Source organism: Enterococcus sp. 3C7_DIV0644 (assembly GCF_002141235.1).
Classification (GTDB): Bacteria; Bacillota; Bacilli; order Lactobacillales; family Enterococcaceae; genus Enterococcus_D; species Enterococcus_D entomosocium.
The window spans coordinates 2,318,478-2,419,269 of sequence record NZ_NGLK01000001.1 but is presented as its reverse complement, the minus strand read 5'-3'; the positions used below and the strand labels follow the sequence as shown (position 1 = coordinate 2,419,269).

At 44.1% G+C, this 100,792-nt stretch carries 86 protein-coding genes, 2 pseudogenes and 1 other annotated feature (1 of these 89 running past the window's edge); of the genes and pseudogenes, 19 read left to right on the top strand and 69 right to left on the bottom strand.

The window, feature by feature from the left end; all coding sequences use genetic code 11:
* Together A5877_RS11475 and A5877_RS17360 are read right to left on the bottom strand one after the other, a co-directional pair.
* Window positions 1-439, bottom strand: a 439-nt coding sequence (locus A5877_RS11475) for a Hachiman antiphage defense system protein HamA (protein ID WP_139843941.1), incomplete at its 3' end; no start/stop codon positions are given.
* A 589-nt stretch (window positions 440-1,028) separates the two neighbouring features.
* A pseudogene (locus A5877_RS17360) lies at window positions 1,029-1,522 on the bottom strand (DUF4767 domain-containing protein).
* Window positions 1,523-1,558: 36 nt separating this feature from the next.
* Here A5877_RS17360 and A5877_RS11455 point away from each other — a divergent pair.
* Window positions 1,559-2,020: pseudogene (locus tag A5877_RS11455) on the top strand (site-specific integrase); the annotation flags it as partial.
* Between the two features lie 94 nt (window positions 2,021-2,114).
* Here the strand turns inward: A5877_RS11455 and sufB are convergent.
* From sufB to A5877_RS11380, 15 genes are all read right to left on the bottom strand, one after another.
* Complete coding sequence (sufB, locus tag A5877_RS11450; RefSeq protein ID WP_005232103.1) at window positions 2,115-3,506, bottom strand: Fe-S cluster assembly protein SufB; 1,392 nt, start codon at window positions 3,504-3,506, stop codon at window positions 2,115-2,117.
* A gap of 29 nt (window positions 3,507-3,535) precedes the next feature.
* Window positions 3,536-4,030, bottom strand: a complete 495-nt coding sequence (gene sufU, locus A5877_RS11445) for a Fe-S cluster assembly sulfur transfer protein SufU (RefSeq protein WP_005232105.1) — start codon at window positions 4,028-4,030, stop codon at window positions 3,536-3,538.
* A complete protein-coding gene (locus tag A5877_RS11440) occupies window positions 4,008-5,252 on the bottom strand; it encodes a cysteine desulfurase (RefSeq protein WP_061053721.1) in 1,245 nt (414 codons plus the stop codon). The genes sufU and A5877_RS11440 overlap by 23 nt, the downstream gene beginning before the upstream one ends.
* Window positions 5,249-6,553, bottom strand: coding sequence for a Fe-S cluster assembly protein SufD (sufD, locus tag A5877_RS11435; RefSeq protein ID WP_086316858.1), 1,305 nt, complete (start codon window positions 6,551-6,553; stop codon window positions 5,249-5,251). The genes A5877_RS11440 and sufD overlap by 4 nt, the downstream gene beginning before the upstream one ends.
* A 13-nt stretch (window positions 6,554-6,566) precedes the next feature.
* Entirely contained in the window at window positions 6,567-7,340 is a 774-nt protein-coding gene (gene sufC / locus A5877_RS11430; protein ID WP_005232112.1) for a Fe-S cluster assembly ATPase SufC, read from the bottom strand.
* A gap of 305 nt (window positions 7,341-7,645) precedes the next feature.
* Window positions 7,646-7,996 (bottom strand): type II toxin-antitoxin system PemK/MazF family toxin, encoded by a 351-nt coding sequence (locus A5877_RS11425; protein ID WP_005232114.1) that lies wholly within the window; start codon window positions 7,994-7,996, stop codon window positions 7,646-7,648.
* A complete protein-coding gene (locus A5877_RS11420; RefSeq protein ID WP_016611354.1) occupies window positions 7,989-8,231 on the bottom strand; it encodes a type II toxin-antitoxin system PemI/MazE family antitoxin in 243 nt (80 codons plus the stop codon). Before A5877_RS11420 ends, A5877_RS11425 begins: the two co-directional genes overlap by 8 nt.
* 167 nt (window positions 8,232-8,398) lie before the next feature.
* Window positions 8,399-8,941, bottom strand: coding sequence for a GNAT family N-acetyltransferase (locus A5877_RS11415; RefSeq protein WP_086316857.1), 543 nt, complete (start codon window positions 8,939-8,941; stop codon window positions 8,399-8,401).
* A 60-nt stretch (window positions 8,942-9,001) separates the two neighbouring features.
* Window positions 9,002-9,658 (bottom strand): hypothetical protein, encoded by a 657-nt coding sequence (locus A5877_RS11410; RefSeq protein WP_016619701.1) that lies wholly within the window; start codon window positions 9,656-9,658, stop codon window positions 9,002-9,004.
* A gap of 11 nt (window positions 9,659-9,669) precedes the next feature.
* On the bottom strand, window positions 9,670-10,542 hold the full coding sequence (locus A5877_RS11405; RefSeq protein ID WP_016619700.1) for a carbohydrate ABC transporter permease: 873 nt from the start codon (window positions 10,540-10,542) through the stop codon (window positions 9,670-9,672).
* A 13-nt stretch (window positions 10,543-10,555) separates the two neighbouring features.
* Window positions 10,556-11,458 carry a carbohydrate ABC transporter permease gene (locus A5877_RS11400; protein WP_086316856.1) on the bottom strand — a complete coding sequence of 301 codons (903 nt, stop codon included), beginning with the start codon at window positions 11,456-11,458 and terminating at the stop codon, window positions 10,556-10,558.
* 86 nt (window positions 11,459-11,544) lie between these two features.
* Window positions 11,545-12,816 carry a sugar ABC transporter substrate-binding protein gene (locus tag A5877_RS11395; RefSeq protein ID WP_086316855.1) on the bottom strand — a complete coding sequence of 424 codons (1,272 nt, stop codon included), beginning with the start codon at window positions 12,814-12,816 and terminating at the stop codon, window positions 11,545-11,547.
* A 45-nt stretch (window positions 12,817-12,861) separates the two neighbouring features.
* On the bottom strand, window positions 12,862-14,013 hold the full coding sequence (locus A5877_RS11390) for a glycoside hydrolase family 88 protein (protein ID WP_086316854.1): 1,152 nt from the start codon (window positions 14,011-14,013) through the stop codon (window positions 12,862-12,864).
* Complete coding sequence (locus tag A5877_RS11385; RefSeq protein ID WP_086316853.1) at window positions 13,997-15,838, bottom strand: DUF2264 domain-containing protein; 1,842 nt, start codon at window positions 15,836-15,838, stop codon at window positions 13,997-13,999. Before A5877_RS11385 ends, A5877_RS11390 begins: the two co-directional genes overlap by 17 nt.
* Window positions 15,801-16,223: a hypothetical protein gene (locus tag A5877_RS11380; RefSeq protein WP_086316852.1), complete on the bottom strand. Its 423-nt coding sequence runs from the start codon at window positions 16,221-16,223 to the stop codon at window positions 15,801-15,803. The genes A5877_RS11385 and A5877_RS11380 overlap by 38 nt, the downstream gene beginning before the upstream one ends.
* A 177-nt stretch (window positions 16,224-16,400) precedes the next feature.
* Between A5877_RS11380 and A5877_RS11375 the strand changes: the two genes are divergently transcribed.
* A complete protein-coding gene (locus A5877_RS11375; RefSeq protein ID WP_005232137.1) occupies window positions 16,401-17,444 on the top strand; it encodes a LacI family DNA-binding transcriptional regulator in 1,044 nt (347 codons plus the stop codon).
* A 59-nt stretch (window positions 17,445-17,503) separates the two neighbouring features.
* Here the strand turns inward: A5877_RS11375 and A5877_RS11370 are convergent, their stop codons facing one another.
* Entirely contained in the window at window positions 17,504-19,171 is a 1,668-nt protein-coding gene (locus tag A5877_RS11370; protein ID WP_086316851.1) for a heparinase II/III family protein, read from the bottom strand.
* Window positions 19,168-20,016 (bottom strand): hypothetical protein, encoded by an 849-nt coding sequence (locus tag A5877_RS11365; protein ID WP_034878078.1) that lies wholly within the window; start codon window positions 20,014-20,016, stop codon window positions 19,168-19,170. The genes A5877_RS11370 and A5877_RS11365 overlap by 4 nt, the downstream gene beginning before the upstream one ends.
* A gap of 169 nt (window positions 20,017-20,185) precedes the next feature.
* Between A5877_RS11365 and A5877_RS11360 the strand changes: the two genes are divergently transcribed.
* Complete coding sequence (locus A5877_RS11360) at window positions 20,186-22,021, top strand: DUF2264 domain-containing protein (RefSeq protein WP_086316849.1); 1,836 nt, start codon at window positions 20,186-20,188, stop codon at window positions 22,019-22,021.
* 244 nt (window positions 22,022-22,265) lie between these two features.
* On the opposite strand, the gene A5877_RS11355 is transcribed toward A5877_RS11360, so the two are convergent.
* Window positions 22,266-22,751 (bottom strand): hypothetical protein, encoded by a 486-nt coding sequence (locus A5877_RS11355; RefSeq protein ID WP_086316848.1) that lies wholly within the window; start codon window positions 22,749-22,751, stop codon window positions 22,266-22,268.
* A gap of 91 nt (window positions 22,752-22,842) precedes the next feature.
* Window positions 22,843-23,610, bottom strand: coding sequence for an AraC family transcriptional regulator (locus A5877_RS11350; protein ID WP_086316847.1), 768 nt, complete (start codon window positions 23,608-23,610; stop codon window positions 22,843-22,845).
* Window positions 23,611-23,711: 101 nt separating this feature from the next.
* Between A5877_RS11350 and A5877_RS11345 the strand changes: the two genes are divergently transcribed.
* Window positions 23,712-25,244: an alpha-N-arabinofuranosidase gene (locus A5877_RS11345; RefSeq protein WP_086316846.1), complete on the top strand. Its 1,533-nt coding sequence runs from the start codon at window positions 23,712-23,714 to the stop codon at window positions 25,242-25,244.
* 246 nt (window positions 25,245-25,490) lie between these two features.
* Here A5877_RS11345 and adhE read toward each other — a convergent pair whose 3' ends face one another.
* From adhE to A5877_RS11305, 8 genes are all read right to left on the bottom strand, one after another.
* A complete protein-coding gene (adhE, locus tag A5877_RS11340; RefSeq protein ID WP_010748754.1) occupies window positions 25,491-28,082 on the bottom strand; it encodes a bifunctional acetaldehyde-CoA/alcohol dehydrogenase in 2,592 nt (863 codons plus the stop codon).
* A gap of 382 nt (window positions 28,083-28,464) precedes the next feature.
* Window positions 28,465-28,983, bottom strand: a complete 519-nt coding sequence (locus tag A5877_RS11335) for a GrdB-related putative oxidoreductase (RefSeq protein WP_086316845.1) — start codon at window positions 28,981-28,983, stop codon at window positions 28,465-28,467.
* 17 nt (window positions 28,984-29,000) lie between these two features.
* Entirely contained in the window at window positions 29,001-30,356 is a 1,356-nt protein-coding gene (gene celB / locus A5877_RS11330; protein ID WP_034872054.1) for a PTS cellobiose transporter subunit IIC, read from the bottom strand.
* 68 nt (window positions 30,357-30,424) lie between these two features.
* Window positions 30,425-30,757: a PTS sugar transporter subunit IIB gene (locus A5877_RS11325; protein ID WP_005227348.1), complete on the bottom strand. Its 333-nt coding sequence runs from the start codon at window positions 30,755-30,757 to the stop codon at window positions 30,425-30,427.
* Window positions 30,758-30,796: 39 nt separating this feature from the next.
* A complete protein-coding gene (locus A5877_RS11320; RefSeq protein WP_086316844.1) occupies window positions 30,797-31,744 on the bottom strand; it encodes a N(4)-(beta-N-acetylglucosaminyl)-L-asparaginase in 948 nt (315 codons plus the stop codon).
* 124 nt (window positions 31,745-31,868) lie between these two features.
* Window positions 31,869-33,170, bottom strand: coding sequence for a Sapep family Mn(2+)-dependent dipeptidase (locus A5877_RS11315; protein WP_086316843.1), 1,302 nt, complete (start codon window positions 33,168-33,170; stop codon window positions 31,869-31,871).
* Between the two features lie 25 nt (window positions 33,171-33,195).
* Window positions 33,196-33,924 (bottom strand): GntR family transcriptional regulator, LSA1692 subfamily, encoded by a 729-nt coding sequence (locus A5877_RS11310; RefSeq protein WP_005232165.1) that lies wholly within the window; start codon window positions 33,922-33,924, stop codon window positions 33,196-33,198.
* 26 nt (window positions 33,925-33,950) lie between these two features.
* On the bottom strand, window positions 33,951-34,793 hold the full coding sequence (locus A5877_RS11305) for a YitT family protein (protein ID WP_086316842.1): 843 nt from the start codon (window positions 34,791-34,793) through the stop codon (window positions 33,951-33,953).
* Window positions 34,794-35,040: 247 nt separating this feature from the next.
* On the opposite strand from A5877_RS11305, the gene A5877_RS11300 reads away from it, so the two are divergent.
* Window positions 35,041-35,472, top strand: a complete 432-nt coding sequence (locus tag A5877_RS11300) for an Hsp20/alpha crystallin family protein (protein WP_008376072.1) — start codon at window positions 35,041-35,043, stop codon at window positions 35,470-35,472.
* A gap of 131 nt (window positions 35,473-35,603) precedes the next feature.
* Here A5877_RS11300 and yajC read toward each other — a convergent pair whose 3' ends face one another.
* Window positions 35,604-35,945, bottom strand: coding sequence for a preprotein translocase subunit YajC (gene yajC / locus A5877_RS11290; protein WP_005232170.1), 342 nt, complete (start codon window positions 35,943-35,945; stop codon window positions 35,604-35,606).
* Between the two features lie 83 nt (window positions 35,946-36,028).
* Window positions 36,029-37,174, bottom strand: a complete 1,146-nt coding sequence (gene tgt, locus A5877_RS11285; RefSeq protein WP_005227333.1) for a tRNA guanosine(34) transglycosylase Tgt — start codon at window positions 37,172-37,174, stop codon at window positions 36,029-36,031.
* Between the two features lie 198 nt (window positions 37,175-37,372).
* On the opposite strand from tgt, the gene A5877_RS11280 reads away from it, so the two are divergent.
* Window positions 37,373-38,083: a DUF975 family protein gene (locus tag A5877_RS11280; protein ID WP_008376075.1), complete on the top strand. Its 711-nt coding sequence runs from the start codon at window positions 37,373-37,375 to the stop codon at window positions 38,081-38,083.
* 450 nt (window positions 38,084-38,533) lie between these two features.
* Here the strand turns inward: A5877_RS11280 and queA are convergent, their stop codons facing one another.
* Entirely contained in the window at window positions 38,534-39,565 is a 1,032-nt protein-coding gene (queA, locus tag A5877_RS11275; protein ID WP_005232175.1) for a tRNA preQ1(34) S-adenosylmethionine ribosyltransferase-isomerase QueA, read from the bottom strand.
* 352 nt (window positions 39,566-39,917) lie between these two features.
* Here queA and A5877_RS11270 point away from each other — a divergent pair, with 352 nt between their 5' ends.
* The 4 genes from A5877_RS11270 to A5877_RS11255 are packed head-to-tail and all read left to right on the top strand — an operon-like array spanning window position 39,918 to window position 43,319.
* Window positions 39,918-41,093, top strand: a complete 1,176-nt coding sequence (locus A5877_RS11270; protein ID WP_008376079.1) for a betaine/proline/choline family ABC transporter ATP-binding protein — start codon at window positions 39,918-39,920, stop codon at window positions 41,091-41,093.
* A gap of 3 nt (window positions 41,094-41,096) precedes the next feature.
* Entirely contained in the window at window positions 41,097-41,732 is a 636-nt protein-coding gene (locus A5877_RS11265) for an ABC transporter permease (RefSeq protein WP_016609633.1), read from the top strand.
* Window positions 41,732-42,652, top strand: a complete 921-nt coding sequence (locus tag A5877_RS11260) for an osmoprotectant ABC transporter substrate-binding protein (RefSeq protein WP_016619676.1) — start codon at window positions 41,732-41,734, stop codon at window positions 42,650-42,652. The genes A5877_RS11265 and A5877_RS11260 overlap by 1 nt, the downstream gene beginning before the upstream one ends.
* A 4-nt stretch (window positions 42,653-42,656) precedes the next feature.
* Entirely contained in the window at window positions 42,657-43,319 is a 663-nt protein-coding gene (locus A5877_RS11255; RefSeq protein ID WP_005227316.1) for an ABC transporter permease, read from the top strand.
* 130 nt (window positions 43,320-43,449) lie between these two features.
* Here the strand turns inward: A5877_RS11255 and A5877_RS11250 are convergent, their stop codons facing one another.
* From A5877_RS11250 to A5877_RS11240, 3 genes are all read right to left on the bottom strand, one after another.
* Complete coding sequence (locus A5877_RS11250) at window positions 43,450-46,281, bottom strand: discoidin domain-containing protein (protein ID WP_086316841.1); 2,832 nt, start codon at window positions 46,279-46,281, stop codon at window positions 43,450-43,452.
* 175 nt (window positions 46,282-46,456) lie between these two features.
* Window positions 46,457-48,397: a glycoside hydrolase family 127 protein gene (locus A5877_RS11245; protein WP_086316840.1), complete on the bottom strand. Its 1,941-nt coding sequence runs from the start codon at window positions 48,395-48,397 to the stop codon at window positions 46,457-46,459.
* 50 nt (window positions 48,398-48,447) lie between these two features.
* A complete protein-coding gene (locus A5877_RS11240; RefSeq protein WP_086316839.1) occupies window positions 48,448-49,347 on the bottom strand; it encodes an AraC family transcriptional regulator in 900 nt (299 codons plus the stop codon).
* Window positions 49,348-49,467: 120 nt separating this feature from the next.
* On the opposite strand from A5877_RS11240, the gene A5877_RS11235 reads away from it, so the two are divergent.
* On the top strand, window positions 49,468-50,730 hold the full coding sequence (locus A5877_RS11235; RefSeq protein ID WP_086316838.1) for a glycoside hydrolase family 27 protein: 1,263 nt from the start codon (window positions 49,468-49,470) through the stop codon (window positions 50,728-50,730).
* A 66-nt stretch (window positions 50,731-50,796) separates the two neighbouring features.
* On the opposite strand, the gene A5877_RS11230 is transcribed toward A5877_RS11235, so the two are convergent.
* The 9 genes from A5877_RS11230 to A5877_RS11190 are packed head-to-tail and all read right to left on the bottom strand — an operon-like array spanning window position 50,797 to window position 59,936.
* Window positions 50,797-51,987 (bottom strand): arabinan endo-1,5-alpha-L-arabinosidase, encoded by a 1,191-nt coding sequence (locus tag A5877_RS11230; RefSeq protein WP_176273455.1) that lies wholly within the window; start codon window positions 51,985-51,987, stop codon window positions 50,797-50,799.
* Between the two features lie 51 nt (window positions 51,988-52,038).
* Complete coding sequence (locus A5877_RS11225) at window positions 52,039-52,305, bottom strand: DUF6171 family protein (protein ID WP_005232191.1); 267 nt, start codon at window positions 52,303-52,305, stop codon at window positions 52,039-52,041.
* A 4-nt stretch (window positions 52,306-52,309) separates the two neighbouring features.
* A complete protein-coding gene (locus A5877_RS11220; RefSeq protein ID WP_005232193.1) occupies window positions 52,310-53,755 on the bottom strand; it encodes an alpha-N-arabinofuranosidase in 1,446 nt (481 codons plus the stop codon).
* Window positions 53,756-54,739, bottom strand: a complete 984-nt coding sequence (locus tag A5877_RS11215; protein ID WP_005232195.1) for a family 43 glycosylhydrolase — start codon at window positions 54,737-54,739, stop codon at window positions 53,756-53,758.
* 3 nt (window positions 54,740-54,742) lie between these two features.
* Entirely contained in the window at window positions 54,743-56,170 is a 1,428-nt protein-coding gene (locus A5877_RS11210) for a glycoside hydrolase family 43 protein (protein WP_086316836.1), read from the bottom strand.
* Window positions 56,167-56,775, bottom strand: coding sequence for a DUF624 domain-containing protein (locus tag A5877_RS11205; protein WP_005232198.1), 609 nt, complete (start codon window positions 56,773-56,775; stop codon window positions 56,167-56,169). The genes A5877_RS11210 and A5877_RS11205 overlap by 4 nt, the downstream gene beginning before the upstream one ends.
* Window positions 56,776-56,779: 4 nt before the next feature.
* On the bottom strand, window positions 56,780-57,613 hold the full coding sequence (locus tag A5877_RS11200) for a carbohydrate ABC transporter permease (protein WP_005232200.1): 834 nt from the start codon (window positions 57,611-57,613) through the stop codon (window positions 56,780-56,782).
* Between the two features lie 11 nt (window positions 57,614-57,624).
* Window positions 57,625-58,539, bottom strand: coding sequence for a carbohydrate ABC transporter permease (locus A5877_RS11195; protein WP_034872060.1), 915 nt, complete (start codon window positions 58,537-58,539; stop codon window positions 57,625-57,627).
* Window positions 58,540-58,595: 56 nt separating this feature from the next.
* A complete protein-coding gene (locus A5877_RS11190; RefSeq protein WP_015508887.1) occupies window positions 58,596-59,936 on the bottom strand; it encodes a sugar ABC transporter substrate-binding protein in 1,341 nt (446 codons plus the stop codon).
* 375 nt (window positions 59,937-60,311) lie between these two features.
* Between A5877_RS11190 and A5877_RS11185 the strand changes: the two genes are divergently transcribed.
* Window positions 60,312-61,202, top strand: coding sequence for a transcriptional regulator (locus A5877_RS11185; protein ID WP_008376111.1), 891 nt, complete (start codon window positions 60,312-60,314; stop codon window positions 61,200-61,202).
* Between the two features lie 71 nt (window positions 61,203-61,273).
* Here A5877_RS11185 and A5877_RS11180 read toward each other — a convergent pair whose 3' ends face one another.
* From A5877_RS11180 to A5877_RS11120, 13 genes are all read right to left on the bottom strand, one after another.
* Complete coding sequence (locus A5877_RS11180) at window positions 61,274-63,097, bottom strand: APC family permease (RefSeq protein WP_034872061.1); 1,824 nt, start codon at window positions 63,095-63,097, stop codon at window positions 61,274-61,276.
* 217 nt (window positions 63,098-63,314) lie between these two features.
* A complete protein-coding gene (locus A5877_RS11175) occupies window positions 63,315-66,017 on the bottom strand; it encodes a YhgE/Pip domain-containing protein (RefSeq protein WP_016611396.1) in 2,703 nt (900 codons plus the stop codon).
* 15 nt (window positions 66,018-66,032) lie between these two features.
* Window positions 66,033-66,257, bottom strand: a complete 225-nt coding sequence (locus A5877_RS11170; RefSeq protein WP_223347157.1) for a hypothetical protein — start codon at window positions 66,255-66,257, stop codon at window positions 66,033-66,035.
* Between the two features lie 47 nt (window positions 66,258-66,304).
* Window positions 66,305-66,979, bottom strand: a complete 675-nt coding sequence (locus A5877_RS11165; protein ID WP_016611398.1) for an HAD family phosphatase — start codon at window positions 66,977-66,979, stop codon at window positions 66,305-66,307.
* Window positions 66,980-67,025: 46 nt separating this feature from the next.
* Entirely contained in the window at window positions 67,026-67,826 is an 801-nt protein-coding gene (proC, locus tag A5877_RS11160) for a pyrroline-5-carboxylate reductase (protein ID WP_008376116.1), read from the bottom strand.
* A gap of 61 nt (window positions 67,827-67,887) precedes the next feature.
* Window positions 67,888-68,589: a GntR family transcriptional regulator gene (locus A5877_RS11155; protein WP_005232219.1), complete on the bottom strand. Its 702-nt coding sequence runs from the start codon at window positions 68,587-68,589 to the stop codon at window positions 67,888-67,890.
* Window positions 68,590-68,632: 43 nt separating this feature from the next.
* Window positions 68,633-71,071: a DNA translocase FtsK gene (locus tag A5877_RS11150; RefSeq protein WP_086316835.1), complete on the bottom strand. Its 2,439-nt coding sequence runs from the start codon at window positions 71,069-71,071 to the stop codon at window positions 68,633-68,635.
* 130 nt (window positions 71,072-71,201) lie between these two features.
* Window positions 71,202-71,639 (bottom strand): PIN domain-containing protein, encoded by a 438-nt coding sequence (locus A5877_RS11145; protein ID WP_016611400.1) that lies wholly within the window; start codon window positions 71,637-71,639, stop codon window positions 71,202-71,204.
* Window positions 71,640-71,646: 7 nt separating this feature from the next.
* The gene (locus A5877_RS11140) at window positions 71,647-71,964 is read right to left on the bottom strand and encodes a toxin-antitoxin system, antitoxin component, AbrB family protein (RefSeq protein ID WP_086316834.1); all 318 of its coding nucleotides are present in this window, start codon (window positions 71,962-71,964) and stop codon (window positions 71,647-71,649) included.
* Window positions 71,965-72,140: 176 nt separating this feature from the next.
* Window positions 72,141-72,944, bottom strand: a complete 804-nt coding sequence (locus A5877_RS11135; RefSeq protein ID WP_086293899.1) for an amino acid ABC transporter substrate-binding protein — start codon at window positions 72,942-72,944, stop codon at window positions 72,141-72,143.
* A gap of 13 nt (window positions 72,945-72,957) precedes the next feature.
* Window positions 72,958-73,590, bottom strand: a complete 633-nt coding sequence (locus tag A5877_RS11130) for an amino acid ABC transporter ATP-binding protein (RefSeq protein ID WP_086316833.1) — start codon at window positions 73,588-73,590, stop codon at window positions 72,958-72,960.
* A gap of 12 nt (window positions 73,591-73,602) precedes the next feature.
* Complete coding sequence (locus A5877_RS11125) at window positions 73,603-74,247, bottom strand: amino acid ABC transporter permease (RefSeq protein ID WP_005232226.1); 645 nt, start codon at window positions 74,245-74,247, stop codon at window positions 73,603-73,605.
* Between the two features lie 308 nt (window positions 74,248-74,555).
* Window positions 74,556-74,790: a binding site (T-box leader), on the bottom strand.
* A gap of 126 nt (window positions 74,791-74,916) precedes the next feature.
* Complete coding sequence (locus A5877_RS11120) at window positions 74,917-76,071, bottom strand: cobalamin-independent methionine synthase II family protein (protein WP_176273453.1); 1,155 nt, start codon at window positions 76,069-76,071, stop codon at window positions 74,917-74,919.
* Window positions 76,072-76,197: 126 nt separating this feature from the next.
* On the opposite strand from A5877_RS11120, the gene A5877_RS11115 reads away from it, so the two are divergent.
* On the top strand, window positions 76,198-77,118 hold the full coding sequence (locus A5877_RS11115) for a LysR family transcriptional regulator (RefSeq protein WP_086316831.1): 921 nt from the start codon (window positions 76,198-76,200) through the stop codon (window positions 77,116-77,118).
* Between the two features lie 119 nt (window positions 77,119-77,237).
* Here the strand turns inward: A5877_RS11115 and A5877_RS11110 are convergent, their stop codons facing one another.
* From A5877_RS11110 to A5877_RS11090, 5 genes are all read right to left on the bottom strand, one after another.
* A complete protein-coding gene (locus tag A5877_RS11110) occupies window positions 77,238-79,604 on the bottom strand; it encodes a phosphoketolase (RefSeq protein WP_008376128.1) in 2,367 nt (788 codons plus the stop codon).
* Between the two features lie 196 nt (window positions 79,605-79,800).
* A complete protein-coding gene (araA, locus tag A5877_RS11105) occupies window positions 79,801-81,225 on the bottom strand; it encodes an L-arabinose isomerase (protein ID WP_008376130.1) in 1,425 nt (474 codons plus the stop codon).
* Window positions 81,226-81,244: 19 nt separating this feature from the next.
* Window positions 81,245-81,940, bottom strand: coding sequence for an L-ribulose-5-phosphate 4-epimerase (locus tag A5877_RS11100; RefSeq protein ID WP_008376133.1), 696 nt, complete (start codon window positions 81,938-81,940; stop codon window positions 81,245-81,247).
* 19 nt (window positions 81,941-81,959) lie between these two features.
* Window positions 81,960-83,555, bottom strand: a complete 1,596-nt coding sequence (locus A5877_RS11095; RefSeq protein ID WP_086316830.1) for a xylulokinase — start codon at window positions 83,553-83,555, stop codon at window positions 81,960-81,962.
* A 4-nt stretch (window positions 83,556-83,559) separates the two neighbouring features.
* Complete coding sequence (locus A5877_RS11090; RefSeq protein WP_176273451.1) at window positions 83,560-84,633, bottom strand: GntR family transcriptional regulator; 1,074 nt, start codon at window positions 84,631-84,633, stop codon at window positions 83,560-83,562.
* A gap of 215 nt (window positions 84,634-84,848) precedes the next feature.
* Between A5877_RS11090 and A5877_RS11085 the strand changes: the two genes are divergently transcribed.
* The 3 genes from A5877_RS11085 to A5877_RS11075 all read left to right on the top strand — a co-directional run bounded on the left by A5877_RS11085 (window position 84,849) and on the right by A5877_RS11075 (window position 87,921).
* On the top strand, window positions 84,849-85,670 hold the full coding sequence (locus A5877_RS11085; protein ID WP_254907473.1) for an SHOCT domain-containing protein: 822 nt from the start codon (window positions 84,849-84,851) through the stop codon (window positions 85,668-85,670).
* 329 nt (window positions 85,671-85,999) lie between these two features.
* Window positions 86,000-86,704: a helix-turn-helix domain-containing protein gene (locus A5877_RS11080; protein WP_223272959.1), complete on the top strand. Its 705-nt coding sequence runs from the start codon at window positions 86,000-86,002 to the stop codon at window positions 86,702-86,704.
* Between the two features lie 107 nt (window positions 86,705-86,811).
* A complete protein-coding gene (locus A5877_RS11075) occupies window positions 86,812-87,921 on the top strand; it encodes an ABC transporter ATP-binding protein (RefSeq protein WP_008376142.1) in 1,110 nt (369 codons plus the stop codon).
* A gap of 129 nt (window positions 87,922-88,050) precedes the next feature.
* Here the strand turns inward: A5877_RS11075 and A5877_RS11070 are convergent, their stop codons facing one another.
* The 5 genes from A5877_RS11070 to chvE all read right to left on the bottom strand — a co-directional run bounded on the left by A5877_RS11070 (window position 88,051) and on the right by chvE (window position 94,114).
* The gene (locus A5877_RS11070; RefSeq protein ID WP_086316828.1) at window positions 88,051-89,571 is read right to left on the bottom strand and encodes an alpha-L-fucosidase; all 1,521 of its coding nucleotides are present in this window, start codon (window positions 89,569-89,571) and stop codon (window positions 88,051-88,053) included.
* Window positions 89,572-89,791: 220 nt separating this feature from the next.
* Window positions 89,792-90,127 (bottom strand): PTS sugar transporter subunit IIB, encoded by a 336-nt coding sequence (locus tag A5877_RS11065; protein WP_086299035.1) that lies wholly within the window; start codon window positions 90,125-90,127, stop codon window positions 89,792-89,794.
* Window positions 90,128-90,139: 12 nt separating this feature from the next.
* Window positions 90,140-91,336 carry a multiple monosaccharide ABC transporter permease gene (gene mmsB / locus A5877_RS11060; RefSeq protein WP_005227258.1) on the bottom strand — a complete coding sequence of 399 codons (1,197 nt, stop codon included), beginning with the start codon at window positions 91,334-91,336 and terminating at the stop codon, window positions 90,140-90,142.
* A gap of 1 nt (window position 91,337) precedes the next feature.
* On the bottom strand, window positions 91,338-92,867 hold the full coding sequence (gene mmsA / locus A5877_RS11055) for a multiple monosaccharide ABC transporter ATP-binding protein (protein WP_061053686.1): 1,530 nt from the start codon (window positions 92,865-92,867) through the stop codon (window positions 91,338-91,340).
* Between the two features lie 146 nt (window positions 92,868-93,013).
* A complete protein-coding gene (gene chvE / locus A5877_RS11050) occupies window positions 93,014-94,114 on the bottom strand; it encodes a multiple monosaccharide ABC transporter substrate-binding protein (protein ID WP_005231478.1) in 1,101 nt (366 codons plus the stop codon).
* Window positions 94,115-94,346: 232 nt separating this feature from the next.
* Between chvE and A5877_RS11045 the strand changes: the two genes are divergently transcribed.
* Genes A5877_RS11045 through A5877_RS11035 form a run of 3 tightly spaced genes read left to right on the top strand, consistent with a single transcriptional unit; the run spans window position 94,347 to window position 98,341 of the window.
* Complete coding sequence (locus tag A5877_RS11045) at window positions 94,347-95,351, top strand: ABC transporter substrate-binding protein (protein WP_086316827.1); 1,005 nt, start codon at window positions 94,347-94,349, stop codon at window positions 95,349-95,351.
* 10 nt (window positions 95,352-95,361) lie between these two features.
* Window positions 95,362-96,810 (top strand): sensor histidine kinase, encoded by a 1,449-nt coding sequence (locus tag A5877_RS11040; protein WP_042890172.1) that lies wholly within the window; start codon window positions 95,362-95,364, stop codon window positions 96,808-96,810.
* Window positions 96,788-98,341 (top strand): response regulator, encoded by a 1,554-nt coding sequence (locus A5877_RS11035; protein ID WP_016611421.1) that lies wholly within the window; start codon window positions 96,788-96,790, stop codon window positions 98,339-98,341. The genes A5877_RS11040 and A5877_RS11035 overlap by 23 nt, the downstream gene beginning before the upstream one ends.
* Window positions 98,342-98,418: 77 nt before the next feature.
* Here the strand turns inward: A5877_RS11035 and A5877_RS11030 are convergent, their stop codons facing one another.
* A complete protein-coding gene (locus A5877_RS11030; RefSeq protein ID WP_034872068.1) occupies window positions 98,419-100,491 on the bottom strand; it encodes a DNA topoisomerase III in 2,073 nt (690 codons plus the stop codon).
* Window positions 100,424-100,792: the 3' portion of a DUF1033 family protein gene (locus tag A5877_RS11025; RefSeq protein ID WP_005227251.1), read on the bottom strand. 9 nt of this gene lie beyond the right edge of the window; only the last 369 of its 378 coding nucleotides appear in the window; the start codon falls outside the window, past its right edge — the gene reads right to left on this strand; it ends in the stop codon at window positions 100,424-100,426. The genes A5877_RS11030 and A5877_RS11025 overlap by 68 nt, the downstream gene beginning before the upstream one ends.

Sequence of the window (100,792 nt, the reverse complement as noted above, 5' to 3'; positions counted from 1 at the left end):
GGCCATGAACAGCATGTCCAAATGAATCTTTAAAATGGATTTTAGCTATCAAAGGATTAGTATTAAATAAATACTTTAAAATCGAATGAAGAAATAGTTCCCCAAATTCACCTCTTCTTAAATATTTATTATCAATTTTATCATCAATAGACTCACCTTTTTTATACATTTCTGATACTTCTCTGTATTCAGTTATCTTATATATTGATTTTGCTGCCTCAACTAAAGTATTTAAAATCTCATCTTGAGGGACATTATCACCTCTATGGAAGCCAAAAGCAAAACTTGGTATTTCTTCACACATGATTTGTACAAAATCATCAATCCTTTGTTGCAAGATGTCTTTTCCACAAATATCAAAATCAATATGATAGGAATGAAAATTAGCTTCTGATATTTTACAAGATAATATTTTCTGAATCTTATTTTTTTTGTGCATATTTACTATCCTCACATTTTTTCTTAAATATATTCTCTCATTAATACTAAAATTTCTCAACTTCAAAAAATACAAACACACCATAATATTAAAATGAAATATTTGTAGGTCTATTTCAACTGCAATATTTCCCACAACTATGTAGTAATTTTTAAGGACTTTCAGTCAAAGACTATTTTTCGTTTCATTTACATATGAAACATAGAAACCCTTATATATCAAAGTTTATAAAGCCGTGTTTCACTTCGTTTCATGTATCAAAACTTATTAACCTTTTGCAAAAGTCAAAAAAAGAGCACCCCAAGAGAGCCGTGTAGCTCATTTAAAGGGTAACCTTAGTACGGTCAAATAACAACGGGTTGGATTCTCTATCCTATTCATTCAATTCGTTGTATAATTCTGCCAAAGATATGATTGGCTTGAGTTGGTTGTCCATCAATTAGAGTAAGAGTGTACTCCGTTTCCAATGGCTCTTTTAAGCTTACTGTTATCCCCTCTCCCACCTTCTGCTGAACAGATAGGCTAATAATTTGCTTTCAGATGTTCAATTGCTTCTGATATAGCTTGCTTATCATTTGTAATATACTCATCAACATAATAAGTAACCCCTTGTACCTTTGTCATCATTTTCAGTCGTTAGATAGCCTTTATAGGGCAATTGACCGTAGTTACTGATAAAGCAGCTGAGTTGTTCATCTCTGGTAAAATTTGATTTAATCTCATCAAAAGCTACACCACTATTCACAATATTACTAAAATTATCTCTAAGCTCTTTATTCTCTGTTTCTTTAAAGTATAAGTAATTATTCGAATTTCCTTGATTCTGACTAGCTATTAACACTTTGGGTACTCCTGAATTAATAGTAAATGCTTTGATAAATAATCTTGTACCTCTGCATCCGAATAAACAGCTACTAAAGAATAACCTGATTCTTCTTCACCATTTTCTGACCAGTTTAAAACTATTGGCATGTTACCAATAATTACCTGCCATTTATTATTATTCAGAACCGAGTCAGGGAGTTGTAAGCCGTATGAATCAACATTATTGTTTGGACTGTATTGTTTATATGTCTGATTCATGGTTTGTCCCCAAGTATTCATGAAGTCATTAAGCTTGTTAACAAAATAGTTGCAATTGATGAACATAAGAATGTCACAAACCAAACGCCTAAGAACAAAGTCTCAAGAAGAACGATTTCTCTTGATAAAGGGACTTTAGCAATCTTAAATGACTGGAAGATGCAACAAAGAACTGAATATCTTAAACTAGGCTATAATACGAGCTCAGAAGAGCAATATGTTTTTACAACACTTAAAAACACGCTATACATTCCAAACACTGTGAATGATTGGTTAAGATATATTTTGAAAAAGTATAACTTACCTAGTATTACGCCTCATGGGTTCAGACATACCCATGCTAGTTTGCTATTAGAAGCTGGAGAATCTGTTAAGGTAGTTCAACAACGATTAGGGCATGAAAATAGTAAAGTGACGTTAGACATCTATACACACATTACAAACAACGCACCTAAGAAAACTGGTCAAGAGTTTGCTGATATGATGGCACATCAGTAAAAAAGCTGGTCAAAAGCTGGTCGTTTCTGTTATCAAGGTAAACTAAAAAAGCTAGAATCCTTATATATCAAGGGTTCTAGCTCCTATAACAGGTTTAACCTACACTGCCTTCCATCTCATAACTAATCAACCGGTTCAATTCGACTGCGTATTCCATCGGTAATTCTTTGGTGAATGGTTCGACGAATCCCATAACGATCATTTCGGTTGCTTCGCTTTCGGAGAGGCCGCGGCTCATTAGGTAGTATAGTTGTTCTTCTGAGATTTTGGAGACTTTGGCTTCGTGTTCTAGGGACACTTGGCTGTTGTGGATCTCATTGAATGGGATGGTATCAGATTTCGATAGGTCATCCATGATGATGGTGTCACACTCGATATGGGAGATAGAGCCTGCGCTCTTCTTGCCGAAGGTGACTTGTCCACGGTAGTTTACTGCACCGCCGTCTTTAGAAATTGATTTTGAGACGATGGAGCTGGAGGTGTTTGGTGCATTGTGAATCATTTTTGCACCAGTATCTTGGATTTGGTTGGCACCTGCAAAGGCAATGGAAAGCATCGTGCCTCGTGCGCCTTTGCCATCAAGATACACACTTGGGTATTTCATGGTTGTTTTGGCACCTAGGTTGCCATCGATCCATTCAACGGTAGCACCTTCTAAGGCTTTGGCCCGTTTGGTTACTAGGTTGTAGACGTTGTCTGACCAGTTTTGAATGGTGGTGTAGCGGCAGTAAGCGTCTTTTAGGGTAAAAATTTCAACGATGGCTGCGTGCAAACTATTGCTTGAATAGGTTGGGGCGGTACAGCCTTCGACGTAATGAACGCTGGCGCCTTCGTCAACGATGATCAATGTTCGTTCGAACTGACCGGTATTTTCGGCATTGATCCGGAAATAGGTTTGCAATGGCACATCGACACGAACGCCTTTTGGTACATAGATAAAGGTACCACCTGACCAAACGGCTGAGTTCAAAGCAGCAAGCTTGTTATCGGTTGGTGGGACTAATTTTGAGAAGTATTGTTTGAACAGCTCAGGGTATTCCTTCAAGGCTGAATCGGTATCGGTAAAGACGATGCCAAGTTTTTCAAACTCTTCTTTCATGTTGTGGTAAACGACTTCTGATTCGTATTGGGCAGAAGCGCCGGCCAGGTATGCCCGCTCGGCTTCTGGAATACCAATGCGCTCAAAGGTCTCTTTGATTTTTTCTGGTACGTCATCCCAATCACGGGCAGGACGATCACTTGGTTTTTGGTAATATTTGATGGCATCAAAATCGATGTCAGACAGGTCTGGGCCCCAGTTTTGCATGGGCATCTTGTTGAAGGCTTCAAGAGACTTCAAGCGGAACTCAAGCATCCATTCTGGCTCTTGCTTGACCCGTGAGATTTCACGGACGATGTCTTCGGTCAATCCTTCGCCGGTACTAAAAACAGGCTGCACGTCATCGTGGAAGCCAAATTTATATTCTTCTAATTCGGGTACACCCATGGTTCTCACTCCTTTTGTAGTGCGGTTGTCTATTCGCTGGTTTCTTCAGTGTCAGATTCATTGGCGTGGCTGTGACTGACAGATGCTTGTGTACTGTCGGCAGCAATGGCTTTTTCTAATGCTTTCCAAGCTAAGGTCGCACACTTGATGCGTGCAGGAAACTTCGCCACACCCCCAAGCATGGAAGCATCGCCTAAGCGATCGCTTTGGGGAATGTCGTTTCCTTGAACGAGCTCAGAAAATAAGCCTGATAGTTCACCAGCTTCTGCTAGTGTCTTACCGATAATCGCATCTCCCATCATGGATGCACTGGCGGTACTGATGGAACAGCCTTCGCCAGTAAAGGCGATGTCTTTGATAGTGTCTCCTTCGACAGCGAGCTCCAAGTGGATCACGTCGCCGCAGGTAGGGTTATTCAATTCGACTTTGTACGTAGAATCATCCAAGGTGCCCCGATGATGTGGGTGGCTGGAATGATCCAGAATGACTTGTCGATACAAATTATCTAATTTCGTTAGTGCCATGTTGGAAAAACTCCTTCGTCAGCTTGATGGCGTCAACCAGTCGATCGGCGTCCTCTCTTGTATTATACAGGTAAAAGCTGGCCCGTGCAGTCGCTGGGACTTGCAAATAGGTCAAGAGGGGTTGGGCACAATGATGACCTGCCCGTACCGCGATGCCTTCCATGTCTAAAGCGGTGGCAACATCATGAGGATGGATGCCTGCTAGATTAAAGGCGATCACTCCCGTGCGTTTTGCTGCTTCTTGGGGACCATAGATGGTCAAACCTTCAATGGCTTGCAGTTTGGGCAAAACGTAGGCAGCTAAGTCTGCTTCATGGGCGTGGATGTTTTCTAAGCCGATTTCTGTTAAGTAATCGACCGCTGCACCTAAGCCGATCGCGCCGGCAATATTTGGTGTGCCCGCTTCAAATTTCCACGGCAGTTCTTTCCACGTGCTTTCTTGCAGATGGACAAAATCGATCATTTCACCGCCAAATTCGACGGGCTCCATTTGATCCAGCCATTGCCGTTTGCCGTATAAGACACCGATGCCAGTTGGTCCGCACATTTTATGGCCAGAAAAGGCATAGAAATCACAATCCAGTGCTTGGACATCAACTGCCATATGTGGAACAGCCTGAGCACCATCCACCACCATGACGGCTTGGTGCTGATGCGCCAATTTGGTTAGCTCTGCAATCGGATTGATCACGCCTAAAACATTGGAAACGTGCGCGATCGAAACGATGGCGGTTTTGTCTGTGATCTGTTTCTTGGCATCTTCCATGTCCAAGGTGCCTTCTGGCGTCAGCTGGATATATTTCAAGGTAGCTTTTTTTCGGGCTGCTAATTGTTGCCAAGGGATGATATTGGAGTGATGCTCCATATAAGAAATCACGATTTCATCGCCTTCATTGACAAAACGGTCGCCGTAGCTGCGGGAGACCCAATTTAAACCAGTGGTCGTCCCTCGAGTAAACAGCACTTCCGCCGTCTCACTCGCATGGATAAAACGGCGAACCTTTTCTCGTGCGCCTTCATAGGAATGGGTCGCCCGTTCTGCGAGGGTATGAACCCCACGATGAACGTTGGCATTGTCTTGATGGTAATAATCGGTGATCGCCTGCAGCACCGCCTCTGGTTTTTGCGTAGTGGCGGCATTGTCGAGGTAGATCAATGGTTCGTCATTTACGAGCTGATCCAAGATGGGAAACGCTTGTTTCACTTTTTGGGCATCGATCATGCGAGCAACTTCCCTTCGATAACGGCAACCAATTCTTGTTGCACTTCTTTGACTGGGATCGCGGTCAAGACGGATCCTAAGAAACCACGAATCACCAAACGTTCCGCTTCTTCTTTGCGCAACCCACGACTCATCAAGTAGTACATTTCTTCTGGATCGACCCGTCCCACACTGGCTGCGTGTCCGGCTGTTACTTCGTGCTCATCGATCAAAAGGATTGGGTTAGCATCGCCACGGGCTTGGTCTGAAAGCATTAGGACACGGCTTTCTTGTTGCGCGTCCGCTCCTTTGGCTCCTTTTAAAATGTGTCCGATACCGTTAAAGGTTAAGACGCCGCGTTCTCTGATAACGCCGTGTTGCAGGATATGACCAATGGAATGCGGTGCTTTATTGGTGACGCGGGTATCGATCCCTTGTGTTTGGCGTCCAGCACTGATTGCGACCGCTTTGACTTCCGAATGCGCGCCTTCGCCTACAAGATCAGAATCAAAGTCTGCCACGACGTCGCCGTCATTCATGACTCCGATCGCCCAATCTACCATCGCATCTCGTAATACGTAGCCGCGACGATTCATATACGTAGTAATGTTGACACCTAACTGATCAATCGCAGAGAATTTGACCTTCGCGCCTGCTTTGGCAATTACTTCCACTACGATATTGCCTGACAGTTTTTTCGCTTGGTCGCCTTTGGTTTGGAAACGTTCCAAATAGCTGAACTCACTGTGCTCATCAGCAACGATCAAAATGTGTTTGAAGAAATGCGCTTGGCTATTGCCATTGTGGTAGAAAATCGCTTCAAGGGGTTCTTCGATCACCACGTTTTTTGGTACATACAAGAACATGCCGCTATTCATAAACGCCGCATGTGCTGCGGTCATTTTGTCTTCGTCCATTGGCACTGCTTTGGTCATATAGTATTGATTAACCAACTCTGGTACTTCTTTCATTGCTGTAAACAAGTCGGTAAAGATCACGCCTTTGTCGATCAACTCTTGCGGTAATTGCTCAAAGATCGTGGTGTCATCGAACTGAACGAGGGTCGGATGGTTATCCATCGCGTCAAAGGCAGGAACTGCGCCTGCCACTTCTTCTTCTGACAAAGCGTACTCACCAGCAAGTGCTTGTTCGTCGATATTGAACAATGGCCAACGCTCGTAACGCACCCGCTCGATTTTTGGAAACGCAAGTTCATCCACTTTCGCAAGGGCTGCTTGGCGTAATTCCAACATCCATTCAGGCTCTTCTTTTACCGCTGAAAAAACGTTGACTTGTTCAAGATAATCCTGTAATTTTGCCATTTACCTTGCCTCCTTACGCTTCTTCTTCTTTGTAGTCGATCCCTAACTCTTTACTGATCCCAGCATAGCCTTCTGCTTCTAGGCGTTTGGCTAAGTCTGCCGAACCGGTCATCACGACACGGCCTTCCATCATGATATGAACCACGTCTGGTGTGATGTAGTTTAACAGACGTTGGTAATGGGTGATGATCAAAGCGCCAAAGCCTTCGCCGCGCATTTCATTGACGCCTTTTGCTACGACTTTCAAGGCATCAATATCTAGACCAGAGTCGATCTCATCCAAAATCGCAAAGGTTGGATCTAGCATCAACAATTGTAAGATTTCATTTCGTTTCTTTTCTCCACCAGAGAAGCCTTCATTCAAATAGCGTTCCGCCATTTCTTCGGGCATATTCAATAAATCCATTTTTTCATCTAATTTTTTCAAGAAATCCATGACAGAGATTTTGTCGTCTTCGTCACGTTTGGCATTGATCGCTGCCCGCATAAATTCCGCATTGGTGATGCCTGGAATTTCACTTGGGTATTGCATCGCCAAGAACAGACCTAAACGAGCCCGCTCATCCACTTCCATTTCCAAGACATTTTCGCCGTCGAACAAAATTTCCCCTTCTGTCACTTCATAATTCGGGTTACCCATGATGGCAGCGGACAAGGTTGATTTCCCTGTACCGTTTGGTCCCATGATGGCATGGATCTCTCCAGTTTTTAACACTAAGTCAACGCCTTTTAAGATTTTTTTATCTTCGATTTGGACGTGTAGATTTTTGATTTCTAAAACTGACATTTCTTTCCCTCCAGTATCTTTTCTTTCTCACTATTTTAGACTAATTGAGAATGAACTTCAAACGCTATTCCCGACTTTTTTAAAATATTTCTAATCTGTACATTGGAATTATTATAAAGTATTACATAGAGATAGTACATGGTTATTGTTCAGAAAGTCGACTATTTTTGAAATTTTACTTTTATCTTTCAACTATCTTCTTTTCTCTATTGTTGAAACCTTGTATTCTTAGGAAATCAAAGTGAAGGACCCTCACTCGTTTTTTGTGAGGGTCCTTCACTTTTTCCATCCTGCTGTTTTTTTAACTATAATGGAAAATTAAAGTTCATCATAAAATGCTGTGCAACGTTAATCAGTTCTTTTTTTGATAGTTTCCCTAAAATTTCAATCTTTCTACCGCCACGCTCGGAATAATCTAGCGTATAAACTTGCTTTGTATTTACTTTACTCCCAGGTTTCAATTTATCGTGTTGAATATCGACAAAGTAAGGACGCTTCCGATCTGTACTCGTTATTGGACAAACAATGATCAAATTTGAGGTGTAACTGTACTCATCCCTGCTGATGACTAAAGCAGGCCTGCGCTTTTTGATTTCACTCCCTTTCGAGGGATCAAAATCAATAAATACAAGAGTCCCTTGTTCGAGCCTATTCATCAAGCTGCCTGCCTTCAACAATAAAATCAGCAGCTAGCATATCTTCTTCATCAACAAATTCTTTCTCTTTCGCAGCTAAAAAATAATCATCGATCTTAGGAATCAAGGAAATCGTACCATCGTTTTCTTTGCTGATAAAGTAGGTCTTACCAGCAGGAATCTCAAACTTACTTGCTAGCGTGACCATTACCGCATTTCCTTGCTTTCTTGTTTTCACTGTATCCAAAACAATCACCTTTCCTTCATAACATGTATAGTCTATTTTACCACGTAATTACTGTAATTACAAAATACAGCTAGGAGATCAGCCCCTTTTTTACTAGGTACTTTACTATACGCAAAATGCATCTGATCAATCATCAACAACAAAAGAGGACACGAAAAAACTCGCATCCCCTACCTTCACTTCTGCTGTGCCCATTCTTCTCGCAAGATGCCATACTTGATGGAATCATAATAGGTGCCTTCCCAGAAACGGACTTTGCGGATCTGGGCTTCTTTGGTCATCCCTAGCTTTTCTCCTAGTTTCATCATGCGGTGATTGCCGGACCATGTGGTATAACCGACACGCTGGATATGAGGCTGTGCATCAAACAACTCATTGATCCACTGGCGAATTGCTTGGCTGCCAATGCCTTGATTCCAAAGGGAAGCATCATAGATGGCTATCCCGAATTCCAACCACTGCTGCAAGGTATTGTCTTCCCAATAAGCGGTCGCGATCCCCACGATTCTACCTTGATAGCTGATCGCTTTACGTAACGGGTTGTCGATACAGCTAGCGCCAAACCCCGTTCGAAATTCTTCCCACGTCAACTCGGGGTCTTGGAAATACGGTCCGTCCCATTTTTTCCATTCTAAATCCGCCTTTGGTCCATAGCTGATCGACCAAAGTTCAGCAATCATTTCTTCGGTAATCGGTTGAAGCGTGACTGTTTCTGCCATCTTCAAACACCCCTTTCTCCTAAAAAAAGTCGTCTCCTTTATTCGTAGACGACTTTCTTTCTATTTTATCTGAAATTTCCGTAAGTTTAAATAAAGGAGTCCGAAAAAAAGGACTGGAAAAAGAGTAAAGCCAAATTGCGGCTTCAAAATCAAGGCGACAAAAACGGCAACAAACAAACAGGTTGCTAACAAACTAACAGGCCATTTTTTCAGGGTGAAGAAAAGTGCGGTACGCAGGACATCTTTCTTAGCTGCTTTTGGATTACGCACTTGGAAGTACCACGCGTTGATACTAAGAGCTATGGAAAGCATCCCTAACAAAAGAAAGAAAGGAACGAGCCATTTGCCACTTTCAAATTGAATCGCAAACAGAATATCCACGATCGCAATGACACTCCACAGCCAGCCGATGAGCCAATAGAGAAACCCGCGCACGGCAAAGGTTCGTAAAAAGTAGCAGAAATCTTTTACTGGATCAATGTCTTTGTGTTCTGCAAAGCGATCGATCGCAGCCAGGAGGCTGATCATGCTTGGACCAATCAGCAAGAGTGCCAATGCAAACCAAAGGAGGTTTCTAGGATCGACTGCCAAGAACATTGCCGTGAGGGTGTAGGGTGTATTCACGACCCAAAAACTGATATTCAGGGCAAAGCCAATATATAGCCAGCGGAAGATCCGCATGTAAAGATTGTTTTCAAAGGTAGGTTTGGTAAACATGATTGATCACCTCAATTTTTCATTCCCGAAGTAGCGATTCCTTCTACGAAGTATTTTTGCATTGCTAAAAAGACGATCGCCACTGGCAAAATGGAGACCACAGATGCTGCCATGATCAGGGCATACTCGGCATCATATAAACCGACAAACATTTTCAAGCCTAACTGAATGGTTTTGTTTTCGGTTGAGGAGAGGTAGATAAATGGTCCCATATAATCATTCCATGTATTGACGAAGGTGATGATGGTCAGACTCGCTAAAGCGGGCTTCGTCAGTGGTAGAATGATTTTTCGATAGATCCCCCACTCACTCAAACCATCGATCCGCGCACTTTCACACAGTGAATCAGGAATACTACTATAGTATTGTTTCAACAAAAAGACGCCAAAGGCACTGAAGGCTTGTAAGAGGACCAAAGACCAAAGCGTGTCTGTCAGCCCAAACTGGCGCATCATGATGAACTGAGGAATCATATAGGATTGCCAAGGAATCGCAATCGTACCGATGTATGTCAGAAACAACAGATCGCGTCCTTTGAAATGCATCTTTGAAAACCCATAGGCCGCAAAGCTAGAGGTAAACAATTGGATCAAGGTAATGATGATGCTCAAAAATGCTGTATTCTTGAAAAAAGTCAGCAAAGGTATGCGATCCCAGATCACCGTATAGTTTTCTGGGTGCCAACTTTTTGGAATCCATTGGATCGGTACGCTAAAAACATCGTTATTGGTCTTAAAAGAAGCAGAGATCATCCAAAGAAACGGGATCAGTGTCACTAACGCGAGAAATGTTAATAAGAGAATCAAGGAGACACTGCCGATCGACAGCTTGGCTTTTTGTTTTGGTTTGGCTTGAACATTCTTTTTACTCAGTGTATTTTCCATCTGTACTCCCTCCTTACACCCGTTCTTGTCTTTGGTTCCACTTAAACTGGATCACCGTGATGCCCAAAACGATCACGAACAAGACCATGGCGATCGCGGATGCGTAACCAAAATTAAATTTCACAAACGCTTCGTTGTAAATTTGATACACCAAGACATTGGTGGCTCGACCGGGTCCGCCGGCAGTCATGACTTGGACCAAATCGAAGATCTTGAAACAGTTTATGACCAGCATGATCGAAACAAAGAAGGTCGTTGGTCGTAAGGACGGCAACGTCACGTTGCGAAACTGCTGCCACTTGTTGGCCCCATCGATCGAAGCCGCTTCATACAATTCCTTTGGCACACTTTGTAACCCTGCCAAGTATAAGATCATGTAATACCCCATGCCACGCCAGACGCTGACTATGATGATCGCCGTCAAAGCCCAATCAGAGCTGGAGGTCCAACCAGGAGGATTTTCAATAAAAAATTTCAAAAACTGATTGATTGGTCCCATCGTTGGGTGAAACAACATGTTCCACACGACAGCGATCGCAACTAACGAGGTGACATAAGGAAAGAAGAAGGCAGTACGGAAAAACTTCATTCCACGTACTTTTTTATTCAATAAAATCGCTAAGCCTAAGGAACATACTAACGTCAATGGAACGACGCCAATCGTATAGAGAAAGGTGTTCTTTAACGAGATCCAAAAGGTGTCGTCCCCTAGCATTTTGCTGAAATTTTTCATTCCCACAAATTCAGGCGAACTAAAGGAATCCCATTCCATAAAAGCCAGAATCAATGAGAACACAACGGGCACTAAGGTAAATAAGAAAAAGCCGATAAAGTTCGGTGCAATAAAAGACAGCGCGGTTAGCATATTTTTGCGTTTCAACTTATTGGCTGCTTTTGATTTTGAGGTTATTTCCATATTTGTCTCCTGCTGCTTGCCAGCAGGCCCCCTTTCATTAATAAAGAGAAGGAACTTTTTTGCCCAAGTCCCTTCTCTCGTTAGGACTATTCTGTTTCAGATTTCACCCTTTTTTCCATATTCGCAATGCCTTCTTTTGGTGTTTCATCCCCTACAAGGATCAAGTCATGTTCTTCTTGCAAGATTTTGTCGATCGCTGGTCCATTTTCATCGACAGGAAACTCGATCGCGACGGTTTCTGGATTGAAGGCTTTTTTCGATACTTCATCGGCGGGCATGCCTTCACGGGAGAAGTAAAGTTCATCAATGGCATCAGTCTTATACGAAGGAACGACACCGACTTCTGCTAATACTTTGGCGCCTTCTTCACCGGAACAAAAGTCTAAGAATTTTTGCGCAGCTTCTTGATGTTTTGAATTTTTATTGATGGCAAAAGCAGTCGGAGAACCAAATGTCGTTACTTCCCCTTTTCCATTTTGCGGCATTTCCGCAATGCCCCACTCGACATCTGTCTTGCCATCGTCGATATTGGTCATCAATGTACCCATATACCAAGTTCCCATGTACATCATGGCTGCTTTTTCATTTTCAAATTGTGATTGATACGTAACTTTCGTTGATTTTGCTGTCCCAAAGTCCATTTGCGCTTTATCGTCTTGCATCCGCAATGCACGATCATAATATTCTTCTAAATAGTCGTATTGAGGATCGATCAAGTTGGCACCATTTTGAGCAGCTGCAATCGCTTGAGTAGTAGAACGCCATGTGTGTTGATACGCACCATAAATTTGTTCGTCTGGTTTTGTTAGCTGCTTGGCAAGCTCCTCATATTCGTCCCAGGTGATGTTTGATGGGTAGTCTAAGCCTGCTTCATCGAACATTTTTTTGTTATAATACAAGACCCAAAAATCCGTCCGATACGGTTGTGCATAAGTTTTGCCTTCTACGTCATACATGTCATAGCTTTCTTGCGCTGGGGCAATATCCAATGATCCGATATGGTCAGTGAGATCCACCAATTGGTCCCGCAACGCATAATTAGAGTAAGAAAGTAAATTTTTCATGGTCAAAATATCTGTCGTATCTCCGGAAGAGAGCATGGTCGTCAGTTTGGTATCATAATCATCTGAAGCAATATCGACAGGCTCAACGGTAATGCCCGGATTCGCTTCTTCAAAGGCACGGAATAGTTTTTCGAATTCAGGTGTCGTATCGTAATTCCAAGTGGTTACGGTCAATTTGATGTCGCCATCTTCAGAAGCAGCGGAATCATCTGTCGCTCCGCCTCCACAGGCTGCCAAAGCTGCGATCGTCCCAAACATCGTTGCTGCTAATAAACCTTTTTTCAAAAAGTGCATGTTCATTCCTCCATTAAACATTTTTTTAAAGGGTCGCCCCTAAAACTACCAATAGGAATACCAACTTTGTGACACCCGCATCAGCGCTTCCATGTAATAATAATCGCCCCAGATCATGCATTCATCGACCCCTTTGAGGGAATTCTTGTCATAAACCCCATGCATCAAAAGTCCGTTTGATTCGGGATGGTCGATCGTTGTATAGTTTTGGGCTAACGATGCCAAGATCGCCAAGGCGTTTTTCTGGTAGGCGGCTTGGTTTGGCTGCGTGATCGGTAAATGTTTCGCCAGTTCTAACAAGCCACAGACTGCGATGGCGGCGGCCGAACTATCCCTTTCTTCCTGACTACCATCGCTAAACACTAAATCCCAATAACTGACCTTGTCCGCCGGTAATTCAGCAATAAAGTAATCCGCAAGGTCTTGAGCAGTCTTCAAGAAACTGGTATCACCGGTGTAAAGGTAACTAAGCGTAAATCCGTAGATTCCCCACGCTTGCCCTCTTGCCCAGCAGGAATCATCAGCATAGCCTTGTTGGGTATTGCCGCCGATCGCCGCTCCAGTTTCAACGTCGAAGTAATAGGTGTGGTACGTCGTGGCGTTGTCTCGCACGATGTATTTCTGGGTCTGCTTGGCATGAGCATAGGCTGCTTTTTTGTAGGATTCATCCCCGGTCATTTGGGAAGCAAAATACAATAGCGGCAAATTCATCAAGCAATCAATAATGATGCGCCCCCGTTGTTGCGGATCATCGAGATTGCCCCACGCTTGAATGATCTGGGCTTTGGGTGAGTAACGGGCCATTAATAGATCGGCGGCGGCAATCGCGAGTTTTTTCGAAGATTCCCGTCCGTTCACTCGATAGTCGGCAATCGCAGTCAAACTATACAAAAACCCGATATCATGGGTTTCTAGTCCAATTCTTTGGTTCAATCGTTCTTGGAAAGAGTGCAGCTGTTTTTCGATGGTTTCATCAAATTCTGTTGATCCCGTCAGTTCTTTACTCAAAAACAACATGCCAGTCCAAAAACTCGCCGTCCAATCATGGTTGGCTTCTGGTCGATAGACAAGCTGTTCACTTGCTGCCGGTGGGACCAACGTGTCAAAGGTCTTAGTATTCTTTCTTACTTGATTAACGGTGAAGTCGATTTGCTCGGCTACCCATTGTGATAGCTGTACGTCATAGCTGGTTTCCATTTTTTCCTCCTATTCGCTCAACCTGGATCATATGTCCGGATTGATTGATCGTAATGTTGTCTGTTGTCACTTCGACGGTCACTGCTTGTTCTTGTTCTTGTGGAAGCAAGCCGGTGACGAGGGAAACGAACAGGTGCTTTCCCGCTTGTCGTTGAGCAGTTAGATACGGCAGCCAAGTTGTAGGATACAAGAGGTTCGTATTGGGCTCCGTTCGTAAGACATCGCTCGTTTCATAGCCAGCGATCGCCTCGATTTTCGAATAGCCGATCGATGTTCGTACCGCAGCGCTGCTTGCGGTTTTTTCAGTGATGGCAGTAGGCTCTTTCGGTGATGAAAATCCACCTTCATAGAAAGAAAGGGCGCGCTGAGAATTGATCTCGTGAATGCGAAGGTGACTGCCTATCAGTGGAATGATCGTTGTTTTTATCTTCACGTCTTCCCACGGATCCCATTCATGAATGATCCGATCAGGTAAAAGCTGATACTGGCGATCCAATCCTTTGGTGCGAAAGTAATGGTCATCTTCTGACAAAGCCAATGTGTTGTCATAATTTCCTTCATAAAACCAATAATTGCTCTTGGGCACGCTATTGCCAAACGTCGTTGAGTAGACAAATTTGCTATATTTGCTGCTGGCATGACTTTGATAGTTGATAAATTGTCCTGCAGGAAACATCAAGGCATGCGTCAAGTCTTGATTGTGTTGATAAAAGTTCTTACTGATGGGATGAGCCAGTGTTCTTTCAGCGATCGCTAATGGCGTGGGAGTGGCTTGCCAATAGGGATGCTCCTTTGGTACCGCTAACAAAAGAAAGGTTTTTAACGCCCAATAAGGCGAACCTGGTGCATTGTAACCTTCGGCAAAGATCAGATTCTGGTACGAATAGCCGACCGTCAGTATCCCTTCGGAAGTAAAAATGTCTTGCTGCATCCACTGATGCAGGTGACGACTGATCAACCCCTTGATCTCTCCCCATGGCAATGCTTCAACATCCGCAAAAACCAATGCGCTGAAGAAAGAAACTTGCGCAAAGCGATACGTCAAACTTCGACCAAAAGGAACGGCGGCACCACCTGCTGCAAACCAATGCTTGAAGGTTTGAGCAAAATCGGTGGCTCGTTGTTTGAACTTCGTTGCCCTTTCAAGATCTTCAGGGACAAATCGACAGTACAGAAGACTATAGTAGTGGATCGCAAAAGATACATAATAATCGATTTGAGTGGCTACTCCGTCACAGTACCATCCTTCCCCTAAATAAAAGGTCTCGATCAATGCCAAGTCAGCATCGATTTTTTCTTGAGAAAAGCTGCTGCCACAACGCTTCATGGCTACATTGACGAGAACCCGAAAGAAATGCCAATTGTTTGCAGGAATTTCTCGTTGATTGACTTGGATCAGCCACGCATGGAGATCATCTTTTTGGCGTTGGGATAAAACATCCCACGTTTTTTCTTTGTTTAATAGTAAAAAGGTACTTAGCGAAGCCATTTCCACGATTCGTTGGTCGAAGTCTTCCACAACACCCCAATAATCGGGACTCTCTGGATCTGTACCCGCAATAATTCCTGAGAGATAGGTTTCCATGAATGAATCTTCTTGCTGGGTTAGATAAGGCGCGAGTCCCCAAAGCGGTCGCAAGAACGCTTCAAGTTCCTGTACCTCTTTCTCATAGACAGTCCCATGGCTGCCTAAAGCCAAATGACCGGGACGACTGCTTGCAAAAGCGGGTTTGAGTTGATCCATGATCGTTTTAAAGCCGGCTGCTACATCTTCATAACTTTCAAATTTATTCTTTTTCAATTGCTGCAGCTTCTGTGATTGCATCCGCATCCTTCCTTTCAATCAATGTCGCTTTAATAAACCCATAATATTCTCCGTAGACCGTCACCACATCTTGCAGTTTCAGTTGTTGACTTTGTTCATTGAATACTTGGTACTGTCCAGCCGCTGTTTCTAGAATAAATCGATCCCCTTTCTCAATGTCTGCTGTTTTCGCATCACTCTTCACGATGGTGCCAGATAACTTCACGAATTCGTGCAACGGGACGACACCTTGCGCAAAATCTTCGTCAGAATAACAAAGCGCTCGTTCTTTTAATTGCTTTTCGCTGCTTTGGGAAAATGCTTGCGTCTGCGTTGCTTCATTTGGAGAACAAGCAGTCAACCCCATAAGTAGACCCAGGATAAATAACGAATTAATCCACTTCATTCATGCCACCCTCATTTTTAAAACGCTTTCTTCATTTCAAATCATACTTTTTTTTAGGAAAATAATCAATAGTTTTTCCTAAAAAAAGTAAAATTTTTACTTAAGGGCAATTTCTCTCTTGGTTTTTTTACTAAAAAGAAATATACTGAAGAGGAGAAGCATTGGAGGAGGGATTCTATGGCTACGATTACCGACATAGCGACCATAGCTGAGGTATCAATATCAACCGTATCACGGGTTCTGAACTACGATCCTAGTCTTTCAGTGACCGAAGAAACCAAACGAAAGATTTTCGAGGCAGCTGAAAAACTAAATTATACGAAATACAAAAACAAGCAAAAGCAGCGTGAACTACCAGTGGATGTACCAAAAAAACACAACAAATCGATCGGGATCGTTCAGTGGCGGATGGATGATGAAGAATTGGAAGACATTTACTATATGTCGATTCGTTTAGGTGTGGAAAAACGCGCCGCCGAACTGGGTTGTGATCTGTTAAAAATCTCCAACCTTGATGAGTCAGTGATCCAGTCCGTCGACGGCTTACTGGCAATCGGCAAGTTTACAGAAGAGCGGGTCAAGAAACTCCATGAGCTACACCCCAACCTCTGTGTGATTGGCAGTAACTTTCCCCTGGATGACTACGATTCTGTCAATACCGATTTTACGCAAGCAACGGAGTTGGCTCTTTCTCACTTGATGGGACTTGGTCATCAAAAAATCGCCTTTATCGGCGCCGAGGAAAGTCAAAATATGTATGGGTATCGGCGGTACAAAACGCCAACGGTCAACACCTATGTCGATATGATGCAGCATTATCAGCTGTTTGATGAGGATTATTTCATCGTGAAAGAAAATAGTCGGTTGGATGTCCAAACGGGGGAAGAATTAACGGAGCAGGCTTTGGCTTTGTGGCAAGACCGCTTGCCGACTGCGATTTTGGCAGCCAATGATGCCTTTGCGATCGGGGTCATTCATACGCTAACGGCTCATGGAATCAAGATTCCTGAAGACATCAGTGTTATGGGCATCAACGATATTTCGGTGTCCCGCTATGTCTCCCCACCCCTTTCTTCGGTCCAAGCATTTACTGAAGAGATGGGTGAAACGGGGTTAGAGCTACTCTATAACCGCATCGAAAATCCTGGGATCGCCAGACGCATCTTTTTAAGTACACAGCTGGTGATTCGTCAATCTACCGCAAAACCAAAAGAAGGCTGAGAAGCTGCGGTGTCTTCTTGCATTGATCAACGTCATTGCAAGGAAGCACCGCATCCTTCTCACCCTTTTTTTATTTTAATGGTCGTTTTGATTTCCCCTGTCTGCTCAAGCGTGTATTCGGCTTGAATCAAATACGCTTGCGCCTGTACACCATGGTGATCTTGATAAGTGACTGGCTGTATTTGGATCTTATCACTGGTAAAACCAAGAACACAGCGTGCTTTTTTTGTCATTAGTTGAACGGTCTTATCTTGCACCATTGGTGGTATGTTCGTAATAAAGTTTTCCACCACCAGATTCTTTGGTTGGTGCTCGTCAAAGACAAAATGGTCTTCGATCGTTACTTGTTGCTGCGAGACCACGAAGCGCCGCTGGTATTCAGTGACCGCTGCTTTCGGATAGAACGCACTGAGGTCTAAGTCAAATTGCTGGTCATTAACCTGTAGCACCGTTGCTTCCTCGGCTGTTGGGCGTTGGGTGTGCTGTTTGATGATTGGCAGCGAATGACTGATTGCGGCTGCGGGAAAGTAGTGATAGCGCGTGTTCTCGTCAAAATACTCTTTGGTGTACTCCCCTGCACCAAGGTCCGTCAGAAACAACTCCTCCGTCGTTCCTAAGACAAAATGACCGACATCAAGATGATTGTGGCTTTCTTGATTGCTCCCCCCTTTGGCAGCAAAAAAGAGATCCTGCTGCACATCTTTTGCAACGAACCACTGCGCTTGTTCAAAATAGTGATGATACGAGGCATTCGTTTCTCGTGTGATCGCTTCGTTATGCCAATACAAATTTCGATAGATGTGGGCAAACCGGTAGCAAGGATCAAAATCTAACGGACTGACCCCCGATAATTGGGGAACCGTCACGCCTAAATGCTCGTAGCAATAACTGACCAAGCCGCTAGGCAGTTCGATCGCCGAATAATCAGAAAAAGGAATATAATGCCCCGGAGAAATCATCGTGTAATAAGGAAAAGCGGCGATTTTTCTGGTTTTAGGCTGTTTTAGGTAGGTATCTTCTTGCAATACTTCTGCCAACAATTGCGCATAATACAGAAAATAACCAAACCCATACGCCCAGTATCCGACACCTTCCACACAAGCCCCATCTTCGCCAAAGCTGTTGAGATAGCTTTGCATTGCAGTATCCAATCGTTTGATCATCCGCAATTGTCGCTCGCTTTTTTTCGGCAATACATAGAGCGCCGTCATTCCAAGACAGCCACCAATGACTGCGGACCAATTGTTCTTTTTTGTCTCCCACTCCCAGGTTTGATCCTCGAAGGGTAAAAAAAGCCGTTGATCGATCTCATACAACACTCGTTCTGTGATGACTGGTGAAAGGTCTCCCCCAATCAACATCAACAACTCTGCTAAGGATTGCCCAGTTTCAGCTGCAAAAAGATCGACTGTGTGGCGCGCTTGCGAAGAAAACTGGCCATCGACAATCGGCAGATGCGCTGGCAGACACCATGTATATTCATTGCAGATTTCCCAAATCACTTGCTCCAGCAGCACTTTGATCGCTGCCTTACGCTCCATTTCATAAGCAAGTCCTAAAACCACCAACATCCGTCGGCGGGCAAAATAATGGGATTCGAAGACAACACGATTCCCCGATTCGAGATACTCTTGATAGCCTTGATAAGGCAAATAGGGAATCTCACCAGTGTCAAGATAAGCCTGTGCCGCCTGTAAAATTTCTTCTTTTACCTCTGCTGGATTCACGCGTTTTCCTCCTGAATAGAGCGTCCGAAGACTTCGATTTGGGTCAACGCTGGAAATGGTGAGGGATCGTCATTTTGGATCAGTTCATGCAATTTTACCCAAGTGACCGTTCGCGGCTGGAAAGAAAACCGTTGAGGCTGGCTGCTTTTGACCGTATGCAAGATTTCTTGACTCCCATCGGAAAACGCCAACGTGACTTGTTGCCAATAGCTATCATGGGGAAAATCCGCCCGTAACGTAAGCGCACATTGGTCGATGCTGACCTCATGACCAAAGTCGATCGTCAAAGCGGCATCTGCTTGTTGATTGATCCCCCATGAGCCATAGGGATAATTGCCATGAGATGTATTGGCAAAAATGCCATCAATAGCGTTACAAGCGAAAAACGTCGCATCATCTCTTGTTTCAACATTGGCATGGGCATGCGGATAGGCACCCAAGAATTCTTTTTGATCATGAGGGTTTAAGGCGACGTTGCGGTAAGCTGCTAGTTCTTCTTTTGTTGCTACCCGTACACTCAAATAATGGCTTTTCCCAGCAAAACGGCCTTCTGGCGCGGCTTCTTTGGCATTTTTACTAAGATTTACGGGGTAGATCCACTCGTTGCCTTTGATGTACACCAAAGTAGTCGCCAGCGTTTCATCGAGTGTGACCCACACAAATTGTCCGCTGCGTGAGAGCGAAACAACGATTTTATCTCCGTCCTCGTAACAACACTCTTGGGATGCCAACGTGACAAAGTCTTCCGCCGTCGCTTGCAGAAGGGTAGATTCACTTTCAGGTGCTCGTTTGCCTTGTTTTACTTGATGCTTTTGGTCATAAATCGTTAAGGAAATCTGGGTCATTGCATGTAGCTCCTCTCGTATTTTCTCCATTATAGCGATGTCGACAAAAAAATGTAACTGTTTCCAGCGTTTTTTTACTATTTTTTTACTTAAAATCGAGAAATGCAACAGTTTCCATTTCTTTATTTTACTAAATAAAGTAAAATAACAACTAAAAGGAGCTGTTTGCATGAGAAACTTCCAAGAAGCATTAAGTAAGAACCCTCTTCGAACCAAAACCGATCTAGAAGAGGCCCTTGTTGATCTGGTCACTCCCATATACGAATGTATGGCACAACAAGGAACTCCCGGGAGGGTCCACCTAGGAAATTCAGGAGCGGTGTACACTCAGGAAAAGAGTGACATCGAAGGCTTTTTACGGACACTCTGGGGATTGGGCCCATTGTTCAGCCAAGAAGAAGCGTGTCTTCGTTTCCCAAAACTTTTTCAACAAGCCAATGCCGGGATCGTTGCAGGCACCACCCCGACCTCTCAGGAGTACTGGGGAAAATTGCATGACTATGACCAATTGTTTGTGGAAATGGGTGCCCTTGCTAGCTATTTGATTTTTACCAAACCGATCTTTTGGGATCGCCTCCCACCAAGAGAGCAAACGAATCTCTTTGATTGGCTCAATCAGATCAATCAGCACACGATCCCTAAAACCAATTGGCTCTTCTTTCGGATTTTAGTCAATACCTTCTTTGAAATGGCAGCATTGCCTTTTGTAGAAACCACCCTTTTGGCTGATCAAGAAGAGATCGAGAGGTATTACTTAGCAGACGGCTGGTATTTTGATGGCTATGAAAATCAAATCGACTATTATATTCCTTTTGGGATCCAATACTACGGACTCCTTTACAGTGTTCTTACCTGTCGTTCCCAATGCCCTTATCAGTTTAACTACCGTCAAAGAGCCGCTACGTTTGCTCAATCATTTAAGCAGTGGTTCACAAAAACCGGTGCGGCATTGCCTTTTGGTCGTAGTCTAACGTATCGGTTTGCGCAATCAAGTTTCTTTGCCGTCGGTGCTTTCGCCGATATAGAATATGAAGGCTTCACAAAAAATGAAGGAAAATATTTACTGTTACAAAACATGCGTTACTGGTTTCGCCAACCAATCTTTACGCAAGAAGGCTTTTTAAGTATTGGCTATGCCTACCCCAACCTAAATATGGCTGAAGGCTATAACGCACCAGGATCGCCTTATTGGGCTTTCAAAAATTTCTGTGTATTGGCCATCCCAGCGGATGCTGAATTTTGGACGCTTGAGGAGCAGGTGCCAACCTTTGCCCCACAGGTGCGCAATCCGCATAGTCGGATGCTCTTGGTGCATAACCAAGAAGGGACAGAATTGCAAGCTTTCACGGCGGGGCAGCATTCCCACGAACATGCTCACGGCAATGCCAAATACGAAAAGTTTGTGTATTCGACAACGTTTGGGTTTAGCGTACCGAAAGCAACCGTTTTATTGAAACAAGGTGCTTATGATAATACATTGGCGATCTCAGAAGGGCAGACGGATTTTAAAACGGCTTTTGGTTATGAAGCCTTTGCGATTGAAGATGACTACGTCTATAGTCGCTGGCGTCCCTACGAACAGGTCATCATCGAAACCTTTGTGATTCCGATGTATCCTTGGCATCTGCGTTACCATCGGATTCAAACGGATCGAAGGTTGCAACTGGTCAATGGCAGCTTTGCAGCACCAGCTGATGGTGCTGCGCTTTCTAGCAAAGAAGGCACCTTTTATCAAAGCTCGGCTGGCTGTGTCGGTATCAAAACCTTCCCGACGCATCAAGAGGGTACCCTCTTGATGCCAGAACCCAACACGAATCTACTTTATAGTCGAACAGTCATCCCTCAAGTAAGCAAAACCGTTCTCGCCGGACAACAGGAATGGCTCGTTGCGTGTTTAGGGAATGCCTTTTCTGATCAGATCCCACCCTTTGATGTCACTATCACAGCGGACAAAGTAGCAATGAGCCAAGGGGATCAGAGAAAAACCATTCAGCTTAGCTACTAGCAAAAAATTACTGGCAAATGCTAGTAGAAAAGCTACCGAAAACACCTTTCTGATTTACGGGATTGAAGAATGTCCCCCCAGAAGTTCGATTTCAGTCTAAGGTTTCAGCATCGGTACCTTCTGATCCCTCCGTCTCTATTGGCAAAAAGCAAAAAAATACTTGTACCACAAAACGGTTCTTCACACATTGTGAAGCGCCGTTTTTTTGGTACAAGTGATTCATGTTTTGATTGACGATCAGTGCTTATTTCCCGAAAAGCTTTTGGAGAAATCCTTTTTTCTCAGAGACTTCCTTTGTTTCAGTCACCTGAAGCGGTCCAGTTTCCTTCACGACTTGCTGAAAGCCACGATTGTCTTGCAGCAACAGACCGTTTAGTTCCAGGATCCCAGACAGACTGCCAATCATCCGCCGCACTTCTCCCGCACTTTTGCCGAAAAAGCGCTGGTCGTCATTTGCTTCGGCTTCTTCCAAAATAACCAGCAGCTGCTGGATGCTTTGATTTTGTTCACCTAAGACGTACGACAACTGGTCAACTTCCACTGTTGTAGTTGCCGCTGACGGTACTAAATCTGTTATGAGCTTTAAGCTATCTAAATAATCCTTTAAGTCAAAAATGAACGTTTGTGCCGCTTCATTATTCATTAATTGGCTTTGACTCAATTTTCTTTGTAGCGCTTCCAATTCACTTGAACGTTTAGAAAGTTCGCTTACGATCATTTCTATATCCATATGCCACCTCCTAATGACATTGTCCCGTTTTCTCTTTCATCCGTCAAGAATTCGTCGGACTTTTTTCTGCGTTTTTACCAATCACCCCTGACTATTGCTCCTGTTGGTACTTTGTGGGTGCACAGCCATAGCGCTTCGCAAAGAGCCGATTAAAATGGTTGATGTTTTGGAACCCAGATTGAAACGCCGCCTCTCGAATCGTTAGTGTTTCGTTGCTGCGTAGATAAAAAAACTTTTGAAACCGAGCTTGCAATAAATCTTCTTTGGGCGTGGTATGAAAAAACTGTTGATAGAGCTTGTAGAATTGGCTTTTACCGATGGAAAGCTCTCGGCTAAACTGGTAAAAATCCCATTGCTGTTCGCAATTGACTAACATTTTCAACCGCATCGCTTGAAACAGTTGATAGTGTTCGTTTTGTGGTTGCGGAATGCTTTCTTCAAAATTGCGTTCAAGTAAGACCAATAGATTTGTCATATACGCCGCAATCAATTCTTGCGTGTGCCGTTGTGGCAACAAGGATTCATGATTGATCTTTTGGATCAATTTGTTGATTTGTTGAATGTTTTTCGGCTGGAACAGTTGGTTGCAAGGGATCGCATAGGTTTCTTCGATCACCTGATCCGTTTGAAACTCAACAAAGCTATTAAAAAAATCTTCTTTGCCACGATAATCTTGATAGACGGTTGGAGGAAAAAGAATGCAGTTACCTTTTTCACTGGTTTCTTGATGACCATCTTCAAAAGTGAAAACCATTGGAGACAACGTCAACACGAAAAGATAATGCTTTAAGCCAGAGGGGCGATAAATATGATCGGAAACAGCATTGTGCATTTGAAATCCTGAATAGGTTACGTTCAACTTCTCACTCCTTCCTACTTGCCTTTAGTATAAAGAAAACGGACAAAACATCAATAGAATAAGACAGAATGTAGTGTTTATTTTCAAGGACTATCGCTACAATGAAAGAAAAGAAAGGGGTTGCAACATTGAAGAAAACTACGATGTATTTAGACAAACACTTTATTTTGGCACCAGTCGACGAACGGATCTATGGCTCTTTTGTGGAGCACTTAGGGCGCTGTGTGTACGAAGGGATCTATCAACCAGAAAGTCCTTTTGCCGATGAACAAGGCTTTCGTCAAGATGTCGTTACCTTGATCAAGCAGTTGAATGTGCCGATCGTCCGTTACCCAGGAGGCAACTTCGTCTCTGGGTATAAATGGGAAGATAGCGTCGGACCTAAAGAGCAACGGCCAGCAAAAATCGATTTGGCCTGGCGGGTGATCGAGAGCAATCAGTTCGGCTTAAACGAATTTATGGATTGGACCAAAGAAGTCAATACGGCACCGATGATGGCGATCAATCTTGGGACACGAGGAATCGAAGCAGCGAAAAACTTGATCGAATACACCAATTTAAAAGGCGGCAGCTATTATAGTGATCTCCGTCGTACCCATGGGGTGGCCGATCCTCATGACATCAAACTTTGGTGTCTAGGCAATGAAATGGACGGCCCTTGGCAAGAAGGACATAAGACAGCCGATGAATATGGCCGTCTCGCAGAAGAAGCTGGCAAAGCGATGCGTCTGGTGGACCCAACGATCGAAACCGTTGCTTGTGGTAGTTCTTCTCTCACGATGCCGACCTTTGGCATGTGGGAAGATACAGTATTAAGTCATTGTTACGATCAAGTCGACTACATTTCCATGCACCAATATTATGGCAACCGTAGCGGCGATAGCCAAGATTATCTAGCAAGCAATGTCGCAATGGATCAGTTCATCAGTCAAGTCGCAGCGATCTGTGATGCGGTGAAAGCCAAACGCCGAAGCAAGAAGACTATCAATATTTCCTTCGACGAATGGAACGTCTGGTATCACTCAAATGAACAGGATCAAAAAATTGAACCTTGGAGTCAACACCCACCACAATTAGAAGACGTCTATCACTTTGAAGATGCGTTACTCGTCGCAAGCATGATGATCACGATGCTTCATCACGCAGATCGCGTTAAAATCGCCTGCATGGCACAGCTGGTCAACGTGATCGCACCGATCATGACTTCCGATACTGCCGCTTGGAAACAAACGATTTTTTATCCCTATGAAATGATCAGCAACTATGGTCGCGGTCACGTGTTGCATAGCATCCTTCGAGGAGCTGATTTCGATAGCAGCCACGGAAAAGCTTCTTATGTGGATGCCATTGCGATCGAAAACGAAGATGACTATTTGACCTTTTTCTTGGTAAATAAGGATTTGCAGGATGCCAACGAATTCACTTGCGACTTGCGTCAATATGATTCATTGCAAATCGCTACCCATCAAGTGTTGCACCACCCAGACTTGCATGCCGTCAATACCGAAGCAACCCCGAACAACGTTGTGCCCGTCAATGGAAAAACAGCGGAATTGAATGACGGCATTTTGCGTGTCGTCTTGGAAAAACAAAGCTTCCAGATGCTACGCTTGAAGAAAAACGGCAGCAAGTAACGAGCCTATCTGTTTGAGCAAAAAAGCAGCAGCCTTGGTGACATCCTGAAAAAATGAGACTTTTACGGAGTGGAGACATCCACTCCTTTTTTACGATCCACCGCCCTGTTCAATTGCTATTTTTCGCATTCTTAACTGATCTGGGCAAGAAGGCGGCAACTGCCAGCTTACTTTCTCAAAAAAATGAGACGACAAAAGAACACCCTGCGGCAGCTAAGATACCGCAGGGTGTTCTTGATTCATTGTTTAGCCGTTATAGGCATCAACGATGATTTGTTTCAATTCAGAGATTAGTGGTTCTTTTGGATTTGCTGTTGTACATTGGTCTTCGTAAGCCAATTCAGCCATACGATCAACTGTTGTATCTAGTGTTTGTTGAGTGACGCCTTGCGCTTTCAAGCTCATGTCGATACCAACAGATTGTCCTAATTCGTAAACAGCTGTTGCCAATGCTTCAACCAATTCAGCCGTTGTTTTGCCTTTAAGGCCTAAGAATTTCGCAATGTCTGCGTAATCTGTATCAGCACGGAAGAAGTCATATTTAGGGAACATTGCATGTTTTTGTGGGTCTTTGGCATTATAACGGATGATGTGCGGTAAAAGAATCGCATTTGTACGTCCGTGAGGAATACCATACTCACCACCGATTTTGTGAGCTACAGAGTGACAAATACCTAGGAATGCATTGGCGAAGGCCATACCTGCCATTGTTGAGGCATTATGCATTTTTTCGCGAGATTCCATATCAGGTGTTTTCACTGATTTTTCTAAGTAGTCAAAGACTAACTTGATTGCTTGTAAGCTCAATCCACGAGTGTAATCAGATGCCATTACTGACACATAAGATTCGATCGCATGAGTCAAAACGTCCATTCCAGTGTCTGCTGTAACAGACGCAGGTACTGACATTACGAATTGAGGGTCAACGATTGCTACATCTGGTGTCAATGCGTAATCAGCTAATGGGTACTTCACGTGTGTTTCACTGTCAGTGATAACCGCAAATGGTGTTACTTCAGAACCAGTACCAGACGTTGTTGGGATACAAACGAATTGCGTTTTTTCTGGTTTGTCGATCTTGTATGTCCGTTTACGGATATCTAAGAATTTTTGTTTCGCGCCGAAGAATGAAGTATCTGGGTGCTCATAGAACATCCACATGCCTTTGGCAGCATCCATTGCTGATCCACCACCAAGAGCGATCACTGTATCTGGTTTGAAATCAACCATCATTTTTGTTCCAGCGTAAACGGTGTTTGTTGATGGGTTTGGTTCTACATCAGAGAAGACTTCGATTTTCACGTCATTTTTACGACGAGCAAGTACTTCACGGACCGTATCGCAATAGCCGAATTGAACCATACCAGGGTCACAAACGATCATGACACGTTCAACGTTTTCCATTTTCTCCAAGTACATTAGAGAGTTCTTTTCAAAGAAGATTTTTGGTGGCAATTTAAACCATTGCATATTATTTCTCCGTTTCGCTACAGTTTTCACGTTGATCAAGTTCACGGCAGAAACATTTCGTGATACAGAGTTTTTCCCGTATGAACCACAACCAAGTGTCAATGATGGAATCATTTCGTTGTAGATATTTCCGATACCACCTTCTGCAGATGGTGTGTTAACTAAGATACGGCAAGCTTTCATGCGTAGGCCGAAGGCTAATTGCAAGTCTTCGTTTTCAGTGTGGATCACCGCTGTATGGCCTAATCCGCCTAAATCAAGCATTGCTTCACATTTTTCGAACGCGTCTTCTGTGTTGTTTGCTTTGATCATTGCTAAAACTGGAGAAAGTTTTTCTCTTGATAGTGGGTAATCAGCACCGACACCGTCAAGTTCAGCGATCAATAATTTTGTTCCTTCTGGTACGTTGATGCCTGCTAATTTCGCGATTTCCATTGCTGAATGTCCAACGATTGCTGGATTTACGGCATATTTTCCTTCGTTCATCACGGCATCTTCAAGTTTTTGTAATTCTTTTGCTTTTACAACATATACTTGATGTGCTTCAAATTCTGCTTTCACAGAGGCATAGACTTCTTTATCAACGATCACTGCTTGTTCAGAGGCACAGATCATTCCGTTATCAAAGGTTTTTGATACGATCAAGTCATTGACTGCTCGTTTCACTTTCGCTGTTTTTTCGATATAGGCAGGTACGTTCCCTGGTCCAACACCTAATGCAGGTTTACCAGTTGAGTATGCTGCTTTGACCATGCCAGCGCCACCAGTTGCTAATACGATCGCAATTCCTGGGTGGTTCATCAATAAGCCAGTCGCTTCGATTGATGGATGTTCGATCCATTGCACACAGTTTTCAGGTGCCCCAGCAGCGATGGCCGCATCACGAACGATACGTGCAGCTTCTGCTGAACATTTTTGTGCAGATGGGTGGAAAGCAAAAACGATCGGGTTACGTGTTTTCAAAGCGATCATTGCTTTAAAGATCGTTGTAGATGTTGGGTTGGTTGTTGGTGTTACCCCACAAACGACACCAACTGGTTCAGCGATTTCGATCAAGCCTTTTTGTTTGTCTTCATTGATCACGCCGACTGTTTTGTCATGTTTGATACTGTTCCAAATATATTCTGAAGCGTACATGTTTTTGATCGCTTTATCTTCATAGATACCACGGCCAGTTTCTTCTACTGCCATTTTAGCTAAAGGCATATGTTTGTCTAATGCTGCCATTGCCATTTCATGAACAATGTGGTCCACTTTTTCTTGATCAAAGCTTTCCATTTCTTTTAACGCCACATTTGCCTTCGTTGCTAAATCGTCGATCATTGCTTGTACGTCGATTGTCACTTCTTTTTCCAATGTCTTAGCCATTGTATGTCCTCCTAGTTTTTAAACATGTTTTGTTTGTTAACTACTTCACATACAGATCATACAACATCTTTTTTTGTTTGTAAATAGTTTTTGTGATTTTTTTCACAGTTTTATTAAATTCCCTTTAAATTAAGCGTTTTCAAGAGGTTTTAAGGAAAAGAAGTGGACAAAAGTTTCGGTTTTTATTAAGAAAAATGTCATGTGCTCAGTTGAACAATAGGTTTAAAAAATTTTTGTTCACTTTTGAAAAAAATCACTCTTCCTTCTACTATTTTATCTAAGATTGCCGTATACTCCCTCTAGTATTCTGCCCTTCTTTCAATGGCTATTAGTGTCTATTGAGGACAAAAAAACGACCAGCCATCGCTGATCGTCTTTCTCTTTAAAACAAATCCTCTTGGTCTACTTCTGTTAGAGGCTTCCCGTGGGCAAGCTGGGAAACAACGTGCGCCATCTTTTTGTAGGAATCATTCAATCCAATCCCGCCTTTTTTCGGCATCTTCAAAATATAGATGTCTTTGGCATAGATTGCCACTGCTGGGTTTTCCTCTGACATCGCTGCAGCCCCTGGAATTCCTTGCGCATTGAATACTTTCGTCAATCCTGCTGCCATTTCGCCAAAATTAGGATAATGCATCGCAGGTCCGCAAAGAACGGCATCTGCTTCAAATTTTTTGGCAATCCCCACAAATTTTTTATTCACTTCTTCTTGATGCTCGTGATAATATTGGTCACCACAATAAAGCGTTGCAACGATTTGTGCGTCTTGCTCTTGAAAAAGTGGATTCAAGGTTCGACCTGGACCAAGGGCAGCTTTTTTGCCGCTTGGCGGCAACTGAGCATTTTCATCACTTCCCATCCCTGCAGTGACATGATTAAGAATCAAAATTATTTTTTTCATGAGCGGTGCCTCTTTTCTTACAGATCATCAAAATCGAAATCATCAAAATTGATTTCCTCTTCTTCTTGTTCAACGGCATCCGCTTCTTCTTTTAGATATTGATTATCTAAGACTTTGATAAACGGGTAATAAATAGCCATTCCTAAGAGGATCAACAAGACTTGTAACACGGCCGCTTGCCAACCACTGACTAAGAAACCAGAAATAATCGGTGGCGTGGTCCATGGCAGCTGAATTCCATTGGTATAGTTGACTAACCCAAGATCCATACAGAAGTAAGAGATAATAATATTGATCGTTGGCACTAAAGCAAAAGGAATCAGCAGAACTGGATTCAAGACGATTGGTAACCCAAAGATGATTGGTTCATTGATCCCGAAAATACCTGGAATCAACGATAACTGTGATAGTTTTTTGACCCGTTGGCTTTTACAGACTAAGATCATGACTAAAATCAAAGATAATGTCGAACCGCCCCCGCCAAAGGTCGCGAACATGTCTTGAAATTGACCGGTGATGATGTTAGGAATTTCTGCGCCATTCTTGAAAGCATCTAAGTTTTCAATAGATAATGCCCGTAAGATAGGGTTGAAGACGGCACCGACCACACTGGAACCATTGATCCCAAAGAACCAGAAAAAATGCAAAAATAGGTAAGCTATGATCATGGCACCTAAAGTATTTCCTAAACTTAACAACGGTGTCTGTAAGAACTTAAAGAGGATCTCTTGGAGATTGCCATAAGACGTCAAGTTGGCTAACCAGTTGGCGATCATAAAAACCGTCACGATCACAAAACTAGGAATCAATGCCTCAAAGGATTTCACCACGGTTGGGGGAACACCGTCAGGCATTTTGATCGTCCACCCTTTGCGTAATAACGCAACGAACATTCTGGTGGAAATCAAGGCAACGACCATCCCTAAGAACAAACCGCTGGAACCCATCCACCGTAATGGCAGGCTGCCAACTTCATACACTTCCGTAGAGCCTTCTGGTGTGAAAACGGTCGTAAATGGTGTCACGATAAAAAAAGAAACGAGTGAAATAATGGCTGCTTGCATGGCATCAACTTTAAACTGTTTTGCCAAACTATACCCGATCCCACCAACGGCTAAAATCGTCATAATGTCAAAGCTGGCTGTTGCTGGCATATTCAACATCGTTGCCCAGTTGTCTCCCAGCAAACTGCTCATCATCTCGTTCCAATTTGGAATCGGAAAATTGGTCAAGACTAAAAAGAGTGAACCCACGATCAACAACGGTGTGGATAATAAGAAACCATCACGAATCGCAATCAAATATTTGTTTTCACCGATCGTCTTTGCCATCGGTGTTAACACTTTTTCTAACCAGTTTAAAAATTTCTGCATTTTTCTTCCTCCCATCTGCGTGCTATCTGGCAGATAACACGTAGTCCCCTGTTACTCCAACACTTTTATTACTTTGCTTTGGCTTTTTTGATCAAGCTCAAGGCATCTTTCAATGCTCGTTCGCCATCCATCATGCCGTATGCTTCTGTCGCGATCGTGCCGACTGGAATCCCCATTGGCTCGAAAGTTGCTTTCATTTTGCTATCTAAGTGTCGTACTTGTGGACCTAACAAAATAGCAACTGGTTTTTCTTGTTCGACTTTTTCTTCTGCATGGATTGCAGGGAATGCTTCGATCGTCAAAGGCATGTTGTGCTTTTTGACGACTTCCATCATTTTATTGACCATGATACTCGTTGACATTCCAGCTTCACAAAACAAATAGATTTTTTTCGTTGCCATATCCATTCCTCCAATGTTTGTTTTTCTCAATCGCGGTTGTTAGACCGGCGCTTTGATTCGTTCTTCATACGCTTCCAACCATTCTTTCGTAATAGGCTCGATCATGGTTGTCTGCTCAGGTCCTGGCGTTGCCATAAAAATAGCTGGCGCTTGTTTGGTGGTTGCGACACTAAAGGTAAATTCTACATTGGTTGCCACGCCCCAGCGCCCCTGTTTATCTAAAGCGATCAGCGAGAAGGCGCCGGCTTTGCCGTAGCGCTTCTTCAATCGCGCTTCAAAGTCGTAAACGGCTTGATCACATGCTTCTTGCGGTGCTAGTCCTTCTCCCATCAAACGGACGATTTCGTAGGAAAGGCAGCCTTTCATCAAGTCTTCCCCTAACCCTGTGGCAGCGGCACCGCCGATTTCACTATCCACATAAAAACCAGAACCAGATAAAGGTGAATCGCCGACACGACCGCTTTTTTTCATAAATAAACCAGAGCTCGAGGTTCCTGCTGCCATGCTTTGGTGTTCATCCAGCGCAACTACTCCCACTGTATCATGGCCGTCATAGGGATCGAGGTTGTTGGCAGCGATCTCTGCTTTGCGCTTTTCCCAAATGGTTTTGGCTCGCGGTGTCAGCATCTCTTTGGGCTGGAATCCTTCGGCAAGCGCATAAGCGACCGCTCCTTGGCCGATTCGAAAACTATTGAATTTTTCCTCACTTAGGCGGCGTGCCACGGAAATAGGATTTTCCACATCGACGATCCCAGCGACGGCACCAATTTTGAAGGTATCACCATCCATGAAGGCAGCGTCCATTTCCAACACGCCTTCTTCGTTGGGCAGCCCGCCATACCCCACCGATTTATAAAATGGATAATCTTCCACTGCTTTAATGGCTGTTTCTACTGCATCTTGGCAGGAGCCTTGTTGCTCTAATATTGCTTTAGCAGCGAGCACGCCATCGTGTGCCATCCGCCATGTAGCAATCATTCCCCACATAAATATCCCTCCATTTTTCATAGCGCTTTCAAGTATATTCTATACGGTATATACTACTATGTCTATACTAAAAAAAGAGTTTCTCAAAAAAAATGGAAAAACTCTTCTTCGTTCGTGTCTTCGCTTATTTTGTCAGTGCTTGTAAACTGCGCAAATAAATTTCAAGATTCATCCGCAGATCGGCAACCGCCATGTACTCATCTTGGTTATGAGCGATCCCTTTTTGCCCTGGAAAAGACGGACCAAAAGCAAGGATGTTTGGCATCTTGCGGGCATAGGTTGCTCCTGTAGTCGTCACGGGGGTTGGATCATTGCCCGTTACTTGGTGATAGATCGTCGATAGCGTTTGGATTTCGGGGGCATCTTTTGATCGGCAGAACCCCGGAATGCTGCGAAGGATCGTAAGACTTGCCCCTTTTGGCAATGCCTTTTGCACCCCAGCGAGTACTTGTTCCTCCGTTACCGATACCGGATAGCGAAAGGCCACTTCTAACGCTAGTCCACTGGCGGATTTTTGGAGAACCACAGGGGTCAAGATCAACTTTCCTGAATCAGCATCTTCTAGTACCAAATCAATGCCTTCGCCATAGTGCTGCTGGTGAAAACTTTGGGCGATCCACTGCAAAGCTGCTTGCAAGGATGGTGTCGCTGCTAGTTGCGGTGCTGCTTGCTGGGCAAGCTTTGTAATGGCATTGTCCCCTAGCTCAGGGGCATTGCTAGGGGAACGTTTGCCTAGTGCTTCAAAGGACTGGCTGCCTACGGTTACCGATAGGTGGTCTGGTACATGATCGCGGAATTGATCGCCAGAAAACGCCGCTAACAGCTGCTGTTCTTGGGCGGGCAATGGAAAATCAAGTTGCACATTGACGACACCTCGTTCGCCGTAAACCACTGGATACTTGCAGTCTGGCGTAAAACCAAAACGCGGTGGCTGCTCAACCGCTAGATAATGCGGGATATCCGACATGCCGCTTTCTTCATCTGTACCGAAAATGATCCGCAGCGGTAATTGCGGTTGATGACCAAGGTCTTTCAATAATTTCATAGCAAACAAACAGCTGATGATCGGGCCTTTGTTATCTAAGATCCCTCGGCCATAAAAGTTGCCGTCTTTTTCAGTTAGTGCAAAGGGTGGGTAGCTCCAGCCAGAACCTGCCGAGACGACATCCAAGTGTCCTAACACACCGATATAGTCGGTATCCGTTGGTCCCCAATGGGCATAGCCGATCGCATCATCAATGACCGTTGTTTGAAACCCGTATGCTGCGCTTTTTTCCATGACGTATGCTAACACTTCTCGTGGTCCTGTGCCATAAGGCGCATGAGGCGCCGGCTCACCTTTGACGCTTGCAATCTGCATCACCTCGCTCAAAAGTGTGAGAAATTCTGGCCAATTGGCTTCAATACTTGCTGTGAGTGGATCCATTGTCTTCACCTCTAAAGGATTGATTTTATTTTTGTCGCACTAATGTATTTTTGAAGGTGTATTTGTCTGCTCGGTAATAGGATGTATCGTATAAGATCGGTTTGGCTGATGCGGAATAGGTCATCGAATGGACCAAAAGCATCGGTTCCTCTTGAGGTACCTGCAAAAGTTTCGCAATATCGGCTGGACTTTTTACAGCTTCCACCTCTTGATGGGAATAACCAATCTCGATGTTGGCTTCAATGACTTGATACAAAGACGACTCCAATTGAGCTTTCGTGAGTTCTGCGGTGTCTTCTTGCAGATAGCGTTTCAGTACGTAAAGATTTTCCACCGTCATCGGCTCATCATCAAAGTAACGCAAGCGCACCAAATAAACGATCGGTTCCTTGGCGTAATCACCAAACAACTGACCAATCTCTATCGGGAGCTCTTTGACGGTTTCGATATGCAGAACTTCCGTACGGGTCTTTTTCCCTTGGACCTTTGCAGTTTCAGTAAAACTTTGAAGGCCGCCGGAGCCGCTTTGGATCTTGGGCTGTTTCATGACATAGGTTCCTTTGCCTTTTTCTTTCACTAACAAATTCTGGCCAATCAATAGATCGATGGCTTTACGCACCGTTAAACGGCTGCACTGAAATTCCTCTGCTAAATCATAATCGGAAGGAAGCTTTTGACTCGTCACGTACGTACCTTCATGAACCCGTTGCGCAATCTGCTGGGCAACTTCTTGAAATACTGCTTGTTTTTTCAACGTCTCTCCTACTTTCTTTCACTTTGCTACCATTCATAAAACGATCGATTGGCACTGACGCCAGAAGAAACACTGACAAACGCTTGTTCATCGATTCCTTGGATCATGCCTTCGACGGTCTTGAGTTCTCTATGGGAAATGACAAGTAATAATAGCTTTTTCTGTTGATGATCAAACCCACCTTCGACATCGTTGATAACCGTGATGCCTCGCCGCAAGGCACATTGCAGCGTCGTAATGACGGGTTCTGCTTTTTCTGTAACGACCAGCAGCTGCACACGCCGCTGCTTCAGGTTGACGTAGTCGACCATCCGTCCACTGATGAAGAAGGAAATAGCACTATAAAAAGCATAGGGCCAGCCAAAGATCAGCCCGGCTGCTAGCTGCAAACTAACATTGAAGCCGATAAAGAAACTACCGATACTTCTACCAGTGGCTTTTTTCACTAAAATCCCTAAAATATCAAGCCCACCCGTTGAAAAATCGTCGTTCAATGTCAAGCCCACCGACACCCCGTGCAGCAATCCGCCGAACACGGCACAGATCACCGGATCGGTCGTTAAAGCAATGACCGGTACCACCTTCATCATAACAGAAGACAGGACGACGGTACAAACCGTCATGATGGTAAATTCTCGATCGATTTTGACCCAAGCAACCGCTAACAATGGCGCATTAAAAAAAAGCACCAAAAGCGGGATCGAAAGCTGCAGATTCAACTGCTCGTCTAAAAGCTGCGACAACAATTGCGACAAACCAGTGATCCCACTCGCATAAATATTTCCCGGCAGCCAAAAGAGATTTAAGGCAATCGACGACAACAATGCATAGATCAAAGCAACAAGCATTCGTTTTCTATAACGTGCCATGTTTTTCCTCCTCCACTTCACTTTTAGTATATATCATTAAGTATATACTGTCACGCGAAAAAAGCAGGCGAAATGAGGGGGGGAACGGAAACGAAGCAATGTAAAAACACGCTAAAATTAAGGAGTAAAATGTTGGTATCAAAGGTTTTTAAAGATTTTTTTAAAGTGAGTAAATCACTTGAGATTCTCTGAAAAATGAATAAAATAAAAAGTGTAAAAACAAAAGAACAAAGAAAGGATGATTCTTATGACACATGAGATTGTGCCACGCCGCTCAGATTCATACAGTATGACACCTTTTGATTTCTTTGAAGATTTTGGCCGCAGTTTTTTTGATGGGTTTCCATCGAACCTGATCAAAACCGATATTCACGAGAATGACAATGAATTTCTCGTTGAAGCAGAACTGCCTGGCATCCCTAAGGAAAATATTCAAGTAACCTATGAGAATGGGGTTTTAACGATTACGGGACAACACCAGACGGATCATGCGACCGAAGATGAAAAAGGACGTCTGGTTCGCAGCGAGCGCAGCTTGACAAGCGTTCGACGGCAATACCTGTTAGAAAACGTCAAAGAGGATGAAATCAAGGCCTCTTACGCTGAAGGAATTTTGAAATTGACGTTGCCAAAAGATCAAGGCAAACAAGCGTCAAAGAAACTGATTCCGATCGAGTAGCGAAGGCAATCAAAACACTGCAGCAAAACGAGCGATCTCTGTTTTGCTGCGGTGCTTGTTTTATTTTAGAAACTGTCCGACTACTAAAAAAACGCACCATCGCTTCTGAGAAAGCGACGGTGCGTTTGTGCTTATTCTTTGGTTTCGTCTTGGATGCTCGTTGCGTCTTCGACATCAGCTGGTTCGATTTGTGTCTCAACGGATGCAACAGTTCCAGGTTTCACTGTGCGGATCGCTGAACGATCAAACTCTAAGAAAATTCCTTCACAGTCGATGATCACGGTGCTTTTTTCTGTGTTGACTTCAGAAAGAACACCGTGGAGTCCGCCGATGGTTACGACTTCATCGCCAGCTTTCATATTTTCTAAAAGATTTTTACGCTCTTGCTGTTGTTTCTTTTGTGAACGACTCATAAAGAACCACATTGCCACTAAAGCAACCAGCATAAAGAGCATTGGTAAAGATTGTGCCATTTTTTTCACCTCGATTTATTTTCTTTCCTATAAGATACTTTATCAGAATTCCTCTATTATTCCCACCATTTTAGTAGAGAATGTTAGAAATTCCTCGCATTTTCCTTGTTGAACCCATACTCTTCAATAAAATGCTCACGGAACTCCAACAAGTTGTCATCCATGATGGCTTGACGGACATTTTTCATCAGATTCAATAAGAAGTAGACATTGTGGTAAGACGTCAAACGCATACCAAAGGTTTCATCACATTTGATCAAGTGGCGGATGTACGCACGAGAATAGTTTTTACATGTATAGCAATCACACTTCTCGTCAATTGGTCGAAAGTCACGGGCATATTGCGCATTTTTCACGACTAAACGACCTTTTGAAGTCATACAGGTACCGTTTCTTGCGATCCGTGTTGGTAAAACGCAGTCGAACATATCGACACCGCGAATCACGCCATCGATCAAGGAGTCAGCTGCCCCAACGCCCATCAGGTAACGTGGTTTGTTTTCTGGAATCCAAGGAGTCGTAAATTCCAACACGCGATTCATTTCCGCTTTTGGTTCGCCAACTGACAGGCCGCCGATAGAATAACCTGGGAAGTCCATACTAATCAAGTCTTGGGCACTCTGCTTGCGCAAGTCTTCAAAGCCTGCACCTTGAATGATCCCAAACAAGCCTTGACGATCTGGATTGGCATGAGCTTTCAAGCCACGTTCTGCCCAGCGAGACGTCCGTTCCACCGATTTTTTGACGTAGTCATAGCTTTCATCAAATGGCGGACACTCATCAAAACTCATCATGATATCTGATCCTAATTTGTTTTGGATATCAATCGCTTTTTCAGGAGATAAAAACATTTTCGACCCATTCAAATGGTTTTTGAAATGGACACCTTCTTCGACGATGTTGCGCATTTCGGCTAATGAAAAGACTTGGAAACCACCTGAATCTGTTAAGATCGGTTGATCCCAATTCATAAATTTATGTAAGCCGCCTGCTTCTGCAACAATGTCTTCTCCTGGACGCAACCACAAGTGATAGGTATTGCTTAAAATGACGCCTGCACCCATTTCTTTCAACTCTTCAGGGGCAAGGGTTTTAACCGTTGCTAATGTGCCGACTGGCATGAACATTGGCGTTGGAAAGGTTCCGTGAGGCGTGATCAGTTCGCCTAAACGGGCACCGGTATGCTTTTCTTTCTTTATCAGACGATAACGAATGGCTGGTTCCGTCATTCATTTCCCTACTTTCTCTCTAAACTCAATTAACTGTGCAACGCTATCTATGATAAGGGTTGCCCTTACATTTTGCAAGGAAGTTTAAAGAAACTAAGAGTATTTTCTCCTAGTTATGCGAAACATCTATTACTTTTTTTTGAAGATTTAGCGAAAGTTTGCTATCATGTTATTTATATTGAAGGGAGGTTTTTTGAAATGAAATCAAATAGAGAACTAAAAGCAGAAGCAAAAGCAATCCTGAGAGGCCGCTGGAAAGACAGTGTTTTGATGTGTATTGTACCGACTTTGATCTCGATCGCTATCGCACTCGTCATTATCGTTCTTGCTGTTATTCCATTGTATCAAAGCGGTATGTTTAATGATCTTGGTTCCACTGACGCAGTCAATTCCGCAGGAGGAAGTGGCGGCGGCAGTGGTGGCGGTTTGATCAGCGGTCTATTTTCTGCCTTATTCGGTGCTGGGATCTCTTGGACTTTCCTTGACATTTTACGCGGTAAGAAGCAATCGATCCAGCCTTTTTCTGATGTCTTTCGCGGCTTCAGTGGCGCTTTCGTGTTAGGGATCATCGTCATCTATATTCTGTCGACTATTTTCACGACGTTGTGGACGTTCCTGTTTATCATTCCTGGGATCATTAAAGCTTATTCTTATTCTCAAGCATATTTTGTCTTTTATGATACCTACGAAGAAACGGGCATGCGGCCAGATTTTCTCAGCTGCATCACAGGTAGCCGTCATTTAATGAAAGGCTACAAAGGTCAACTGTTCATCCTTGATCTGAGCTTCATCGGCTGGCACATTTTGGCCATCATGACAGCAGGAATTGGCTACTTATGGTTGACGCCATACATCAGTGCAACCAAAGCAGCATTCTATGACAATCTGCCTAAACGAGCACTTGCTTAAAAGATCGGTTCGCCGGTCTTTTTTTTTGAAGAAAAGAATCGTTTTCTTTTGCAAACGCTTCCGTTTCGTGTTATAGTATAAGTGTAAGGAAGGTAGCAACTCTGTTGGTGGTTTTCGTAAATATCGCAAACTCAATCTACTAAAAGTTGTTGAACGTACAAGTTTCACCTAGTACCAAACGTGTAAAGTAACAAGAAGAAAAACGTAACAAGGATCGAACATTTCCATATCGAAAAATGATACGTCTCATTTTGTATCGGAATACACGAAACATGTGTAAGTTTGTAAATGAAAACAAATTTTCGAGAAACATTGCTTTGCATGGACCACAAAAAGCGACCACCACTTATACCTTCCTCTAGTAGTAAGCTGGGCGACAAAAAAAGCAGTTCTAAAAGTTGAGAAATTGATTCAACTTAAAGAGCCGCTTACGTCGCTCAGTTTTTTTGTTTATTTTAAGAACATCGCATCGCCAAAGCTAAAGAAGCGATATCGCTCATCGATGGCATGCTGGTAGGCAGAAAGTGTTAGGTCGCGTCCTGCAAAGGCACTGACTAACATCACTAAGGTTGATTTTGGTAGGTGGAAGTTGGTAGAAAAAGCTTCCACGATTTTAAACTGATAGCCTGGCGTGATAAAAATACTCGTCCACCCACTATCGGCTTTGATTTGCCCATCAAACTTGGTCCCAATGGTTTCTAATGTACGGATCGAAGTCGTTCCGACTGCAACGATCTTGCCACCATTTGCCCGAACCTCGTTCAATTGTGCGGCAGCTTCTTCTGTCAAACGGTAAAATTCGCTGTGCATCTCATGATCAGCGATATTATCGACACTGACTGGACGAAACGTTCCTAAACCAACGTGCAAAGTCAGATAAACCAGCTTGACGCCTTTCGCTGCAATCTGCTCTAGCAATTCTGGGGTAAAATGCAAGCCGGCAGTTGGTGCGGCCGCTGAGCCGTTTTCTTTGGCATAAACCGTTTGATAGCGGTCTGGGTCTTCTAGCCGTTCTTTGATGTAAGGCGGTAACGGCATTTCGCCAAGTGATTCCAGAATCTCTAAAAAGATTCCTTTATATTGAAAACGAATGATCCGGCCGCCGTGATCGAGCTCTTCTTCCACCACTGCCTCTAATCGTCCGTCGCCGAAGGTGATCTTCGTGCCGACTTTGGCTCTTTTGGCTGGCTTGATCAAGGTTTCCCACGTATCCCCTTCAATATTGTTCAGTAAAAGGATTTCCAGATGGGCACCTGTTTCTTGTTTTTCGCCATAGATACGAGCTGGTAATACCCGCGTATCATTCATCACCAAAGCATCCCCTGGTTCCAATTCATCAATGATGTTATAGAAGTGCTTGTCCTCAAATTTGCCAGTCTCGCGGTCAACCACTAATAAACGGGAACTTGAGCGATCGCTTAATGGCGTTTGGGCGATCAGTTCTTCCGGTAATTCAAAATCAAAATCTTCAGTTGTAAGCATGTTGTTCCTCTCTTTCCCTAAATTCTTCTCTATTCTAGCATGTTTTTATAAAAATTGAAAAAACAGCTTTTAATTCTGCCCTTTCTTAGAAAAAAATAAAGAGACTGCTGCCAAGGCGTTCAGCAAAAAAGCCCCCTTTTTCCCAATGAAAAATAACGACATATTTCCGCTGCTTCTTTTCTCTATGCATCGCTCCTTAATTTGGACTTGCTTATGGCGCTATTTTCAGTTTTGTCTATACAATTATGAAAAAAATGGGCAGATTATTTGAATAACACGTGACTTTTCGGCATACTTAGTACAGATTATAAGCCATTATTCAGATTGCTTAAATAAAAATAGAGGTGACATCATGATTGAGTTTCAGCAGGTATCCAAAATTTACAAAGGTGGTAAAGTCGCTGTTGAAGATGTGAATCTTTCCTTTGAAAAAGGCGAATTCATTTGCTTCATCGGGACAAGTGGTAGTGGAAAGACGACTTGTATGCGGATGATCAACCGTATGACGGATCCTTCTAAAGGAAAAATCTTGATCAATGGAAAAAGCGTTACAGAGATCAACCCCGTGGAATTACGCCGTCAAATCGGCTATGTGATCCAAAGCATCGGTTTGATGCCTCACATGACGATTCGGGAAAACATCACATTGGTTCAAAAATTGTTAAAAGTCAGCCAAGAAGAACGCAACAAAACTGCCGAGCGCATGATCGACTTAGTGGAATTGCCACGAGAAATGCTCGACCGTTACCCCAACGAATTGTCTGGAGGGCAACAGCAACGGATCGGTGTTGTCCGTGCCTTGGCAGCTGACCAAGATGTCATTTTAATGGATGAGCCTTTTGGCGCACTAGACCCAATCACTCGTGACTCCTTACAAGATTTGGTTAAAGACTTGCAAGAACGGCTTGGAAAAACCGTCGTCTTCGTTACCCATGATATGGACGAAGCATTGAAGCTTGCTAGCCGTATCGTGATCATGAGTGAAGGAAAAGTCATTCAATTTGATACACCAGAAAATATTCTGCAACACCCAGCAACACCGTTTGTGGAAGAATTGATCGGTGAAGACCGCTTGTTACAAGCAAAACCTGACACGACGCCAGTCAAAGACGTAATGTTAAATACCCCGATCGCTATCACACCAGAAAAATCCATACAAGAAGCGATTCACTTGATGCGGGAAAAACGGGTCGATACCTTGCTTGTTACCGACAATAGCAACGTGCTAAAAGGCTACATCGATGTCGAATCCATCGACCGCAACCGTGGCAAAGTTACTAGTGTCGGCGATATCTTGAACAAAGATGTCTTTTTCGTTCGCGAAACCGCCTTGTTGCGGGATACCTTGCAACGCATCTTAAAACGCGGCTTAAAATATGTCCCAGTAGTAGATGCCGACAAACATTTAGTTGGGATTTTGACCCGTGCTTCCTTAGTTGATATCGTTTATGACGTGATTTGGGGCGATGAGCCATCGATCATGGAAGCCATTGAGTCGGCGAAACCTGAAGAAACTGAGGAGGTCTAGCGCATGCAAAGCTTCTTTAATGAATATGGCGGCCAATTGGTCACCAAAAGTCTCGAACATTTGTATATCTCCTTTGCGGCTTTGCTCTTAGGGATTCTTGTTGCTGTACCGATCGGTGTGATCTTGACCCGTTTCCCCAAAGCAGCAACGGTCGTGATCGGCATCACCAGTGCGCTGCAAACCGTGCCTTCTTTGGCACTATTGGCATTGATGATCCCGATTTTAGGTGTCGGAAAAGTCCCTGCTATCGTCGCTCTTTTCATTTATTCCTTGTTGCCGATTTTGCGAAATACCTACATTGGAATGAAAAAAGTCGATTGGAATTACCGCGATGTTGCCAAAGGGATGGGGATGACCAACTTGCAGTCGATCATCAGTGTGGAATTACCCCTAGCGATCCCAACGATCATGGCAGGGATCCGCTTATCGGCCGTGTATGTTTTAGCTTGGGCTACCTTGGCTTCTTACATTGGTGCCGGTGGACTTGGTGATTTGATCTTTAGCGGACTAAACAACTACCAACCGCCTTTGATTTTTGCTGGGACGATTCCAGTGACGATCTTTGCTTTATTAGCTGACTGGTTACTGGGTTTGTTAGAAAACAAACTGACACCAGCTGCCTTAAGGGGGGATGCGTAATGAAAAAAACTTCAAAATTAGCGCTGTTGTTTTCCTTAAGTGTCGCTTTACTGTCCGGCTGTTCCTTTCCCGGTTTAGCATCGACTTCTGATGAGAATACCGTGGCGATCACAGGCGGGATCACTTCCGAAGCCCAAATTCTTGGCGCGGTGGTTGCCGGTATGGTCGAACACTATACGGATAAAAACACAACCGTCATTAACAACTTAGCAACAACGACCATCAATCACCAAGCGATGATGAATGGCGATGCGTCGATCTCAGCTGCCCGCTACACAGGAACTGACTTGACCACGACGTTAGGGTTGGAGCCAGAATCTGATCCGCAAGCCGCCTTTGACAAAGTCAAATCAGAATTTGAGAAACGATACCAACAGACTTGGTTCCCATCTTACGGCTTTGATAACACATATGTCTTTCTTGTCAGGAAAGACACTGCCGAAAAATACGGATTGGAAAAAGTCAGTGACTTGAAAGATGTCGCAGATCAATTGGTCGCAGGGGTCGATACCGCGTGGATCACACGGGTCGGTGATGGGTACGATGGCTTCCAGAAAGCCTATGGATTCTCTTTCCAAAATATCCTACCGATGCAGATCGGTCTTGTCTATGATGCTGTTGATAACGGAAAAATGGATATCGTTTTAGGGTACTCAACCGACGGCCGGATCGGCAGTTACGATCTCGTGATGCTGGAAGATGATCTAAACTTCTTCCCACCTTATGATGCCGCACCGATCGTCGATGACAAATTATTGAAAGAAACACCTGAAATCGGCGATGCTCTGAACAAATTAGCAGGCAAAATCGATACCGAAAAAATGCAAGAATTGAATTACCAAGTGGATAATGACCTTCTAGAACCAACGGTAGTTGCCGAACGTTTCTTAGAAGAAAATAATTATTTCGAAGGAGAGTGACGAAATGGCAGACATGAATTTATTCCAACAATTTCTTTTCTATTTTCAAGAAAATGGCGGCTATGTTTTTGCCCAGTTCATTCGTCACTTCTTGATTTCAATCTACGGGGTACTTTTTGCCTCGATCGTCGGCATTCCAATCGGGATCTTGATTTCTAAAAAAATGCGTTTGGCAGATTGGGTGATTCGTTTCGCCAATATCATCCAGACGATTCCATCTTTAGCGATGATCTCGATTTTAATGATCGGCATGGGCTTAGGTGTGAATGTCGTGATTTTAACGATTTTTCTTTATTCTTTGTTACCGATCATCAAAAATACCTATACCGGCATGCGCCAAGTCGACCGCAATACGTTAGATGTCGGCAAAGGGATGGGGATGACTAGCTGGCAACGATTGTATATGATCGAATTGCCATTGTCTGTTTCGGTGATCATGGCAGGGATTCGAAACGCCTTAGTCGTGGCGATCGGTATCACCGCCATTGGCGCTTTCGTTGGTGCTGGTGGACTGGGGGACATCATCATCCGTGGAACCAATGCGACGGATGGTGCATCGATCATCTTAGCCGGTGCTTTACCAACTGCCTTGATGGCGATCATTACGGATCTTGGGCTAAGCTTTATTGAACGCCGCTTAGATCCAGCCAGCCGTACGTCACGCTAAACTTATTTGCAAAAAGCAAAAGCCGTTGTGACCATTTATTGGTCGCAACGGCTTTTTTGGTTCGGTCATTTTTCAGGAAAGTATCGCTTCAGTCGCTTCCCTTCTTAGGGTTAACGCCCTGCTCTTTTCGCTATTTATCCATTCCGTATACTTCGACTTCATAGATTCGGGCTGCTGAGTCTGCTCCTTGTGTTGGTTTATCGATACTGATTTTTACATATTGCACCTTCTGGACGGCAAACGTATTGGTGCTATTGCCGGCTTCATTTTTCAACGTTCGTGAAACTGGCTCATAGTCTTTGCCATCTTCACTGACGAGCACCGTATACGCCCGCGTATTCATGTCTGGACCTTCTCCACCAGCCTCCGCATGAGCGAGGCGTACTTCACTGACCGTTTGTGGCCGACCGAGATCGATCATCAACTCATGAGGCGCATTGCCTGTCGCACACCACTTCGTACTCAAATCACCATCGAGGGCAAAAGCTGGTGCTTCGGCATCATTGACAAACGATGAAGCAGTTGCTTCGGCATCTTTTGAAAGCAGCAGCAACTCTTTCGGCGCATCAGCAGAAATCGTGATCAATCCCGCCATTTCCAGAGGGGTCTCTCCTGCTTCGTTTTTGGCAACAAGCGTGACTTTGTAGGTACCTGGTTCCGAATAGGTCACTTGGGGATTTTCTTCTGTACTGCTCGTGATATCGCCGCCTTCAAACGTCCATTCGAATGCTTCAGCATTCGCAGATGAGGTATTCGTGAAGGTGATCGTTTCACCCGGTGCCGCCAAGGTTTTAGAGGCTGTAAAGGCCGCTTTTGGCAGCTGATTGTTCGGCCAAGTGATCTCCACCGTATCTGATAGCTTGCCACGATTGCCATAGCGATCCACTGCCACCACCGCGAACTTGGTTTTCGTCCCTTTTGGACGTTCAACGGCATTCAAATAGTGGTTGGTTGCTGGCGTAGCTGCTAAGAAAGAGCGTGAGCCGTCATCGTTCAATTGGTAGATCTCATAAACCGCAGCTGTCTTGTCCTTGGCAGCTTCCCACATTAAACGGACACCCGCATAGTTGCCCTCTTCCTCATCAAAGAGCACATCCTCAACCGTCAATGCTTCGGCAGCGAATTTCTCCGCTTTCTGATCTCCGATCGTTAATTGCCCTAGATTCAACTCATAGACATCACTGGTCTCTTCAGTGGTTATGTCATAACCGATCGCTGTCACTTCCCCTTTGATGTCTTTCAATGAGTAAGTAATCGTCGTCCAGTCTGCTACGACCTCTTTGTCTCCTTTGATTGTTTGTGTCGAACCATCGGCTAAGGTCACGACCAAATCAAGAGTTGTCGGTACCGTTGCTTTGACAGTCGTCGTCAGCTTCGTCTTTTTCGTCACAGGAAATGCTGTCTGATACAATGCCATGTGACTGGTACTGCCTTTTGTCATCTGTCCACGTAGTTTCAGTGCATTTCCGCCATTATAGGCATCCGCATAATTGATTGATACAGCCAAATCATTGTCTTTTCCATGGTCAAAGACCCAACGATAGGTCGGCAAAACAGCTTGCAAGCTTCGGTTGTTCCAATTGCGGCTGGACACTTTTTCTCCCTCGATAAAATAGTTGTAGCCATTCCCCAGACTAAAATTCGTCACAAAAGGCAGCTCTGTGATAGCGGTCTGTTCTAAGGCATAGGTGGAGATCCCAGGCCACTCTGTCGCTTCTGGCAGCTGGCTTTCCCGAGGATCACCCGTGTTATTGACCCAAAAAGCATTCTCTTTGCTTTGGAAATCATCCGGCGTACTAGCAGAAGAATAGGTCCAGCTAGGTACATACAGGCCCAATGAGGTATAAGGAACGCCTTTTTCATCCGTAAACAGATCCCAGCGCACAGGCGTTGAATAGCCATTTTCTTGCACATCGATCCCAGCAAAAAGATCGTAAGGATCGACACCGATTTCACGGGCTTTTTCATTGGAGGCCTTCAACAGCTCTTTGTCCGCCAGTTTGTCAGTGGTCCACCAGAAATTCAAGAACATACTATCTGCCAATGGGTTCATCTCTGCATCCACTAAATAGGCTTTGTTCTTATCCGTCAAAGCGTTTTGCCAATCCATTTTCCCATCACTCGTCATGGAATCATACCACATGATCTCTAAATGCTCGTCGGTTTGTTCTTTGAATTGGGCGATCAGTTCTTGCATCGCTTTGGCGTGGCTTTCATTTAGTCCTTTACCATCAGTCCCCGATTGTTCAACACCTTCCGCTGCATCATCAAAACTAGTGACCGCCGTATCGGTTTCTTGGTTGATGAACCAGCCATCAAAGCCATACGTATTGGCAACTTCGATCATTTTTTCTACAATCGGAAAATTGCCGTCCTCATCCTTAGCTAAAAACGTATCTAGCCATTCCAGCTTCCCACCATGGGCAGTTTGCGGAAAGAAGATCGTTCCTAAAACCGGCACGCCATTCCTATGAGCAGCATCTGTCACATCAGGACTTGGTGGTACGATGATCCCTTCGCCAGAAGAGCCGCCCCAATAAACCAATTGATCAATGTATTGCCAATAAGAAAAGACATTGGCATCAAAGGTATTGATCCCACGTGGTGCATTGCCGCTCGTACTGCTATTCATGATCGAAAGCGCCACGACTTTGGTTTCTGCCGTTTGCGTGTCATTCATCTTCGGCAACGTCTCTTTAGCTGCCCGCTGCGCTAATGGAACAACGCTGGTATTGTATTTCGCATCTGGATCTTTTTCAAAAGACCATGCCAACAAATCCTCTGGGAACCAATAAGACGACTCCGGCTGATTGTCCATCGCTTTTTCCAACGTACTTTTGGCTGTTTCCTGGTAAACGACTTTTCCAGTTGTCTTCGCCTCACTTTGGGTGCAGCCGCCGATTGCCGTTGCCGCTGCCAACACCAACAAAGATGCGCCAACTTTACTGATTTTCCTTGTCACACTTCTTCCTCCTTGTTTTACATAAACCCGCCAACATTCCTACACTAAAACGATAACGCTTTCAAAGGTAGGAATATAGGAACAAATTAAAGAAATCATGCAACAAATCCAAGAAGGTTGAGTTTAGAAAAAAAAGAGCCTCCTTTTTGGGAAGCTCTTTGGCCCTGCTTACTTCTTACTCCTTTCCAACGAGCGGCAGCCAAACGCGCATTTCGCCTATGCCCCGATTGCCCCATAAATGGTATGGGATCAGTTGCCACGTACGAGGTATGACCGTTTCCGCTCGTTCTTCGTAAAGGGTTGTTCCCGACCATTCTTCGCTTTGGTAGCCTTTGATCGCCAAACGTAAAGTAGTTGGCAACAACGTATCCTCTTTCGCAAAGGTCGCCTCCAGCGCCTGTGGGTCGATGCGGCAACGCCAGAGTGCTTGACCATTGTCGGCTTCTTCTATGCAATACACGAAGGGGCCACGTTGCAATGCGACTTGATTGATGTCTTGAATAACTTGAGGATTCGCACGCAAGATTTGCAATGGTTGTTCAAAACGGATATTGACCGTCACGTTTTCGACTGCCTCAAAGATGATTGCCTCGTTCGTCTCCTGCCATTCGTGTTCACTATCGATTTGAAACTTACTTAGTCCGTTAGGTTTGTGGATGATGAGCGTCTTTGGAATGCCTTGATAGCGAATCGTGAGGTCCTCTGTAAAAGGAAACCCGCCCGTTTGTTCAAACGTAAATTGGTCAGGTTCTTCTAAACGGCTTGCTACAAATAAATTCACGTAAAGCTTCTCTTGATCGCAAGTGTAAACCAAGCGCTGCAGCGAAGCGACCATCCGTGCAAAATTGGGCGGACAACACGCACAACCGAGCCAATCGGGTCGTTGGGCTTTGACGTGACCTTTGCCAGGATTTTCTTGATCTCGTTGGGGATTGACCTCCAAAGGATTCACGTAGAAAAAGTGTTTGCCGTCAATTGCCGCACCAGAAAGGACGCTATTATACAACGCTCGTTCCATCGTCGCTAAATATTTTGGTTCATTGGTTAGTTTGAATAGCTCAAAAGAAAATTGGACCAATGCAATGGCTGCACAGGTTTCACAATACATCGTATCATTTGGCAAATCATAGGGACCGACAAAGGCTTCCCCGTGAACGGTTGAGCCGACGCCACCGGTCACATACATTTTCTTACAGGCGATGTCTTCCCAGATCGCTTCGCAAGCATTGATCAATTCTTGATCTTGGGTATGCTGGGCGACTTTTGCCATCCCGCTTGCCATATACAGCATTCGTACCGCATGACCTTTGGCTTCATGCTGCTTTTTAGGTTGATCGTAGGCTTGTAAATAGGTGAGGTCTACCCTTGGCGTTTCATCTGATAAGCCATCCGCTTGGTTTTTCAAAATTTCTTTTTCGTAAAAGGCAGGATCTTCCCCACGTACTTCAAGAAAAAAATCAGCTAATGTCAAATAGGTTTGTTTACCAGTGTATTCATACAAACGCACCAGCGCCAATTCGATCTCTTGATGGCCATCAGCACCTTGAATTTTTCCAGACTCCCGCCCAAAATACGTGCAAATATTGGCGATATTTTTCTCTGCCACGGTCAGTAATTTATCCTTGCCTGTTGCTTGATCATAAGCGATAGCCGCTTCGACTAGATGCCCGGCACAATAAAGTTCATGACTGAAATACAGCTGACGGTATTTTAACTTCGGTCGGGTCAATTGAAAGAAGGTATTTAAGTAGCCGTCCGCTTCTTGCGCAGCAGCAACTAAGTCAATCACTTCATCTACTGTCTTTTCCAATTGCGGATCGCTAGTATTCAACAAGCTATACCCAGCCGACTCGATCCATTTGTAGACATCACTATCTTGGAAAAACCAGCCAAAATGTTCCCCTTCCATTTGCCCTGCAGCGATGCGAAAATTCGCCAATGCATGGCTTTTCCCAGCTGGCAAATTGGGATCTTCCCGTTCTGCTTGAACATCTACATCGATTTCATCATTTAGGACTTGGTATTGGTAAGGAATCGTTTCTTTGCGAACAAGCTCTTGGTATCCTTGCCAAAACTCGTCCGTGAGCTGTACCTTTTTTAATGCGAATTCTTTCATTACGTTCTCCTGTTCTTTTACTTTTTTATGCTTGATCATTCAATTCATATTTACTTCATTAATAAAAAGTTCGGATCATCTCCTGTGATATGTTGCCCTGCCTCCTCTTTGATCGTTTGCTTATATAAGAGCTGGTAGGCTTTAGGACTCATGCCTTTTTTCTGTTTAAAGGTATTGGTAAAGTGCTGCCTGCTGTTGAATCCTGCTTGAGCGGCAATTTCGACGATCGGCAGCTGACTATTGCTTAGTAAAAATGCTGCCTGCTTCAGACGCTCACTAGTGAGGAAATGGTTGACCGTCACTCCCAGTTGCTCATGAAAGAGTTTATGCAAGTAGGCTTTCGTAATCCCCACCGCCGTTGCGATTTGGGAGACTTGAATGTCTTCATCAAAATGCTGTTGAATATAGTTGATCGCAGCGTTCACATAGCAATTGCCCCGTTTGGTTTCTTTCGTACGTAATGAAAAGGCTAATTCCATCAACATCCGCTTAAACAAGAGCTCGATCGTAAATTGCCGTTCAGCAGACGGTTGCTCCTGAGTATCATCGATCATTAGCAGTTGTAGCAATGACTTGATCGCTTGTCCAAATTGGCGGACATCGCGACTTTTCGCGTAAGGCTCATTCCATTGTACATTTCCTTTGATGTATGCAAAAACATCACGAACACAAAGGGCGGACGGCGTCTCACTCAGAAGAAATTCAATATTCAGTAATGTGCAGGAATCTCCTTCAACGAATAAGGCGTGTTCCACAAACGTATTTATGAAAACGAAATCATTTCTTTCCAGAACAATCACTTGATCTTGCACCTTTATCTTACACTTTCCTTTGGTCACAAACATGATTTCACACGCTGGGTGTTGATGTGGATCCATGGAAAAACGCTCAAGGGCAACACTATAGTATGCTGTAATCTTCGCATAATTTGTTTCTTGTGGAAACACCATTGAACAACTCCTTTTTCATTTGTTGACGATTTCTTTCTTTTTTATTTCTAGTAGACAAAACTTTCCCTCTCTTTTTTATTGCTTACTATACTATAAGAAAAACGTACTAGGAGGAAATCGATGTCTTTTTTACATTTTGCACAAACACCCCCAATGGGATGGAATTCTTGGGACTGCTATGGCGCTTCTGTGACCGAAGCAGAAGTGATCGCCCATGCTGATTTTATGGCAGAGCATTTGAAAGCTTATGGTTGGGAGTATGTCGTCGTGGATATTCAATGGAGCGAACCAGAAGCAAAGTCTACAAGGTACAATGATTTTTATCCATTGTGTATGGACGACTATTCTCGCTTGATTCCTGCTGAAAATCGTTTCCCTTCAGCAAAAGATGGTGCTAGTTTCAAAAAACTTGGTGACTATCTGCATCAAAAAGGGCTGAAATTTGGTATCCATATCATGCGCGGCATTCCACGACAAGCAGTTCACCAAAATACGCCAATCAAAGGAACGGATAAACGGGCGCGGGACATTGCTATGAATTCAATCTGCCCTTGGAATTCCGATATGTATGGGGTCGATGTTTCATTGCCTGAAGGACAGCTTTATTATGATTCTTTGCTCGAATTATATGCTTCTTGGGGTGTTGACTTTATAAAGGTGGATGACATCGGCGATTCGAAAATTTACGGTGATGCCCATAAAGCAGAAATCAAAGCGATTCGCCGTGCAATCGATCGATCCGGTCGAGAGATCGTCCTTTCTTTGTCTCCCGGACCCGCTGCCCTCAAAAATGGTAGTTTCTTTCAAAATCATGCCAATATGTGGCGCTTGACGGATGACTTTTGGGATCATTGGGATGCCCTTTACGCCATGTTTGACCGAGCAGCAGAGTGGGCACCTTTCGTCCGTCCAGGTAACTGGCCTGACTGTGATATGTTGCCGTTGGGTCATATCGGCATTCGAGCAGTTGATGGTGGCGGTGGTGACAGCTGGACACGATTTACGGAAGACGAGCAATACTTATTGATGAGTTTATGGACGATCTTCCAATCTCCATTGATGTTTGGTGGTACTTTACCAGACATTGATCCCTTTACCTTACGTTTATTGACGAATACTGAAGTCTTAGAAATGTATCGAAGAATCCACACGAAAAAAGAGTTCTATCGTGATCAAGAGTGGATCATTTGGGAGGCGTTGAGCGACACAGCAGTCTACTATGCCATTTTCAATGTTTCTGATCAAACGCAAACCATCCCAAAATCGATCACTGATTTACTACCACTTAAAAACGGCACTGAGTTATGGCAACAAAAAGAACAAACAATTGCCAATGCTGAGGTTCCTACTCATGGTGTCCGATTATTCAAAGGCAGTATTTAGTAAAACCGGCAGCAGTATACGTTTATAAGCAGCACAATGCAACCTGCCCATTGTGCTGCTTATTTTTTATTCTTCGTACACTTTTCGACCAAGAAACGCAACGCCTTGATCATTGATTCCAGATAAAAACAACCTTTCTTTTTGGTCGATGTACTCATAATATGGGACAAATTCATTTTCTCCCCACAAGTAACTTCGTCCTTCTTTTTTTAATGCTGTTATTTCTTGCTGTTGAGAAGATATAACTTGAGACTCGTGATTAAATTGGATGATTTCCCACTTTCCTAACAGAGTTTCCTGCTCTGGTATTCGTGAAACACTTCCCTGATAGATTGAAGCAGAGATTACTGGCCAACCTGATTCTAGCCAATAGAGTTTACGTATTTGTAAATAGAATTGGTCACTGAAGGGTTTTCTCCGTGCATGATGCACAACGAAGCTTTCTTTATTGGATTGCGTAAAGATCGAATTATGACCAGGGGCGTATACAACTGGTTCTTCTGAGAACTGATAACTGCCCAACAGTTTGGTTCCTACTTCGGTTGGCGTCTTCTCTTGATCCGTCATGGCCGTACCATGCCAGTCCAGATATGGCCCCGTAATTTCTTTTGCTCGGGCGACACGGATATTATATGAATCGTTAAGGGAATCGAAAGAAACAAACAAATAATAATAATCGGTTTCAGGATGATAATAGACAAATGGGCCTTCAATAGCAGTATCAACTGTTTTCGGACGAAAAGCAATCCGTTGGCCATAGCTCTTTTCTTGAAGTTTTCCAGTTTCTTTGTTCAATGAAGCAATATAGTTTCCGCCAAAGAAAGAACCATAGACAAACCACTGTTCACCCGAGCGGTCAAAAGCAATATTGGCATCGATCGCGTTATGCTGTGCAAGAGTAGCATTGGTTTTAATAACCTCTCCTTGATCTTCCCAAGGGCCCAAAGGATCTGTTGCTGTAGCTAAGCCAATAAAAGAAGTGGTACTGCCGAATGTCGAAGCAGAATAATACATACGGAATTCGTCCTTATAGCGAATAACTTCCGGTGCCCATAGTCCTTGAGCCTTGCTCCATTTTACTGCTGGTTCAGGCATTTCTGACAATGCCTGTTTCTCAAATTGCCAATGGATCAAATCTTTTGAACGACGAATTGGTACACCAGCCGTTTTGGGCTGTTGGGTGTCCGTTGAATATAAATAAAAGGTGCCTTCATGTTCAATAATCGTAGGATCATGAACCCCATTGATCGCTGTCATGTCTTCCCTCATCTCCTAATTGATTTATTCTATTTTATAAAAACAGGACAGCTACTTGACGAGCTGCCCTGTTTGTTCCCACATTCCTGCAGGACAGTTTTTCTTAGCTAAATTTGCGCGAAACCGATAAAAGCAGCCGCATTTGGTACAGGTATGATTCAATCGCAATGGACAAGTCTCACAAACAACGATTCTCCTACTGACGATCTCCGGCGAAGCCAAGTCGCTTTCTAAAGAAAGTTGTTCTGCAATCAAGGATTCAATGTCTTCCTGTGCTGCTGCCGCAGCATCTTTCACTTCGCATCCTTTACAAGTCATGGGATCAGACTGTCAATGAGATCGTTAGAACACTCATTGCTGGCACCCGCAAGCTGACTTTGTTCTCTTCAACATTGTAAGCGGTGAAGTCTTGGATCACCACATCTTCAGGATGATCAAAATCATTGTGTGCGTTCATTTTGTTCCCCACGATATAACGAGCTTCTTTCACTTCATTGATCGCTGTTTCAAGGGAGAAGGATAATTCTTCCGTGCCTTGGGTAGCAAAATTACAAACCGATAGATGGATCGTATCTTCTTTTTTCGAAATCGTATACGTAATGGTATCGCTGCTGGTTCCATGGCTATCAATGGTTTCAGCATCTTGATGGACTTTGTACAAATCAAAGACATGATAGCTTGGGGTTTTCACCATTTGTTCGCCATCTGTCAAAATCATCGCCTGCAGGACGTTGACGGTTTGTGCGATATTTGCCATATGCACTCGCTTGGCATGTTTATGGAAAATATTCAAGGTGATCGCTGCGACCATGGCATCACGGATCGTATTTTGTTGGTATAAGAAGCCTGGATTCGTACCAGGTTCTGCTGAGAACCAAGTGCCCCATTCATCAACAATGATTCCCACACGCTGTTCTGGGTCATACTGGTCCATAATCGCGCTGTGGCGGGTCAATAATTCATCCATGTAGGCTGCTTTTTCACAGGTCACTTGCCACTCTGCCTCATCAAATTCCAAGGCGCTACCTTTTTCTTCCCAGCCTTGCGGATGAACGTAGTAGTGCAAGCTTAGGCCGTCCATCAACCAATGGGCGTTTTTCATCAGCGTTTCTGTCCAATGATAGTCTGCGACATTCGCTCCGCCGGCGACTTTGTAGATTTTTTTGTCGCCGTATTGGCGGACATAGGTTTGATAGCGGCGATACAGATCCGCATAATACTCTGGCCGCATATTGCCGCCGCAGCCCCAGTTTTCGTTTCCTACGCCAAAAAATTTCATTTCCCACGCTTCATCATGGCCATTTTCTCTGCGAAGATCAGCCATCGGAGAAATGCCATCCATCGTGATGTATTCCACCCATTCTGACATTTCTTGCACCGTTCCGCTGCCGACATTGCCGTTGACATACGCATCACATTCCAGCTGCTTGATCAATTCAAAAAATTCATGGGTCCCGAAATGATTGTTTTCAGTCACGCCGCCCCAGTGGGTGTTGACCATCGTTTTGCGGTTTTCTTTAGGACCAATCCCGTCTTTCCAATGGTATTCATCGGCGAAGCAGCCGCCTGGCCAACGTAGCACAGGGATTTGAATGTTTTTCAGTGCTTCAACCACATCAATCCGCATCCCATTTTTATTTGGGATCGGCGAATCTTCTCCAACGTATAATCCTTCATAGATACAACGGCCTAGATGCTCTGCAAAATGACCGTAGATATATTTACTGATCGTTGTTCCTGATTTTGTGTTTTGAATGTTAATCGTCAATCAGTTCACCTTCATCTCTAATTTATTGTTTGCGACCGGCTCACCAAAGACTGGGAATCCTTTTTCATCCCAAGTGAATGGTTGTGCAACTGCATGTCGATTCGGGTTTGCCAGAGGATCGCCTGCCTGATTTTTTTCTGGTCTTGCATGATAAACTAAAATGTCCTCACCATCTGCCCCTTTTGTAAAAGAGTTATGCCCCGGTCCATATTGAGAATTCCGTTCTGACGTTTGAAAGACTGGATCTTGGGATTTTTGCCAAGAAAACCCATTTAATAAATCACTATTTTCGTCTGTCCACAATAATCCCATAGCGTAATTTTCATCTGTAGCACTGCCCGAATAAGTGATAAAAATCTTACCATTTCGTTTAAGCACGGCCGGTCCCTCATTCACCATGAAACCAATCTGTTCCCAAGGGTATTCAGGGATCGATAGTAAAAGCTGCTTCCCTTTTAGTGTCCATGGATTTTCCATTTCTGATAGATAAAGATTAGAGTTTCCTGGAATTCTTGGATCTTGTTGCGCCCAAACATAATAAAGTTTCTCCTGATGTTCAAACACAGTTGCATCTAAACTAAAACTTTCAAATTGCGTGATGACTTGTCCTTTTTCTTCCCATTCCCCTTCAAAAGGGTCACTTGAATTATTTTCGATCACGAACATTCGATGATGATGATTTTCATTTCTGATCTCTTCATTATCACTAGCGGCAAAATAGATATACCACTTATCAGCGATGAAATGAATTTCTGGTGCCCAAATCAATTCACTCATTGGTCCCGATTCATGTGCCTGCCAAACCGTCTTTCTCTCTGCATCTTCCAGTTCATTGAGGCTTTTCGCTCGTCTAAGTTCAATCGACTGATATCCAGGAACTGAACCTGTAAAATAATAGTAACCATCGGAATGTAAATATACCCAAGGGTCTGCTCGTTCATACACGATTGGATTTTGTATTGTCTCTGCATTTGCTTTTGCCATACCTTACTCCTCATTCCTAACAATAAATAATGGTACTCCTGCTTCTGAGGTACCTGTAAATGTCATTACTTGCTTTTGCTGATTTTCATCCCAGCCGGAAAGAAACTTCCCTTTATAAACAGTGCCATCGATAACCACACTTGAATCTTCTTGACTATTCTTTTCCGCTAGTTCCCATGTTCCAGTGCGATCACCATTGATCAGGCCATTTTTTTCAACTGTAATTTCCTGTGGTTCTTTCAAATCATCCGTTAAAAACTTGTCAAAGGAAATCAGCGTATAGGCACCCGTAACTTGATTCTTTGTATAATCAGCAATCGTTTCTTCGCTGTATCTCAATGGAGAAACAACCGGCCACCCTGCTTCTGTGAAAAACATTTGATGGACTCTCACAGAATGATATTCTCCGCTATTTGGAAAACGTGTATGGAAAATCAAGTAATATTGATTGTTTTCTTCATCATAATAGGTCGAGTTGTGACCTGGCGAAACATAGCCAACCCCTTCATTGCTCGTATTTTCGGTATATAGGAAGTTCCCCATAATTTTAGTTCCGAAGTCTTGAATACTTGCGTCATCAAAAACCGTTCCAAATTTCCCTTTGACCTCAGCCATTGGATTTCCTTGGCTGTCTTCATAAGGACCATCGGGATTCTTTGACCGCGCGACTCGAAGGTTGTATCCACCGTCTGCATCTAGCCCACCAAATGAAGTGAACAAGTAATAGTAGCCATTTTCTTGATTATATTGAATGTATGGTGCTTCGATGCGACTGTGATTTCCGCCCATCAAATGTGTTCCGTAAGAATTGCGATCTTTAGGCAAACCCGTTTCATCATCCATTTCTAGGATAAAAATCCCGCCTGAGTATGATCCATAGACCATCCATAATTTCCCTTCATTGTCATAAAAAATATGAGGATCGATCGCATTTGGATGAATCGCTGCATTGTACGCTTCACCAAACTGCGGAGAGGTTCCTGAATAAAGAAAAGATTCGACTTTTTCATAAGGACCTTCAATAGAGTCAGATACCGCCACTCCCATTACGGATAGCGGTGAAGTTCCTTGACACAAACAATAGTACAAATAGTATTTTCCATTCTTAAACTGTTGGATATCACTAGCCCATAACGTATCTGTCTGTGCGTACTCAAATTCTTCCGCCAATTCTTCTCGAATATTCTCAAATAGAGTATCTTCAGATACTGAATTAGATATCTGCTCCCACTTCAACAAATCCTGAGACTTGGCAAATTGCATATGTGAACCAATAATATAAAACGTATCATCCGCTTTGATCACCGATGGGTCATGGACACTAACATCGGCAAACTCAGGAGGGGATAAGACTTCTTCAACTGCAGAAGCAGTACAGCCAGATAAAAGAATCATTAGAGGAACACACGAGAAAAGAAATTTTTTGATCATGATTTTAACAATCCTTTCTTGCTATAGCCTGACAACAAGCACTTGCTGGCACTGTACAAAAAGATTGAAATTGCGACAAAAAAGAACCAATGATACGCCATGCTAACAATTGAAAATGTAAGAACCATCAAAAGACAAAGAAAAGATTCTTTTGGTAACAAGAATGGACTCGTCAATGAAAAAACGGCTTTTTTCCGCCACTTATCTTTACTCAATCGAGTAACTAAGGATAAATTGATCAATACTAAAATCACATAACTGAACAAAAACAAAAGTGGCCATTGGAAAAATGCTCTCATTAGATCACTTTGCTGCACAATCAGCAATTCCAAATAGAGAATGCCTAGAATAAGTGGAAATATAAAGACCCGCCATTTGTATAAGCGAATAGCTGACACATAGTTTTTCCAAAATAAAGTCAATACTTCTATATAAGAGTAATAGCCTGTAAATAGATCCTCTTTATTTAGAATCGTTAAGACAGCAACAGTACTTGGAACAAAGCCGACCACAAAAAAACCAGCTAAAATACCTAGAAGCCACAAAATATTTAGTTCTATCAGAAGTACGAATGCATTTAGCCAGTTCATTGCTTTTAGAAACATCTACTCACCCTTTCATTCCAGAAAGTGCAACTGATTCGATAATTTGCTTTTGGAAAATAATAAATACGATCAAAACCGGAAGTAATGAAACAACGGAAGCTGCCATAATCAACGGATAATCCGTTTGAATAGCATAGGCGGCATTTAGGTTTGCGATCACTACTTGCAATGTTTGTTTTTCTGGACTATTCAAGTAGATCAATGGTGCTAAGTAGTCATTCCAAGCGCCCATAAACCATAAAATAAATTGAGCAGCAACTGCTGGACGAATCAACGGGAAAATCAATTGGATAAAGGTTTGTAAATAGCCCGCACCATCAATTTTTGCCGCCTCAACGATCGAATCAGGAATATTAGATAAATATTGTCGCAAAAAGAAAATCATAGTGATATTCCCAAACATTCCCGGAATGATCAATGGTAATAACGTATCAACCCAGCCAATTTGGGAGAACATCATAAATTGCGGGATCATCACCGCTGGATAGGGAATCATCAAAGCGGCTAAAAGGATTAGAAATAGCGCATCTTTATGCGGCATCCGTAATTTGGCAAATGAGAAGGCAGCTAAACTGGATGTCAGAGTACCTACAACAGTTACAGAAAGTGAAACGATCACTGTATTTTTAATCCCTGAGAACAAAGTGTCCAGCTCAGATAAACGTTTGTACGCATCAAATTGTACTGGGTCTGGAATCCATTGAGGTGGCAGCTGGAAGACGCCAGCTCGGTCTTTTAGCGATGTTGAGATCATCCAAAGTAACGGCCCCACCATAATAACTGCTCCAAGGGAGAGAATTAAAATAATGAGTACGTTGCTTATTTTCAGTTTTTTCATTCTTTTCCCTCCTAATCTAATTTATAGCTTGAACGATTGTTCATATAGAATTGGAATGCTGTTATCACAAAAACCAATACTGCTAGAATCAACGCCATACTGCTTGCATAACCCATTTGCCAATTTCTGAAAGCTTTTTGCCAGATATACCAAACGACCGTAGCACTGCTATATTGTGGTCCGCCAGTTGGTGTCATAATGTTTATTTCCGTAAAGATTTGTGAGCCGCCGATAATATTCGTAACGACTAAAAAGAAAGTGACTGGTCTAACCATCGGCCAAGTGATATTGCGAAACTTTTGAAAAGAAGAAGCACCATCTAATTCTGCTGCTTCATAAAAGGTTTTTGGTACACTTTGAATCGCTGCCAAGTACAAGAGCATAGAATAACCCAAGCCCTTCCAAACAGACATAATAATAATTGCCGGTTTGACTGTTGATGGGTTTTGCAACCAGTTAGGGCCGCTGATACCGAAGATATCCAAGACCTGATTGACTAAACCAAAATCACCATTGTAAGCCCATTGCCACAAAATCGAAATGGCTGCTAATGATGAGATGACTGGAATATAATAGATTGTTCGAAAAATCGTCGTTCCTTTAATTCCTCTGCTCAGTGCTGATGCTAGCATAAATGACAAAATCAAACCGATTGGAATCCCTAACATCAAAAAGACGGTATTAAACATCGTCTTATAGAAGTACTCATCTCTAAAAAGCTTCTGAAAGTTCTCAAGACCGATAAAATTCATTTGCCCTAGACCGTTCCAATCTGTAAAGGCAGCATAAACCGAATAGCCCAAAGGTATCAATGAAAACAAAATAAATCCTAAAACTGGAAGTAGAACGAACAAGAAAGCAACTTTGTGCTCTTTTGCATAAAGACTATTTTTATTTTTTGTTTTTTTTATTTCCACTTGTTCCATTACGCGTCCCTCCATAAAAATCTTTGGGGTCACATAGATATGTGACCCCAGTGAGTCTATCTTGCTGTTTCTTGTTGGCGAATCGCTGAGTCTAGTTTTTCTTGCATCTTAGGTTGAACTTCTTTTAAATAATCCGCTGCCGTTTGATCTCCATCTAACACAGGTTGGATATTGATAAAGAATTCATCGTACCATTCTGCATTGTAGGTTGTTGCTACTGGCAAAGCGCGACCATAATCTTGGACGATGTCAATAAATTCTTGTTTATTATTAGGTACACTGTCCGTATCAGAAGCCCATTCTTCAGCCATATCAATCAGGTTAGGAATTTGAATCTGTGCATCTACTAATTGTTGTTGTCCTTCTTCAGATGCACTTAAATACTCAACTAATTTCACTGCTTCTTCTGGATGTTTGGTTTTGCTGGCAACACCAATTCCTAAAGAACCAATATACGTTGCAGATTCGCCTGTAGAGCCTGCTGGCCAAGGCATCAAGTCATACTCAAAATCTAATCCTGCATACGTACTCATATCCCAAGGTCCTACAGGGAAGAAAGCAATCTCCCCATTCATCCATCTTTGATACGTATCTAATGTTTGTGCATCAGAAATTGAAGGGGTGAGTTCATGCACATTTTGCAGATCCGCAAACCATTGCAATGCTTCCGCAAATTCTGGTGTATCGACTGTAACGGTATCTTTGGCTTCGTTGATCCAATCTGCTCCGTTACTCCAAACAAAAGCTTGTAAACTCCAGTTTACGTTAAATCCTGTTGCCCATTGGTCAAGATTTCCATCTCCATCAGAATCCTTCGTCAACTGTTTAGATACTTCAACGAATTCATCCCATGTATAAGGCGTATCTGTATCTGGCAAATCAATACCAGCTTCTTTAAACATGTCTTTGTTATATCCTAAAGCAAATGGTCCAACATCTTTTGGTAATCCATACAAAGCACCGCTACCAACTTTTTCACCATCATACCGATAACTGTTTACTCCATATTCCCAAATGTTTGAAAGATCAAAATCTGAATTCTCAATTTCATCCGTAATATCTAGCAAAACACCATTATCAACGTAAGCCATTAGATTGCTTTGTTCTACATAGAAAACATCGGGCATATTACCGCCTGAGATTGCCGCTTGCAGCTTTGTTGCATATTGATCAGCATCTGTGGCGATAATCTTAACGCTTACATCATTTTCTTCCTCAAATTGTTTAATTGCTGTTTCATAGGCTTTCTTCTCGTCCTCGCCGCCTCGAAACATAAACGTAATTTCTTTACTTCCGCTATCATCACCTGAACTATTATTACTGTTTCCGCAGGCCCCTAATACCAAACTACTTAAACCTAGAACTGCTCCCGAAAAAATAACCTTTTTGATGTTCATCTTTTCCATCCTCTCAAGTTTTATAGATATTTGCAGGTACGTTATCACATTTGTTCATTGACCTCTCTAAAAAAAGACCTTACTAACTGCTCATAATAATTCCTAACACCTAAGATATTTCCTATAAAGAAGCCTATAAACAATTCACAAAAACAAAACATAGAAATTGATGTTTGCAAACACTTTCAATTTACAAATAAATCATAACTTTATTTGTAATCGCTGTCAACAATATTTTGATTAATTTACCAAGGATAATATCTATGTTAATTAATAAATATATTAATAACTAGCGAAATAAACAACGCTATTTACACAAATTAGCAAATATGTTAACATTCAAGTAAATCAAACAGTTTAAGCGGAGGTGACACGATGCAATTAGAAATCAATCAAGAAGCATTGCCTGTCTATGAGGCACTTGCCAGTAACGTGCGAATCAAAATCATTCAATTGCTGGCTAAAAACAAGATGAATGTCAAAGAGTTGGCACAAGAGTTAGGCTTAAGCAGCGCTATCATTACGATGCATATCAAAAAATTAGAAGAAGCCAAAATCATCAAAACAGAGCGTGTGGGGCAAAAAAAGATTTCCAGTTTGAGAGTGGACCATATCGATATCAACTTTCCTGAGAAAATCTTTAATGCCTTTGATACGAAAGAAACGGCGATACCGATCGGTCATTATACAAATTATTCGGTAGAACCAACGTGCGGGCTTGCTACTTCAGCTGATTTTGTGGGAATGGTAGATGAACCGAAGTTTTTCATGGATCCCCGACGAATGGATGCCCGCATCTTGTGGTTTACGAAAGGATTTGTCGAATACCAATCGCCAAACTTCTTAGCAAAAGAAGAAAAACTCGAAATGATGGAGATTTCAATGGAGGTTTCGTCTGAATTTCCTTTTTCCAATAACAACTGGCCGTCAGACATCACCTTCAGCTTAAATGGTGTGGAGCTTGGTACATGGACTAGCCCAGGGGATTTTGCAGATATTCGCGGCAAGTATACACCGGATTGGTATCCAGACAATCTAAATCAGTACGGGTTATTAAAGACGATTCGCATCATGGATCATGGAACCTACATGGAAGGTGTTCCTCTTTCCGACATTACGATCAAGGATATACCTGCCTACGAAGATACGTGGCATTTAAAAGTGGAAGTCAAAGAAGATGCCGAGCATGTCGGCGGTTGTACCCTCTTTGGCAAGGGGTTTGGGAATTACGATCAAGATATCAAACTAAAAATGTTTTATAGCTAAAAAAAACGCTAGTCTTAGCGGCTGACCCAAACATTTCTTTTGGGAATCAGGTCGCTAAACTAGCGTTTTTGTTATTTCTTCAAATGGTAACTGTACGTACTTACAATGATGTTTTCACGCCAAGAAAGTCTGAAACGCAAGCGCAGGCTTGTTTGGTTGTGCAAAATATTTTGCCAGCGACGTCTTGGAACAAACTGTGGAATGATGACGGTCGTTGTGTAATTGTGTTTGGCTGCATTGCGGCTGACTAGATCTACATAACGCAAGATTGGATTTTCAATCGAACGATACGAAGAATGAACGACGGAGAAACGCACGTCTGGGAATTTTTGCTTAAATTCTTGTTCGATCTCTTTTTCTTTCTTCACATCTTCATCCAATGAGACGTGCATCGCCACGACATAATCACCAATCGATTGGGCATAGTTCAATGCGCCGATATTTACTCGGGTAACATTTCCGACGAGAACGATCACGGTATTTCCTTCATAGACATGCAGTGCTTCTTGTTTTTCCAATCGCAGCTGTTCTGCGACTTTTTTATAATGATCATGGATCTTGTAAAAGATATACAAGAGGATCGGCATGATAATAAAGAATGGCCAAATATCGCCTAAGCGATACACGAACAAGATGGCAATGATCGCAAAGGAAATCAAAGCCCCAACGATGTTGGCGATCGATTTAAAGAACCAGCCTTTGCCTTCTTTTCTCCATTTGATCACCATTCCGCTTTGGGACAAGGCAAAAGGAATAAATACCCCAATGGAATACAAAGGAATCAAACGCTCGGTCGATCCTTGGAAGATAAACAATAATACGATGGAACCAGCAGCCAAGGTGATGATTCCGTTCGAATAGCCAAGACGGTCCCCACGGTCTTGATACATATGCGGCATATATTTGTCTTTCGCTAGGTTATACGCCAACACGGGGAAAGCTGAAAATCCGGTATTTGCGGCAACTGCTAAAATCAGTGCCGTAGCAAATTGCAAAACGTAGTACATAAACCCATGACCAAAAACGGCAGAACCGATTTGAGATAGGACGGTCACTTCTGTTTCTGGTACGATACCATACCAATAGTTGATAAAAGTGATGCCGACAAAGAAGAATCCTAAAATCGACGCCATGATTGTCAAGGTCGCAGCTGCATTTTTCGCCCGTGGTTTTTTGAAAAACGGCACCGCGTTACTGATCGCTTCGACCCCTGTCAAAGAAGAGGAACCTGATGAGAAAGCCCGTAAAATCAAGGCCACGGATACCCCAGGTACGACCGCTCCCGGTAGTGCGGTTGCATTTAACGGTTGCGCACCCGTTACGATATTGTACAAACCGACCACGATCAAGACTGTGATCACTGCGATAAAGGTGTAGACAGGAATCATCAAGAAGCTAGCTGATTCTCGCAACCCTCGCAGATTCATCATCATGATCAAGATTACGATCACGACAGAAATGGCCACTTGATGACCAAACAACGCCGGCACAGCTGAAGTGATAGCTTCTGCCCCTGCTGAGACGGATACTGCCACTGTCAGCATATAATCGATCAATAGAGAGCCGCCGGCAATCAGGCCCGCATTTTTCCCTAAATTTTCACTACTTACTACATATGCCCCACCGCCGTGAGGGTAAGCATGAATGATCTGGCGGTAAGACAAGGTCAATGAAATCAAAAGAATAATAACAAAAGCAGCGATCGGCAATGAATACCAGATAGCAGCAGCGGAAAGTGCCACTAATACGACAACGATCTGCTCTGTCCCATAAGCAATCGAAGACAAAGCATCAGAAGATAGCAACGCAAGGGCCGCCGTCCGGCTCAGTTTTTGTTCATCATTCTCTGCGGATTTCAATGGACGTCCGACCAACAAACGTTTCAAATACTCCACTTTTTCTACACTCCTTTTCATGAAAAAATCCTTCGTTAAACTTGTAACGATATCCTCACAAATATTGAATTATCAAGACTGTATGCTACTCTTGTAACCGCGAAAAGTCAATGAAAATCAGATGAAAAAACGACCCTTTTTCCCTCTTTTGATTATTAGAAATTTCACGTGATGGCACAAAAGCAGAAAGAACAAATGCTCTTTCTGCTTTAAGATTTTAGTGGAAGAAATGACTTTCTTTGGAAATGTCACTTAGTTTCTTCGTAGAGTTGACTAGATAAGGATACGCGTACGTACCGACGATCCCAAAGACTAGGAACAAAATCGTTAAAATGATCAACTGCGGGATAGCATTTGGCCAATAGATCCCACCGGCTGATTCTCTTAACAGATTGACCGCATGAGTAAACGGCAGTAGCGGATTAATGAATTGGAAGAACTTCCCAGAGACTTGGATTGGGTAGTTTCCTCCCCCACCTGAAATGGAGAGAACCAAAATAATGATGGCGATCCCTTTCCCGAGGTTGCCGAACAGTCCCGCCAGTACGTAGACGATCATCATAAAGGCGAGTCCGACGAGTAATGCGAAGAAGACACTGTACACAGGGTTGTGGACATCGACGCCTAATAAAAACATATTTCCTAGGGTCACGATCAAACTTTGGGCGACTGCCATCGTCAAGAACGTCAGCATCCGTGCCACAAAGGTTTCACGTTGTGTAAAGCGTTTTTTGTCTTTCTTCTCTAAATGATACTCCGTTGTAGCGACACTTGACAATAATAATGCCCCTACCCACAAACACAATGCGGTATAAAATGGTGTGCTAGCTGAACCATTGTTGGCGATTGGGTAGATTTCATTGCTTTTTAATTCCACTGGTTGTTTGAAGAAGTCGGCTTCATCCGTGGCATCAAGTTTCAATAATTTGATGACTTCCCCGAGATCGACTTCATTTTCTCCTGCTCGGATCGCATCAGCGGCTTTGTGGATGCCTGCTTTGATACTTGGCCAATCGTTATTGATTAAATCGACAGCCGCATCCAAGGCTTTTTCAACTTCTGGCAGTTTTTCATCCACCATCGCCATCGTAGAACTGATTTCTGATTTGATGGTTGGCCAATCGTTTTGCAAGAAGTCTACGGCCAGCCCTAATTTTTCTTCGACAACTGGCAATTCGTTGTTGTACAGGTCGGCTCCTTTGTTGATGGCATTGACGATTTCATCCATATGACCATTCAGCATCGTATTGGCATCGTGCAATTCTTGCTTGATGGCAGGCAATTCTTTTTGGTATTTTTCCAAAATCGTCACGGCATTGCTGACCACTGATTTGGTGGAAGACAGCAACGAGTCAAAATCGATTTCTTGGGCTTTTTTCAAGACATCTTCGGCAGTGGTGATGGTTTCGATTAGTTTAGTTAGAATGTCGTTGATGGTTGCAGTGATTGAATCAACATTGATGCTGTTCATGAGATTGGCAACGTTATTAGCTGCATCAGTAACTTGACTAAGGTATTGCTTAGCTGCTGTAACATCGCCGCTTTGCACAGCATTTCTAACCTGAGTTAACAACCCAGATACATTCGTCAAACGCCCTTTTGCGTCATTTAACTGACTGATCACGGCTTGAATTTGGGCATTTTCAGCTGAACCTTCAATATTTCCTAAAAATGCAATTAAGGCATCTAGCATACTTTGTTGTTGCTGAATGCTTTGTTGCAACCCATCAATTGTTTTTAAGATTGATTCTCGATCTTGTTCCAACTGCTCCTGGTTGATTGAATCGTTCAGAGCCTTCGACCATTTAGCAGTAGTTGTTGCCACTTGACTGATCGACTCAATCGTCACCTTCACACTGCTAGAAATACTTGGCAGGGCATCTTGCAACTGTTGCGCCCCATCTTTGGTCGATGTGGCGAAGCTGGCGGCTTGGTCGCCTAGTTGTTCGATCTGTGGTAACGCGGCTTGAACTTGTTCGATGACTTGCAGTCCTTGTTTGGCGGTATCGATGCCGTCCGTCATGGTGCTGGCAATGTCATCAAAATCATCATCGATCATCTTCAATTGTTTGCCGGCATTTTGGATCTCTGGGATCTTCTCTTGCAAGGTCAAAATGATGCTGGCTTCTTTCTTCAATGTCGGCAGCTTATCGTTTAGGCCAATCAGTTTTTCCCCCATGGCATCCACTTGCGGGATATAATCGGTAAATTCTTCAGCTTTTGCGATCTTTTCCTTGATTTCTGGAAACTTATCGTGCAAGGTGACGATCTCTTTCGTATAACCGTCGATCGTAGCCAAATTGTCATCGGTATCTAAGATCATGGATTTGACTTTGTTGATGCTGACTAAGTTGGAATCAATGTCATAGCCGATTTCATTGAAGACTTTTATTAACGTAGAGCTGGCAGTCTCAATAAAGTTTTGCGAGATCTCTTCTTGAAGACTGCTGGCTCCTTTTTCGGTGATTTTTGGTGCGATGGCGTTGATTTTTTGGTTGCTGTAATACTCAATGGTCGGTTTTTCAATTGTCCCGCTGGTAAAGCTGATCAGATCATCTGAAAAATCAGCTGGCAGATAAATACCGGCGTAATACTTTCCTGATTTGACTCCTTCTACCAAGTCCTCTTTTGAATCCACGAAACGCCAGCCTAACTGTTTGTTATCATGGAGGGTGTCGATGACTTCATCACCGATATCGATATGCTTGCCTTGAAATTCTGCCCCTTTATCCGCACTATACACGGCGATTGGCAATTCACTGGTGTTGCCATATGGATCCCAAAGTGCTTTGATATTGAACCACGCATAAAGCGAGGGTAAGATCATTAAGGCAATGATCAAAAATGCAGAGATTGGATTGCTGAAAATTCGTTTCCAGTCCAGTTTATATAAATAGAAAACATTCTTTAGTTTATTCATTTTTTTCTTCCCCCACTAGTTCTTCGTCGAAGGATAATTTACCATGTTTTTCCCCCGCCGCCAACGGCTACGATCGACCAAGAAAAGTCCTTTTGACAAATGGACGTTTTTGTCAAAATGAAACCCCTTTACTTTTTGTTTTTTTTCGCTTATTGTTAAACTTTCTTTAACTTTACCATGATGGCGAAAAACAAACCACTCATATCCTTTGAACTGTTTTTTTACCGGTCTTTTCTTCACAAAAAAAGCTTCCTTTTTCTGCAACGAAAAGGAAGCTTTTTTAGGTGTTATTTCAGTTGATCCTTTGCCAATAAATCATACACATATTTCAGTGAGGTGGCTTCGCCATATAACTGAAGTCCGGCCTTCTCTTCTGGGGAGTAGACTTGATCAAAACTTTGATCGGGAATCAACACGACATCGATCTCCGCACGTGTCGCAGCTGTTGCTCCCACAAGAGAATCTTCCATGACTAATGCTTTTTCTGCTGCGGCTTGCGCTTTTTCTAAAGTCAGCAAGTAAGGTGCGGGATCAGGTTTATGGGCGGAGACATCATCGCCAAAGGTCTGATAGTCAAAGGCCTGCAACAAATCGAAATGCGCCAACAATTCAGAGGCTCTTTTTTTCATCGTCGAGGTGGCTAGTGCCGTTTGGAAGCCTTTCTCCCTAGCCAATGCGATGGTTTCTTTCGCATAGGGTTTAGTTTTGAAGGTGCCATCAGTTATTTGCTGGGCAATATAGACTTCCCGTTCTGCTCGTAATTCCTGCACCCGCTGCTGACCGCCTACGAGGTCGGCTAATTTACTAGCCGTCTGTTGCCAACTTTGACCACGCCAACCAAAAATATCAGCGGCTGTAATCGGAAGCTGATACTTTTTAAATAGAGCCAACCACCCATCAAAATAGACTTTTTCAGTATCGACTAACAATCCATCAAAATCAAAAATCAAAAGTTCTTTCATAAACGCTCCTTCGTTTTGCTAAGATTTTCCCCTCACTCACTGGGTATCAAGACATTTCCCGACTTTTGTCAGCAGCTGCTTGCACTGCTTTGATGACAGCCGCACGAAAGCCATTTTCCTCTAAGGTTTTGACTGCTTGGATCGTTGTGCCCCCAGGCGAGCTGACACGATCCTTTAAGACACCTGGGTGTTCCTTCGTCTCTAGTACCATCTTCGCTGCGCCTAATACCGCTTGAGCAGCAAATTCATACGCCATCGGCCGCGGCATACCTTCTGCCACTGCTCCATCTGCCAAAGCTTCAATGAATAAATACGTGTAGGCTGGCGAAGAACCACTGACACCAATGACTGCATCGATCATGCTTTCTGGTACTTGCTCGGCTTTCCCAAGGCTTTCAAAAAGTTGTTTGACTTCGTTGGCTTCGGCTTCCGTTACTTGACCGTTGGGGCTGATAGAAGACATCCCTTCGCCGACAAGTGCGGGGGTATTTGGCATGACCCGCACGATTTTGTGCGCACCGATGATTTCTTCCATTTGCGCGATCGTCACACCCGCGGCAATGGATACTAGCAAGTGTTCCTCAGTCAATCCTGCTTTTAAATCAGCAAGCAAGCGGGGAAAGACAAAAGGTTTGACTGCTAAGACGAAGATCTCTGCTTTTTCTGTGACATCCGCCAGCTTAGTTGTCCCAGTGATTCCGGTTTCTTTTTCTAATTGTGCCAAAGTCGGCTCGTAGCGATGGTTATAAACCAAGATCTCTGCTGGTTCATACAGCTTTGCTGCAATCAAGCCATTAATGATAGCTTTTGCCATGTTACCGGCTCCTAAAAAGGCGATTTTTCTCATGTATTTCACGCTCCACTTCTGATTTTGGTACCACTTTTTGCTAAAAAAGCCTAATCAATGACTAGGCTTCAAATTCGATCATATACGGATGCAAGGCAGTGTTATAGATCCCTTCTGTATATTCTACCACTTCTCCTTGTAGATCATACGAATAACGGGTTCGTTTCAAGGCAGCGACCTCCGGCGTGATCATAAACTTCTGTTGCTCTTCAGTCAACGTCGTTGCCACAAACGCATCTTGAAAGCGATCGATGATCATTCGATGTTCATCCAATAGGCGATACAATGATTTTTCTTCAAAGACCTCGATGGAGGTTCCCTTTAGTTGCTTTGGCAAATGGTACTCATAGTAAATAAAAGGTTGGTGGTCAAAATAGTACATGCGACGTAAACGCATGACTTCTTTGCCCATCAAAGAATACGCAGGGTGTTCAGGCGCAAGTTCGACTAATTCATAGCTGAGGTTTTTCTTTGTGTATTCCTTGCCGGTCTTTTCAAGCAATTGGCTAAACGTCGTGCCTTTTGACAGCTTGTTGTAGGGGCGATTGCTTAAAACCGTCGTCCCACGTCCGCTGCGTTTTTCCACATACTCATCTGCCGCTAACAATTCGATGGCTTTGCGGACAGTGATCTTGCTGACATTGAAGGTAGCTTCCAATTCTGTTTCCGTCGGTAAAAATGAACCAATCGGGTAGCGACCCGACATGATGTCTTCTTTGAGCTTATCGGCAACATCACGGTAAAGAATGTGTTTGCGTTTCATTGCTATCTCGCCTTTCTCTCATTGGATTGGTCTGGTGTTCTCCTTATTCATCAAAGGTAGGAATGTCTTCTGGTTGCGGCTCAATCAAGACTTTCCGCGGCTTGCTGCCTTCAGAAGGTCCCACGACACCTTGATCTTCTAATTCATCCACTAACCGAGCCGCTCGGTTATAGCCGATGCGGAAACGTCGCTGCAAGAGAGAAACGCTGGCGGTCTGCATTTCCACCACAAGGGCTTTGGCATCTTCGAACAGCTCATCTTGCGGTTGTCCGCTGCTGCCGGCACTCGTTTCTTCCTCAGTGACCATCATTTTTTCTTCATAATTGGCTTCTTGCTGATCTGTCACGAATTCAACCACTCGTTCGACTTCTTGGTCGGAAATAAAGGCCCCTTGGACCCGAATCGGTTTGTTCTCACCCATCGGCAGATACAGCATGTCGCCGCGGCCCAGCAGTTTTTCGGCCCCGTTCCCATCAATGATGGTCCGAGAATCGACACCGCTGGAAACAGCAAACGCCATCCGTGATGGAACATTGGCTTTGATGATCCCTGTAATGACATCCACACTTGGTCGTTGCGTTGCTAAGATCATATGGATACCAGCTGCCCGCGCCATTTGTGCCAAACGAATGATGGCATCTTCGACTTCGTTGCTAGCAACCATCATCAAGTCAGCTAACTCATCAACGATCACCACAATGAATGGCAAGATCGGACGATTTTCGCCATCTTCTAAATTCTTATTGATTACTAAATCGTTGTAGCCAGTAATATTTCGGACCCCAGTTGCCGCAAATTTTTCGTAGCGTTCTTCCATTTCCTTGACCACTTTTTGCAACGCTTGCGCCGCTTTGCGAGGATTGGTCACAACGGGTGTCAAGAGATGGGGAATCCCATTGTAAACATTTAATTCAACCATTTTCGGGTCGATCATCATCAGTTTGACTTCATGGGGTTTTGCCCGCATCAAAATACTGGTGATGATGCCGTTGATGGCTACGGACTTCCCGCTCCCGGTCGATCCGGCAATCAAGAGATGGGGCATTTTCGTTAAGTCTGCCGTTTGGACACGGCCAGAAATATCGCGTCCTAAAGGTACTTCTAATAGTTTATCTGGATGATCTGGTTGGGCTTCGATCACTTCTCGGAATGAAACCATGCTGACTGCGCTGTTTGGAACTTCGATCCCAATCAATGATTTCCCTGGGATCGGCGCTTCCATCCGCACATCTTTGGCGGCCAAGGCTAAGGCGATATCATCGGTCAACCCGACGATTTTGCTGACTTTGACCCCTACTGCTGGTTGAACTTCGAATTTGGTTACTGCTGGTCCTAAGCTAGCTTTGACGACTTTTGCGTCAACACCGAAGCTTTGGAAGGTGGTTTCTAACACACCAATATTTTGTTCGATCTTTTTGTACTCGCTGCTTTGATCCGTTGAAGGGATCGAATCGAGTAATTGCGCTGAAGGCAATTCATAATCACGATTTTCAGCTTCTTCCGAAATCTCAAATTCCAATACTTCACCATCGTCATCGAGGATCTCCCCGTCTTCGTTGACCTTTTTGCTTGGTCCCGGTTTGTTTCCTGCTGGATGCGGTGCTTGAGCGGCCTCTGGTCCCGTCGCTTGCGGCAATTCTTGGAAGTGGTCGATGGGTACAAAGCTCAGCTGCTCTGGTTCAAAATCAACTGGCGCTTGCATCTGCTGTTCTTTTGCTGATTTTTCGTCTTCTGTCATTGGTCGGACTTGATTCTTTTCTTTGATCTCCGCCATGACTGCTGCTCGCTCGGCTTCTTTTTTGGCTTCTTTCGCCGCTTGTTTCTCTGCTGCTCGTTCTGCTTTGCGGGCTTCTCGTTCGGCTTGCTTTTCTGGAGAGCCTTCTAACAACCGCTGCAGCTTGTCACCAGCTGCTTGCAGGTGCTCCACTAACTCGTGGCTGCTCATTTGGCTGAACAAGAACGCCCCGATCAGCATGAGTAAAACAGCGATGATGTAGCTGCCGATCTGGGAAACAAGAAAATAGGTCGCCCCATAAAGCATGGCGCCAATCATTCCGCCCCCGACATTTTGGGTCACTTGGCTGCGCCGGATATCGCCTAACAGCGTCATCCACGTCGTTTGGAAGACATTGGCTTGTTCTCCCACCACATTACTAAAGATTTGCGCATGGAGGATGATCAGTAAGCCAAAATACACCAATACACAGCCAATCACTCGCCGAATACTCTTAAACCGAGCATCGGTCGTTTTGATCGCTAACCAGACACCATAAGCGGCTAGGGCAACACTCAAAAATTGGTACGTGTTTCCGCCAACGATCCGAAACCCGTTGGCAATCAAGGTTCCTAAAAAACCTAAATGGAAAAAGCCAAATATCGAAAACAAGACAAAGAGCAGGCCGACGCCGACCAGCATTAATTTCTCTTGCTGTTTTTGTTGTTTTTTTGTTTTGCGTTTCTTTGCGCGTTTTTTTTGCGCCATTTCTATCCCTCTTTTCATCTTTCCCTATTATAACGAAAAAAGAAGGCGAACAAAAGTTTTCCTGTGAGAAATTTTGGTTAGCTGTTGGAATTTAAGGAAAAAAGAGGATGTCTGCCAGATAGAGCAGTGATCATCCTCTTTTTAGTTGGTGAACAAATTCAGCGACTGTATAGACAATCAGTCCTGATGATTTAAAATCAGCTGTATTGGTCGTTACTAGACTGTCGATTTGATTTCGCTTCGCACAAGCTGCTAAAACAGCATCTTCAAAATCTGTCATTGTTGAATCAAGCGCCTGAACGCAATCTGCTTCCGTGACTGTTAAGACGGTATGCACTTGGATCAGTTTTTTGACTTCCCTCCGAGCATCGACTCCTGCTGCTCCATCGAGAATATAGAAAAGATCCGTTAATGTACTTGCCGTAATCACGCCCTCGCAAAGTCCATAGATAGAACTGTTGTATATCAGTTTGATGGCTTCTTGATGGCTTTTAGACCCTCTTCCTAATAAATAGTCAAGGATCACATTGGTGTCAATCACGACTCGTTTGGCTTTGTATTTGGTCATGTTCCTTTTATTCTCCCAGATATTTTTTCCTACGCCGTTCGTTTCTTACTTTTTTGATGTCCACAACGTCAGGTGTTTCAAATGAATCTGCTAAAATGCCTTGCAAAGAATCGACTAAACGAAGTTTCTCCTCTGGGGACAACTCCCCTGCTGGTTGCTTTTCTGTAATAACTAACTGTTTTTTGCCATTGACTTCTTCTGCCAGTTCCATTTCTAGTTCAGAACCTACCTGGAGATCCAATTTTCGAATCATTTTCTTAGACAAGCGAACCCCTTGTCCGTTGCCCCACTTAATCAAATGAGCGGTCTCTTTATAATGTTCCATTCGGCTCACCCCTTTTTATCGGATTTTCCTTACTACCTATCATTATAACATGAGCACGCATATGTATACACAAGTATATACTTCAATCGTTCCTTCTTTACTTAGATACGCAAAAGAAATGAATGTATAAAAAAACACCAGCTGCTAAGCAGCCAGTGCCTCTTGTTGACTTGTTTTTAGTTTGGTGTGACGTCTTCGCCAAACCACTTTTCAGAGATTTCAGCAAAAGTGCCATTGTCTTGCAATTCTTTCAAACCATCATTGATTTTATCTGCCATGGCTTGATCGTCTTTCCGCACACCTACAGCAAAATCTTCTGCTTCAAAAGGACTTTCGATTTCGTTGAAGTCAGCGGTTTTGCCTGTTTGAGTCAAATAATATTCTGCGTAGACGCGGTCGATCAAAAGACCGTCGATCCGACCGTTTTCTAGATCGATAAAGGCTTCATTAAAGCTGGCATACAAGGTTGCGTCATTGCCGTCTACGAGATCCTTCAAAACTTCCGGTTGGTTGTTGAAGGTCTCATAACCAGAAGAACCTTCTTGGGCACCTAAGACTTTGCCCTCCATATCATCAAAGCTAGTAATGCCGCTTGATTTTGCTGTGACTAAGACTTGTTTGTTTTCCATATAAGTATCTGTAAACAATACTTTTTCTTCACGAGCTGCGGTCTTGGTATAACCATTCCAGATCATATCGATGGTGCCATTGCTTAGTTCGGTTTCTTTCATGGACCAATCGATTGGTTGAAATTTGACTTTGGTTCCTGTTAGATCCAAAATCGCTGTGGCTAAATCCACATCAAACCCAACGATGTTGCCTTGGTCGTCTTTAAAGCCCATCGGTACGAAGGTATCGTCTAGCCCGACGATCACTTCTTCTTTGTCAGCGGCACTGGTTGTGGTGTCATTACTGCTGCCGCACGCCCCTAATAAAAATACACTTGCTGCTGCGATTCCCGTCAATAGTAATTTTTTCATTTTTTTCTCCCCCTTATTCTCCTGCTACTTTTAATAATTGATCGCCGATATTTTCGGCAAAAACCAAATCATGGGTCACCACGATCTGGGTCACTCCTTCTTTTTTCAGATCCAAGATCAGCTGTTCGACTTGCTGTCTCAAGCCTGGATCTAAGGCACTGGTAGGCTCGTCATAAGCCAACACTTTGGGATTCATCGCCATCGCTCGTGCAATAGCCACTCGTTGCCGCTGTCCCCCGGACAATTGGAAGGGATATTGGCCTAGTAGGTCACTTAACCCTAGTTTTTCTGCCAACTGTTCGGCTTTTGCTGTATACGCGGCCTTGTCTTGTTTCAGCACCATTTTTGGTGCCAAAGTGATGTTTTCAAAAACCGACAAGTGCGGAAACAATTGGAAGTCTTGAAAGACGACACCGACGACTTGTTCTTGTTCTTTTGTGTCGGTGGGATCAAAGGCTTTGCCATCCAGCAAAAAGCTTCCAGAATCGATCGTTTCTAACCCAGCCAGTGTCCGAAGCAAGGTGGTTTTCCCGCCACCGGAAGGACCGACCACCGCTAAGATACTGCCGTCTTCGATCGTCAGGTCTAGCTGATCGATGACTTTTTTAGCGCTAAATGATTTTGATACTTGTTTTAGTTCTAACATACGTGGTTCCTCCTAACGGTAATAGTCCAGTTTGGTCTCGATTTGTTTTAACAATAACGTGAAGACGCCCGTCATCACCAAGTAGATCAAGCCGACCCCAACTAACGGAAGCAAGGTACTGTCTCGCTCCATGGCGATTTTTCCGATTCGCATCACGTCTGACAAGCCCAAGATGTAGACCAGAGATGTGTCTTTGACAAGATTGATGACTTCATTGCCGACAGATGGCAGGGTGATCTTGACGACTTGTGGGATGATGATTTTTTGGATCGTTTGGATTGGGGACAAACGCAAGACTTTCGCGGCTTCGTATTGTCCGGCTGGAATCGATTGGATCCCTCCACGGAAAATCTCGGCAAAATAAGCAGCGTAATTGATAATAAAGGCGATCAAGGCTGCTTCAAAGCGGTCAAAGACGATCCCTAAAATCGGCAGACCGTAGAAAACAAAGATCAACTGCAGCAATAAAGGCGTTCCTCGCATCAACCAAACGTAGACTTGCACGATCAATTTCAAAATACGCAGGCGACTGGCTAAAACAAAGGCAAACAAGATGCCTAAGGGAATGGACCCGATTAAGGTCAGTGCGAACAATTTAACGGTGATTCCGGTTCCTGAAATTAGTTGGGGCATAACATTGACTAAATACTCAAACATGGTGACTTCCTCCTTGATAGGTTTCAATTTCGCTTGGCAGAAAAACAGCTTAGCGACGGCTTACTCCGACGCTTATGTGGCGCTGTGCGTTGGCTGGTGAGGGCAACTGGCAAGTTTCATTTTTCTAAAAAAGAAAAACAAAAAAAGCGCACACTGGCATTTGCCAGAGGACGCTAGATACGTGGTTCCACCTCAATTTGCCTTTCCTTCACAGGAAAAGGCCTCGTGCAGTTCTTGTGATCCTTCCACTTTCGATTTTCGGTGAGCCGCAAAAAAAGAGAAAAAAAAACGTCCCCTAGCCATTACAGCTAAAGGACGTTATCAACGCGGTTCCACCTTTGTTTATCAGTGCTTCACAGCAACTGAACTCAGAAAGTCATCAATCAATGACTGCTGCTGTAACGGGCAAACCCGGTCTCTCCTACTTTTCTTTCGGAAAAACGACTCCAAGATGTGTTTCACAACCATGCGTTATCTCTTTGCACCAACCAGAGACTCTCTTCAAACAGCAAGCCTTGCTACTCTTCTTTTCGATGTCTGTTTCATTAAGTTGTGTCTTACTTTACTCGCTCTTAAAGAAAATGTCAAACATTTTTTCTGAAATTTTCGAAACTTTGTGGAATGCACCGATTTCGAGGGGAAGATTCAGGGTAAAGAACACGCAACTGCTTAACCGAAGTATGCTTCAGCTAAGGCTTGCCCTTGCTTGATTTTTGCCCATTGCTGCTCAGTCGAAAGCTCATTGCCGCAGTCACAAGAGGCAAAGCCGCATTGATGAGAAAGATAAAGCCGATCCTTAGGAATGATTTGACTAGCTTTGTCTAATAAGGCGATCACTCGCTCTTCATCGTCTAATGTGGCGGTTTTGCTGGATAATAAGCCTAAGACAACTTCCACTTCTGGGCGATCTTTCAGCGCTTCTAAAGCCGAGATATCACCGGCACGGTCATCATCCCACTCTAGGAAAAAGCGGTCATAATGCTGATCACGTAAGAATTTTTCGGCGATCGCTTTGTAGGTACCACTGGCTGCCGCGCGGCTTTGGTAATTGCCGCGACAATTGTGGGTCCAGACTTTTAATCCTAATTCGTGGGCGTAATCAGCGACTTCGTTGTTGATCGCCACGAATTCATCGGCTAACGCTTCTAAGCCGTCATTGCCTTGGGTGAAGAAGCTCTTGTCATTGTCTTCAGCAAATAGTTCCCATAAACAATCATCGAACTGAACGATCTCACCACCGGCTTCTCGGTATTCCTGCAAGAATTCCTTGTAGGCGTTAAGCAGCCCTTCCCGCAAGGCTTCTTTCGTTGGATATACCTGACCTTCACCAACGAGGTCGTTAAAGACAGTCAGCTCGGTAAACGCATGGGCAGCCCCCCAGACGGTGATTTTGACTGGCAGGTCGCCAGCTTGGCGTTTGGTTTCTTTAAACAATGTCAAATAATGATGGTTTTTGCCAGATAATGGTTCTGTGATCCGGATGCCGATGTCTTTACGCGTTTCAAAATGTCCACCGTCCAAATCTTCAAAGGCATACCCATGATCGGAGATATAGCGCTCAACGCCTTTTAATCCCCAGAGAAAATCCAGGTGCCACATCGAGCGGCCATGTTCGCCATCTGTGATGACTGTAATGCCGTGTTCTTTTTGCGCTGCAATGATGTCAGCGATCGCTTTTGCTTCCGTTTCTTGGTAGCCAGGAAACGCATCATAAAACGGGTAGCGGATGTCCTCCCGATGCTCGATTTGATTTTTGTAGTCCAATAAATCTTGTGGTCGTAACAATGACCCCACAAGTTGAAATTTGTCTGTTGCCATATCCATTCCTCCTATACAAAGTTTTCAAAATTGTTAGATTTATTCTAGCAAACATCTTATACTATAGATAATACTTATAAACTTATATATTCCATAGGCAATACCTATAACACAAAAAGGAGGTTGCTTCCCATGCGTATCCAGCAGCTTGAATATTTGGAAAAAATCGTAGAGACCGGCTCTTTCAATGAAGCCGCCAAACAGCTTTTCATCAGTCAGCCCTCCCTCTCTCAAGCCATGAAAGAGTTGGAAAAAGAATATGATCTGCAGCTGTTTTACCGCAGTAAATTAGGGGTGACCTTGACCGATGATGGCCGTTCCTTTCTCAATTATGCTCGAAATGTTTTAGACCAAGTCAATCTCTTGGACGAACGCTTTCGCAAAGACAGCCATCGCAAGCATGTTTTCAGTGTTTCTGCGCAGCACTATGCCTTCGTCGTCCACGCCTTCGTGGAGCTGGTCAAACAGTTAGGGGAAGATGAATTTCAATTCACCTTGCGGGAGACCCAAACACAAAATGTACTGGATGATATCCAGACGTTTAAGAGCGAATTGGGGATCATTTATCTGAATGATTTTAACACGACGGTCCTCACCCGTTTGATCCACGAAAAAGACCTGCAATTCATTCCTTTATTTGAAGCCAAACCTCACGTCTTCATCGGCCGAGAAAATCCCCTGACTCAGAAAAAAAGCATCACATTAGCTGATTTGGAACCTTATACCTATTTGTCGTACGAACAAGGGGAAACCAATTCCTTCTACTTTTCTGAAGAGATTTTAAGCACTTTACAACGCAAAAAACACATTCGCATCAGCGATCGTGCCACGATCTTCAATTTGATGGTGGGTCTCAACGGCTATACCATCAGCTCTGGGATCATCAGCAGTGAGCTGAATGACGAAAAAATCGTTGCGATTCCTTTGGAAGTCGATGATGCGATGACACTAGGTTACCTCAAACACAAGAAAATGGAACTGAGTGAGATGGCTTTGGACTATCTCGCCTTGTTGAAACAGCATATCAAAAATTACGGTTTCGACGTCTTTTAAAAAAACGATCCGCAGACAGTCGGTCGGGCTTCCTTGGTAAGGCGTCCCGACCCTGTTGCGGATCGTTTTGTACTTATTTTGTTCTTAAATTGTCTTACGTTGGTGTTATGGAGAAAAAATCAACGCAATGGTTTCCATTCCCACTCTTCGACTTCGGCGATATCATAGCCGTTTTCTCGAATAAAGTCATGGTGATACGCAACGGTGTCTGCCATTTTTTTGGCAAAGTCCGTTGCTTTTTCTCCATAGACCCATTCGGCGGCGTCTTTGGCTAAGTGGAAGCGATCCAATTCAGAAAGGATCCGCATATCAAACGGTGTCGTGATGTCGCCATTTTCTCGGTACCCATGAATATGAAGCTGTTGGTTGCGACGGCCAAAGAAGATGTCGCGAATCAGTCCTTCATACCCGTGGAAAGCAAACACGATCGGTTTGTCTTTCGTAAAGTAGGCTTCGAATGCTTCATCGCTCAACCCACGAGGATCGACTTCTGGACGACGCAATTTCAATAGATCGACCACATTGATGAAGCGGACTTTCAACTCTGGGAAGGCTTCAATCAGCAAGGAAACAGCAGCTAATGCTTCCAAATTCGGTTCCGTCCCGGCAGCTGCGATCACGATGTCCGGTTCTTGTCCTTCATCTGTCGATGCCCAGTCGATGACTTTCAAGCCATCTTTGACAAGCACTTTCGCTTCATCCGCCGAATAAAACTGCGGACGTGGGTGTTTCGAAGAGACCACTAGATTGATCTTTTCTTCAGAAGCGAGCGTTTCTGCCATGACAGCCATCAAGCTATTGGCATCGGCTGGCAAGTAGACCCGCACAAAGTCGGCTTTTTTCTCTGCAATATGGGTCATGATCCCTGGATCTTGGTGGGTGTACCCATTATGGTCTTGTTGGAAGACCGTTGATGAAGCGATCAAATTCAATGAGGGGTACGGGTTGCGCCAGTCAAGATCATGGGCTTTTCGTAACCATTTGAAGTGCTGCGTGATCATAGAATCAACGACTCTTAGGAATGACTCGTAGCTGGCAAAGAAGCCATGACGCCCCGTCAGCACATAGCCTTCCAAGAAGCCTTCTGCTTGATGTTCTGATAATTGTGAATCAATCACACGGCCCACTGAAGACAGCCATTCATCATAATCAGGATGTTTTGGCTCCAACCATTGGCGGTCCGTGACTTCGAACACATGGTTCAACCGATTGGATTTGGCTTCATCTGGGCCAAAAATGCGGAAGTTGTCAGGATTTTCTTTGATGATGTCACGGGCAAATTTCCCAAAGACCATCATATCTTGGGCCGTCGTTTCCCCTGGTGTCTCAATCGCAATGGCATGTGCTTGCCAATCTGGCAAGCGTAGCGGTTGCGGATCGATCCCCCCGTTGGTGATTGGGTTGACAGCCATCCGTTGCTCCCCTTTTGGCGCCAATTCTTGAATCTCAGCGTTGATGCGGCCGTTTTCGTCAAAAAGCTCTTCTGGACGATAAGACTGCAGCCAATCCGTCAAAGCATCCACGTGTTCCATATGTTTCGCATTGACAGGGATCGGCACTTGGTGGGCACGGAAGCCCCCTTCAATCGGCTCGCCATCCCAGACTTTCGGTCCAGTCCACCCTTTTGGTGTGCGAACGATTAAAACAGGCCAATGAGGCATAGCGGCTTCTTCCGCAGAACCTTTGCGGGCTTCTGCTTGGATCGCGTGGATCTGTTCGATGGCTTGATCCATCTTCTGTGCCAATTGCGGATGAACGGCTTCTGGATCGTCCCCTTCTACGAAATAAGGGGTCCAACCCATGCCTTCAAAATATTTCGTGAGATCTTGGTCACTTTTACGAGCCAAAATCGTTGGATTGGCAATCTTGGCGCCATTCAAATGCAAGATAGGCAAAATTGCGCCATCATTGACTGGGTTGATAAAGGTATTTGAAAACCAGCTGCCCGCTAATGGTCCGGTTTCGGCTTCACCATCACCGACCACTACTGCTGCAATGACATCGGGATTGTCTAAAATAGCTCCGGTAGCGTGGGCGATGGAATAGCCTAGCTCGCCGCCTTCATGGATCGAACCTGGCGTTTCAGGTGCCGCATGAGAAGCGATCCCACCTGGGAAAGAGAAGGTTTTGAATAGATGTTTCATCCCTACTTCGTCTTGGGTGGCTTTTGGATAGATCTCGCTGTAGCTGCCGTCTAAATAAGCATTCGCAACCATGACTTGTCCGCCATGGCCTGGTCCTTCGATATAAAACATGTTTAAGTCGTACTTATTGATGACGCGATTGAGATGGGTGTAAATAAAATTTTGTCCGGCGATCGTTCCCCAGTGACCAATTGGATTCACTTTCAAGTCTTTTTCTTCGATGGGGCGGCGCAATAAGGGATTGTCTTTCAAATAGATCTGACCAACGGAAAGGTAGTTGGCTGCTCGCCACCAAGCGTTCATTTTCTGATAATACTCTGGTGTATCGTAGGTTGTCTTCATTGTGCTCCTCCTTTTAGTCCATTGTTCCACTCTTACATAAAAGTCTATGCCCCCTATATTTAAAAGTCAATTTTGCTGATTGCTGGTGCTTTCAAGGGTTTGCTTGTCCGCACTTTACAGCCAGAAGGAAAGAAAGCTTAAGAAAAACGCAAAGAAACCGCCGGCATCGCCAACGGTTCCTTTTGTGATTGGGTACTTATTTGATCGTTACGTATTCTAATCCTACAAGTTTCGCCCATGTTTCGATCTGATCAGAATTTAGGACAAGTGAGACAACGGTGTGATGGCCACCGCCTGTTTCGATCCACTGTTTGACGCCATCGTGGAAGTTTGGTTTTGGCGTCCACATTACTCGTGCAACCGGTAGTTTTGGTGCTTCTTCAGTTGGCTCAAAGGCATCGACTTCATTGATCAATAATTTGTAGTGAGTGCCAAAGTCGGCCATCGAAACCACGACACCTTCGCCGCCTTGGCCGTCAAACACGAGCCGGGCTGGGTCTTCACGATCCCCCATCGACAATGGCGAAACCACGATTTTTGGTTTGCTGGCTGCTAATACCGGATCGACTTCCATCATGTGGGATTGCAAGATGGCTTCTTTTCCTGGTGTCAGCTCATAGGTGTAGTCTTCCATAAAGCCAGTCGCTTTATTGTGAGCCATGATTTTCATCAAACGGTCAATAGCGGCTGTTTTCCAGTCCCCTTCACCGGCAAACCCATAGCCTTCTGCCATCAAGCGTTGTACAGCTAAACCAGGCAACTGCTGCATACCATACAAGTCTTCAAAGTTCGTGGTGAATGCCGTATAGCCGCCTGCTTCAAGGAAGCGGCGCAGACCGATTTCTTGTTTGGCTTGTGCTTTGACATGACGTGCCCACTCTTCTTTGTCGTAATCGCCATAATCGAAATCATACAGCTGGCTGTATCCTTCAAAGAGTGCATCGATTTCTTCGTCAGTCACCGCATCGACAACTTGTACCAAATCGCCGATCCCAAAATAATCAACGGTCCAACCAAATTGGATCTGTGCTTCGACTTTGTCGCCTTCCGTCACCCCAACGTTACGCATGTTGTCGCCAAAACGAGCGACTTTAATTTGGAAGCTTTCATTGTAGCCGACTGCCACGTCCATCCAAGCAGCAATTTCTTTTTGGATGGCTTCATTTTTCCAATAACCGACAACGATTTTGTTTTGCTTTTTCAAACGGGCATTGATAAATCCGTATTCTCGGTCACCATGAGCCGCTTGGTTCAAGTTCATAAAGTCCATATCGATGGTTTCCCATGGAATTTGTTCATTGTATTGAGTGGCAAGGTGCAGCAATGGTTTTTGTAATAATTTCGTGCCGCGAATCCACATTTTTGCAGGTGAGAAGGTGTGCATCCAGGTGATCACCCCAGCGACTTCATCCCGATAGTTGACTTCTTTCATGATTTTCGTAATCGTATCGGCAGTAACAGCGAGTTCTTGTAAAACAACTGGATAAGGCAGCTTTGAGCTGTCATTTAAGCTTTTGACCATTTCTTCTGCATGATCCCGTACTTCTTGTAATGCTTCTTCTCCATATAAGTGCTGTGATCCTACGACGAACCAAAATTCTTTTTTCCCGATTTCTAACATTCTACTTGCTCCTTTTTCGTTATTTTTGCCCGTAATAGGCATTTTCTCCATGTTTGCGTAAATAATGTTTGTCTAAGACCCGCTGCGGCAATTCGGGTGCGTAACTGTTGAGCTGGCGCGTGATAAAATTCATCTTAGCGACTTCTTCTAAGACCACTGCGTTCATCACCGCCGCATCCGCCGTTTTGCCCCAGGTAAACGGTCCATGACCGTGAAGCAAGACACCAGGAATTTCTTCTGGCGTGATGCCGCGTTCCTTAAAGGTTTCGACGATCACCTGTCCTGTTTGTGCTTCATAGCCTTCATCGATCTCGGCTTGCGTCAAAAAACGGGCACAGGGGACTGCTCCATAAAACGTATCGGCATGGGTCGTGCCCATCGCTGGCAGATCGAGTCCTGCCTGAGCCCAGCTCGTCGCCCAAGTAGAATGGGTATGGACGATCCCACCAATTTCTGGAAATGCTTTGTATAAAACGGCATGCGTCGGCGTATCGGAGGAAGGATTTTTTGCTCCTTCCACTACGTTGCCCTCAAAATCACAAACCACCATATCACTGGCTTGCATGGTTTCATAGTCAACACCGCTAGGTTTGATGACAAACAACTGCTGTTGGCGATCCACTGCTGACACATTGCCCCAGGTGTATTTGATCAATCCTTGCTTCGGCAATGCCAAATTGGCTTGAAAGACTTCTTCTTTTAATCCTTCTAACACAAAATTCCCTTCTTTCTTTTTAAATCAATGCATCGATTGCCGCTTGCTCGATCGGCAACCCTGCTTGGTATCGTTGGGTAAAGACGGTGAATCCCTGAATGTCCGCTTCCGTTGGGGCTAACGTCACGCCGTGGTCATTTTTAAACACTTGATCTGCTAAGAATGCGGCCAAGGATTGTTCTGGCGTGTGACGGCGAAGGTATGCTGCTAAAAGGGCGATCCCCCAGGCGCCGCCTTCACCAGCCGTTTCCATGACCGTGACTGGGGCTTCCATGACAGCTGCCAAGACACGTTGGGCAACTTCTGGCGTCTTGAAGATCCCACCGTGACCAACGATTCGATCAATGGCGACGTCTTCGGCTTCCAGAATCTTCATCCCGATCTTCATCGCACCAAAGGCACTAAACAGATGTAAGCGCATGAAATTTGCTAAAGTAAAAGAACTCTCTGGCGATCGGACGAAAAGCGGCCGTCCTTCAGGGATCTTGGTGATATTTTCACCAGAATAATAGCCATAAGAGAGCAGCCCACCACAGTCTGAATCCCCTTTCAATGCTTCGTTGAACAAGGTCGCAAACAATTCTTCCGTGGAGAGTTTCATTCCAGCTGCGTCGGCAAATTCGCGGAAAAGTTTGACCCAGGCATTGATCTCCGAGGTACAGTTATTCGTATGGACCATCCCCACCAAATCACCAGAAGGCGTCGTGACCAAATCGATCTCTGGATACACTTGCGTTAAGGGTTCTTCTAAAACGATCATGGCAAAAGCCGACGTCCCGGCTGAAACATTCCCGCTTCGCTGTGCCACACTATTCGTGGCAACCATGCCAGTGCCCGCATCGCCTTCTGGCGGACATAACGGGATGCCGGCTTGCAAGGTACCGGTTGGGTCGAGTTTTTTTGCGCCTTCTGCCGTCAATGTACCGGCTGGTTCGCCTGCTGTCAACACTTGTGGCAAAATGTCTTTGATCTGCCAAGGATACCCCAGACTGCTGATTTGTGCATCAAATTGCTGCAGCATATTCGCATCATAGTTTTTTGTCGTACTGTCGATTGGGAACATCCCTGATGCATCGCCGATTCCGATAACTTTTTCCCCTGTCAGCTGCCAATGGACATAGCCGGCTAAGGTAGTGAAAAAAGCAACCTCTGGGACGTGGGCTTCTTGATTCAAAATCGCTTGATACAAATGCGCGATACTCCAACGCTGCGGGATGTTGTATTGGAACAATGCCGTCAAGGCTTTTTCTGCTTCTTCCGTGATCGCATTGCGCCATGTCCGAAAAGGGACCAACAGCGTGCCTTGCTGATCAAAAGCCATATAGCCGTGCATCATTGCAGAAAAACCGATACTGCCGATCGTCGTCAAAGGTACCTCAAATTGCTGCTGGATATTGTGCGCCAACTCTTGGTAGCTGGCTTGCAGTCCTTGCCAAATCGCTTCTAGCGAGTAGGTCCAAATCCCTTGCTCCAATTGATTTTCCCATTCAAAACTGCCGGAAGCGATCGTCTGAAACTGTTCATCGATCAAGACGGCTTTGATCCGTGTCGAGCCTAGCTCGATCCCAAGAGACGTGCGCCCGTCAATAATTGCTTGCCTTACTTGTTGCGTCATCTTCTTACTCTCCTTTTTGGTTATTGACTGAACCGCGAACGATCAGCTCTGGTTCAAAATAAAAGCGTTGTGCTTCTGTTGCCTTCCCTGTAGTGATCCATTGTGCAGCCAATTCCCCCATCGCTTCTTTCGGGTGAGTCAGTGTGGTGATCGTCGGTGTGGACAAGGTGCTAAGGGGCGAGTCATCGTTTCCTACGATCGAAAAATCAGTAGGAACGTTCCTCCCAGCAGCCGTCAATGCTTGAATCAAACGATGCGCGATCTCATCGTTGTAACAAACGATGCCTGTGACTTGATTATCGGCAGCCGTCAAGCGCTGGATCGCTTGTTCAATAACGGCTTCTTTCGTCTCCGTCGTATACGTCAAGACGTCTTCTGCTGCAAACGTCCGCTTGGCTTGGGTCAACGCTTTGACAAACCCTTTCATCCGATATTTCCCTTGTAAGTCATCGATTTTCGTGATCATCATCAACTGCTGATGCTGTTGTTCTAATAGATAATTGGTTGCTAAAAACCCAGAACGTGTATCGTTGACACAAATATGCGGCAAGTCTAGTTCTTCGTAATAGGCATTGATCATGACGAGAGGAATCCCAGCTTCTTGGAGTGCGACATAATAGGCAAGATTCGGGTTGTATTGGCTGCTCTTAGTTGGTTCAACGATCAACCCGTCTACCCCTTGATCCATCATTTGCTGCAAGCACGCTCTTTCTTGCTCATGGTCATTGTTGGTTGAGCCTAAAAGCAGTGAGTAGCCTTGCTCCCGCAATGTCTGCTCCACGCCACGCATGATCGATGGGAAAATATAATCAGACAAATAGGTCATGATGATCCCAATCGTTTTGCGGTTTTTATGATTGACAGTCTCAGGTTTTGAAACGTAGGTGCCTGAGCCCCGTTCTTTTCTTAAATAGCCTTCATTGACCAAAACAGCGATCGCTTGGCGCACCGTGTGGCGGCTATAATGAAATTCTTCCTGTAAGGTTGCTTCTGAAGGGATCGCATCGCCTTCTTGATAGGTGCCTAAGCGGATCTTTTCTCTTAAGATATCCGCTAGTTGTTCGTACTTATTTGCCATTTTTACCCCATCTTTCAAAAGTTGTCCGTACATCTAAGATACCAAGAAACCGCTTCCTTGTCAATTGCTGCTAGGGATTTTTTTCTAAAAAACCATAACGAAAAGAAGGAAAACGACAAAATACCCTTATTTTCATCAGAATAAAACGAATAAAAACGCTATTTGTTGTATAATTGAATAAAATATTACTTATTACGTTTAAGGAGGTAAGTATTTTGACGAGAACACCTAATGAAACCTACGAGGAACCCATTATTCTGTATTCAAAAAAATATCGAGAGAATCGCAGACATGATGCCAGCTGTCGTTGGTTCATTACGAAAAAAGGCGTCTGGATAAACAACACCCATCCAAAAATCCCGGATGAAAAGATTCCCATGGCAAAAATTGCCGATGTGGAATTACATATAGGCAAAGGTCTCTTAGTGGACTACCTCCGACTGCAGGTACCAGGTAATTCTCATCTGCTTTATTTCACCAATCGAATCGATGCCCAAAAAGCCTATGAATTTTTAACGGATCATTTGGCAGCACTTGGCGGACAATCAGCCAAAAGTTACGTGGATGAAGAGGCTGGTAAAATCAAATTACTGTCTTATCATTATCGTGAGGCTTGGGCCATCACAGAAGATACGCTCACGATCATCGACTACAAAAAGAAAGAAAAGCAGGTTTTGCAGATTCCCCAGATCACCAGTGTCAGTTTGAAAGAAGTTGCCGAATCTGGTCTTTGGAAAGGCAATGGCTTCTTGGAACTGTATATTGGCGGCGGGGCAATCAGAGAAACCCATTCTCGCAGAAGGACGGAACCAAACCACTCCCTTTGCTTTGCCGAAAAAGACCTGCTGATTGCTCGGATCATACAGCGCTATCTCACTAACTTCCCCCGTGAGCATGCAATACTGCCCCCGCGACCAACTGTAACTCCGACGGAACAGGTCATTGCTGATCTTCGCGAACTGAAAATGTTGGTCGATGAAGGAATTTTGACTGAAGAAGAATTTGCCTTAAAGAAAAAACAACTGTTAGGATTATAGAAGTCATCGCTTCGGGAAAAAAGCAATCCTCCTGCCATGCAAAGGCAGAGATTTCGGTGAAGGGCTGTGCTTTTTTCTGGGAAAATTTTGAACGGTTTTTTTAGAACATGCTATACTAAATGAAGAATACGTAGAGTATCTCAAAGGAGGTCTTTCTCATTTTTTCTTTTAATGACATCAAAGCGCGTTTCCCCCAGGCAACGCTGCATGACAAAGTATCCACAACGAAGGACATCGAATCCATCGCTTTCGGCAAAAAATATATTTGGCTGCCAACTGACCAATTAAGTGACAGTGAAAAACTGCTGATCCAACTGGGAAACGGCTCTTTGCAACCAGAAATCGATAACCGAAACCATCCATGGTATCCGATTTTATTTGAACATCAGCCCGTTCAAGACCAAACGTGGGTCCGAATGCTGCAAGTTCATTTCACCCGAACCATTGACTCCTTGCAATCCGAATGGCTCGCAGAGATCCAGCAAATGCTCCCTAGCGTGGTGGATCTTTTTTTCCTCACCGAAGACCATGCGGTGATCGTAGAAAAACAAGACGACACTAATTTACCCATCGAAGATCTCGACGGCTTATTCGTGGCTTTGGATATGGATTTCGACTGCTATTCCCAGCTGTTCGTTGGCCCCTTCCATCACCCACGCCACGACTTCACTACCTTATGGACGAGTGAATCTACCCTGTTTAAAAATGAGTTAAAAACGAAAACTACCAGTAAAAGTATGGATCTGCCCAAAGTGGTCTTCGCTCTTTTTCGCAATGGCTTTTCCGAGTATATTTCCTTGTTTCGTACCTTGTATCTAGATTGGTTTGAAGAAGAGACCGAAACGATCATTCAATCACTGTGGCGCAATCAAGGCAATGCGAGTTCCACAGCCAAAGAACTGTTTATGCATCGGAATTCTCTCCTATATAAGATCGATAAGTTTCAAACACTGACACGTTTAAATTTAAAAAATATGGATGATCTGCTGCTTTGCTATTTACTGATCGACCAATTCACCCATCAGAGCAATTAAACAACCTGCACAAGAAAACGTTTTTTTCTTGTGCAGGTTTCCGTTGCGCATTCGAAGCGTTTTCATTTATGCTATTCATGTAAACTAAATGGAAAGAGGTAATCCCAATGGTAGAAATGGCCTTAAAAAATATCCACAAAAAATATGACAATAATGATGCGTATTCGGTAACTGATTTTAATTTAGATATCGCGGATCGCGAATTTATCGTTTTCGTTGGACCTTCTGGTTGCGGAAAATCAACAACCCTTCGAATGATCGCTGGTTTAGAAGATATTTCTGAAGGCGAATTGAGCATCGGTGGAAAAGTAATGAACGATGTAGCACCAAAAGACCGCGACATCGCGATGGTTTTCCAGAACTACGCATTGTATCCCCATATGACTGTTTTCAACAACATGGCATTTGGTTTGAAATTGCGTAAATACGACAAAGAAGAAATCAAAAAACGCGTAGAAAATGCCGCTGAGATCTTAGGTTTGACAGAATACTTAGATCGTAAACCTGCTGCCCTTTCAGGTGGTCAGCGTCAACGGGTTGCCTTAGGCCGTGCCATCGTTCGTGATGCCAAAGTCTTCTTGATGGATGAGCCGTTGTCAAACTTAGATGCGAAATTGCGGGTTGCCATGCGTGCGGAAATCGCAAAATTACACCAACGTTTAGAAACAACGACGATCTATGTAACCCATGACCAAACAGAAGCGATGACCATGGCTGACCGGATCGTTATCATGAAAGATGGTTTCATTCAACAAATCGGTTCACCAAAAGAAGTCTACAACACACCGAAAAACATTTTCGTTGCCGGCTTTATCGGTTCACCAGCAATGAACTTCTTCAATGTTACGTTGAATAACGGTATGATCTCTGATGGTCAAAGTTTGAATTTACGTATTCCTGAAGGCAAGAATAAGATTCTTGTTGAAAAAGGCTACGAAGGCAAACAATTAGTCTTTGGTATTCGTCCAGAAGATATCCACAGTGAACAAATCGCATTGGAAGCTTCTCCTGAAGCAACTGTACGTGCTGAAGTGGTCGTATCTGAACTATTAGGTGCAGAAACAATGCTTTATACACGTGTAGGTGCGACTGAATTTATCTCGAAAGTTGATGCCCGCGACTTCCACCGTCCAGGTGAAACAGTTGATTTAGCTTTCAACATCAACAAAGCGCATTTCTTCGACAAAGATTCAGAAAATGTCATCACACTTCCTTAATTTGTAGTTACCATGCACTGTTCTCGGATTTGCCCCCTAGGCAGTCGCATTTAACTAATATCCACTTTTATTCCTTATTTGTATCCCTCAAAAACAGACAGTCAGCCGACTGTCTGTTTTTGGGTTACTTTATTCTTCCTGAGGCACATAGCGCGCGACCATGGTTTGAATGATCGGTGTTTGCCGAACTTGAGTAAAAACGATTTTGACAGCAGACACGCCGACCGCTTCAAAGCTGATGATTTTTTGATAGCCGATCGTCACTATTTCGGTCAGTAACTTTTGTCCTTCTACAGTTTGCAGAAAAATTTTTGCTTTTTCTACCCGTTGCCCATATTGAATCGCTTCCTTCAATACAAGTGAATTGATGACGACCGGTTCTGCAAAATGTAGGGTCAGCCATGGCCGTTTGTCTTCCAAGTCCGGTTTCCAATACTGGCCAAACGCTTGAGATAGTTGGAGCTTATCCATTCTGCTGGACACACTGGTTGAAGAGCTCGCAAACGTGCCGGTCCTTTCAGCCGTCACCTCTTTCAATTGTTTAATCGAGTGACCTAATTGCTGCAATGCCTTTTGATCCGTTGGATGGATCATACCATCCGGCATCGGCGGCACATTAAGTAGAAAAGAACTATTGCCCCCAACGATCTGCTTGTAAAAAGACCAGAGCTCAGCGCCGCTTTTTACTTGTTGGTCTTCTGATGGATGATAAAACCAGCCGGGGCGAATCGATAAGTTGACCTCAGCAGGGTACCAAGCCAATTCGGCAGCTTCTTTAATGCCGTACTTTTTCAGCGCTTGTCGGCTTCCTAAATCCATTTCCATACTGGAAATCGATTGCCGAATCGCTGTGCTATCGGCTTTTTGCGAATGACTCGCTGTTTTTTCAGCATCCTTTAATGCTGCTGGCACCACACTCCATTCTTGAAGTCTGGTTTGCCCCGCTTCGTTTCCTACCCAACGGACATCCGGTCCGCAAACCGCAATCACTGCATTGGGTTGCAGCTCTCGAATCACTTGATAATACCGTTCCCAATCATAGTTTTGGCGTTTCCCATTAGGCCCTTCACCATTGGCCCCATCTAACCATATTTCGAATATATCACCATAATTGGTTAGAAGTTCTGTCAACTGCGCCGTATAAAAATCATCATAAGCTTGCCCCATTCCATAACAAGCTTCATGCTGATCCCATGGCGATAAATAAATGCCGAATTTCAGTTCTGCTTGACGGCAAGCATCAGAAAGTTCTTTCACTAAATCACCTTGACCATTGCGCCAGGGCGTTGAAGCGACTGTGAAAGCAGTGTGCTGGCTTGGCCATAAGCAAAAGCCGTCATGGTGTTTGCAGGTCAAAATGATTCCCTGCATCCCGCTTTGCTTCATTGTGGAAACCCATTGATGACAGTCTAGCTTTTGTGGGTAAAATACCGTTGGCGACTCATTGCCGAGCCCCCATTCACGATTGGTCATCGTATTGAGGCCAAAGTGGATAAAGCCATAAAATTCCAACTGCTGCCACTGTAGTTGTCGTTTACTGGGGCGAATCTGGGTAAGTTCTGCTGGTTCGATAATCTGTTCCTCCATTCTATGAGTTGTTTGCTGCTTTAAGGAAACAAATACAAGATCGATTCTTGACTGTTTCCTCATTGGAAAAGATCCGCCGCCTTTACTGTACTTTCGCCACCTGTCCACTCACTGGCAAACAAAGCTTAAGAACTGACCGAAGCAGCATTCAATCGACGGTTCTTCCCTATCAGGTGATCAAACTACTTCACAATAAAAAGAGTAGTACTTGCTTGGGAGCTTCGCAAGGTACTACTCTAAACAACATATTCAAACGCTAAAAGACACATCTTTTTACGCGAGCCTAGCGATCGTTTTGTAAGAGGGTCAGGCTGTCTGCAAGGACAGCTTCGCCATCTAACAGCTCATAATCTGTTTCTTTGATTAATTTATATGGCACCGCTTTGACCATGAGAAAGTCTTTTAATCGATTGACTTCGTACTTCGACTGCGGACCGATCAACAAAGCATCGACTGTTTGCTGCTGCAGGATCTGTTCAGCAATGATGGCTGGTGCCGAATAGATATGCACAGCTAGCCCTTTTTCATCTGCGGCCCGCTGCATGTTTTTCACTAAGAGACCCGTAGTGATGCCGGCGGTACAAATCAATAAAATCGTCTTTTGTGCTTGGTCCTCCATAAACAGGCCCTCCTACGAAATTTTCTTTTTCTTATTGTAGATATCCAACACGACAGCCAGCAGCAAAATCAACCCTTTGATGGCTTGCTGCCAATCGACACCGACCCCTAAGATCGACATCCCATTGTTTAAGACACCCATCACGAGACCACCAACGATCGCCCCCATCACAGTACCAATACCGCCTGAGGTAGAAGCACCGCCGAAATACACTGCGGCCATTGCATCTAATTCCATTGACGTTCCCGCTTGCGGTGTAGCTGCATTCAACCGAGCCGCTAAAACCAAGCCCGCCAAAGCTGCCATCATCCCCATGTTCACGAAGACCCAGAAGGTGATTTTCTTCGTCTTGATTCCCGAAAGTTCGGCTGCTTTTTTGTTGCCGCCGGTTGCATAGATTTGCCGACCAGCGACGGTTTTGTTAGTCAAAAAGCCATAGGCAGCCACGATCACCCCTAAGACGATCAAAATGATCGGATACCCTTGATAAGAGGCAAAGATGTAGGTAGCACCGAGAAATACAACCGCAGTAAAGACGGCTTTAAAGGCAAAGGCTGCCATTGATTCCACTTCAAAAAGATTTTTTTTGCGGCGCTCACGGGTCCGCCATTGGCCTAAAATCAGGATGCCTGTGATCACTACACCTAAAATCATGGAAAGTAAATGGATCTGACCGCCTGCAATATCTGGCAAATACCCAGTAGAAATTTGTTGGAATGCCTTGGGAAACGGTGCCAATGATTGACCGCCTAAGACGACTTGGGTCAATCCTCGAAACATTAGTAAACCAGACAAGGTCACGATAAATGCTGGGATACCGACATATGCGACCCAGAAGCCTTGCCAGGCACCGATCACTGCCCCCATCAGTAAGCAAAGAGGCACTGCCAGCCAAGGACTGATGCCGTTATTGACCATCAAGACGCCTGCAATCGCACCGACAAACGCCATCACGGACCCTACGGATAGATCGACATGTCCTAACAAGACGACCAAAAGCATACCGGCTGCTAAAACGAGAATATGACTGTTTTGCAACACGAGGTTGGTGATATTCAGCGGCCGCCAGAAAATTCCGTCGGTCATGAGCTGAAAGGCCACCAATAATACTGCTAAGATAATGATCATACTGTATTTGCTAAAGATTTCCAGTGCCTTTTCTTTCAGCGAATGGCTGCGTTCTTTTTTTAATTTATTGGTTGTTTCCATCTCAAACCCCACTCTCTTCTAGTGTCATTAGATTCATCAATCGTTCTTGGTCGGCCTCTTCCCGTAACACTTCGCCCGTGAAGCGGCCTTCGTTCATCGTGTAGATCCGGTCGCACATGCCTAATAGTTCTGGTAACTCCGAGGAGATGATACAGATGGCTTTGCCAGCTGCTGCCATCTCTTCGATGATCGTATAGATTTCGTACTTCGCCCCGACATCGATCCCGCGGGTCGGTTCATCTAAAAATAAGATATCTGGTGTGGTCATCAGCCACTTTGCCAAAACGACTTTTTGCTGATTCCCACCACTCAAACTGCCAACGTTTTGATAGATTGAATTGGTTTTCGTCCGCATTTTTTTGCGGAATTCTTCTGCCATCGTGACTTCTTTTTCTTTATCGATGACCCCTTGGCGGCTGATTTTGGCAAGACTAGCGATGGTGGTGTTCTCGCGAATATCCATCAGCAGATTCAAGCCCAGCGCTTTTCTGTCTTCCGACACATAGGCTAACCCATTTTTGATGGCGGTTGGCACGTCTTTGACAGAAATCGGTTGGCCGTCTTTATAGACTTCCCCCGAAATCGAACTGCCGTAGGAATGACCGAAGACACTCATGGCAAACTCAGTCCGGCCAGCACCCATCAAACCGGCGATGCCGATGATCTCTCCTTTGCGGATCATCAAGTTCAAATTTTCATTCACCACACGGGTATGGTCGATTGGATGATGGACCGTCCAATTTTTGACTTCAAAAAACGGTTCACCAATAGTGGGTTTCCGCTCTGGGTAGCGATTGGTCAAATCTCGCCCAACCATGCCCCGAATGATACGCTCTTCAGAGATTTCGGCCCCGCTCAGCGTCTCGATCGTTTGCCCGTCTCGTAAAATCGTGATGCGATCCGCCACATTGACGATTTCATTCAGCTTGTGGGAGATGATGATCGAAGTGATCCCTTGGTTGCGAAACTCTTTGATCAGCTCTAACAGATTGGCACTTTCTTCTTCATTCAACGCTGCGGTTGGTTCATCTAAAATCAACAATCGGACGGATTTTGAAAATGCTTTGGCAATTTCCACCAGCTGTTGATGCCCGACACCGATTTGTGAAACCAGCGTATTCGGGTCTAATTTTAAGCCAACGATCTTTAAGAGATTGTCCGTTTTCTTTTCGGTCAGATCCCAATCAATAATGCCGTGCTTGGCTTGTTCATTTCCTAAAAAAATATTTTCTTTGATCGACAGGTAAGGACTTAAGGCTAACTCTTGATGAATAATAACGATTCCTTTGTCCTCGCTGTCCCGCAAATCTTTGAACTTGCATAACTCCCCTTCATAATAGATCTCTCCATCATAACTGCCGTAAGGATAGAGTCCGCTTAAGACATTCATCAGCGTGGACTTGCCAGCGCCATTTTCTCCACACAGTGCGTGGATCTCTCCTCGCTCGATCGAGAGGTTGACGTTATCAAGGGCGCGAACCCCTGAAAACTCTTTGACGATGCCTTTCATCATCAAAATATTATCTGCCATGTTCTTTCACCCTTTTCCTTTTTATGTAAAAGTGATGCGCTCCCTTTGTAAGAAAAGCGGAAAGAACGAATACTGGGGATGATTCGTTCTTCCCTGCTGCTTGAGGGGAAACTAGCATCTTTTCTCGCTGGATCTGCACTCCTTGCTTAAATGCCCAGCTCTTCTTCTGTATAGTAATCGGTATCGATCAATTCTTCTTTGTAGTTGTCGCTATCCACAGAAACAGGATTTGACAAGTAGGTTGGTACGACTTTGACGCCATTATCATAGGTTTCAGTATCGTTGACCGGCACTTCCTCGCCATTGGTGATGGCTTCGATCATTTCGATCGTGTTTTTCGCTAACACCCGTGTATCTTTAAAAATCGTTTGGGTTTGTTCGCCCGCGATGATTGATTTCACTCCTGCCACCGTCGCATCTTGACCGGTGATCACAGGCAGTGGTTTATCAGAGGAACCATAGCCCACACCTTTAAGCGATGAGATGATTCCTAGGCTGATTGGATCATAAGGTGAAAGAACAGCATCCAATGTTTGATCCGTATAGTTGGCACTCAACAAATTGTCCATCCGAGCTTGCGCGGTTGAACCATCCCAACGCAAGGTAGCGATTTGGTTGAAGTTGGTTTGACCGGAAGGAACGACTAGCTGTCCGCTGTCAAAGTATTGTTGGAAAACCGAAAGGACCCCATTATAATTGATCAGTGCATTGTTATCATCTGGAGAACCGCCGAATAATTCAATGTTAAATGGTCCTTCACCATCTTTGAGGCCTAATTTGTCTTCAATATAAGACGCTTGCAGCACGCCGACCCCAAAATTATCAAAGGTGGCATAATAATCGACGTATTCCGAGTTCATCAGTAAACGGTCATAGGCGATGACTGTGATGTCTTCGTTATGGGCTTTTTCCAACACGTCCGTCAGTGCCGAACCATCGATCGAGGCGATCACTAAGGTATCAACGCCTTTGGTGATCATGTTCTCAATTTGTGCCACTTGGTTTTCTACTTTGTCTTCTCCATATTGCAGGTCAGTTTTATAGCCAAGCTTCTCTAATTCCTCTACCATATTGTCGCCATCTGCGATCCATCGTTCTGCCGATTTGGTCGGCATCGCGATCCCAACAAATCCTTTGTCTCCATCACCGTTTGCCCCGCTGTCTGATCCATTCCCACAAGCTGCTAACAATCCGCCAACCAATAAGGTGGATGCTAGGACGACCAATTTACCAAAAGTACCTTTCATTGTGATCCCTCCATGTCTTTTTCTTACATATTCAGTATAGCTAGTTAAGGAATCGCTTACATTTAGATTTTTTCGAGGTTTCTTGGATTTCTTGAGAAAAAACGGCCCAGTTACCCCCTTTTCTCTTCGGAATCTTGGATTTTTTAAGATTCCCTTGGTTTTTATTTGATTTGATATTTTGTGTAAAGCGCTTCCGTATTTTTTAGTAGAATAGACTATAGAGGTGAAAAAAATGAGGAATATAAAAATTGGGTTGTTCGTCTGTTTGTTTCTAGCTTGCTTGTCTGGTTGCCAAGCAAACAAAGAAACAACCACTGAAACATCGGAAGAAAGTATCGTGATCGGTTTTTCCCAGTCGGGAACGGAAAGCAGCTGGCGTAAACGCCATACGGAATCGATCCGCACTGAATTAGAGAAGGAAGGCTATGAAGTCCTTTATCGTAACGGTTATATGAATCAAGAGCGACAGATCCAAGATATCCGCAATTTTATCGTGTATCAAGTCGATGCCATCGTCTTTACCCCCATTCAGGAAAACAATTGGGAACCGATTTTGGAAGAAGCGGCCCAAGCTGGGATTCCCGTTTTCGTGGTAGATCGACATGTCAATGTCAGCGATCCCTCTTTATTTTTGACCCATATCGGGCCAAGCTTCAAAGCCGAGGGCAATCGTGCAGGTCTCTACGTTAGTAATTATTATAAAGAGCATGAGAACGAAACAGTCAATGTTTTAGAATTGACGGGACTGGATGCTACGTCCCCGACGTATTTGCGCTCAGAAGGGTTCCGAGAAACCATCAAGCGTGATTATGCCCATAACAATGTGACGATCCAAGTCGTAGACGAATTAAACGGCGATTTCATCCACCGTAAAGGCAAAGAAGTCATCGAACAATACATCGAAGCAGGCAAAATGGAACAGATTGATGTCTTGTTCAGCCACAATGATGAGATGACGCTGGGTGCCCTAGAAGCCTTAGAAAAAACCGATATTGAGCCGGGGAAGGATTTAGTGATCGTATCGATCGATGCTCAAAAAGAAATGATCGATAAATTGAAGCAAGGAGTGGTCAATTGTGTCGTTGAGTGCAACCCAGATGCCGGGGTGTTCGTCAAAAATGCCATCTCTCGCTACTTGGCTCGCGGCGCCGATGCCATTCCTCGTGAAATCTATGTCCATGAAACAGTTTTTTCCAGTGACATGGATTTCGATCAGATTCCACCGAGAAATTATTGAGGAGATGAAGATGAAAACAAAAAGTATCAAGGGCATCTTTCAACAGACGAATAAACTGATGATCCTCGTCGCCTTTATTCCCCTCGTACTAAGCAGTGTGTTTTACTCGCGGCAGATTTTCATTTACCAAAATACCATCAACAATATTGAAGAAGCCAATCAACTATCGGAAAAAGTCGATGCCATTGTCTTGGAGGAGATGTGGGACTTAGTCTTTGGCCAAAAAACCGTCGCACAAGTCCAAGAAACCAATGTAATTGAGGAATTGAGGAGCGACCTGCAACACATCCAAGAAAATACCAGCACTGCGAAAGAGCTCAATATTTTAGCGGTCGCCTTTCGGACGCTCGATTCTTTAGAAACCTATCAGCAACAGTTGATCGACAATATTCTCAAGGATGAGCCGGTGGAAAAAAACCAATACGTCATGATCCAAGTGGATTCGGTGATCGATTTGCTATCCGATATTTTGCAGCAATTCGTCGGGGTAGAGATCAGCTTAGCCAGCCAAACCAATCACGAACTAGTCCAATCGGTATTGTTACTGATCCTTTTTCAAGTCGTGTTGCTTTTGATCATCTTTGCGATCATCAATAAAAACCGGCGCTTTGTTCGGGACAATCTGCAAGACCCATTGGATCGGTTATTAGATCTTTCCAACGAACTATCCCAAGGACATTTGAGCTACCGAGCAGAACTGCCAGAAACCCCAGAACTGCGGACCTTGACGAGTAGCTTGAATCGAATGGCAGATGACTTGACCCGGCTCTTGGAAGAAAATGCCTTGAAGCAGTATCACTTAGCCCAAAGTGAGGTGCGGGTCTTACAAGCCCAGATTACCCCACATTTCATCTATAATAGTTTAGATGCGATCGTTTCTTTGATTGAAGCTGCCCGTTACGAGCAAGCAACGGAAATGACCTATGCGTTATCGGATTTTTTCCGTATCTCCTTAAGCAAAGGGCAAGACTGGATTCCTTTGGAAAAAGAATTGCGGCATGTGGGCGATTACTTGAAGATTTTGCAGATTCGCTATGGTAGGATGCTGTCTTACACCATCGAAGATCAAACCGTCAGTTCAGAACTGCAGGTTTTGAAAATGGTCCTGCAGCCCCTAGTTGAAAACGCCGTTTATCATGGCACCAAGTTTGTCCGTCGCGTCGGCATGATTCGAATTACAGTGTCAGAATTGCCTCACCAGATTCAAATGACCATCAGTGACAACGGCATTGGGATCGACCCTGACCGTTTGCAGGAGATTCGTCGTAACCTTAAAGAAACCACTGATCCCGCCTCTGAGAGCGGCTATGGCCTATATAACGTCTATCGCCGTCTCCAGCTGAACTACGGCAGCGAAGCGCAACTGACGATCCACAGTCAATACCAAGAAGGCACCACGATTAACGTCACAGTACCAAAAAGGGAGGAACCCAACCATGTACAAAGTGTTCATAGTTGAAGATGAACATCTGATTCGCGATAGTTTACGCCACCAAATCATGACTCTCGCCAAACAATACCCGATCGTTTATAGCGATGAAGCCGCCGATGGCGAATTGGCGCTAGCTTCGATCCTTGATCTGCGTCCGGATATTATTATCAGCGATATCAAAATGCCGTTTATGGATGGCTTGGTCTTTGCGAAAGAAGCCAAAAAATTATTGCCGCAAGTTCGCATTATTTTTGTTAGCGGCTTTGATGATTTTGACTATGCAAAAACGGCACTGCAGCTGCAAGCAGACGATTACTTACTCAAGCCCATCAAAAACGAAGAATTAGAACAAGCCATCAAAACCGTCGTTCAACACTTAGATGAACAACAAACCACCCATCAGCAATTATCCAAAGAAGACGATTTATTCGAAATGGAAATCAAAAAAAATCACTTTCTGAATCATCTTTTTAAACAAAAGATCACGATCTCAGAAGCTTTTTTGCAAGCAGAAGAACTGGGACGGCGCTTTTCAGGCAAACAGTTTTGTGTGCTGTTAGCAAAAACCCCCTTCAATCAAAGTTTTTCTGACTACACTCGCTTTAGCCAGCAGCTGACCAAAGCCTATGAGCAAGATGATGCCGTCTTGTTCTCCAGTGTGTCTAGCCGCTTCATCAAGTTTTTACTTTTTGACCATGACCGCGAACAAGTTTTAGAAAAAGCCTATCAGATCGCTCAAAGCCTCGTTCATGGTTCTGGGGAAGAAGTGGCAGTGGCGATCGGACCTATAGCAGATCGTTTCTCGGGCATCCCTCTTTCTTATCAGAAAGCTCGTGACATGCTAAAAACCTATGGCAGCATCCGCAAGGAAAAAATCATCAGCTATGAAGATGACATTCGAGAAGGGGAACTGTCCCCCACCAATCCTTTCAAAACCGATCTTGCTTCAAGACTGGCAAATGCTGGGAAACAGACGATCCCTGAGCTGACCGATGAATTGATGGCGCCTCAAGGGACCGTTGAGCGAACGCAAATGTACCGTTTGTTCGTCTTGGTCGAATTGCTGGCATTATTGAAGAAAAAAGACAGTCATTCGCTGCCCCAGATCGTTCAGCACGCCCATGACTTAGACTATCTAGCGGCATTGACCCATGAGCCAGAGAACTATCAAACGACTCTGGCAGAACTGTTGCCGCTATTGACCAAACAACCCATCAATCCTGCAATGGCGAAGTATCAAAGCGTCATCAATCAAGCCAAAGCCTTTATCAGTGATCACTTTTCTGATCCCAATATTTCCTTAAATGTAGTTGCTGAAAAAGTTCATTTGAGTCCGGCGCACTTCAGCACCATCTTCTCGCAAGCCACTGATTCTACGTTTATCGAATACTTGACCGAGCAACGATTGACCTTAGCTAAGGAACTGCTGTTAACGACAAATCTACGGCTATCTGAGATCGCCTTTGATGTTGGCTATAATGACCCAAATTATTTTTCCTTTTTGTTCAAGAAGAAAGAAAGTATCTCACCGAAAGAATACCGTCAAAAAAATGCCTAGTTGAATGAATGGATACAAAAAAAGAGTGAGAGACAGCAAAATCGTCCTCACTCTTTTTTATTTTCTACCTCATTCAGTTATTTCTTCTCCATAGCAGCTTTTAAAGCAGCTGCTAATGGGCTTTCTTGCGGTTCTTCTTGATTGATTTTGTTCATCAAGCGGCGTTCTTCGTGTTTCGACAGCTTTTTGCTGCGTTCCTTTTTATCCGCCATTTTTTCGGTGGTCCCATCGAATTTACAGCGGAAATAGGCGCCGTTTTTGCCTTCAATGATCTCCATCTTTCGGTGGCATTGCGGGCAGCGTCGGTTTGAAACTTTCGGGTCTTTCCGACGACGGTACTTGCAGGTCCCACTGGAGCAAACATAGATCTTGCCATCACGGGTATTTTTCTCCCGCAAGGGTTCGCCGCATTCGGGACACCGTTTTTGGGTCAATGAGAAATCTTGGTACTTGCTTTCGCTTTGCTTGATTTCTTTGACCAGTTGTTTTGTGTCTGCTTCGATTTGTGCGAGGAAGGTTTGGGCAGAATAGGTGCCTTTCGCAATGGCTTCCAGTTCCTTCTCCCATTTTTCCGTCAATTCTGGTGTCACCAAGGATGGATTGACTAAGACTAACAGCTGCTTGCCTTTTGGCGATACTTGCAAGCCGCTTGGGGTCCGCTCCATCAGCTCAGATTTGATCAGCTTTTCAATGATCTCCGCACGGGTTGCCGGCGTACCAAGACTGTGTTTTTCCATTTTGCCTAAAAGAGTTCCTTCATTCAACGGTTTTGGTGGTGTAGTCAACTCTTTTTGGATGGTGAACTCAGGCTTGACGGTACTGCCTTTTTGCCAAGCCACATCACTGGTTTCTTCTTCAGAAGTCGTTTTCCACCCCGCTTCTAACACGGTATTGCGGTTGAATACAAAGGTTTCTGAACCAAAGGTCACGGTCACTTTCTGCTGCTGCTTTTTATGGGGTTTCGCAAAGAGCATTAAGAAACGACTAACGATCATTTGATAGATCCGTTGTTCATCGGTAGTTAATTTTTCATAACGTGCCCGCTGTTCCGTTGGCAATAAGGCATGGTGATCGGTAACTTTTTTATCATTGAAGACAGCTTGCTGCACTACTTGTCCGCCATTTTTCAAGTATCCTTTGACTTCTGGGGCAAAATCCGCAACTGCCTGCAGGCGTTCCTTCATGGTTGCCTTCATATCATTAGTCAAATACTTGGAATCCGTCCTTGGGTAAGTGACGATTTTATGGGTTTCATACAAGCTTTGAACAAGCGACAAGGTCTTCTTGGCTGAAAATCCATAACGCTGATTGGCTTCTCGTTGGATCTCGGTCAAATCATAAGGCAATGGCGCACTTTCTGTTTTGACCTTTTCTTCGATCGCTGTCACGCGACCATTTTGTTGACTCATTTGCTTGACCAATGCTTCGGCGTCGCTGCGTTCTTTTAGTTGATAGGGATTTTTTTGCTGCAGGCGGGCCTTGGCATCGCCTACGTTTAGGGTAATCACATGATAGGTTTGCGGACGGAAACTCTCGATCTGCATTTCCTGACTGCGCACCAAAGCTAAGGTAGGGGTTTGGACCCGACCCGCACTAAGATTGTCTTGATATTTGACCGTCAATGCCCGGGTGACATTCAACCCTACCAGCCAGTCGGCTTTTGCCCGCGCAAGGGCGGAGTAGTAAAGATTGTCGTAGTGCTTGGCTGACTGCAATTTTGCAAAGCCTTCTTTGATGGCTTTAGGGGTTTGCGAAGAAATCCACAAACGTTTGACTGGTTTGTCAAAACGAACCCACTCCAAAATCCAGCGAGCGACTAGCTCCCCTTCTCTTCCCGCATCGGTAGCGATCACGACTTCCCCGACATCTTTTCTTTGAGCCAGTTGTTTGATGGCTTTTAGTTGATGACCGGTTTTTGGTAACGGCTTGATCCCGATGGACTTAGGGATCATCGGTAACGTTTCCATCTGCCATGATGCCCACTCTTTGTTTAAATCTTCAGGCATTTTCAAGCCCAATAAATGACCAAGGGCCCAAGTAACAATCGCCTTGGGTCCTTCGTAATAATTTTTATGTTTTTGCTCACAGCCCAAAACTTTGCTGAGGTCTTTGGCAACGCTTGGCTTTTCCGCTAGAATTAGTTGTTTCATAAAAATCTTTCCTGCTTTCATCGACGACTTGCTGATATTCTTTAAGCAATGCCAGTCCAATATATTGTTGGAGGTAATCGTCGCATTCTTCGCACCAGCGTTCGTCTTCTTCATTCCAAAAAGCCGTCATAAAGTTTGATTTTGCATTTATGTACGAATACTCTTCTCTGATTTCTTGCCATTTTTGTTCATAAAATGACTGCGCCTCGCTGAAAGTTGCAAATGTGAACGCCTCTTGAATATCTGACTGCCATCCCTCAAAAAACCACCACGGTTCATTGTCCCCATACATGACTACTAC

What these genes read in the sequence shown, in the direction of transcription:
- A5877_RS11065 (WP_086299035.1), bottom strand. Translation starts at nt 90,127, where the DNA reads ATGGAGGACCAAGCACAAAAGACGATTTTATTGATTTGTACCGCCGGC.
- A5877_RS11380 (WP_086316852.1), bottom strand. Translation starts at nt 16,223, where the DNA reads ATGAAGTGGATTAATTCGTTATTTATCCTGGGTCTACTTATGGGGTTG.
- A5877_RS11385 (WP_086316853.1), bottom strand. Translation starts at nt 15,838, where the DNA reads ATGCAATCACAGAAGCTGCAGCAATTGAAAAAGAATAAATTTGAAAGT.
- A5877_RS11040 (WP_042890172.1), top strand. Translation starts at nt 95,362, where the DNA reads ATGAAAACAAAAAGTATCAAGGGCATCTTTCAACAGACGAATAAACTG.
- A5877_RS11200 (WP_005232200.1), bottom strand. Translation starts at nt 57,613, where the DNA reads ATGAAAAAACTGAAAATAAGCAACGTACTCATTATTTTAATTCTCTCC.
- A5877_RS11260 (WP_016619676.1), top strand. Translation starts at nt 41,732, where the DNA reads ATGAAAAAAACTTCAAAATTAGCGCTGTTGTTTTCCTTAAGTGTCGCT.
- A5877_RS11120 (WP_176273453.1), bottom strand. Translation starts at nt 76,071, where the DNA reads ATGGATATGGCAACAGACAAATTTCAACTTGTGGGGTCATTGTTACGA.
- A5877_RS11320 (WP_086316844.1), bottom strand. Translation starts at nt 31,744, where the DNA reads ATGTGGGGAATGATTGCTACATGGCGGATGGCACACGATGGCGTGCTC.
- sufC (WP_005232112.1), bottom strand. Translation starts at nt 7,340, where the DNA reads ATGTCAGTTTTAGAAATCAAAAATCTACACGTCCAAATCGAAGATAAA.
- A5877_RS11175 (WP_016611396.1), bottom strand. Translation starts at nt 66,017, where the DNA reads ATGAATAAACTAAAGAATGTTTTCTATTTATATAAACTGGACTGGAAA.
- A5877_RS11155 (WP_005232219.1), bottom strand. Translation starts at nt 68,589, where the DNA reads ATGAAACGCAAACACATTCTTTACCGTGATGTTGCCGATAAGCTCAAA.
- A5877_RS11415 (WP_086316857.1), bottom strand. Translation starts at nt 8,941, where the DNA reads ATGGCAGAAACAGTCACGCTTCAACCGATTACCGAAGAAATGATTGCT.
- A5877_RS11190 (WP_015508887.1), bottom strand. Translation starts at nt 59,936, where the DNA reads ATGAACATCAAAAAGGTTATTTTTTCGGGAGCAGTTCTAGGTTTAAGT.
- A5877_RS11245 (WP_086316840.1), bottom strand. Translation starts at nt 48,397, where the DNA reads ATGAAAGAATTCGCATTAAAAAAGGTACAGCTCACGGACGAGTTTTGG.
- A5877_RS11405 (WP_016619700.1), bottom strand. Translation starts at nt 10,542, where the DNA reads ATGGAAAATACACTGAGTAAAAAGAATGTTCAAGCCAAACCAAAACAA.
- A5877_RS11280 (WP_008376075.1), top strand. Translation starts at nt 37,373, where the DNA reads ATGAAATCAAATAGAGAACTAAAAGCAGAAGCAAAAGCAATCCTGAGA.
- A5877_RS11165 (WP_016611398.1), bottom strand. Translation starts at nt 66,979, where the DNA reads ATGAAAGAACTTTTGATTTTTGATTTTGATGGATTGTTAGTCGATACT.
- A5877_RS11210 (WP_086316836.1), bottom strand. Translation starts at nt 56,170, where the DNA reads ATGATCAAAAAATTTCTTTTCTCGTGTGTTCCTCTAATGATTCTTTTA.
- adhE (WP_010748754.1), bottom strand. Translation starts at nt 28,082, where the DNA reads ATGGCTAAGACATTGGAAAAAGAAGTGACAATCGACGTACAAGCAATG.
- yajC (WP_005232170.1), bottom strand. Translation starts at nt 35,945, where the DNA reads ATGGCACAATCTTTACCAATGCTCTTTATGCTGGTTGCTTTAGTGGCA.
- celB (WP_034872054.1), bottom strand. Translation starts at nt 30,356, where the DNA reads ATGCAGAAATTTTTAAACTGGTTAGAAAAAGTGTTAACACCGATGGCA.
- A5877_RS11365 (WP_034878078.1), bottom strand. Translation starts at nt 20,016, where the DNA reads ATGACCCAGATTTCCTTAACGATTTATGACCAAAAGCATCAAGTAAAA.
- chvE (WP_005231478.1), bottom strand. Translation starts at nt 94,114, where the DNA reads ATGAAAGGTACTTTTGGTAAATTGGTCGTCCTAGCATCCACCTTATTG.
- A5877_RS11125 (WP_005232226.1), bottom strand. Translation starts at nt 74,247, where the DNA reads ATGTTTGAGTATTTAGTCAATGTTATGCCCCAACTAATTTCAGGAACC.
- A5877_RS11070 (WP_086316828.1), bottom strand. Translation starts at nt 89,571, where the DNA reads ATGAGGAAACAGTCAAGAATCGATCTTGTATTTGTTTCCTTAAAGCAG.
- A5877_RS11095 (WP_086316830.1), bottom strand. Translation starts at nt 83,555, where the DNA reads ATGACGCAACAAGTAAGGCAAGCAATTATTGACGGGCGCACGTCTCTT.
- A5877_RS11265 (WP_016609633.1), top strand. Translation starts at nt 41,097, where the DNA reads ATGCAAAGCTTCTTTAATGAATATGGCGGCCAATTGGTCACCAAAAGT.
- A5877_RS11305 (WP_086316842.1), bottom strand. Translation starts at nt 34,793, where the DNA reads ATGGCACGTTATAGAAAACGAATGCTTGTTGCTTTGATCTATGCATTG.
- A5877_RS11270 (WP_008376079.1), top strand. Translation starts at nt 39,918, where the DNA reads ATGATTGAGTTTCAGCAGGTATCCAAAATTTACAAAGGTGGTAAAGTC.
- A5877_RS11225 (WP_005232191.1), bottom strand. Translation starts at nt 52,305, where the DNA reads ATGACTTGTAAAGGATGCGAAGTGAAAGATGCTGCGGCAGCAGCACAG.
- A5877_RS11440 (WP_061053721.1), bottom strand. Translation starts at nt 5,252, where the DNA reads ATGATCGATGCCCAAAAAGTGAAACAAGCGTTTCCCATCTTGGATCAG.
- A5877_RS11030 (WP_034872068.1), bottom strand. Translation starts at nt 100,491, where the DNA reads ATGAAACAACTAATTCTAGCGGAAAAGCCAAGCGTTGCCAAAGACCTC.
- A5877_RS11410 (WP_016619701.1), bottom strand. Translation starts at nt 9,658, where the DNA reads ATGTTTACCAAACCTACCTTTGAAAACAATCTTTACATGCGGATCTTC.
- A5877_RS11240 (WP_086316839.1), bottom strand. Translation starts at nt 49,347, where the DNA reads ATGGTGTTTCCACAAGAAACAAATTATGCGAAGATTACAGCATACTAT.
- A5877_RS11185 (WP_008376111.1), top strand. Translation starts at nt 60,312, where the DNA reads ATGCAATTAGAAATCAATCAAGAAGCATTGCCTGTCTATGAGGCACTT.
- tgt (WP_005227333.1), bottom strand. Translation starts at nt 37,174, where the DNA reads ATGACGGAACCAGCCATTCGTTATCGTCTGATAAAGAAAGAAAAGCAT.
- A5877_RS11075 (WP_008376142.1), top strand. Translation starts at nt 86,812, where the DNA reads ATGGTAGAAATGGCCTTAAAAAATATCCACAAAAAATATGACAATAAT.
- mmsB (WP_005227258.1), bottom strand. Translation starts at nt 91,336, where the DNA reads ATGGAAACAACCAATAAATTAAAAAAAGAACGCAGCCATTCGCTGAAA.
- A5877_RS11255 (WP_005227316.1), top strand. Translation starts at nt 42,657, where the DNA reads ATGGCAGACATGAATTTATTCCAACAATTTCTTTTCTATTTTCAAGAA.
- A5877_RS11205 (WP_005232198.1), bottom strand. Translation starts at nt 56,775, where the DNA reads ATGTTTCTAAAAGCAATGAACTGGCTAAATGCATTCGTACTTCTGATA.
- A5877_RS11135 (WP_086293899.1), bottom strand. Translation starts at nt 72,944, where the DNA reads ATGAAAAAATTACTATTGACGGGAATCGCAGCAGCAAGTGTATTTTTA.
- A5877_RS11360 (WP_086316849.1), top strand. Translation starts at nt 20,186, where the DNA reads ATGAGAAACTTCCAAGAAGCATTAAGTAAGAACCCTCTTCGAACCAAA.
- A5877_RS11355 (WP_086316848.1), bottom strand. Translation starts at nt 22,751, where the DNA reads ATGGATATAGAAATGATCGTAAGCGAACTTTCTAAACGTTCAAGTGAA.
- A5877_RS11110 (WP_008376128.1), bottom strand. Translation starts at nt 79,604, where the DNA reads ATGAAGACAACCTACGATACACCAGAGTATTATCAGAAAATGAACGCT.
- A5877_RS11375 (WP_005232137.1), top strand. Translation starts at nt 16,401, where the DNA reads ATGGCTACGATTACCGACATAGCGACCATAGCTGAGGTATCAATATCA.
- A5877_RS11145 (WP_016611400.1), bottom strand. Translation starts at nt 71,639, where the DNA reads ATGACCAAATACAAAGCCAAACGAGTCGTGATTGACACCAATGTGATC.
- mmsA (WP_061053686.1), bottom strand. Translation starts at nt 92,867, where the DNA reads ATGGCAGATAATATTTTGATGATGAAAGGCATCGTCAAAGAGTTTTCA.
- A5877_RS11215 (WP_005232195.1), bottom strand. Translation starts at nt 54,739, where the DNA reads ATGGCAAAAGCAAATGCAGAGACAATACAAAATCCAATCGTGTATGAA.
- A5877_RS11325 (WP_005227348.1), bottom strand. Translation starts at nt 30,757, where the DNA reads ATGGCAACGAAAAAAATCTATTTGTTTTGTGAAGCTGGAATGTCAACG.
- A5877_RS11045 (WP_086316827.1), top strand. Translation starts at nt 94,347, where the DNA reads ATGAGGAATATAAAAATTGGGTTGTTCGTCTGTTTGTTTCTAGCTTGC.
- A5877_RS11130 (WP_086316833.1), bottom strand. Translation starts at nt 73,590, where the DNA reads ATGTTAGAACTAAAACAAGTATCAAAATCATTTAGCGCTAAAAAAGTC.
- sufD (WP_086316858.1), bottom strand. Translation starts at nt 6,553, where the DNA reads ATGGCAAAATTACAGGATTATCTTGAACAAGTCAACGTTTTTTCAGCG.
- A5877_RS11230 (WP_176273455.1), bottom strand. Translation starts at nt 51,987, where the DNA reads ATGACAGCGATCAATGGGGTTCATGATCCTACGATTATTGAACATGAA.
- A5877_RS11140 (WP_086316834.1), bottom strand. Translation starts at nt 71,964, where the DNA reads ATGGAACATTATAAAGAGACCGCTCATTTGATTAAGTGGGGCAACGGA.
- A5877_RS11150 (WP_086316835.1), bottom strand. Translation starts at nt 71,071, where the DNA reads ATGGCGCAAAAAAAACGCGCAAAGAAACGCAAAACAAAAAAACAACAA.
- A5877_RS11090 (WP_176273451.1), bottom strand. Translation starts at nt 84,633, where the DNA reads ATGGCAAATAAGTACGAACAACTAGCGGATATCTTAAGAGAAAAGATC.
- A5877_RS11390 (WP_086316854.1), bottom strand. Translation starts at nt 14,013, where the DNA reads ATGGAAACCAGCTATGACGTACAGCTATCACAATGGGTAGCCGAGCAA.
- A5877_RS11235 (WP_086316838.1), top strand. Translation starts at nt 49,468, where the DNA reads ATGTCTTTTTTACATTTTGCACAAACACCCCCAATGGGATGGAATTCT.
- sufB (WP_005232103.1), bottom strand. Translation starts at nt 3,506, where the DNA reads ATGGGTGTACCCGAATTAGAAGAATATAAATTTGGCTTCCACGATGAC.
- A5877_RS11400 (WP_086316856.1), bottom strand. Translation starts at nt 11,458, where the DNA reads ATGGAAATAACCTCAAAATCAAAAGCAGCCAATAAGTTGAAACGCAAA.
- A5877_RS11425 (WP_005232114.1), bottom strand. Translation starts at nt 7,996, where the DNA reads ATGAATAGGCTCGAACAAGGGACTCTTGTATTTATTGATTTTGATCCC.
- A5877_RS11195 (WP_034872060.1), bottom strand. Translation starts at nt 58,539, where the DNA reads ATGGAACAAGTGGAAATAAAAAAAACAAAAAATAAAAATAGTCTTTAT.
- A5877_RS11315 (WP_086316843.1), bottom strand. Translation starts at nt 33,170, where the DNA reads ATGGATCCACTCACAGCAAGTATTGAAGCCAATTGGCCAGAATTTCTC.
- queA (WP_005232175.1), bottom strand. Translation starts at nt 39,565, where the DNA reads ATGCTTACAACTGAAGATTTTGATTTTGAATTACCGGAAGAACTGATC.
- A5877_RS11035 (WP_016611421.1), top strand. Translation starts at nt 96,788, where the DNA reads ATGTACAAAGTGTTCATAGTTGAAGATGAACATCTGATTCGCGATAGT.
- araA (WP_008376130.1), bottom strand. Translation starts at nt 81,225, where the DNA reads ATGTTAGAAATCGGGAAAAAAGAATTTTGGTTCGTCGTAGGATCACAG.
- A5877_RS11335 (WP_086316845.1), bottom strand. Translation starts at nt 28,983, where the DNA reads ATGAAAAAAATAATTTTGATTCTTAATCATGTCACTGCAGGGATGGGA.
- A5877_RS11395 (WP_086316855.1), bottom strand. Translation starts at nt 12,816, where the DNA reads ATGCACTTTTTGAAAAAAGGTTTATTAGCAGCAACGATGTTTGGGACG.
- proC (WP_008376116.1), bottom strand. Translation starts at nt 67,826, where the DNA reads ATGAGAAAAATCGCCTTTTTAGGAGCCGGTAACATGGCAAAAGCTATC.
- A5877_RS11115 (WP_086316831.1), top strand. Translation starts at nt 76,198, where the DNA reads ATGCGTATCCAGCAGCTTGAATATTTGGAAAAAATCGTAGAGACCGGC.
- sufU (WP_005232105.1), bottom strand. Translation starts at nt 4,030, where the DNA reads ATGGCACTAACGAAATTAGATAATTTGTATCGACAAGTCATTCTGGAT.
- A5877_RS11345 (WP_086316846.1), top strand. Translation starts at nt 23,712, where the DNA reads ATGAAAGAAAAGAAAGGGGTTGCAACATTGAAGAAAACTACGATGTAT.
- A5877_RS11300 (WP_008376072.1), top strand. Translation starts at nt 35,041, where the DNA reads ATGACACATGAGATTGTGCCACGCCGCTCAGATTCATACAGTATGACA.